Here is a 115,343-nt window from a genome sequence, read left to right as displayed (position 1 = left end):
GTGGAACCTGTTTTTGGCGTTGCTCCGAAAACCCCTGGTAATGGGCTGGTTTTAATGGTATATGATGATAATGACACTGATTATCATTTAGATAACAATGGTAAAATTACTAAAATAAATATTGATGAATAATATAGGGTTATGGCAAGTTAATTAAAAATTGGTTGATTTCAGAGATACGTCAACACGATTTAATTGAGTTCAGGATATGATAAATGGCATAGAGACTTTCGTATTATTATATCCTGATAGTCTTTTACAGAAATCACCAGCGGTGTTGATGATAAATAACAACGATATTATATCCTGCTATTAACTGGCTGCATTATGTAGGCTTATTTTTTCTTTCAGAAAGAGTGTTAATCTGGGTACTATTTTTGTCACCTATAATAATGAATACAGAATGCTTGCTATTTATTCCGCGGGAAATAATGATGAAACAAGAACTTCCATATTATAATATCCTGACGATCTGTTACAGAAATCACCAGAGGCGTTTATGGCAAAAGAAACATACATTTTTTTGATAATATTATACACCTGTCTTCAGATAGCTTATATTTGCTGGCTATACCGTCCGGTGAAGATTTTTATGGTTAAGCACAAAGACGATGGTGCTAGTTATGTCATAGTCGATCGTATTTATGGTACGGATCGAGAGAAAATAAAATGGTGGCTGAAACACCAGGATATGCTGAAGGAAGAATATAATATTCCCAACCCTGATTCAGAAGGTCGTTTTATGGTGACATTCTGTTTAGTTAATAACGTTTTTTATAATAACGGGGAGGGAGAAGGTTCTGAGGATACGTTACCGTCTGGCATGGAAATGACTCCTATTCTTGGCGTTGCTCACGAACCCCCTGATGAGACGGTTTTCACGGTATATGGTCGCGGTGATTATTGTTTAAATAGCAAGGGTAAAATCACTAAAATTCGTAGCGAATAGCATAGTTATCATAACAGACTGATCCATCAGGCTGTTTTGCTTGTCATTTTGTCCCTGGGCAGTGCTCGAAATCCTCACGCTGTCAGCTGGGTCAGCCACGTCCCAGCGGAATGATCAGCGGGGTATGGCTGACCGGATCGTCAATAATCATGCAGCGCAGACCAAATACTGCTTCGATAAGCTCACGGGTAATAATCTCCCTCGGGGCCCCGGTGGCGATAATCTTTCCCTCACGCAGGGCAATTAAGTGAGTGGCATAGCGGCAGGCCTGGTTGAGATCGTGTAATACCGCCGCCAGGGTATAACCTTGCTGGCGATTAAGATCGCGCAATAGTTCCAGCAGATCGATCTGGTGACTGATATCCAGCCAGGTGGTCGGTTCATCAAGCAGCATAATTCGGGTTTCCTGGGCCAGTGCCATCGCGATCCATGCCCGCTGACGCTGGCCGCCGGAAAGTGTGTCGATGTTTTGTTGCGCCAGATGCGTGATATGGGTGGCTTCCATGGCGTGACTCACCGCATCCGTATCCTGTTGCCGCCAGCGGCTGAATAATGGCTGGTGTGGATAACGTCCGCGTGCCACCAGCTCCTGAACCGTGATCTCTCCCGGCGCTGATGCATTCTGCGTCAGCAGGCCAACGCGCTTTGCCACCTCTTTCGCGGGATAGCGCTGGATTTGTTCGCCATCAAGATAAACATGACCGCGAGCAGGGGGCAGCAGGCGGCTCAGGGTACGTAGCAGTGTCGATTTTCCGCAACCATTGGGGCCAATAATCGCGGTGAAGTGGCCATCAGGCAGGGTAATTTGCAGCGATTCGGCGATGATCTTATTGCCGTAGGCCAGCGTTAACTGCTCACCACACAGACGGGATGCAACCGTGGTCATTTTTTGCGCGACTCCTGAATGAGTAACCCGATAAGATAAATTCCGCCGATGCTGACCGTCACCACTCCTGCAGGAAGCTGGTAAGGGACAAACAGCCGCTGCGCACAGCCATCCGCCAGCGCCAGCAGCAGTGCGCCACAGAGCGCGGCCTGGGTTAATCCCCAGCGGGCGGTGCCGCTCAATCGGCGAGCAATATGAGGAGCGGCCAGCGCGACAAACGAGATGGGCCCGGCCAGCGAGGTGCTAAGGGCGGTTAATATCACTGCGATCAGCAGCAACAGCAGACGCGAACGCTCTACCGGCACGCCCAGCGCACAGGCGGTATCGTCGCCCATCTCCAGGAGTTGCATACGGCGTGCCAGCAGCGCCGCACCGCACAGTACCAGCGGGATTAGCGGCGCGGCTGGCCAGATTTTACTCCACGTCAGGCCGTTGAGCGAACCCGCATACCACAGCCCGGCGGAGAGCGCGGTTTCCAGCGAAGCATACAGTAACAGCCAGGTATTGAAAGCCATCAGCATCGCCCGCATTCCGATACCAATAATAATCAGATGAAATGTCTCGATGCCATTACGCCATGCCAGTAACCAGACCACCAGCGTGGTCAGCAAACCACCGCACATCGCTGCGAGGGTAATGGCGGTCAGGTTCTGACCATAGAGCACCATCGCGACCAGCACCCCACTCCAGGCACCGACATTGAAACCAATTACATCCGGGCTACCGAGTGGATTACGCAGCAATGACTGAAAAATCGCGCCACTGACCCCCAGCGCGGCACCGATAACCAGTGCCATCACAACCCGGGGTAATCGCCATTGCGTGATGACCATAACGATATTTTCAGGCCCCTGACCCAGCAGCGCGGAAATCGTCTGCCCGACAGGCAATGACAGCACACCACTGCTCAGCCCCCACAGGGAAATCAGCAGCCCGCCGCTCAGCAGGCCGAGACAGCTGATCACCAGACGACGGGGCGGTGTTGTCATACAGCACCTCCGCGCGAAGGGCGACGAACCAGCCAGATTAAAAAGGGGGCGCCGATAAAAGCACTGACTATCGATACCCGCAGCTCACCCGGCACCAGTAGACGGCCCAGCACATCGGCCAGTAACAGTAAGGTGGGGGAGGCCAGTAAGACCACCGGTAAGATCCGGCGATGGTCAGCGCCAGCCAGCATCCGCGCCAGATGAGGCATGATTAGGCCGATAAAGGCAACCGGGCCGATGGCGGCGGTGGCACTGCCACAGAGTAAGGTTACCGCCAGCAGACCGATAAGCTGGGTGCGTGCCACCTGGCTACCGAGCGCGGTGGCGGTATCGTTACCGAGACTGAGGTTATTCAGCGCCCGACTGAGCAGCAGGGTGACGCCAGTGGCCAGCAGCACAGGAGCGAGGATCAGTTTTACAATGTGCAGATCGCGGATATCCAGCGATCCCGCCTGCCAGAAACGCAGGGTGTCATAGACTTCGGGATGGAGCAGTGCGATCCCGCTGGAGAGTCCTTCCAGCACCGCCGCCAGCGCGACCCCCGCCAGCGTCAGACGCACCGGGCTCAGTTGCCCCCCTCCCTGGCTACCGGTAAAGGCTACCAGCAGTGAAGCTGAGAGGGCACCGGCAAAGGCGATCCAGACCTGTTGCTGGGGCGAATTAATATTCAGAAAGGTCGCAGCGAGCACGATAGCGAAGCTGGCACCAGCGTTGACTCCGAGCAGACCGGGGTCAGCGAGTGGATTGCGGGTCAGGGTTTGCATCAGTGATCCGGCGACGCCCAGTGCCGCTCCGGCCAGTAATCCCGCCACAGTTCTCGGCAGTCGGGCATTGAGGATAATTTTGCAATCCGCGCTGTGACAGGGGGTGAACAGGATATCGGTGACAACAGACGGAGGCAGCGCTTTCGCCCCCACCAGCAGGCTGAGTGCGATGGCTATCATCAAGAGGAATAAAAGCCCTGGGATCACAACAGTGCGAAACCGGGCGGCGGAAAACGACAGCATGTATTATTCCTGGATTAAAAATGAGAGTCATTATCATTATCGATCTTATCCGCTTATGTTAACATGTCTGGGCTTATTTACCATAATGATATCGCCCCGCCTGCATTTCGCCGATAACGACAGGCTGACATAGCGGAAAAAAGAATAATAAGGTACTGTTATGAAAAAACAATTATGGCTTCTGAACTTCAGTTTGCTCAGAACGCATCCGGCGTTTCGTGACGTTTTTATCGCGCGTTTTGTCTCTATTTTATCGCTGGGGCTGCTGGGGGTGGCGCTGCCGGTACAGATTCAGGAGCTGACCCACTCCACCTGGCTGGTTGGGCTTTCGGTAACCCTGGCAGCGAGCGCGATGTTTATCGGGCTATTGATCGGTGGTGTGCTGGCGGATCGTTATAATCGTAAATATCTGATCCTGCTGGCGCGTGGCACCTGTGGTGTCGGTTTTGCTGGTTTATGCCTCAATGCGCTGGTGCCTGAACCGTCGTTAATCGTGATTTATCTGTTAGGTATCTGGGACGGTTTCTTTGCTGCGCTGGGAGTGACCGCCTTGCTGGCGGCCACCCCGGCGCTGGTCGGACGGGAAAATCTGATGCAGGCGGGAGCGATCACCATGCTGACCGTACGCCTGGGCGCGGTAATTTCTCCGCTGGTGGGTGGCCTGTTACTGGCCAGCGGGAGTGTCGCCTGGAACTATGGCCTGACCACCGCAGGAACTGTTCTGACGACGCTGACGCTGTTACGCTTACCCTCACTGCCGCCACCGCCGTCACGGGAGCTGCCGTTAAAGTCGTTGCTGGCCGGTGTCAAATTCTTCTGTAGCAGTCCGCTGGTTGGTGGCATAACCGTGCTGGGTAGCCTGTTGACGATGGCCGGTGCGGTGCGGGTACTTTATCCAGCGCTGGCGGAGGGCTGGCAGATGTCGGCGGCACAAATTGGTCTGTTGTACGCGGCGATCCCGCTGGGGGCATCCGCTGGCGCTCTGACCAGTGGCTGGCTGACCCACATCGCACGTCCTGGCCGCCTAATGTTATTCAGCGCGATCGCGGCTTTTTTGCTGATTGCGCTGTCGGGTCTGATGCCCGGCTGGCAGCTGGTAACATTGTGTCTGGCGCTGTCTGGCTGGCTGAATGCCATCGCTTCACTGCTGCAATATACCCTGATTCAGCGTCAGACACCGGAGGCGCTACTGGGCCGGATTAATGGCTTATGGACGGCACAGAATGTCACCGGCGATGCGATTGGCGCAGCATTACTGGGTGCCCTGGGGGTGTGGCTGACGCCAGCAACCGCAGCGGGGGTCAGTGGCGGGGGACTGGTGCTGCTGGCGGTGTTACTGACGGTTGTCCTGCGCGAAGTGCGCCGTTTCCGCTATCCCGCTAGCCAGCAACCTGATAGCACTGGCTGACAACGCGCCAGCCAGCAGCGATTAACCAAAACGTGTGGCGAGACGCTGCAGGATCAGCATCGCACTGTAGTAGTCGAGACGGAACGTTTCGGTGCCCAGCGGATAAACACGCTGATTTTTAACCGCGGGCAGATGTGCCAGTAACGGATTGGCATAAATGGCCTGGGCATCCTGGTCATCGGCGGCGAACAGAAACAGGCTTTCTCCGTTGAGCCCGGCCGCCAGATTTTCTCCCGCCAGTTGTACGATATCATGACGTTTGCCCTGACGCAGGTTGGGCTGAAGTCCGTCAGGCAGGGTGGCGAGGGTAAAACCAAGCTGTGCAAGCAGTTTGCCGTGGGCGGAGTCAGCCGTCCACAGATTGGCGCTGTGCGAAGCGGCGGTATAGACCAGGGCGCTAACCGGTTGAGGCGGCTGTTTGATCTGCTTTTTCAGGATCGCCAGTTGCTGATTAAATTGCGCAATACGTGCTGCCGCCTGTTGCTCATGGCCGGTGATCTGCCCCAGTTGTTCCAGTAGCGCCTGCCAGCTTTTATCGTCGTAGTTAATGATCAGGGTAGGTGCGATAGTGGCAAGCTGATCATACAGCGCCAGTGCCGAATCACCGCCGGTGGCGCTGATCAGGATCAGATCAGGCATCTGTGCGGCGACAGCCTCCGCGCTGGGCTCACCAATATACAGACGTGTCAGCTGACGTTCTCTGGCCACCGCCCCCCATTGCCGCAGGAACCCCTGATCGTCAGCGACGCGATTGCGTGGTGTGGTGGCACCACTGGCGATCACCGGCGCATCAATGGCCAGTAATGATCCGGTCAGGGTGACGCTGGTCGAGACGATACGCTGGGGCGCATGATTGAGAGTATGTGTACCACGGCTGTCAGTGACCTGGCGTGGCCAGTCGGCCGCGAACGTCAGTGGACAAAATAGCACGCCACAGATCAGCAGGAGATAGCGATAAAAAACAGAGAGTTTCACGAATTTTTACCCTGATTAAGTTGTCAATAAAGGCAGCTCATTTTTCACGTTGTCCCCGAGGGACGCAAGTCTGAGTCAACAAATACAGACAGATTACCAGCGAAGTCGGGTTGACAGAAGTAAGAATACCTTTTAGGTTAGCCAGCAAAAACACAAATGATAATCATTCTTAGATACTGGTCGATTATGACACTTTTGGCCCTCAACAGTCCCCGGCCTCCCCATGTACTGATCGGCACGCGACGGTTTTTCCGTACGGCTGGTGCCAGTAACATCGGCTGGATCAGACGGTTAGTCAGTCATCTATTTTCAGGAGGATGGTATGGAAAGATCCCGCATCGGTGATCAACAGGGAGAAAACAGTGCGCGGGCAGCCGAACATTTTGTCTTTATGTCACCGTACCGCAGTTTTCGCACCTCAGGCTGTTTTAGCCGTTTTAGCTGTCCGGCGATCGGCGCGCAACAGCGTGACAGCGCGTTTCAGCAGCAGATGGCCGCCGCTTTTGCGCAGGCGAAAGCCGCCGGGATCGCGCAGCCATTGCTGGTAGGGGCGATTCCGTTTGATCCACAGCAACCGTCTGAATTATTTATCCCCCAGAATTGGCAAAACATGGCGCGCGATACGGCTCTCCCCGCCGCTTGTGCGACGGTGCCTTGTGCACTGCTATCTGTTATCCAGCGTCAGGAGATTCCCGCTGAGGAGGAATTTATGACGATGGTCGCGCGTGCCGCCCACCTGACGACGACGGATGTTGTAGACAAGGTAGTTTTGTCGCGGCTGATTGATATCACACTCCAGGAGCCGGTGGATAGCGAACTGCTGTTTGCGCGACTGAACGCGCAAAACCCGGCTAGCTTTAATTTTCACCTGCCGCTGGCGGATGGCGATGTGCTACTCGGTGCCAGCCCGGAATTGTTATTGCGTAAAGAGGGCGATCAGTTCTGGTCGCTGCCGCTGGCGGGATCGATTCGCCGTCAGCCGGATGCGGCGCAGGATCGAGCGGCGGGCAACCAGTTACTGGCTTCGGCGAAAGATCGCCATGAACACCAGTTGGTGATCGCGGCGATGAAAAGGTTGCTGACCCCGCGTTGTCGTCAATTATCGCTGCCAGAAGCGCCACAACTGATTAGCACGCCGACACTGTGGCATCTGGCAACATCCATTACCGGTCATGCGCAGCCGCAGGAGAATGTCATGTCTCTGGCTTGCCTGCTCCATCCCACCCCGGCCCTGAGCGGTTTTCCACACCTGGCGGCGAAACAGATAATCGCCGAGCTGGAGCCGTTTGAGCGTCAGCTTTTTGGCGGTATCGTGGGCTGGTGTGATGAGGAGGGCAATGGCGAGTGGGTCGTGACCATCCGCTGTGCTCGTCTGCATCAGCGTACCCTGCGTCTGTTTGCTGGAGCGGGTATTGTTCCCGCCTCTTCTCCCGAAGGGGAGTGGCGGGAAACCGGCGTCAAATTGACCACCATGCTAAACGTATTTGGTTTGAAGTGAGAGGCAAGAATGATTGCATTTAACCGCTGGCCAGAGAATTTTGCTGCCCGCTACCGGGAGAAGGGATACTGGCAGGACAAACCCCTGAGCGAGCTGCTGACTCGTCATGCTGACAGCGATGCCGTGGCCCTCATTGAGGGGGATAAACACTATAGCTATCGTCAGTTCAATCGTCTGGTGGATAATCTGGCGGCATCGTTGCAGCGGATGGGGCTGCAACGTGGCGAGACTGCGCTGGTACAACTGGGCAATGTCGCTGAATTTTATATCACCTTTTTTGCCCTGCTGCGGGCGGGGATCGTGCCGGTCAATGCGTTATTCAGCCATCAACAGAGTGAGTTGCATGCTTATGCCGCGCAGATCGAGCCGGTATTGCTGGTGGCGGATCGGGATCATCGCCTGTTTGCCGATGATCATTTTCTGGCTGATTTTCGCCAGCAACATGCGACTATCCGCCATGTGCTGCTGCGTCATGATAACGGAAAAGACGATTTGCAGGCGGCGATGACACAACCCGCTGAGGGGTTTGTCGCCACGCCAACCCCCGCGGATGAAGTGGCCTTTTTTCAGCTTTCTGGCGGCAGTACCGGCACGCCTAAGCTGATCCCGCGTACCCATAATGACTATGAATACAGTATCCGCCGCAGTAATGAAATTTGCGCGCTCAGTGCTGATACCCGTTATCTCAATGCGCTGCCTGCCGCCCATAACTATGCGATGAGTTCGCCGGGTTCGCTGGGGGTGTTCCGCGCTGGAGGTCAGGTGATCCTCGCCAGCGATCCCAGTGCGACGGAGTGCTTTCCGCTGATTGCCCGCCATCAGATCACCATGGCTGCGCTGGTGCCACCGGCCGTCAGTCTGTGGCTGCAGGCGCTCCAGGAGGGGGACGATCATCATCAGTTACGATCATTACAGCTATTACAGGTCGGCGGCGCGCGCCTGTCTGCGACCCTGGCCAGCCGTATTCTCACTGAGATAGGTTGTCAGCTGCAGCAGGTATTTGGCATGGCAGAAGGGCTGGTGAATTACACCCGTCTTGATGACACGCCAGAGCGGATCATCCATACCCAGGGGCGCCCGATGTCGCCGGATGATGAAGTATGGGTGGCCGATGAGGCGGGCAACCGCTTGCCCTGTGGCGTCACGGGCCGCCTGATGACCCGTGGGCCTTATACTTTCCGGGGCTATTATCGCAGTCCCCAGCACAATGCGACGGCGTTCGATGCCGACGGTTTCTACTGTTCTGGTGATCTGGTCTCCATTGATGAAGCGGGCTACATCACCGTGCAGGGACGCGAGAAAGATCAGATTAATCGTGGTGGTGAGAAGATCGCTGCCGAAGAGGTGGAGAATCTGTTGTTGCGTCACCCGGCGGTGATCCAGGCGGCGGTAGTCAGTATGGCTGACGCGCTGCTGGGCGAGAAGAGCTGTGTTTATCTGGTGGTCAGCGCGCCGCTGCGTGCGGTAGCGGTACGCCGTTTTCTGCGTGAGCAGGGGGTGGCGGAATTTAAGTTACCGGATCGTGTCGAGTGTGTTGATGCGCTGCCGCTGACAGCGGTAGGAAAAGTCGACAAGAAACAGCTACGTCAGTGGCTGGCTGTGCGTGATCTATCATAAGGGAGTAAACAAAATGACCATTCCGCAATTACAGGCATACGCCTTACCCGAGGCCCGCGATATTCCGCCCGCCCGGGTTCACTGGCCTTTTGATCCTTGCCGTAGTGCGCTGTTAATCCATGATATGCAGGACTATTTTATCCGTTTCTGGGGGCCGGACAACCCGATGATGGCGACGGTGGTCGCGAATATCGCCGCCCTGCGTGATTTCTGTCGACAGCAGGGCATTCCGGTATATTACACCGCCCAACCGCAGCAACAGAGCGATCAGGATCGCGGGTTGCTGAAGGATATGTGGGGGCCGGGGCTGACCCGCTCGCCGGAACAACAACAGGTGGTCGCGGCGCTGACACCGACCGACGAGGATACGGTACTGGTAAAGTGGCGTTACAGTGCGTTTCAGCGTTCACCGCTAGAGACGATGCTTAAAGAGGCCGGACGTGATCAACTGATTATCACCGGCGTCTATGCTCACATTGGCTGTATGACCACCGCCACTGACGCTTTTATGCGCGATATTAAACCTTTTTTTGTCGCTGATGCGCTGGCGGATTTTAGCCGCGAGGATCATCTGATGGCGTTAAAATGTGTCGCCAGTTGTTCCGGGCGGGTGGTAATGACGGAAACGTTGTTATCGGCGTTACCTGCCTCAAAGCAGGCATTGCGGGCGCTGATCCTGCCATTACTCGATGAGTCTGAGCAACCGATGGATGATGAGAATCTGATCGATTACGGTCTGGATTCCGTACGCATGATGACTCTGGCCGCCCGCTGGCGTAAAGTGCATAGCGATATCGATTTTGTCATGCTGGCGAAAAACCCGACCCTTGACGCCTGGTGGGCGCTGCTCTCCCGCGAGGTCAATCATGGCTGAGTTCGATTTTCACGGGCAGACGGTATGGGTGACCGGTGCCGGCAAAGGCATTGGCTACGCCACGGCGCTGGCATTTGCCGCGGCCGGTGCCAGGGTGACGGGGTTTGATCTCCGCTTTGCCGGTGAGGATTACCCTTTTGCGACAGAAGTCGTGGATATTGCCGATCCAGACCAGGTCGCCGAAGTCTGCGCGCGTCTGTTACCGGCACTGACACGCCTGGATGTGCTGGTGAATGCGGCCGGTGTTTTACATCCTGGTGCGACGGATGAACTGAGCCAGCAGGCGTGGCAACACACGTTTGCGGTCAATGTCGGCGGGGCCTTTAATCTGTTTCAGCAGACAATGGCTCAATTTCGTCGTCAGCAGGGCGGCGCGATTGTCACGGTCTCTTCAGATGCTGCGCATATTCCGCGTCTGGGGATGAGCGCCTATGGCGCATCAAAAGCGGCCCTGAAAAGCCTGGCGTTAACCGTCGGACTGGAGCTGGCGAGCAGTGGTGTTCGCTGTAATCTGGTTTCGCCAGGCTCTACCGATACCGATATGCAGCGGATGTTATGGATGAGTGATGATGCTGAACAACGCCGGATCAGCGGTTCCGTTGCGCAGTTTAAGCTGGGGATCCCGCTGGGCAAAATTGCCCGTCCGCAGGAGATCGCCAGCACGATTTTATTTCTCGCTTCCCACCATGCCAGCCATATTACATTGCAGGATATCGTGGTGGATGGCGGTTCAACTCTGGGAGCCTGAATGATCTGGAAACGACAACTGAGCCTGGCGGAACTTAACGCCAGCAGCGCGAACACCCTGGTCGCCCACCTCGGTATTGTTTACACCCGGCTGGAAGCGGGGTTGCTGGTGGCCGAAATGCCGGTGGATGCGCGCACCCATCAGCCCTTTGGTTTACTGCATGGTGGCGCGTCGGCGGCGCTGGCGGAAACCCTCGGTTCAATGGCCGGCTGGCTGATGACCGAAGAGGGGCAGAGCGTGGTAGGCTGCGAGTTAAACGCGACCCACCATCGCCCGGTGACCAGTGGTAAGGTGCGCGGGGAGTGCCGTCCCCTGCATCTGGGACGGCGGCTCCAGAGCTGGGAGATAGTGATCCTCGATGCCCACGATCGTCGTTGCTGTACCTGTCGGCTGGGAACGATGATACCGGGTTAACCGGTACAGGGGGTGGCGTGATCCCGTTGCGTGATAGCGGATAATCGCTTTTATCGCTCAGATATCCGTCAGAATGAGGATTCACTCAGGTGTAAAGTTGATGGTTTCAAATAGTGAGGTGAAGAACGGCTGGCTCATTTTTTCATGATGACAAATGAGATAAAGCTTCATCGATGGGATGACAACCGGCAGTAATTGCAGACTATCGCGGAAAAAGGGATGCTGAAAAATAGCTTCCGGGATTGCGCTGACGACATCAATCTGGTGGATCATATTCAGGATCGTCAAGTAGGAATCGCTGCGAAAAGTAATGCTCAGTTGCGGCAGCAGTTTTCTTACCTGTAGCTGGAACGCTTTGATCGCTGGCTCTGTCGTGAGGTAATGGGTAAAACCCTCCTCGCTGATGGCGGCCAGCGACGTCATTTTTTCTGCCCGTGGATGGTCTTTGCGGCAGACCAGTACCATTTTAATCTCCCGAAAAGGATGGCAAAACACTTGTGGTTTGCTACAGGGGGAGAGGCTTAAAATCAGATCCGCTTTATGATAAGTGAGTAAGCTATCCACCACACCGGCACTGAGCGGAAGATCATGATGTTCTATTTGCACGCTGGAGGCCTGCCCGGGAGGACGAATAAATTGCAGAAACTCAGCAGGCATCCCTAAAAGCGGGGTGTAAATAATGATGTGTTTGGTTAATTCAGGAGAAGGGGGCGTTTTTATCACCTGTTCGAGATGAGTCAGGCAATTTTCCAGCTGATAATGCAGATGGATACCCGCCTGGGTTGGCGTAACACCATTTCCTGAGCGGATAAACAGCGGATCATTAAGCTGACAACGCAGACGTTTTAACGACTGGCTGACGGCAGAAGGGGTGATAAACAGGATCTCGGCTGCTTTGCTGATACTCAAATGCTGGTAAATACATTCAAAAATAATTAATAAATTAAGATCAAATTTTTTCAGGTTGTACAGATTTACCATGACTAAAATCCGGTTTTAGTGAGGGGAGAAGATATACCCTTCATCCTGCAAGCTGTCTCTTTGCTGGCTGTACAGAGCCACGGCGGTCATGGGCTACCGGCGCGTCTCTCTGACCATCTTGATGTCACCTGGCTGATTTTGGGTGCGGAAAAAATATTTTCATATTGTATGTTTTATTTGCTTTAAATTCACCATGTGAATTATTAGAAAGGTTTATATTTCATGTCAGCAAGGAATATCTATCGGAAGAAACGCTATTTTTTGCTGTACTGGAAAGGATTGCGGCTCGTCAATAGCGGGTAAGCTGTCAGAGCAAAACAGGATACCGCCGATGCGTACAACGACGATGTCCGCGCTTGTTAGGTATCACTTATTGATTTGATAAAGCAAATGCATTGGCTGAACCAGATAAAATGGGTTAGTTTAAAAGCTAATGAAAATGTGACGGAGGAAATACAGATGTCCTTAATTAATACCAAAATCAAGCCATTCAAAAACCAGGCGTTTAAAGATGGTAAATTCATCGAAGTGACCGAGAAGGATACCGAAGGTCGCTGGAGTGTTTTCTTCTTCTATCCGGCTGATTTCACGTTTGTCTGCCCGACTGAACTGGGTGATCTTGCTGATCACTATGCTGAACTGCAGAAACTGGGTGTTGATGTCTACTCTGTCTCAACCGATACCCACTTTACCCATAAAGCCTGGCACAGCACTTCTGATACCATCGCCAAGATCAAATATGCCATGATTGGTGACCCGACTGGCACCCTGACACGTAACTTCGACAATATGTGCGAAGAAGAAGGGCTGGCTCATCGTGCCACTTTCGTTATCGATCCTCAGGGCATCATCCAGGCTATCGAAATCACCGCGGATGGTATTGGCCGTGATGCCGCTGATTTGCTGCGTAAAGTCAAAGCTGCACAGTACATTGCCGCTCACCCTGGTGAAGTTTGCCCGGCTAAATGGAAAGAAGGTGATGCTACTCTGGCACCATCACTTGACCTGGTCGGTAAAATTTAACCTGCTGCGATGAATCGCCTCTTTCGCCGCTTTTTATGGCGAAAGCGCTGAACAGTCGTAATGATATGGGCGCATTAGCGCCCATTTTATTCCCGCACTATGATGTAAATCGTCTTTACCCTGCCGTGTAGCGCTGATTTACATGATAATGTGTTGATAAGAGGGAAGTGTGATGCTTGATACTAATATGAAAACCCAGCTCAAGGCTTACCTTGAAAAACTGACCAAACCGGTTGAGCTGATTGCCTCACTGGATGACAGTGCGAAATCGACTGAAATTAAACAATTGCTGAGCGAGATCGCCGGATTATCGGATAAAATCACGCTGAAAGAAGAGAACCACTTAGCGGTACGTAAACCCTCTTTTCTGATCACCCATCCCGGCGCTAACCACGGGCCGCGCTTTGCCGGTTCGCCGCTGGGACATGAATTTACCTCGCTGGTACTGGCGTTATTATGGACAGGTGGCTACCCGCCAAAAGAATCGCCGGAGATGCTGCAACAGATCCGTGATCTGCAAGGGCATTTCGAGTTTGAAACCTATTATTCACTCTCCTGCCATAACTGCCCGGATGTGGTACAGGCGCTGAATCTGCTGGCAGTGCTGAATCCGAATATTAAGCACACCGCGATTGATGGTGGCGCGTTCCAGAACGAGATAGCGGAGCGCAATATCATGGGGGTTCCCGCCGTCTTTTTGAATGGCAAAGAGTTTGCTCAGGGACGGATGACCCTGGAAGAGATTATCGCGAAGATCGATAGCGGCGCGGAAAAACGGGTGGCTGAAGCGCTGAATAAGCGTGAAGCTTACGACGTGTTAATCGTCGGATCGGGGCCGTCAGGCGTTGCCGCCGCGATCTATGATGCCCGTAAAGGCATCCGTACCGGCCTGATGGGGGAACGTTTCGGCGGTCAGATCCTCGATACCGTCGATATCGAAAACTATATTTCGATCCCGAAAACCGAAGGTCAGAAGCTGGCGGCAGCATTAAAAACACACGTTAGTGATTATCATATCGATGTGATGGACAGCCAGCGGGCGGCGAAACTGATCCCGGCAGAACAGGAAGGTGGTCTTCATCATATTGAGACCGTTTCAGGGGCGGTGCTGAAAGCGCGCAGCGTTATTATTGCCACCGGTGCGAAGTGGCGCAATATGAATATCCCTGGTGAAGAGCAATACCGTACCAAAGGGGTAACTTACTGCCCTCATTGTGATGGCCCGCTGTTTAAAGGTAAACGTGTGGCTGTGATCGGGGGTGGTAACTCCGGTGTTGAGGCGGCGATTGATCTCGCCGGGGTGGTTGACCATGTGACATTGCTGGAATTTGCCCCTGAAATGAAAGCCGATCAGGTGTTACAGGATAAAGTCCGCAGCCTGAAAAATGTCGATATTATTCTCAATGCGCAGACCACGGAAGTGATCGGTGACGGCCAGAAAGTGACCGGTCTGCAGTATCGTGATCGGATAAGCGGTGAGGAGCACCATATCGCGCTGGCCGGGATTTTTGTCCAGATTGGTTTACTGCCTAATACCGCCTGGCTTGATGGTGTGGTTGAACGTAACCGGATGGGAGAGATCGTCATTGATGCTCGTTGCGAAACCAGCGTTAAGGGTGTCTTTGCCGCCGGTGACTGTACTACCGTACCTTACAAGCAGATTATTATCGCCACCGGTGAGGGGGCAAAAGCGGCATTAAGCGCCTTTGATTATCTGATCCGCAGTAAAACGGCCTGATGCGGATAATCCGCGCTGAGAAATAAACAGCGTTTTACAAATCAACGGGTTGATTTTTATCGGGAGAGAAAAGTCATTTTCCCTCCCGCTTTCGTCAGTAACAGGCTGTTGTTTGATCTTTTTATCAGGAATCATCATGAAGCTGTTCTGCCCTTTGTGTCATGCCACCCTGCAACCGCACGGCCATCAGGCCCACTGTTGCCACTGTGATAAAACCTTTGCCATACAACCCTGCTGCCCGGAATGCCATCAACCGCTGGAGGTGCTGGCCGCCTGTGGTGCGGTGAATTATTTTTGCAATAACGGGCACGGCTTGCTGTCGAAAAAACAGGCTGAGTACTGTCTGCAGTCCGTGGATGAGACCTTATGAGCGTTGGCGCGATGTTTGTTTGATCGGCGTAATCTCTTTCACTTCACTTGCAATCCAGCCGTCATTAACCCGCGTTGTCAGAAGATGCCCCACTTTTGCCTGGCGGGTGTGTTTCAGCACCCCACCTTCGGCAAGGGTGGTGACACTGTAGCCACGCGCCAGGGTTGCCAGCGGGCTGACGGCTTCCAGATGAGTCACACGATTGCTGAATTGTTCTCGCTGATCACTCAGGCGGCCACGAATGCTTTCGGCGAGGCGATATTCCAGTTGCTGAAGATATGACTGAATACGATGAATTGCCGATAGCGGATTTTGCAGGTTCAGACGTTGCTCAAGCCGTTGCTGGCGCTGAATGGTATATCTGAGCCGGGTCTCCATCCCCTGACGAAGACGCTGGCGCAGCCGTTCCAGCGATGCCTGCTGACGTACTAAGCGTAACTGCGGGTGCTGCTGTTGCAGCCGGTGGTATAGCGCGTCAAAGCGTTGATGACGCTGCGCGAGAAAATAGTCCATCGCCATCGCCAGGCGCTGTTGCCCGCTTTGTAATTGTCGCTGCAACTCCTGCTGATTACGGCTGACAAGTTCGGCGGCAGCAGAAGGCGTCGGGGCGCGCAGGTCAGCGACAAAGTCGGCGATGGTGATATCTGTTTCATGGCCAACAGCACTCACCATCGGGATATGGCTGGCAAAAATGGCCCGCGCCACCCGCTCATCATTAAAACTCCATAAGTCTTCCAGCGAGCCACCACCACGGCCCACAATCAACACATCACACTCCTGGCGTCGGTTGGCTAATTCGATGGCACGGATAATTTGTGCGGGCGCATCATCACCCTGTACTGCCGTCGGATAGATAATCACCGGCAGTGCCGGATCACGCCGTTTGAGGATCTGCAGAATATCATGCAGTGCAGCACCGGTGGGTGAGGTGATAATACCGACACAATGCGCCGGTGCGGGCAGACCTTTTTTATGTTGTTGATCGAAAAGTCCTTCTGCCGCCAGTTGTGCCTTTAACTGTTCATATTTTTGCTGGAGAAGTCCTTCACCGGCCGGTTGCAGGCTTTCGACGATGATTTGATAGTCGCCACGGGGTTCGTACAGGGTGATATTGGCGCGAACCAGCACCTGTTGCCCATGTTGCGGACGAAAAGTAACCCGGCGATTGCTGTTGCGAAACATGGCACAGCGCACCTGGGCGTTATCATCTTTAAGGGTAAAATACCAGTGACCAGAGGCAGGCTGGCTGAAGTTGGAGATCTCGCCGCTAATCCACAACAGGCCTATTTCCTGTTCCAGTAACTGACGAACGGTCTGGTTCAGACGACTGACGCTCAGGACAGGGGGGGAAGATGAGGGCAACATATCAGTGAGATCACATTCTGCATCAGGCGGATAATTGGCTAATAGTAACGCGAACAGCCACAATCGCAAGGGTTAGTCATAAAAAAGTGTAGATGCAATCGGTTACGCTCTGTATAATGCCGCGGCAATATTTATCTACCCAGATCGAGATATTGCCATGCTACGTATCGCTAAAGAAGCGCTGACATTTGATGATGTCCTCCTTATTCCCGCTCACTCTACTGTTTTACCCCATACTGCTGATCTGAGTACGCAGTTAACCGCCGATATTCGTCTGAACATCCCGATGCTGTCCGCCGCGATGGATACCGTCACTGAAGCGCGACTGGCTATTGCACTGGCGCAGGAAGGCGGTATCGGTTTTATCCATAAAAATATGTCGATAGAACGCCAGGTCGAAGAGGTTCTCCGGGTCAAGAAACATGAATCCGGCGTGGTTTCTGAGCCGCAAACCGTGCTGCCGACCACGACGTTGCATGAAGTGAAAGCGCTGACTGAACGCAATGGTTTTGCGGGTTATCCGGTGGTCACAGAACAAAATGAGCTGGTGGGTATTATTACCGGGCGTGATGTTCGTTTCGTCACCGACCTCAATCAGCCCGTCAGCGTCTATATGACGCCAAAAGAACGACTGGTAACGGTACGGGAGGGGGAGAACCGCGAAGTGGTCTTCGCCAGAATGCATGAAAAACGGATTGAAAAGGCACTGGTGGTCGATGCAAATTTCCATCTGCTCGGCATGATCACGGTGAAAGATTTTCAGAAAGCAGAACGTAAACCGAACGCCTGTAAAGATGAGCACGGACGTCTGCGGGTTGGCGCTGCGGTCGGGGCGGGCGCGGGCAATGAGGAGCGCATTGATGCGCTGGTCGCGGCAGGGGTCGATGTCCTGCTTATCGACTCCTCACACGGTCACTCAGAAGGGGTGTTGCAGCGTATTCGTGAAACGCGGGCGAAGTATCCACAATTGCCGATTATTGGCGGTAATGTGGCGACGGGAGCCGGTGCCCGTGCATTGATGGAAGCAGGCGCCAGTGCCGTCAAAGTCGGCATCGGGCCAGGATCGATTTGTACTACCCGGATCGTGACCGGGGTTGGTGTTCCGCAGATTACCGCGATCTCTGACGCCGTGGCGGCGCTGGAAGGAACCGGTATTCCGGTGATCGCTGACGGTGGGATTCGTTTCTCCGGTGATATTGCGAAAGCGATTGCGGCGGGCGCAGCGGCAGTGATGGTGGGCTCAATGCTGGCCGGTACTGAAGAATCCCCCGGTGAGATTGAACTTTATCAGGGGCGCTCTTACAAATCTTATCGCGGTATGGGATCGCTGGGGGCGATGGCCAAAGGCTCCTCTGATCGTTATTTCCAGAGCGATAACGCCGCCGACAAATTAGTCCCCGAAGGTATTGAAGGACGGGTGGCTTATAAAGGAAAAGTGAAAGAGATTATTCACCAGCAGATGGGCGGCCTGCGATCCTGCATGGGGCTGACCGGCTGTAGTAACATTGATACCCTGAGAACGAAAGCTGAATTTGTGCGTATCAGTGGTGCCGGTATTCAGGAAAGTCATGTCCATGATGTGACGATCACCAAAGAGTCGCCAAACTACCGCATGGGCTCCTGATGGCAATCGCCTAATGAAAATATCAGGCGATTTTATTTAACCGCGACTGTTGTGGAATCAACACTAATGACTGATAACATTCATAAACATCGTATTCTTATTCTGGACTTTGGTTCTCAGTACACGCAATTAGTGGCACGCCGTATACGGGAAGCTGGCGTCTATTGCGAGTTATGGGCCTGGGATGTAACGGCAGAACAAATTCGCGCCTTCAACCCCAATGGCATTATTCTCTCTGGTGGCCCGGAAAGTACCACCGAACAGAACAGCCCGCGTGCGCCGCAGTATGTTTTCGAAGCGGGTGTCCCGGTATTGGGTATCTGTTATGGGATGCAAACGATGGCCGTCCAGCTGGGCGGTGATGTTGTCTCTTCTACTGAGCGTGAATTTGGCTATGCCCAGGTTACAGTACAAACCGATAGCGCGTTAGTCGACGGTATTGAAGATTCACTGAATGCCGACGGCAAGGCATTACTGGATGTCTGGATGAGTCACGGTGATAAAGTGACGGCGATCCCGCCAGGGTTTGTTACCGTCGCCAGTACCGAAACCTGTCCGTTCGCGATTATGGCTGACGAAGATAAACGCTTTTATGGTGTGCAGTTCCATCCGGAGGTCACCCATACCCGCCAGGGGCTACGGATTCTGGAGCGGTTTGTGCGCGATATCTGCCAGTGTGAAGCGCTGTGGACCGCCGCCAGAATCATCGACGATACCATTATCCGTATTCGTCAGCAGGTAGGTAATGACAAAGTGATCCTCGGACTGTCGGGCGGTGTGGACTCTTCTGTCACCGCGATGTTGCTGCATCGCGCTATTGGCAACAATCTGACCTGCGTTTTTGTCGATAATGGCTTGCTGCGACTGAATGAAGCCAGCCAGGTTATGGAAATGTTCGGTGAACATTTCGGCCTCAATATTGTGCATCTGGCAGCAGAAGATCGTTTTCTGGGCGCACTGGCCGGTGAGAGTGATCCGGAGGCCAAACGTAAAATTATCGGACGTGTCTTTGTTGAGCTGTTTGATGAACAGGCGATGAAGCACGACGATGTCAAGTGGCTGGCGCAGGGGACTATCTATCCTGATATCATCGAATCCGCCGCATCCGCTACCGGTAAAGCGCATGTGATAAAATCTCACCATAATGTCGGTGGTCTGCCGAAAGAGATGAAGCTGGGGCTGGTCGAGCCGCTCAAAGAGCTGTTCAAGGATGAGGTGCGTAAAATTGGCCTCGAGCTGGGGCTGCCTTATGACATGCTCTATCGCCATCCTTTCCCGGGCCCCGGTCTGGGCGTGCGTGTGCTGGGTGAAGTGAAAAAAGCGTACTGTGATTTATTGCGCCGTGCGGACGCGATCTTTATCGAAGAACTGCATAAAGCTGATTTATATCATAAAGTCAGCCAGGCGTTTGCTGTCTTCCTGCCGGTGCGTTCGGTGGGTGTGATGGGTGACGGACGTAAATTCGACTGGGTTATTGCATTACGTGCCGTCGAAACGATCGACTTTATGACCGCGCACTGGGCACATCTGCCGTATGATTTTCTTGGCCGGGTTTCTAACCGGATTATCAACGAGGTCAATGGCATTTCGCGTGTGGTCTACGATATCAGCGGTAAACCCCCCGCGACGATTGAGTGGGAGTGATTGACCGGCAGCCTGCGGTTAATTAAGGCAACGACGATAAAAAAACCCGCTGTTAATAACAGCGGGTTTTTTATTTCTGTATATCGGAAAATTTCTGATGGCTATATTTACAGCTTAAGAGCCTATCCTGCCAAGCGTTATTGACGCAGCCAGTTTGGGTACGGACAGCGTGGAGAACCCACAACGTACAGGTAGTACATGAGGATCTCGGGCCAAATCGACAAGTAAAATCACCTGATGAGCCAGATTATAAGTTAATCAGGGGGACAGTTATCCTGAGAGTTACTGGTATGCGTACAAATGTTATAGTAAAAAGCATACTTGTACTTAATGATGTACATATATATGCTAAAGCCTGATTGAGAGGAGTTCTAAGATGTATGTAATCACTTTTACCGACGCTCGTAAGCACTTTTCCGATACCATGAAACGTGTTACAGATGATGCAGAGCCAATTCGAATCATGCGCCGTGACGCGCCTGATGTTGTCATGATCGATGCCGAAGAGTATGAGGCGCTTATGGAAACAGTTTATCTGTTTAGTAATCCTGCAAATGCGACCCATATAAATGAGTCCATGAAACAAGCGGAGCGTGGCGAATTTGTCGAAGTGGAATATTAAGTTCACAAAGAATAGTGCTGAAGATATTAACTACTGGCGTGGTACTGACAAGAAAAAATTCGAACGTATCAGACAATTACTTCACAGCATCGAGAGTGACCCGCTAACCGGTATGGGAAAACCTGAGCGGCTGCGCCATCACAAAGATCCGGCGCTCTATTTTCGCCGAATCGATCAGAGCCATCGGTTGGTTTACTCAATTCAGAACGGAGAAATCATCATTTACGCAGCCCGTTATCACTATGGCGACAAATAGCGATTACCATGAAATCCCTCACTGTCAGTGATAGTTGTCACCCCTTGTGAAAAATCAGTCTGAGGACTGTAGAGTGACCAATGAAACACATTTCCCCTGAGCATAACGTTGCGACGCTGGCAAAATGGCAGTTGTCTTACACTATGACGATCACGATCATTGCGTAGTGCAAGTTATTACCTCAAAGTCAACATACACCGGTTTTACCGTGATAGTCGATAGCCGGTAAGTGGGCAGTTTCGCTGATTCCACAGCGCAGTGATCAGCACTAAAAACCAGCACGATTATGGCTGTTGCTGTTATCCGCCACCGGGTGTGATTATACTCCCGCTTGTCATTATCATTATGATGATTATTTTTTCGCTAAAAATTATTGTTGAAATAAATTGTATTGTTATTTATATAGAACGGTCATCGTATCTCTGTTTTTTTTATTTTCTGCAATCTGGTGTAAAAATGGCTTTGATTTTCCAGAATAAAAAATTTTTTTTAGTAAAATCAGAGTTGTACCATTATTGATAACTAAAATCTTCACGCCTCATGGAGGCCGCGCAATATCGGCCATGACAGGTATTAAAAGCGATGAAATCGTATACCTGTTGAAACCGGGTTGACAGAATAGTGAGTTATCCACGGAGTGCCAGGGGACATAATGAAATTTTATCAACAATATCGTGATAAATGGTGGGCATTGCCACTCATACTCCCGACACTGTTACTGCCACTGGCGAACCAGGTCAATGCGTACGCAACACTGAATGGTAATGAAGTCGCGCTTTACTGTTTGCCTCTGGCGCTGGTACTAAGCCTGATGCTCTTTTTTAACTGGGTAGCCTTACCGGGGCTTATTATTGGTCTGATCGTGACCTTTACCTATGATCTGCCGATAGTCGAGTCGGTGGGGCTCGTTTGTCAATTTCTGATCCCGTCAGTATTGTGCTGGGCGGGCTACCATATTTTTTCTCCCCGCAGACGGCAGGCACCACACGGTAATATCGACCTGATACCACATCGGTTGCTGTGGCTGATGTTGTTACCCTCAGCGATATTTGTGGTCTTTTCTCAGCTGACCGGAAAACTGCAACTGCCTGTTTTAGCCGCTGAGCTGGTCGGGAGCGATCCGTTTAATTTGCGATCGTTGATTACCTTCCAGGCACTGATGGTCGGTTGTTTAACCGGGGTACCCTTGTGCTATTTTTTTATTCGGATCATCCGCAACCCATTATATTTTCGCCGCTTTATATATCAGGCACGCTTACAGGTCGATCCTAAAGTTAACCGGGCAGAGTTTATTCTGTGGTCATTATTACTCGTCATCTTACTGTTGCTATTATTTATTCCATTGAATAGCAGTAGTACGATTTTCAGTACCAGCTATACCTTATCATTACTGACACCGGTGATGTTGTGGGGTGGCATGCGTTTTGGTTATCGTCTGATCGCTGTTATCTGGATACCGGTGTTGATTCTGATTATTCATTTTCATGATCGTTATTTGCCCGTTTCGCTTAACTATCAAAATCAACTGGCGGTCACTTCATCATCTTATCTGTTGTCATCTTTCATTGTCGTGTATATGGCAATGCTGGCCACCCGGCAACGCCTGATTCATTCGCGGATACAGCGCATGGCATTTCTCGATCCAGTGGTTCATATGCCGAATATCCGGGCATTGAGCCGGGCGTTGGATAACTCCGTCTGGTCAGTGATCTGTTTTTTATGCATTCCGGAACTCGAGCTGTTAGGGCGTTATTATGGGGTTCTGTTGCGTATTCAGTATAAGCAAAAGCTGGCCGAACATCTGGGTGAGTTACTTCAGCCCAATGAAGATGTCTATGATCTTTCCGGGCATGATCTGGTGATCCGCCTCAACAGTGGCGATCATCTGACACGTATTGCTGAACTCGATCAGCGCGTCCGTCATTTTCGTTTTATCTGGGATGGGATACCGTTACAGCCAAGAGTTGGGATAAGTTACTGCAATGTGCGTTCACCGGTTCAGCATCTTCATCTGTTACTGGGAGAGCTGAATAATGTTGCCGATATGTCGTTGACCAGTGACCAGCCAGAGAATATGTCATTTAGTGGCGTGACTCAGGGACAGTATTGCTTAAAAGATAAAGTAGCGCGGATGCATCAGATCCAGCAGGCGCTGGAACAAAACCAGTTTTACCTGATGGCACAACCGATTATGGGAATCCGTGGCGATAATTACCATGAAGTGTTGTTGAGAATGGTGGATGATAACGGCAAGCTCGTGTCACCCGCCGATTTTTTGCCAGTGGCGCATGAGTTTGGCCTTGTTTCGCAGATTGATATATGGGTGCTGGAACATACCCTTTCCTTTATGGATCAGCATCGCAAAACGTTACCGGGATTACGGCTGGCGGTTAACCTGTCTCCGGTTTCGGTCAGTCGTAGTCACTTCCCTGATGAAGTATCGCGATTACTGGCGCAGTATCATATTGAACCGTGGCAGTTAATCTTTGAATTAACAGAAAATCACGCCCTGCGTAATCCGCAGCAGGCGCGACAAACGCTGGCACATTTACAAATGCTGGGATGTCGGGTGGCGATTGATGACTTTGGCACCGGTTATGCCAGCTACGTCAGCCTCAAGAATCTGAACGCCGATCTGCTAAAGATTGACGGTAGCTTTATTCGTAACCTGATGACCAGTAGCCTCGATTACCAGGTCGTGGCATCTATTTGCAATCTGGCACGGATGAAAAAGATGCAGCTGGTGGCGGAGTATGTGGAAACCCCCGACATCCGCAAGGCGGTGCTGGCCCTGGGGATCGATTATCTTCAGGGATATGATATTGGTGAACCAGTGCCGCTCGCATCACTGGTCACGGAGGCAGAACATCATCTCCATCATAATGCCGGATGAGACGCATCTGGCACGGTGTTAGCCGCAGTTATCGGGTTTTGCTTCGCTAATCTCCAGTTTCCAGTCAGCGACATCGTGCCAGTACTTTTGTTCTTTTTCCAGGTCGAGGCGTATCAGTACATTCTGATGAAACCAGTCATGGGGAAAGATCAGAGTCCAGTGGTTGTCGTCAGTATTTAATATCAGTTCAGGTGGCAGAAGGGTTGCCTGACGCTGATTATTCAGTAGCACGCCGAGACGCAGGAGTTTAATCAGCGGCAAGAACTGCTTTTTCTTAAAAAGAGTGAAGCGGGGAAGCTCATCCGGATGGATCGATTTACGATGATAACGAACCAGGGTCGCTATCATCATTTGTTGTTCCTGATCAAAGCCTGGGAGATCACTGTGTTGCAAAATATAGGCGGAATGACGATGTATGCCACTGTGGTTAATACCGAGTCCGATTTCATACAACATCGCTGCCCATTTCAGTAACGCTGTCAGACAAGGATCAGCCAGTCGCGGGTTTTGCGCCTGCCATTGTGCGAATAGCTGCATTGTCGTTTCCAGAACCCGGGATGCTTGCTGAGTATCAATATTGTATTGCCGCGACAGACTTTGCGCAGTACGGCTACGAATATCCTGATGGCGAAAACGCCCCTCCATTTCATACAGTACCCCTTCGCGCAAAGCGCCATCAGAGAGCAATAACGCTTTAATTTTCAGCGCATCGAAAACACCGCACAGGATAGCCAGCCCGGGTGCAAAGACCATTTTGCGATCTTCTGACAAACCCGGTAGCCTGAGTTTATCCCTGTGTTTAAATTTCAGCAGTTCCGCCACCAGCTTCTCAAGACGTTCAGGGGTGATCACCCCCTCTTTTTTGCCGCTTGCGATTAACACTTCATGAACCGCTTTGATCGTTCCGGATGCTCCCATTGCCACATCCCAGCCGAGGGCACGAAACGGGGAGGCCAGGGTTTCCAGTTGCTGGATCGCCGCCAGCCGAGCATGCTGAAAGTTATCTTTACTGATAATACCGTCAGCAAAATAGGTCTGAGAAAAACTCACGCAGCCCATACGCCGGCTTTCAACCAGTAATGGCTGGAAATTTTCGCCAATAATCAGTTCGGTTGAGCCGCCGCCGATATCGATCACCAGCTTACGTCCGCCGCCGGGCTGAGTATGGGCGACCCCCATAAAAATCAGACGCGCCTCTTCGTTGCCGGAGATTATCTCGATGGGGTAGGGGAGCACTTTTTTCGCCCGATGGAGAAACTCCTCAGCATTGGTTGCCTGACGTAAAGTATGTGTCCCGACAATACGGACACGCGAGGGAGGAAATCCCCGTAACCGCTCTGCAAACAGCGATAAACAGTTTAATCCCCGGCTGATCGCCTCCTCACTGAGCCGTCCGTGGTCGTCAAGCCCATCAGCGAGATGAACACGTTGTTTGAGTCGGCTGATAATTTGTAGAGTACCGTCAACAACGCGAGCGATAACCATATGGAAGCTGTTTGATCCCAGATCGACCGCTGCGAACTCTTGTGGGCAACTCATTTCGTGATTTACTGGCATAGGCGCTAATCAGGTTTTTCAAGCGATTGGAGATAATGGTATATCGCCGGTTGTGCGCGCACCTTACGGCGATTACCGCGTGGCACATAGCGATTACTCAGTTCTTTATCAAGATAGCGTGCTTTCACCGTATCACTGAACAAAATCGCAAGGATATTCAGTACACGTTGTTTTAGATCAGGGTCCAGCAGGGGGACGGCCACTTCAATGCGATAATCGATATTGCGCGTCATCCAGTCGGCGGAAGAGAGCCAGACTTTTTTATCGCCGCCATTTTCGAAAACATAGACCCGATCATGCTCAAGAAAACGATCAACAATACTGATAGCACGAATATTTTCGCTGATCCCGGGGAGCCCTGGGATCAGCGAACACATGCCACGAACTAACAGATTGATCGGCACCCCGGCACCGGAGGCGGCATACAGGCGATCGACCAGCCCCTCATCCACCAGATTATTGAGCTTCAGGGTAATGCCTGCGGGGCGTCCATTGCGGGCATTATCTATTTCCTGATCGATCATGTCATATAACAGATGACGTGAATTTTGTGGCGACACCAGCAGATAGTTGAAACTGACCGGGCGGTAAGGATTTTCAATAAAATTAAAGACCCTACGTACTTCATTGGTGATGCGGGCATCTGCGGTGAGCAATGAATAGTCGGTATACAGGCGGGCGGTTTTTTCATTAAAGTTCCCAGTGCCAATATGGGCGTAACGGATAACTCTGTTTCCCTCCCGGCGCGATATCAGGAACAACTTGGCGTGAATTTTCAGCCCGGGTGCGGAGAAGATAACGTGAACCCCCGCTTCGGTCAGCCGTTTGGCCCAGCGAATATTGGCCTCTTCGTCAAAACGCGCCTGTAGCTCAACGACCACCGTCACTTTTTTGCCATTATGGGCGGCATGAATAACCGAGTCGATGATCCGTGAATCTTTGGCTACCCGGTAAATATTGATTTTGATTGCCAGTACGCTGGGGTCAAATGAGGACTGCCGCAGTAACTCCAGCACATGCTCAAAGGTATGATAGGGATAATAGAGCAAGACATCGCGTTCACGGATAGTATCAAAGCCATTACGAAATTTATCAAACCAGACATGACGCAGACATGGCTGGGGTTTGTTGACCAGGTTAGCCTTACCGACATTAGGGAAATTGATAAAATCTTTAAAATTATGATAGCGGCTGCCGGGCAACATCGAGTCATAGTGTGAAATGGCGAATTTATCGCGCAGCATTTCCACCATCGCATGGGGCATATCACGTTGATAGACAAAACGTACCGGTTCTGCGGTCAGGCGCTGTTTAAGGCTGGAGGACATCAGCTCCATCAGGCTCGATTCCATCTCGTGAACCAGGTCATATTCGGCATCACGTGTCATCTTCATCGAATAGGCATTGAGGGTATCAAAATCGAAGAAACCCTTAAAAATATCATCGAGACAATAACGTAATATATTGTCCAGTAAAATCATCGGTTTTATTCTTCGTGGCGCTTCTGGCGGCAGATTAATAAAACGCGGCACTTTATCGGCCGGGATTTCCAGTAAAGCATAGTTAACGCTGTCACCACGGATAATCTCGACAGCCAGATAAGTGTAGTCATCTTTCAGAAACTGGATCAGATCGGTATCCTGATTAATCATAATCGGGATGATGTGCTTACGCAGATGCTGGCGGAAGTAATCGCGTAACCAGGCCTGTTGATTGACCGAAAGCTGACGTTCGTTAACCAGAAAGATCTGTTTACGCGCCATCTCCAGCAGCAGTTCATTATACAGGCTGTCAAATTGCTGGTCGGCTTTAAGAACACGTGTCTGAATTTTTCCCAGCAAGTGGTGAGCGTGGAGCGTATTTCCCTGTTCTTCACTGATAATGATACGGCGCTTAAGTTCGGCGAAGCGCACTTTGTAAAACTCATCAAGGTTGTTAGAGTAAATGCCCAGAAAACGCATACGTTCAATCAGTGGATTACTTTTATCTGCGGCTTCCTGAAGAACACGTTCATTAAAGGACAACCAACTGAGTTCTTTTTCGATATACAGCTTTTCCTGGCCCATTACAGCTCATACTCCGGTTGGCTAATGTTGCGTTTTTATTATGGCGAGCTTTATAGTGAAATGTCCAACGCTGTCCGGTTTAGAGCCTGGCCCATCAGGCTATTTTACTTGCCATTCTGGCCCTGGGCAGTGCTCGAAATCCTCACGTACTCCGTGTACGTTGCGGTTTCTCCGCGCTGTCCGTGTCCAGACTGGCTGCGCCAATAACGCCTGGTGAGCCAGGCTCTTAGTAAAACTCTTTTTTACCGGGCCGGACAGCGGCGGAGAGAGGGGATCAGCGCCAGATGAGTACGGTGCGTGATAACAACCTATGCCATTACCACCGACGCCGGGCCATCAGTCGCGCGGATAACGCCGATTTGCCATGCCGTTTCCCCCTGGGCTTTCAGTAAAGAGAGCGCATCAGGCACTGCACAGGCAGGAAGCGCGATAATCATACCGACACCACAATTAAAGGTGCGATACATTTCATCAAGGCTGACGTGGCCATTTTCTTGCAGCCAGTGAAATACTTCCGGCCACTGCCATGAGCTGGTATCGATAATCGCCTGGCAGTTGTCCGGTAGAACGCGGGGAATATTTTCCACGAAGCCACCGCCAGTCAGATGCGCGATGGCGTGTACATCAACATGAGCAATCAGATCGAGTATCGATTTCACATAGATACGGGTGGGGGTCAGCAGGTGATCAGCCAGTGATTGACCGCTGAGCTCGACCTGTCGGGGATCGCTGTCACTGACAGCGATAATTTTTCGCACCAGAGAGTAGCCATTAGCATGTGGGCCGCTGGAGGCCAGGGCGATCAGCGCATCACCAGCCATCACTTTGCTGCCATCAATGATGGCTGATTTTTCGACCACACCGACACAAAAACCGGCGAGGTCATAATCGCCGCCATGATACATGCCTGGCATTTCTGCGGTTTCGCCGCCCACCAGCGCACAGCCCGCTTGCTGGCAACCGGCAGCAATCCCGCTGATGACACTGGCCGCGATATCGACATCCAGTTTTCCGGTGGCGTAATAATCAAGGAAAAACAGGGGTTCCGCTCCCTGGACAACCAGATCGTTAACGCACATTGCGACCAGATCAATACCGATAGTGTGATGGCATTGCAAATCTATCGCCAGACGTAACTTGGTGCCGACGCCATCGGTGCCGGAGACCAGGATCGGTTGCTGGTATTTTTGTGGTATCGCACATAACGCACCGAATCCGCCCAGACCGCCCATGACTTCAGGGCGTCGGGTGGGTTTTACCACGCTCTTAATCCGTTCAACGAGCGCGTTACCAGCATCGATATCGACACCGGCGTCTTTGTAGCTAAGAGAGGTGGGATTTGTCACGCGGAAGCTTCCTGTATTGGCGCTGGCAAGAACAGTGGACGTCATTCTAACAGGGAAGGCAAACGTTTGCGAGACGGATTTGCTGCCATGCTCCGCCTGCTACCGGAATAACAGAAAACGAAGAGATTATGGCGCAGATATTCTTTATCAATATGAAAATACAGCTATTTTTTTAGCCAGTAACGCTCACAAGCAAAGTATTCGCTATGGTATAAATGTGAAAAAGAGGTATAATCCGGCGATTTTTTTGTGGCCGCCCGTTATGAGGAGAAAGAGTATGAAAATCGTGGAAGTGAAACACCCTCTTGTCAAACACAAGCTGGGGTTGATGCGTGAGTTTGATATCAGCACTAAACGCTTCCGGGAACTCGCCTCCGAGGTGGGCAGCTTACTGACCTATGAAGCGACAGCCGATCTGGAAACAGAAAAAGCGGTCATTGAAGGCTGGAATGGCCCGGTAGAGATCGAACGAATAAAAGGTAAGAAAATTACGGTGGTGCCGATTCTGCGTGCCGGGCTGGGCATGATGGATGGCGTGCTGGAGCATGTTCCCAGTGCGCGTATCAGCGTCGTGGGAATCTATCGTAACGAAGAGACCTTAGCGCCGGTTCCCTATTTCCAGAAGCTCGCCTCCAATATTGAGGAGCGGATGGCACTGGTGGTTGATCCGATGCTGGCAACCGGCGGATCGATGATCGCGACCATTGATCTGCTGAAAAACGCCGGTTGTTCCAGCATTAAAGTGCTGGTATTAGTGGCGGCTCCGGAAGGTATTGCTGCGCTGGAACAGGCACATCCGGATGTCGAACTGTATACTGCGGCGATTGACCAGGGGCTAAATGAGCAGGGCTACATCATCCCAGGACTTGGCGATGCCGGTGATAAGATTTTTGGTACTAAGTAATGAAATGAACCTGCAAAACCGACTTTCACGAAAGTCGGTTTTTTTTGCGTAAAATACAGACACAGATGGCTGGTAAGGATGCGGACGGTCTGTTTTTCCCCTTTCACAGGGCGAAAAAGAACATAACTCACTGACTATTTTCCGTCGGTTGGCTGTGGCGTTATCGATAACGATTAACCGGCCAATCGCATCCACGAGTGTAATAAATCAACGACCCGCAGAGGATCAGACTATGACGCGTCGCGCCATTGGAGTGAATGAAAAACCCCCCTTTCTACAAACGATTGCTCTGAGCTTACAACATCTGTTTGCGATGTTCGGTGCAACCGTTTTAGTCCCCATTCTGTTTCATATTGATCCGGCGACCGTTCTGTTGTTTAACGGTCTGGGAACCTTACTGTATCTGTTTATTTGTCAGGGCAAGATCCCGGCCTATCTGGGATCGAGCTTTGCTTTTATCTCTCCGGTCTTATTGCTGTTACCACAAGGCTATGACGTGGCGCTGGGCGGATTTATTGCCTGTGGGGTACTGTTTTGTCTGGTCTCGTTGATCGTCAAAAAAGCAGGTATTGGCTGGCTGAATGTGATGTTTCCACCTGCAGCAATGGGCGCGATTGTTGCGGTTATTGGCCTCGAACTGGCTGGTGTCGCCGCCAATATGGCCGGTCTTCTGCCTGCCGACGGACACGCGCCTGAGAGTAAAACGATCATTATTTCGATGGCGACCCTGGCGGTGACGATATTAGGATCAGTGCTGTTTCGTGGCTTTCTGGCGATTATCCCGATTCTTATTGGTGTGCTGGCCGGTTATGCGCTCGCCTTTGGGATGGGTATTGTGGATATCACCCCGATTGTAAAAGCGCCCTGGTTTTCTCTGCCGACGTTCTATACCCCGCGTTTTGAATGGTTTGCTATTTTGACCGTGCTGCCCGCCGCCCTGGTGGTGATTGCCGAACATATCGGTCATCTGGTGGTAACGGCGAATATTGTCAAAAAGGATCTTCTGCGCGATCCGGGTTTACATCGTTCGATGTTTGCCAATGGCTTATCGACTATCATTTCTGGTTTTTTTGGTTCGACACCGAATACCACTTATGGCGAGAATATTGGCGTTATGGCGATAACCCGGGTTTACAGCACCTGGGTTATCGGCGGGGCGGCGATTTTGGCTATTCTGCTCTCCTGTATTGGTAAGCTGGCGGCGGCGATCCAGGCGATTCCTGTGCCAGTGATGGGCGGGGTCTCACTGCTGCTGTATGGTGTGATTGGCACCTCAGGCATTCGTGTGCTGATCGAATCGAAAGTCGATTATAACAAAGCACAAAATTTGATCCTGACCGCGATCATTCTGATTATTGGTGTCAGTGGTGCGAAAGTGAATATCGGCGCGGTAGAACTGAAAGGGATGGCGCTGGCGACGCTTGTCGGGGTGGCGCTAAGCCTCATTTTCAGATTAATCGATCTGCTACGTCCGGAACAACCGATAGCTGATGCGACGGAAGATCATCCATCATGATACCGACGGGCGTCTGGTTCTCTCTGTTCGCAGTTCATGCTAAACTGACCCCGTTTTTTTATCAGCCTGTGATGAGGTTTATCTGAACGCATCGGCACAGCTCTCTTTACCACTGTATCTTCCCGATGACGAAACGTTTGCCAGTTTTTGGCCGGGAAGTAACACCTCTCTTCTTGCCGCCTTACAGACCGTGCTGCGCCAGGAACATAGCGGTTATATCTATATCTGGTCACGCCCTGGCGCAGGGCGTAGCCACCTGTTACATGCCGCCTGTGCAGAGCTTTCTCAGCGTGGTGAGGCAGTCGGCTATGTTCCGCTGGATAAACGCGCCTGGTTTGTACCGGAAGTGCTGGATGGAATGGAACAACTGGCGCTGGTTTGTATCGATAATATTGCCTGTGTGGCGGGAGATGAGCTGTGGGAAATGGCGATTTTCAATCTGTATAATCGCATCCTCGAAGCAGGTAAAACCCGTCTGCTGATCACCGGTGACTGCCCGCCACGACAACTGAATCTTGGACTGGCGGATCTCGCCTCCCGTCTTGACTGGGGACAGATTTACAAACTGCAACCATTATCGGATGAAGATAAATTGCAGACGCTACAGTTACGGGCGCGTCTGCGTGGTTTTGAGATCCCGGAAGATGTCTGCCGTTTCCTGCTGAAACGTTTAGACCGGGAAATGCGTTCACTTTTTATCGCACTCGATCAACTCGATCGTGCTTCTATTACCGCACAACGAAAACTGACTATTCCGTTTGTCAAAGAGACACTCCGGCTGTAATGATCTCCAGCACCCTCTCCGGTGGGCGGCCGATGCGTGCCTGATGCTGGCAAACGACGATTGGCCGTTCCATCAATTGCGGATAGCTGACCAGTGCCTGAATCAGTTCTTCTTCGCTAAGTTGTGGGTTAGCGAGATCCAGTGACTGATAAAGCGCCTCTTTCTGGCGCATCAGTTCACGGGCGCTGGACATACCGAGCAGCGACAGTAATTGTCGCAATGTTACGGCATCTGGCGGGTTATCCAGATAGTACACCTCTTCAGGTGTTATGCCGTGCTGCTGCAACAGGCTTAATGTCTCGCGGCTTTTGCTACAGCGTGGGTTATGGTAAATCTTAATCAAATCCGGCATTCACTTTCCTTACATTTTTTGATAGGGACGGAAACGTTCCTGCAGCTGGCGCAGCTGATCGATACGCGCGTCGTAACGTGCCTGTTGCAAACTACCGAGCGTCACTTGCGCGCTGGCGCTACTCAGAAATTTAATCGCCTGATCCAGTTGTCCGGTCAGCGCCACGCTTTCTGCGCGTGCCGCCAGCTCCTGATCGCGATGACCCAGCGCGGCTTCTGCCTGGGTCAGGAGATCCCAGCCGTTAATATCTTCAGGATGATTAAAGGTATAACGATTGAGGATCTTTTCCGCTTCATCAGGCTGGCTATTTTGCAGATAAGCATTGGCGAGATTCAGTTGCAGAACTGGATTATTGCGGATTTCATGGGCGTTTTTTAGCCGGTTAATGGCATCGGCGGCTCTGTTTTGTCCCAGATCGATATCGGTCGCCAGGTCAAGATACCAGGGATTCTGCGGTTCGGCGTTGAGCAATGGCTGCAGTGTCGTATACGCCAGCGCAAAGTTATTCTTGCCCAGTGCCAGCAATGCGCGTCCGTAAGTGGCAGCATGTTGCTGGCGAATATTCCCTTTCGCCCATGTGATAAATATATCCTCACTGAGTTTGTTGTCGCCCGACTGATACATGCTCAGGGTTCTGGCTTTTGCCAGATAAAAATCGGCCGTGGACTGGACAATCACCGGGGGCATCTGATTAGCACGATTGCGGGTATCGGCCAGACGGCTCTCGGGTAAGGGGTGGGTGAGTAACATTTCCGGTGGCCGACTGGAATAGCGCGTCTGATCGAGTAATCTCCCCATAAAAGATGGCATAGCCTGTGGATCAAACCCTGAACGCTGCAGTAGATGAATGCCAATACGATCAGCTTCTTCTTCATTCTGACGGGTAAAACTGATAAGCCCCTGCTGGCTTCCCGCCAGGGTTCCAGTGAGCGCCGCCATTCCTGCTTGTGGATTAGCCATCGCGAGCAACATCGAGCCCAGCGCCCCGGCCCAGGTCAGTGGCGCGTTGCGCTTCTGGTCTTCCATCGCGCGTGCCAGATGACGTTGTGTGACATGGGAGATTTCGTGTGCCATCACCGAGGCCAGTTCACTTTCGTTATCGGTATAACGGAAAAGTGCGGAGTGCAGCACCACGTTACCGCCAAAAAAAGCAAAAGCGTTAAGCTGATCATTATTAACCAGATAAAAATGAAACGGTGTGCGTACCGCACTGGCACTGGCGACCAGACGCATACCGAGGGTATTAATATACTGGATCAGGAGAGGATCATTGATTAATGGCGCACTACTGCGAAGCTGACGCACATAGTAATCACCCATCTGTATTTCCTGGCCAACAGAGAGTGTGCTTTCCGCTGTCGTTCCCATATCAGGTAAAGTGTCACTCATGTTCGCCAGAGCAGGCCCGCTACCGCCGAGGGTTAGCGCAGTGAGGACGGTGACCATCAGTGTTTTCTTTAACTGCCAGAACATAACCTCAATCCTGTATGGTGAGGGAGAATTTCGTCGCCAGAAGAGCAGGCATACCCTCATCCTGTGTTATATCAGTTTAACGGGCAATACGGTGATTGAAAACAGGATATTCAATGCGAATCGGTGAGGTTAGTCAGTGGATAATAAAAGCACAGTCTTTTGATTCACATTTCGCTACAATTCCCTCAATTTGTCTCACCCTTTTTCAGGATCGAATTTATGCTTGAGATGTTAGTTCAGTGGTATCGCCGCTGGTTCAGTAATCCGGATGCCATAGCACTGCTGGTGATCCTGCTGGCGGGTTTCGGTATCATTTTCTTTTTTAGTCACCTGCTGGCGCCTTTACTGGTCGCCATTGTGCTGGCCTATTTGCTGGAATGGCCAACTGTCCGGCTGCAATATACAGGACTTTCAAGAACCTGGGCGACGGTGGTGATTCTTATTCTGTTTGTCGGCATTCTGTTATTGATGGCGCTGGTGGTGATACCTGTCGCCTGGCAGCAGGGCATGTATCTGATTCGTGATATGCCAGGGATGCTCAATAAGCTCTCTGATTTTGCTGCAACATTGCCACGCCGTTATCCGGCTCTGATGGACGCCGGTATTATTGATGCGATGTCGGAAAATATGCGCAATCGCATATTGAACGTCGGTGATTCCGTGGTGCAATACTCCCTGGCTTCTCTGGTGGGGCTATTAACGCTGGCGGTCTATCTGATCCTGGTGCCATTAATGGTCTTTTTTTTGCTGAAAGATAAAGAACAGATGCTCAATGCCCTGCGCCGGGTACTTCCCCGTAATCGCGGGCTGGCCGGGCAGGTATGGCAGGAGATGAACCAGCAAATTACGAACTATATTCGTGGTAAAGCGCTGGAGATGGTTGTGGTCGGCGTTGCGACATGGATTGGTTTTATCTTCTTTAATCTTAACTATTCATTACTGCTGGCGGTGCTGGTGGGCGTATCGGTACTGATCCCCTACATTGGGGCTTTTGTCGTGACGATCCCGGTTGTCGCGGTTGCGTTGTTCCAGTTTGGTAGCGGTACAGAGTTCTGGAGCTTTTTAGCGGTATACCTGATTATTCAGGGGTTAGATGGCAATCTTTTGGTTCCGATACTGTTCTCGGAAGCGGTTAATTTACACCCGCTGGTGATTATCCTGTCAGTGATTATTTTTGGTGGCCTGTGGGGATTCTGGGGCGTTTTCTTTGCGATCCCGCTGGCGACGCTATTCAAAGCGGTGATCCACGCCTGGCCAGATAACGCCGCTGTTGATATCAAGCCTGAGAAACCCGGTAATTAACCCGACAGGAGCGCATAACAGCGTTTAAGAGCCTGGTAAGCCCAGGCTCATGACAGGGATTAGCCGTTTTCTTTCAGCCAGTTAAGAACGATTTCGTGATGATTGCTGGTTTTAAAGTCGTCAAACACATGTTCGATTCTGCCGCTGGCATCGATCAGAAAACTGACGCGATGAATACCGTCGTAGGTTTTACCCATAAACGTTTTTTCTCCCCAGATGCCAAATTGCTCGCACACCTGATGGTTTTCATCAGACAGCAAGGTAAAGTTCAGCAGTTCTTTTTCAGCAAAACGAGAAAGTTTTTCCGGTTTATCGGTGCTGATCCCCAGTACTTCGATACCCGCTTTCTTTAACTGATCCATATTATCGCGCAGACCGCAAGCCTGAGCAGTACAGCCAGGCGTCATTGCCTTTGGATAAAAATAGATCAGAACACGCTGACCCTGGAAATCGCTTAAATTAACTTCCTCACCATCCTGATCCGGTAAGCTAAATGTCGGTGCCATGTCACCGACTTGCAGTGGATTCATTATTCGAGCTCCATCTTTGTTGAGAATAATTAATGATATTAATACTGCCTTGTACGTTCAATTCTGTACATATAATGTTGAGCGTTTGTTCAATATTCTTTGCATTTATCGTCGCATGATGAAGAAGGTAATGGCACGCAATAAACCTGAAAGCAACAGGATAAACGCATCGCCCGGCCGCTTTCACTATAACGGCGATGCGCCATGCTGTTGATGATGGCAGGACGATCAATGTCTGAGGTGGTGATAATCCGCACGTAGGGTAATGAGATGCTCAAACCTGCTCTTCCTTTGAAAAGGTGAGATAACATCAGCAAAGCATAAAAAAAACCAGGATACAATATTCGTCAACGTGGTCAGGTCGCTTGCTTTTATCACGCGACCAAACGTAACATTGATAAACTTATTGCTCTTCTGTTCTGAGGATGGCTCATGTTCACGGGAAGTATTGTAGCGCTTATTACGCCGATGGATGACAAGGGAAAAGTTTGTCGGTCAGACCTGAAAAAACTGATTGATTACCATGTCGCCAGCGGCACATCGGCAATTGTTTCGGTAGGAACGACCGGAGAATCAGCGACACTGAGCCATGAAGAACATGGTGATGTCGTGATGATGACCCTGGAACTGGCTGACGGCCGGATCCCGGTTATCGCCGGTACGGGGGCTAATGCGACGACTGAAGCCATCAGTCTGACTCAACGCTTTGAAAATAGCGGTGTTGTTGGTTGCCTGACCGTGACACCGTATTACAACCGTCCGACCCAGGAAGGTTTATTCCAGCACTTTAAGACTATCGCTGAGAACAGCGGGCTACCGCAAATTTTATATAACGTGCCCACGCGTACCGGGTGTGATATGTTACCGGAGACCGTTGGCCGTTTGTCAAAGGTGAAAAATATTATTGGTATTAAGGAAGCGACAGGCAATTTAAGCCGGGTGCATCAGATCAAAGCCCTGGTTGCGGAAGATTTTATTTTGCTCAGTGGCGATGATGCCACGGCAGTCGATTTTATGCAGCTCGGTGGTCAGGGCGTGATTTCGGTCACCGCGAATGTGGCCGCGCGTGAAATGGCGGATGTATGCCAGTTGATGGCAGAAGGCCAGTTTGAGCAGGCTCGTGCGATTAATCAACGTCTGATGGCATTGCATACTCACTTATTTATCGAGCCCAATCCCATCCCGGTGAAATGGGCATGTAAGGCGCTAGGACTGGTGACAACTGATACGTTACGCCTGCCGCTAACCCCGCTGACTGAAAAAGGCATCCACAGCGTGACCGCCGCACTTCAGCATGCCGATTTGCTGTAATGTTTAGGGAAATGTAATGACTGACTTACAACAGAAGCCACCGCTGATGAAAATGGCGGCTATTTCGATGATTATGCTTCTTGCTGCCTGTAGTTCGGATTCCCGCTACAAGCGCCAGGTCAGCGGTGATGAATCCTATCTGCAAGCGACGCCACTCAGTGAACTCCATGCGCCCGCAGGGCTTATTCTGCCCCTCCAGACAGGTAATTACGATATCCCCCAGGTGACCAGCACTGGTGCGCTGGGTAAAGCACTGGATATTCGCCCACCCGCTCAGCCGCTGGCGCTGGTAAACGGTACGCGAACGCAATTTAAGGGTGATACCGCGATATTAACGTTAGAAAAGCGCCAGAGCGATGGCTTGTGGCCACAGGTAGTCAGCATCTTACAGGCGCGGAACGATACCATTACCCGACGTGATGATGCGGGAGAGAGTCTCAATACCGACTGGGTGACGTGGTCACGACTTGATGAGGATCAGCCCTATCGTGGCCGTTATCAGATTGCCATTAAACCGCAAGGCTACCAGCAGGCGCTTATTGTCAAGTTGATTAACCTCGAACAAGACGGAAAACCGGTTGCTGATCCCGCGTCGTTGCAGCGTTACAGCACTGCGATGCTGAATGTTATTTCTGAAGGCCTGGATGCAAATATCTCGCGAGCACAGAATGACGGACAACAAAAGGATGGCGTCACCTTTGATGTGCAGAGTGCATCCGATGAGACCGGCCTGCCGATGCTGGTGGTTCGCGCCCCCTTTGACCGGGTGTGGCAACGTCTGCCGGATACGTTAGCCAAAGTCGGCATGAAAGTGACGGACAGTACCCGCTCGAAGGGAAATATTGCCCTGACTTACAAGCCGATCTCTGACAGTCACTGGCAGACGCTGGGTGTTGCAGACCCGGGTCTGCTTGCCGGCGATTACAAACTACAGGTCGGGGATCTCGATAACCGCAGTAGCATGCAGTTTATCGATCCTAAAGGCCATACGTTAACGCAGGCGCAAAATGATGCTCTGGTCGTCCTGTTCCAGGCGGCATTCAGGCAGTAAAAAATACAGGGTCGATAATTATCGGCCCTTTTTTCTGTGTCGTTACGCAAACGTGTGCGTAACGACAAAAGCACATCTTTTATCGCTAATTTTCCCTGGGGTGATGAAAATGCACAAACAAGCAGAGCTGTATCGTGGTAAAGCGAAAACGGTTTATAGCACCGAAGATCCGCAACGGCTGATCCTGGAATTCCGCAATGATACATCCGCGGGAGATGGGGCACGCATCGCTCAGTTTGAGCGAAAAGGCATGGTGAACAATAAATTCAACTACTTCATTATGCAAAAACTCGAGCAGGCGGGAATACCGACGCAGATGGAGGCGCTGCTTTCCGATACGGAATGTCTGGTCAAACGGCTGCAAATGGTGCCGGTAGAGTGTGTGATCCGCAATCGTGCCGCAGGCTCTCTGGTTACACGGCTGGGAATTAAAGAGGGGACGGAACTCAATCCACCGCTGTTTGATCTGTTCCTGAAAAACGATGCCCTGCATGATCCGATGATCAATGCCTCTTATTGTGAAACCTTTGGCTGGGTGAATAAACAAAACCTGGTACGGATGCGTGAACTTACCGCTAAAGCTAATACCGTATTGCAGAAGCTGTTCGATGATGCGAATTTGATCCTGGTTGACTTTAAACTGGAATTTGGCCTGTTCCAGGGCGAGGTGGTATTAGGCGATGAATTTTCTCCCGACGGCTGTCGGTTATGGGATAAAAATACTCTTAATAAAATGGATAAAGATCGTTTCCGGCAAAATCTCGGTGGATTGATTGATGCCTATGAAGAGGTCGCCCGGCGTATTGGGGTGCCACTGGACTGATTTTCTGTTATCGAATATCCGGCCTCGGCGAACAAGCGCCCGGCCGGATAAAAAAGGGTGCGTTTTACGGCAAGTTGACACCACGACCCGCCATCTATCAGCCCACTCACAACCACCGTATTCCCGGCACAGCAACTTGCTCACAGGCAATCGTCAATCCCTTCGCTGTGTGAAGCTGATCGCAAATAAGGCTGAAAATAATTAACAACATAATGATGTGATCGTGATTATTGTCTGCCTGTGGCAGAATCCGTAGCAGATCAGTGATTCCGGGTAACGAAACCTTAGGGTTCTGATCATGGCGGTAAACCTGAGCAGACTGACAACGGGGACGATGATCGTTAATGCTGGCCATAAGAGAATCTCAACAGCTCGCATTGTACATCAGATTCAATTCATTAGAGGTATCCCCAAAAATCGATTTATTTATATAGCTTATTCTTGATGCGATGGAGTCGCGAATGCCTGAACTGACGATACGAGAATCTAGTGAAGCGGCAGTCGAGCTAACAAATCGATTATTCCGACAGACTGATAAGCTTCTCGTTGCTTGCCTGTTAAGTGAACCGGATTTGGAATGGTGTATTGCCTCTATGCGGAGTATGCCTGAAGAACGAAAACTCCCCTGGGATCAAATAGGTGCCACGCTGCGAGACGATAACGCCTTCAATTTTTGTTTTAAGTTGCTGAATGCCTGTGATCGACCCGCAGGTGTGTGTATCTGTGAATATTGTCCGAGTGATAGAATACTGAATATTGAGATGTTGCAGAATTTTCAGATCCATCAATCCATTCTTGATGGCAACACGCTGAAGTTTGCACTCTATACCATTATTTTTTTCTTCAGGAAACTGAAGGGGTGGGTGTGCGTTTAATGTTTCCAGTTAATCAAACTGTTGCTGATTATTATGTTAAAGAATATGGTTTCCAGGATGTGACTGACGATGGATCAAAAGATATCCTCTATCGTTCGGTGACTGACCTGATTGACGAGTTCAAGACGTGATGTCGCTCTAGTTAATGGTGAGTGATTTATGAGCAATAATGTAAGACAACATACGCGACCAAATAAGGAGTGAGGTATGGTGACGAGAAAGAGAAAATTAGTCGCGCCTGAATGCCTTTTTTTCCAGGCACCAGAAACGACTCAGGTTCATGAGGCCGGTGAGGCCGAGAGTAGTAAGAGCGTGGTTTATGGGCGTAATGGCAAAAAAGTGACCTTCACTACCCTAAAAGGCCAGAAGATTAGCGCCTCAAAAGATGAAGTTTTCAATGTGCTGTTGAATTCAGCAAAATCAACACGCCAGTCACGACAGATCGCTGAAGGTATCTGCGACCTGACTAAATACGAGCTTATTGCCAGATAGTTTAAAGACCGCACTCGCGGCCTTTTTTCATTTCATTGATTATCTCATGAACAGATATGAATGTGAAAAAGGTAATTCTGGTAGCGCAATTACTGCAACAACGATGTCGATACCGACAGCGTCGAAGGCTAATTATCCCATTTGGGATCGAGAGTTAAAGGGTAATATGGTAAGTACCCCCTATAATCGAACCATTCACTTTTAGCGAGATCACCGGATGAGTCAGGTGTTGACTCATCCGGTGCATATTAATCGCCAGTCATCAGGCTGCCAGCGCCACGATTATTATATTCCCACATTCGGTTAACACTGTTGTCATTAAGCTGACGTTGTGGATGGCCGCTATCATCCGGAGAGCCCGTGTTACCACGGAAAGCCCGACTGGAGAGCGCCGCCGCCCCCCACGGGGTAGCGGTATCGAAACCTTCGTTGATAATGCTGTCACGGATCACAATCTGTCCATTGGCGGTATCATCAAGATCCAGCGAACGTCCGAGATGAGCCACACCATTGCCTGGCGCAATCAGGCGGCTATTAATCACCAGAAAACCGTAGGGGGAATCCCTCTCTGTGGCGGGTGCGAAGACATAGGTTTCCTGCTGAGAGTGTGTATCCACCACATAAAAATCGCTCTCCCTGAACACGACAGTTCCACGGCCGGAAACAATATCAACCTGGCCTTCAAGATAGCAGTTATTTACCAGTGTGCGTGTCTGCCGATGGGGTTGTAAACGATTTTGTATGTCGCTGTTGGTCACCAGAAAAGTATTCTGTCGTCCGATGAGATTGACGCGATCAAGTTGTACCTTGTCACCATCACTGCGTAATGCGACAGCCTGATAAGCGCCTGCATCTGCGTTATTTTCAGGAAGATTGGCGATCGTCAGATTCTGTAATTGCAGACCGTTATTCTGTGACCAGAATACCGCTGAGCACATCATGCCAACAGCGGTTTCCTGCTGGCTCTGGCAATTATTGAACATATACCATGCGGGCTTGCCGGGAATATATTTACCTGCCGGATTGACCTGCTGACGCCAGTTCGCGATATTCATTCCGGCATCAATAGTTTGTTTTATTTTTACTTCTGACGCTCTCTCGCCGGTGCCATATAGCGTCAGTGCCACAGGGGAGGCGGGAACATAAACCGTGCCAGCATACTCCCCAGGCTGAATAGCGATAAACTGACGATGATTTCCCGGGCGCGCCATAGCCGCATCTACCGCCGCCTGAATGGTCGTGTGGGTGACGCCAGATGCACCTGCCGGACCGACAACAAAATCAGGGCTGCCTGGCGGTGTGATCGTCGTGGGTTGCCAGCCTGCAGCATGATCCTCCTGTGCAGCGAAATAATGCGCAGTAGTAAAAGTATTCGCTTCATCGGCAGATAATATGGGGCGAGAAGCGGTACCTGGCGCTGATTGTGTTGAGGGCTGCTGATCAGGCGGGAGAGAACTACAGGCGGATAACGTGACACTAAAAGCCAGCATCAGCGCCAGACGAGAAACTGAGAATGTATTCATGCTACTCCGGACAAAAATCAAAGAACAATACCAATAATACCTCAGGCTGCTTCTCTGCAGGTTAACGTGTGTGCCTGATTTCCCACCGTAAAACAACCCGAATGACAAAGGAAGTATTATACGAGAATTATTCCGTCAGTGTCAGATGCAGCATTGACTGAAAGGTAGATTATTGGTTATTGCTCACCCGACTCTGAATTTTGCAAAAAATAGTCAGGATTATTTAACGATCAGTTATGGCTCAAGTCTGACCACAACCGAAACGATAATCCATGCTGACAAATAGGGGATCAGGGGGGAATATTAATATCCGGTGGGTGTTTACATGCCTGTGGCCTGCGGTCAAAATAGCAAACAGATCAGGTGCGGCATCTATTCAGGGAAATATTTACGTAAATATGAAGAAAAGACATTATATCGGCACAGTAACGCTCGTATGCTCACTGATTATCAGCCAGCAGACAATGGCCTCTTACGATGAGGAGTCCTGCCCGTGGGGAGAAGAGGGATGCTTTCAGGAAAGCCTGCCATTTCTCAGTAGCGCGAATGATACCCGTGATAATCTGTTACGTCTGCTTAGCGAAAACGATTCTGTATCTCTGCCATTACCACATGTCACGCAGGATTTAACCAAAAGCCGGGCATTTAGTTTCGGTTTTGATACTGCGGTGTGGCGCAGCGTGGTAGCAAAAATACAAACGCCCGCACCCGCCTCCCCGGTCAGTGAACCGCTGAAAGCGCTGGGGCTGGAAGCACTGGCAGCCAGATATGCGAAAAAAGATAGCGCCTTGCTGGAAACGCGCTTTGTGTCGATGACCCCTGAATCGGATGCCCGTTTCTTCAATGCGCTACTGGCGGATGACAGCCTGTCACCAGAACAACGGCAGATACTGGCTAAAACGAAGATGGATCTTTCAGGCAGTGCTGAGGCGCAAACGGCGATAACTGCGCTCAGTTTTCCAGCCGATTCCAGTGCGCAACAATTTAAGCGCTATCTGCTGGCTGCCAGTCATTTTTATGCCGGTCAGTATGAGCAATCCCGGCAACTATGGTTATCTCTGAAGGATATTTCCCAGCCGTGGCTTTCAGAAACCAGCAGTTATATGTTGATGCGAAACGCATTGAATAAAAGTAGCCAGAATGCAAAAGGGGAGTTTGGTTACTTTGAGGTAGAAAAAATCGATCGCAATGCTGCGCTTGAGGCGCTGCAATGGGCGGATAATTATCTTCAGCGCTGGCCTGAAGGGCAGTATGCAAACTCAGCATCCGGTCTTAAACGGCGAATCAACTGGTATCTGCAAAACTGGGATGCACTGGCAACATTCTATGAACAGACCCTGACGCAGAACAACGCGCCTGATGTACTGGTGGCGCTGATTGCCGAAACGGATGCGAAGTTATTAAGTAATGTGATGGCCTGGGATGCTACTTTTTTCCGCAAGGCGTCTGACGCGCCATTATTAACATTTATTCAGACCTTACGTTTGATGCGCAATATCGAGTGCAATGGAAAACAGCTATGTATTGATGAAGACTATTTAACCGGCATCAAGCCGATCTTCGCATCAGAACGTGCACAGGCATACTGGACGTACCTGGCTCTGATGCTGAAATATCTGCAGCAGGATTATCCCACGGTGATTGCCCAGATCGAACCGATGACGACTTTAGCGCAGAATGATATCCTGGCATTCAGTCGGCAGGTGCTTTATGGAAAAGCATTGATGGCGACCGAACAATGGGAAAAGGCATATAAACACTGGTCAGCGTTATTAAGTGCAAGCCAGAATCTGGAACAACAGCAATTTTTGCAAACTGAACTTGCAGCAACCTTACTGTTATCCAATCAAACAGCCGCTATTTTTGCCAAAAACAGTCCGGTAACCAATCTGAAATACCGTTCCGTGATCCTGAAAACCTATGCGACTGCTGAACTGCTTCGCCAGCAGGTGATAAATGGCCCCAATGATGAAGAGCGCACCATTGCCCTGCATACCTTATTGATGCGCGATCTTATCAGCGGCCATTATGCGGAATGGCTGACCGACAAAGGCTTGATCACGCATATTGCCCACCCTGCCAGCGGGGAAAATTTCGCTGATGTTGATTTGAAACTATTTGACTGGTCAGGTAACAACACCGAGAAAGGATACTTCTGCAGATCACTGGAGAAAACCGTCACCGAATTGACTCATAACGTCACTGACAGCCATGCGCTGAACTGTCTTGGCGAATTTATCCGTGATACCGATGCAGAGATTAATCTTGAGCAGGACAGGTATGGTAATGCCGAACTGACCAGCGTGATATTTGCCAGCAATAAGAACACGATACAGACCCAGCCTGTTCGGCAGGCATATTACGAAGCCGTTATTATGAACCCCAAAAGTGAACCAGAAGATAAAAGCTACGCACTGTATCGCGCTATCATGTGTTATGCCCCCTCAGGAAGTAATGACTGTGGTGGTGAAGAGGTTGATAAACTCACACGTAAAGCATGGTTTACTGAGTTAAAAACAGAGTATCCGGGAAGCCCGTGGGCAGAAAAACTACGCTATTACTGGTAATTTTGCTGAGTGTTTGTTCCCCGGTGAAAGCGAAAGTTAACGCGGAGGAATATCAGGCATTCTGGCTCTGGTCCGGGGTCAAACCGACAACACTGATGCGCGATGCCCGGGTGGTGTATCTGCATCAGGGTGAAATTTCATCCCGCCAGGGCAGTGCGGTGTTTACGCGAATGGGCGCGCCGGTCAGTCGCCTGACGTTTCAGAATATCTGGTTAACGATCCGGATCACAACGACAGAGATACCTGATTCCGCCTGGCAGCAGATTTTTATCCTGCTGCAACGCTGGAAATATGCCGGTAACAACGTCATCGGTTTGCAGATTGATTTCGACGCAGCCACGCAACGACTAGATGAGTATAGTGATTTTTTAACCCGGCTCAGGTCATTATTACCCCATGAATATGCGCTGGGTGTGACCGGTCTGCTTGACTGGGCGCAGACTGGCAATGTCGCCACACTGAATGCGTTACCGGTCGATGAACTGGTGGTGCAGAGCTACCAGGGGCGGCATACCGTCGCCAATTACCGTGCCTATTTACCGGCTTTGTCAGGTTTAACTATTCCGTGGAAAGTTGGCATTGTCCAGCATGGTATCTGGGATAAAGAACAGGAAAGTCAGTTCAGTCAGTCACCGTGGTTCAGGGGGATGGTGGTTTTCATGCTGAACCGGCCACCGACGCAGTAGACAGGAGCAGCAGGCGTTACTGGCTGTGTCAATCATGCCTGTCAGGCCAGGCTCTAAGCCTCGCTGACTAATGAGAGCAGCATTTATGCCATCACGCTTCATCTTCTTTCTGCACAATCCTGATACGTTGTACGCTTGCAGAACTGCATCAGCACTCACGCTATATTCTGGTCTAATTCTAACGTTAAAGTGATTTTTTATCTGAGGACGTATCATCGTTCTTCTTTATTTTAAATACCTAAAATCATCATATCGATTGCAGAAACCAGTTGATCACGTAAATGTGAAGCAGCCATAACTGCATCTTCAGCTTTCAGATTTTTTATATCCGTTGTCGTTATCATGGTAGTCAGGACGACATAATCGATTTGCTCGATTGTGATAACTGGCGTTAGCACTTTTATCTGTGAATTAAAGTTAGCTTTCTGAGTTAGAGTCTATCCCATTAGGCTATTTTACTTGCCATTTTGGCCCTGCCCTCAGTGTCAGGATAGTTGTCTCTCCCTGTGAAAAATCAGTCATACTGGCTAAATGACTCCCTTAAATGACTACCTCCTTGTATCCCGAAATTTAGTTAGCATGGTAACGAACAGATTTGACAAAGCGTATGTAGCCTGATGCTTCCTGGGGTTTAAAGCCCGTTGGTCAGCGACTGGCGCATACGCTGAGGCCACTTATCTGAAACCCGAACAGTTGTCCGTACTTCATAACGCATTTGCAGGGATAGGTAAAATAATGAGTCTGCCAAATCCACTCTGTGTGGGAATTGATGTTTCTGAAGCGACACTGGGCGTTGCTACCCGCGGTAAGTATCCAGGAATTAGCGTTTTTTGGCATGTTTTTGTGCGTGCGCTGGTGGCGTAATCCAAATCTGGAGGATAGTTATAACGAACCGTTAGAAGTTAATAAAATCAATGCAATGGAAGGTTTTTCGAACATCGCTACACGAGCAGAAGAAATAATCTACGATTAGAAATTCTCTGGTGCAAGTACTGATAATATGATGCAAACCTGCATCATTATTAAAATCTGTGGGTTATCCTAAACTGGGAATTCCCGTTCTGTGCTCATGCTACCAGCCAGAAAAATGATTTTTGAGATGTTCGGTTGATCTTCCCCCAATGGGAGAGCACTTAAGCAAGCATTCTGGCTTAGCTTTTCTACCTGTGTCTTTTGTTTGCTGGCCGGGATGGCTATGCCGCTGCATCGTCTGAGTTAAACTCAATATGAATCCGGTCATAAGGTAAAGCGATCTTCTTGCCATCCTTGTCCAGAACTCCTCCGCTCAGTAGTGACTGAACATCATTGTATACGCCGCGAAAATCACGATTAACAATGCGCGATAGCTCGCGGATAGACATGGCCTGCTTTCCTTCCATTGCTTTGATGATTTGCCAGCGGTTAGGGGCCAGCATTGTTTTTGCCAGTTGTTCTACCGTGGGGAATATCAACTCTGAGCCGATGAAATCCCCCTTCATTGCGCGGGAGGCGTCCGACATGGCCGCCCGAAAAGCATCATCAGTGGTCATTACTCTGTCAGCTATCTGGATTCGGCGGTTCATCAACTCAACAGCAGGCATCGGCTTATCTCCTTGTTGATGTAAATAGATACATCAACAATGTGATGGATAGGTAAAATTAATAAAAATCATACTGTTATATGTATTTTTAGACGTTGATTGTCGGGCAGGAGGTGAAACAGCCGCTTAAAAAGTTGTTTCAGTTAATCTACTGATTTATATATAGATATTAGTTACTGGAACAGTGAAACAAGTAAAATAAAGCGCACGTATGCGCGCGAGTAGGTTTCTTCCTGTTTGCTATTGATATCACATTATGCCTTTGCCCGGTATCGTGAGCGAAGTTATACGGCGTAATATGTGCTGTTCTGTTGGCGTCCAGATAATCAGCCCACCATTGCATCATTAAGCGCCTTTCCTTCAGGTATTCAGCGGTATGTACATATAGCGCTCTCACATCATTTCGGCTCATCGGCATTTCTACAGCCTCGCGTGACCACAGTCCCGATTCTGCCATAGCGCTATCGTTCGACATTCATGCCCGCAACTATTTAGATCAAAGTATTTTAAAGGATTTTGTGGACTTTACTGGAAGTGAAAATGCTTGCGGATGGTGTCCCCTGCAGGCTTCAAAGTTAACCTGCAGGATATTGATAAAAAATAATTTTTATAATTATGTGAAAATTTTTACCCGCCATTTTACCCGTTGGTGCGCGACAGGAGACGATTTTTAAATTCACAGTGATCACTGTAGCGCCAGCGGGAGCGTCCGTGGATTTTCTCTGGTTTAGCGAGGGTGCCATCCCTTACCCGGTCGTAGATAAATGTTTTGCCGAAACCAGTATCCGCCATGATAAATTTCAAATCAACTAGTGAATCCGGGGTCATAGTGTGCGTCATTTTATCTCCTGCTCGTTTCTCTATACCTTTAAAACTGATTATCAAAAATCACTTACGTTCGGCTTTCAGCATGACAACTGAAACATCAGTACCATCAAACTCGTTATCAATTAACCCGGACCAGATACATGACCAGCCCGGCAGAATGTCTTTTTTTCGCATACTTCCTGGCAGGATGGCCACAAGGCGACCGCCAGATTTAACAAGGCTGGCAGCAGCTTCCACATGCGCTTTAGCTCGTCCTTCGCTGAACGGTGGGTTCATTACCACTTTATCAAAGCGGCGGCTGGTGGTTTCGGCCCACTTGATGAAATCGGCTTGTTCGACGTTCAGACCTTTCGCATTGAGTATCCTGCAGTGTAGCGCGGAGATTTCCACGCATTGGGTCTGATCTGCTGGCATCAGCAGGGCAAGATTTCCGGTACCGGCACTCGGCTCCAGACACGAATCGCTTGGCTGAATATTGGCTTCGGAAACTGCCCACTCAGCCAGCGATTCAGGGGTAGGATAAAACTGGTGCGACTGATGATCAGGAATACACCCGGACGCGATAATCTCGCCCAACACGCGGGAAGGGTCGTAATCGAATTCCCAGATATTGATATTCTTGTTCGGACCAGCTTTGATAAGTACGCCGCCGATGGTTTCCAGTATTTTCCCCGCCTGGATCCGGATCGCTTTGTCTTCGTCGCGCCAGTCAAATCGGCGGTTGTACGGATTGGTAGTCAGTGGCTGTGTCGGTTCGTCCCAGCGGTTGCGATGAATCGAGGTGTGTCGTTCTGCTTTTAAGCCCGCCAGCACTTCCAGAACGGCGAAGGGGAGTGGCTTGCTCATCAGCACGAAATCTTTTAGCTTTCTCTTTGGCTTCTGGCGGAATTGTGGCGGGATTGCCAGCGGGTACAGGTGCGCCAGAATGCAGTTGAGCCGCCAGGACATATCCGGGTGTACTTCGAGGTGCGCCGTACCTTTCAGATATGCCCGGACACGCAACGCGCCACCGTCCAGTACCAGCCATTCTCCGTGACGGCAACGGGCTTCCTGTAGGGCATCCTCTGTTACACGCCAGCGGGGTTCATCACGTCCCATGAATTTCGCGATAACCTGCCGTAGATCCTGGATATAGCCGCCCATATTGTGATTGGTCATACCGTATTCGTCGAATACCCGCGAGAGGATCATGCGCTTGCCGAAACCTTCCGGTCTGTTGGTAATGTGGTCGCCGGAAAGAGCGCGGAAAATACCGTCCACACGTTCACTAAAGAATTTCTGGCGGGAATTCAGCAGTTCCATGATTGTTGGTCGCACGGTTTTTTCTTCGAAGTCGGGCGTTTTCATTTCCCGGATCTGCTCGTTCCACTCAGTACGCCGGTTATTTGGCATGTATTCGTAAACGTCGGTCATGTTAAGTGCTTTTTGCCAGAAGGTTGCATTCAGGCTGGCTATAGCGCCTTCTGGTTTAAAAAGATTGCTGACGCCGCCAAAATAATGCCGCCGATCATGGTCTTGGTTACCTTCCAGAAAATGGTGTACGGATGCATGGTGCGTGTTAATTAACCCGGCCATCATTTCGATATCTGCCCGAAGTTGCTGGTACTGGGCGATCAGCGAATCAACCAGATCGGAAGATGCAGGGGCGAAAAACGCCCCATCTGACAGTTCTCCATAAAGCGTTTTTGCGACTTCATTCATGCCACACCGCCTTTTACAAAAATAATCCAGTGCGTTTTGTTGTTTTTGCCGACTCGTTGGCTGATAATCGGTTTCTCGCTAGTCAGGGCGAGAATCTGGCTCACAGGGATTTGCGTTTCGTTCCACTTAAAAATCAGCACGCCCTGTGGCCGCAGAACGCGAAACGCCTCAGTAAATCCTGCCCGTAAATCCTCTCGCCACGTTTCTTTATTTAGTTTCCCGTATTTTTTACCTATCCACGCAGTATCTCCAACCCGTACCAGATGAGGCGGGTCAAACACCACAACAGGGAAGCTGGCATCAGCAAAAGGCAGTGATTTAAAATCAGCGATAATATCAGGGCTAATTACCAGTTTTCGCCCGTCGCAGAGAGTGTGCTGCTCTGCGCGAATATCACTGAATATTGCCCGCGAGTCGTTTTTATCATGCCAAAACATGCGGGAGCCACAGCACACGTCTAAAATTACAGGTGTATTAGTCATTGGTGGTAACCTCGTCAATTCGCCTGAATTTGATTACCCACACCCACGGGTTAGCCTGCCAATTTTCATCACCATAGATTGACCGCCATACTTCACTAAAACTGACACGATAAACAACTTCAGGCGGAGTAATATTGTAAGTAGCAGGAATAACACCTTCAGCCCGTGCATCCTCTTCGCTGATATCTTTTAGACGCTCAACCCTCACGTCCTTTATTTCCAGTAGAATACGGCTGGCCCAGCGCGGCATGTGGATAGATGGTGTCCAGCCATCCATAGGCCACATTTTATCGGGATAATCGGCTTTATAATCGCATAAGGTTGATGCCAGAGAAATTCCCTCCTTTATTTCCTGAATTTCATCCTCATTCAACCAGTATCCATTAAACGTTTCTCGAACCCATATTTTATCTCCCACCGAACCGAACGGGCAGGGGTGCCAGTAATCACAACAATTTTCACAATCTTCTGACCAGGGCCATTTACTGCCGTCATCGCGTTCTGCAATCTCAGTAAATCGTGTACGTTTCCACTGGATAACTCGCCGGGTCTGTGTTTTTCTGCCGTCAAGAATAGCTTGCACCATTCCAGTATTGAATATCATTCCGCGCTCAGTCATTCCACGCCTCCAGTTCTCTCTCCATTTCATCATCTATTTCTTCAGTGGTTGCGTTTTTATTGAAGTGTTTCCTTGCATCCTCTAAATATTTTTCTCTGTTTTTATAAAAATAATCTGCAAATTCCGGACTCCAGCCAAGCTCATGGCCGAATAAATTAATTTTTGCCATTTTTTCAGCACGCCTGCAAACTATACTTTCCGAAGACGCTATAGCATATGATTTAATATATCCGCGCAAGTCCCGTTTACACCAGTACGGATTTTTAGCAGAATCACATAGCGGTTTAAATTCAACCTGCCAGCGTCTGATACAGCGTGCGGTTAATGACTTTCTCATTCCGCACCTCTTTTATTAAGATGTTCCTCTTCACGTTCTTTGATATAAGCAATACCTCTGCAAATAAAATAACAAACAAAACTACCCGCCGCTATTATCGCACTACCTACAATTAATATTGTGCTGCCCATAGTTATTGCGGATAATATAACAATAACTAAAATAACCGCTATTGCACTTACGATAAAATCACTGATAGTTTCCATTTTATTTCACCATGCGTTTATGTTGTTTGATTTCGTTAATTTCTCTTCCATTTAGTTTTTTCGCTTCGAATTCATCTTCATCGCTCATATCTCTGCCTTAGTGTGCGGCCATTACTGGCCGCATCCGGATTAACGCACCAGCAAGGTTGGTGAGCCTGTTTCGAGGTGAGCACCCGGAATAGATTTGAGCAATTCCGGGTCTGGTTCTTCGCCAGCAACGTAGGCCGCTTCTATTCTGTTGGCCAATTCCTGTAATGCTTTTTTTAATTCGTCATTCTTCGGGATTGTGATGATCTCCGTATGCGACTCGACAAACTCATCTGGCAGTAGATCCACATTGTCAATCCTCAGGCTTACACTACCTTTGCGGGCCGTGAAGGTGTTGAGGGTAGTTTTGAAGGTGGTACGATTGCTGGCTAGAAGGCATTGCAGCAAATAGTTTTTGAGTGCGAAGGTCTGACGCTCCCAGTGTTTTTTACGTTCGGCAACACGGGCAGCTTCTTTCTTACAGGCTTCAGCTTTTGCATCAAAGTCGCGGATAACCTTCATGGTTGCGTCGAACTTGTCTTCCAGCATCCCCTCTATGCCTTCCAGGGTATCAGCAATCAGTTCAGGGGTAAGATCCCCGCCATCGGCGGCGAGGGATTCAAGTTTGCTGATTTCTAAAGCAAGGTCGATAGTTCGGTTGTTCATGCTGTTTTCTCCTGTAATTTGGTGAGGCATTCGGATTTAACTTCCTCAAGGCGGCGGAGTCGGCCCTCAAGGTATTTGGTGTATTCGTGGTCGGCTTTTTCGCGGGCTGCTTTGAGGTGAACGCCCATTACCCGAGTGAGGGAAGAGGCGATACCGGATATTTCATTCGGAGTGACCGCAGAACGCATACTGTCGGTGTTCAGTTTGAATTTTTCGTCTAGCTCTTTACGGATGCGAGTTATGTCTTCGGCTTTATCACTGGCGTTGCGAATATCGAACTCAATGGCGTTCTCCTGCTTGTATTCAGCCAGGTCGTACATACCGAGCCACACATCAGCAGAGAATCCCAGGAGGGAAAGAGCTTTTTTGATTGCATCGGTGAGAGATTTTTTTTGTGCTTCACCGTCACAGGTAATTCCATGTTTGGTTTTATAGAGGTATTTGGTGGCACCGTAGGCTTCAACCTCACCCCGAACTTCGCCTTCAATCGCGTACCACAGTTTGATTTTGATACTGTGATTTTTTTCGGTGATAAGTGTTCCGTCAGCATCCCGCAGCAGGCGATTTCCGATAAATTTCTTATCTTCGTAGATGGCTTCGCTCATGGGGGCACCGGGGAGCATACGATCCTCCATAACCTCGAATCCCCAGCCAGTACCGATGGGTCCGAAGATTTCGGTAGCCCGCATAATCATGTATTCAGCATTTATGCTTGTACCTTCGAAACCCACACCAGCAAGGTCTTTGGTATAACGGGGATCCGTGCGCATTACGCTGCGCCAGATTTTCATGTTATCGCCTTTTTCGGCAAGGTCATGCTCCAGTGCCGCACCAATGGACTGGAAAGTAGTGGTAGAAGGCGATACTACTGCTAATTCCGTTTTTTCGGCTTCATTTGAGGAGTGGACGAGCTGCTGATTTCCCATCAGGTTATCAATTGAGAAAACACCATCAGCAATTTTCTTAACTTCAGTTTGCCCGGCAGGCTGTGCGGTAACTTCTTGCGGCGCTTTGTATGTGCCATTTTTACGCGCCTGATATTCTTCCTGGCTGATTTCGGTGCCGCCATCAGCCAGGGCTTTTTTCAGCCCGTTAAGTTTGTTTGCGCGCCCAACTTTTTCGCCGTCAGCCATGAGGAAGTAGAACGGACCACTATTCTCTACATTCTCTACAGGCGGTACTGTTTCCACCGTCCCCGTTGCTGCCGCCGCATTCTGTTCGGTTTCATTGTCTGCGTTCTCCATTTTACCGTAGTCTTTGAGATATCCGGTGATGTACCGCGCGTGTGAGTCTGGAAAGTGGTATGTATCCTCTGCCGGTACGTTACGGACCACACCAAAAATTGTCGGACGGTCATATTTGAGAATGTCGGGTTGAGTACGGAGCTGGATTGACCAGCGTTTAAAGTCTTCGCGATCTTCTTTGATAATTTCAGTAGCCCGGCGTGTTATTGCCGGATCTGGGTTGTTGGGATCAACGTCCCCAGGCCAGAGTGCCGTTGCTATCTCAATATCCAGTGTTTTATAGTTGTGCTGGTAAGGGCGAGGTGTGACCGTTTCAACAACAGGATTTTCGTTTCCGTCCTGGCGGTCTTTTTCGTGATTATCAAGCCATACAGATAGCGCTGCTTTTATTTCCGGCCACTTTTTATCAGGAGCGCAATTTTCGCGAACATAATTGATAGCCTCCAGTATCCTTTCAGGATACATGGACGGAATTGGAAGTGTTTTGGAAATAGCTTCAACAATATGACTATCAAAAGTAGATGAGTTTCCCTGCTGTAATTCAATCGCTGCACTAAGCTGATCACGGGTGATTTCAGTCGTGTTATATTTCACCAGTACAGCAATACGCACTGATGGCTGTAGCCCGTTAAAATCAACGGGACTGGCCTGAACATTCGCTATCGGGTGGCCCTTATCGTCATCCCATTCGTGATCGAATAAAAATGCTTCATCCCATTCTTCGGCAGGGCAGGGAATACCATCTGCGGCGACATACAGGCGAAACTCGAATTGAGAGTCGTCAGCATCCGGAAAGGCTTCCATGAACAGCAGCGCCGCTTTCGCCTTTGCCTGCTTATCATTTATGGCCTCAAACGCATGGGCGATCCGCATTTCGCCATTTTCTTCAGCGGCTTCTTTCAGGCCAAACCAACAGCCAATATATTTAGACATTTTCACCTCCGTTATTTACGGTTTGATAAGTTTCATTTAATTTTTTCAGTACGTTTTCAGGTAATACATATGAAAGATTTCGTTTATCGCAAATCTTTAACTGGCTGATTACATACGTTGCCAGTTCTTCAGTGGTGAGATATCCCTGAGTGATTAACTCGATAATCATTTTTCGCATTGCACCAGGTGTAATACTTAATGTGATTTCATTACCGTTTGTCAGTGACAGTTTTTTAAAAGCGAGAGTAATATCCAATTTATGAAACCTCATTTATCAGATTAAGCACTTAATAAATGTTTATGCTGATAAATGCCCCGCGCTAACGGGGCGTATCAATTAGTGTGTACATAAAGATGAAAAACTGGTACTGAATGCATTTTTATAAGCAGAGTATGTGCCGCTTTCTTTTTCAGCTTCGTGAAGCTGGATATATATATTTGTCAATTCATTCACTGCGTTATGAATACAACCATATTGACCGAGAACATAGCCGCCATCGAGAACGACAGTTGTGTTTGATGGGCGCGTATGAATTACCCCGGCAATTGAATCTTCACAGTTGAATAATGCCAGTTCGCCATTAATAGCAAGTAAGTTGAAATTAATAATATTGATGGATTTCATATTTTTCTCCTGAAGTTAGATTGAGCAATACCCTGCCAGTTAAGGCATGAATAAAAATGATGGTGCTATTTACTGCTTAGTTAATAACAGGTTCGCCGCGTTGATTAATACAAACCTCTACAAAACAATCAGTAATTCGTTTAGTTTCTGTCAGGTTAAATAAATATAGTTTTCCGTTTTTATTTGCTGAAGCGCGATATGTTTTCCCGTCATGCGCTATTAACATTCCAGGCTTAACGCAGCTTCTGATAACTGTTTGTGTATTATGCAGCTGTGTCATTATTCAGCCTCCACAAAATTGCCGTTCTCGTCCAGACGATACCAGGTATCCGGTTTAATATCGTTTTCGCCTACCAGACTGGCACGAACGTGAATTAAATTTCCGTCGTTATCACGATAACAGAGGATAATAGCACTACCACAGGAAGCCCTGGCCTTGCCTCCAATACCAAACGCAGCGGCTATTGATTGCGCTCCGGTTACCTCTGCCGCTGACTGGTAGCCGGTATTGATAGCCGCTGACCGGTCGCCGGTATTGGTGGCCGCTGACCGGTAGCCGGTATTGGTGGCCACTGACCGGTTGCCAGTATTGGTGGCCGCTGACTGGTCGCCGGTATTGGTGGCCACTGACCGGTTGCCAGTATTGGTGGCCGCTGACTGGTCGCCGGTATTGGTGGCCACTGACTGGTAGCCGGTATTGGTGGCCGCTGACTGGTCGCCGGTATTGGTGGCCGCTGACTGGTAGCCGGTATTGGTGGCCGCTGACTGGTAGCCGGTATTGGTGGCCGCTGACTGGTCGCCAGTATTGGTGGCTGCTGACCGGTAGCCGGTATTGGTGGCCGCTGACTGGTAGCCGGTATTGGTGGCCGCTGACTGGTCGCCAGTATTGGTGGCTGCTGACCGGTAGCCGGTATTGGTGGCCGCTGACTGGTCGCCAGTATTGGTGGCCACTGACCTGTTGCCATTACCGCTCATGACCTGTTGTTCACGGGATTTATCAATTTTATTCCAAATCCACTCAATCCCACGTTGAATAAATTCTGGTAGTGTTAATTCAGCGGTAATAGTAATACTGGCACTGGCTATTTTAGTGTCACCGTGATCTGATTCGCGATCAATATCACCAGAATTTATTACCTCTGCGTACCGGCTATTTGCGGGAGGATAATAATTAAAGACATCAAACGGCGATTCGCATGAATGAAATCCGGAATTGCAAACCTCAACATCACCTTCATGGTGATATGTTTTGCCAATTTCAAACTGGAAATCTCTACAGGTCAGATCTTTATTAAAACCTTTGTAAGTGACAATGTTTTCATGATCCATAATAATTGCCTTAGTTTAATAAATGAGAAATTTAAAAAGGGCGGTTATTTCCCCGGCAGAACATTATCATCTTCCTCCTGTATATTGGTTGAAGATTCGGTAGCCGCCAAACTCAACTCACCCTCTATACACAATGGAAAGAACACTATTTTAATATTCTTACCTGTTGTACCCTGAAAAAGCTGGCGGTTGCCGTCAAAGGAATAAAAACCGGGCCGCCAGAAACCAGGAAATTACAATCACATCATGACTACGTAGTATTTCTGTTCATCGCCATCGCAGTAGTATTCATAGCCGCGTCGGTTAAATAAAAAAATCAGAGCATCGATTGGAGTATTAGCGTAATCCATTTTTCATTCCTCTATTTTGTTATGCACCGATGTTTTTTACTAAACACGCGCTGAGCCTGGATTATTTTCGAATCGCTTTTTGTCTTGTAGAGCACTGCTAGGCATCGTTCGCAAAACAGAATCTTGTTTTCATTGCCATTGACACCCCATCCAACTGTTATTGCTTGATTATCTGTTGTCATTACAGGTCTCCTGTTGTGCCTTTGTCGCCAGGCTGGCGGAACGTGTTATCTGAGAAATCACTGTGTGGTTTCGATGGGTTGAGATTAGCCTTGGCTAAAATATTTTGCAAGAAAAAAATTAAGTATAACTTAATAAAATGGTAAAAAAATACTTATCTATTTGAAAAGAAAGCATTTATTTCTTCTTAATTCGCTTCTGTACTTTCAGGAGTTCTTCCAGCAATTTTTCGTTGTTTGCAGCTTTCGTCCGAAGGTCACTGAGAAATGTTTCTTGTTCTTCATCCCGTATCGAATCGAACAGGTGGAGTATTTCTCGCTGGCGTTCGTCCAGTAGTACCAGTTGATCGTTAGGTTTCTCTGGTGCTCGATTTTCGTCACCAAAGAGAATCCACGATGCAGGAGAGCGCAAAGCCTCGCATAGCGCGTGGAGGTTTTTTCCTGTAGGTTCGCTATCGCCTCTTTCCCACTGCGATATAGAAACGTCAGAAATTTTTAAAATTTTTGCGAGAGCCTTTTGTGTTAGGTTCATCGCTTTGCGTCGGGCGCGGATACGTGCCCCGATTTCGGTATTTTGTATCTTTGTCATAGTTAGCTAATACTAATGCATCTTGATCGAGTTATGGCTAATGTATATATTATTAGCTATTGCTAAATCATGAGGTCAATTTATGTACACAGAAGACGCTATTAATTTTTTTGGTAGTAAAAAACAGCTCGCATTAGCCGCAGGTATAAAAATTCCGTCTGTCTATAAATGGGGCAAACTCGTCCCTGAATCCAGGGCTATGCGCCTACAGATGGCCTCTAAGGGCGTGCTGGTTTACGACCCTCAATGTTACGACGACTATGCTAAGGCCAGACGAGAAGGGGCGCTGATTCATGAAAATCACCCCTAATCCTCAGGTTGGTATTATTACTGCTGAATTAGAGTCCTGGGCGCTTTCTGACGGCTGGAAAACGGTCGGGCTGGCAATTACTGCCCAGTATCACGCCAGTGGGGGTGGCAATATCCTCCCACTAGCGGATACCAGTGACGGGCTACGGAACGCGGTGCAGCGGATACGAAGAATTTTCAGAGGCTACGACGGGCCTAAATACGCCTCACTGGCGCAGGAGTTATACCCTATAGCGTTATCGGCGTTACCAGCAGAACGACGCGCCAGAATTGAATCACCGGGAGATCCGGTATTACTGGCCGCAATTGCAGCGCGGGAAAGCACAGAGGCGGTAAACGCTGTTCACCTCCGCGCAGCACCGGCGATCGTGCTAAGAGAGATTAACGAGGCGATATCTGCGTTTGTGGCTATGCGGACGGCGGTGACTGACTCGCAGGGAATTTGTAGGGTTTAAACAGGTAGAGGTGTGCGTGGCTAATTCATGGTTGAGGCTCTGGCATGATATGCCCAATGACCCTAAATGGAGAACAATTTCAAAAATCTCCGGGCAGCCTATTGCACTGGTGCAGGCTATCTATTTGCAGCTGCTGGTCAGCGCGTCACAAAATCCAGTAACGGATAGTGTAACGGGTGTAACGTTACACGTCGTTACTGTAACGAACGAGGATATTGCCAGTGCACTGGACGTTACAACCTGTAACGTTGACAGCGTTACAGAGGCGATGCAAGGGCGGGTTTTGGATGGTGACGCGATATCCGGCTGGGACAAAAGACAAGCCCCCTCCGGAGGCCGCAGAAACTCCGGAACACCAGCAAAATCAGTCGCTCAGAGGGTCAGAGAGTATCGCGAACGGAAGAAAGCCGAAGCACAGCAAAAACCACCTGTAACGGATAGTAACGTTACAGTAACGTTACGTAACGATGTAACGCCCCTAGATAAGAATAGAATAGATAAGAATAGAGAAGATCTAAAAGATAAAAGATCTAAAAACCTATTGCCCGAATCGGAAAAAATTCCGATCCAGGCAGAAGGCCCGGTTTTTATTTCGCTGCCGCTCTCGGACGGGAAGAGTTTTTTTGACGTGACGGAAAAATATTTCCAGGAGCAGGCGTTGCTGTATCCTGGCGTCAACCTCGCTCAGGAGTTTCGCAATATGCGGGGCTGGCTGGACAGCAACCCGACGAAGCGGAAAACCTCTCGCGGCGTCAGGCGGTTTATCACAACGTGGCTGCAAAACAGCCAGGACAAACCGAGAGGCTGGCAGTCTGGCAGGCTAGCGCCCAGAGATATCAATCAAATTTCGCAGCCGGACGACGCTATCCCGACTGGATTCAGGGGGTAGGCGTGAAAAATATTTCGACAGACCTCACAGAAAATTACTGGAGGAGATAAACAAATGAGCTCACAAATATCGCAAGAATCTCTTGATATTCTTGAAAAAATTGTTGATGACGTCCTGGCTGTAAACACGATCGCCAACACTTCAGTAATCAAAGCGTTACTTTGTTTGAAAATCGGGAAAATTCGCCTGGAGACCAGCACCATGCGCGACGTGGAAAATAAATCTATCAGGCAACAACACGCTGAGTGGTCAGCTGCGACGTTCGGAAACGTTGGCCCTGTTGGCCCACTGAAACACCTGGCGAAAGAGGCTCTGGAGGCCGCAGCTGCGCCAGATGATTTATCCGAGTGGGCTGATATGCAATTCCTGCTGTGGGACGCTCAGAGGCGCGCTGGCATCACCGACGAGCAGATAACCTGTGCAATGATTGAAAAACTGACGATAAACAAAGCCCGGACGTGGCCGGATCCAAAGGATGGCGAGCCTGTTTTACACCTCAAAATTTAGCAGAGTTGATAGCGCCAAGTGTCCAGAGCGTATTATTTTAATAAATGATAAACCAGATTGCCAATCTGGTTTTTTTTAATCTAACTGAACAAAAATAACTCAATTGATTGATTTTTATCGAATTGATCAAAAAAATAGCGATTATTTCTTGTCCTTTGTGCCTGTGTTTATATACAGTGGATTGACATAATTTATCTCAACTGGAGATAACAATGGATGTGCCTGATCAGTTAATTTTAGGATTAACCAACAGTACAAGACCTGTTTTGATCTACAGAAATAAACGAGGTGAAGCTATTTTCGGGTGTGTACTACTCGAAGATCAGTTTATTGCCAGTATGCCGCAGATTTTGGAAACATTAAAAATGGCTGGATTAAAAGTTGTTATTGATCCACCCAATTCGCTATAATAACCAAACAGGCCTGAACAACCTGATTCTGATAAATCACTGTGTCACCGGAGAGATAACCGATGGCACAGATTCAATTACTGAAAATCAATTCCACTACCCTGACCCCGGCAACGCCAGAGGCCAGCGATTTCTTACAACGTATCAAAACAGGTGTGTGGCTCAACTGCGACGTCAGGCAGGCCAGAAACTACCTGTTCCACAAACGTTTTTTTGCACTCCTGAATCTCGGATTTGACTACTGGACACCAGCAGGCGGGACTATCACGCAGGCTGAAAAACAGTATCTGACTGGTTATATCCGATACCTAATCTCAATCGTTGGCAATGGCGAAACCCTGTACGAAACAGAGAGCGAATATACCCGTCGTGAGGCACAACGCCGGGCTGACGGTCACGCTGTCGTTAAATCGTTTGAGGCGTTTCGCAAGTGGGCCACAATTGAGGCCGGTTTTTACGACGAATATATCCTCCCTGATAACACCCGCCGCCGTGAGGCACGTTCTGTCAGTTTTGCCAGTCTGGACGAAACAGGATTTCGTGAGGTTTACAAATCTGTTTTTAACGTCCTGTGGAACACAATTCTGTGTCGCAAATTTCCGTCACAGCAGGAGGCTGAAAACGTGGCAATGCAATTACTGGAGCTGGCCGCATGAATATTAAATCTGAACTCGTTGAGTTTATCAGGGCGAATCCTGGCACGAAAAGACAGAAAATTTTTAGTGAGTTTAAAAAACTGTCGTTTTCAGAGGTGGACAGAGCGATTTATCAGCTCGAAAAACACGGGGAGATTATCTGTATCAACACCGGGCGATACGTTTATTTCGTCGCAGGCGAGGGTGCTCTTGAGCGGTATTTGCTGGGGAAAAATACCAGTGATCTACTGGATCTGGAAACGACAGCAATTGAGCTGCGGGAAAAACACCTGTATCGCCGTGCGGCTACGGTCTGGCAGCAACTGTGTGATTCAATAACCGCGACTGAAGATCTGCGCGATTGTTATATTTTCCTGAAAAATCTCTGTATCAGCTACGCCAGAAAACCGGGGAATTCTGTAGAGGATTTTAATCTGGCCGGTCGTTATTGCGGAGATGATCTGTGAGATACGGTTCTGTGTGTAGTGGGATTGAGGCGGCATCCGTTGCGTGGGAATCGCTGGGCTGGGAACCCGCCTGGTTTGCTGAGATTGAGCCGTTCCCGTCTGCGGTACTGGCTCACCACTGGCCGCACGTCGCTAACCTGGGGGATATGACCAGAATTGCTGCTCTGATTGCAGATAATCAAATTGAAGCCCCTGACGTGCTGGTAGGAGGCACCCCCTGCCAGGCGTTCAGTATTGCCGGATTACGCAAAGGCCTGTCAGACAGCCGGGGCCAGTTAACCCTTTCCTACGTGGAATTAGCCAATGAAATTGATAAAAAACGCCGCGAACGCGGGGAACCAGAATCAGTTATCGTCTGGGAAAACGTCCCCGGCGTCCTCAACAGCAGAGATAACGCGTTCGGCTGTTTCCTGGCGGGACTGGCCGGAGAGCGCGACGAACTGCAGCCACCAGGGGGCAGGTGGACAAACGCGGGTTGTGTGTCTGGCCCCCAACGAGATATTGCCTGGAGAGTTCTCGACGCTGAATTTTTCGGAGTGGCCCAACGGCGCCGCCGTGTGTTTGTTATCGCAAGTGCTCGAACAGACCTCAATTCTGCCAAAATACTATTTGAGTGCGACGGCGTGCGCCGGGATACTCCGCCGAGCCGCGAAACGCAAACGGAAACTACCGGCACTACTGGAAAACGCGCTAATAGCGGTAGCCACTGGGGCAATCCAGCCGCCCCACACCCAACCCTGAATCAGTCGAATAACACTGGTGGAATTGGTCTGAGTAATCAGGAAATTTTCTCTCAGCGTGGTTCCGGGCTGGTTTCGGATACCTATTCTGATATTGCCAGAACGTTACTGGCGAAATCTAACGACAGTGTGGCTGAGGATTTAGACACCTACGTTCTGGCCTACGGCGGGGGCAATACGAGCGGAAGTATTGACGTGGCAACTGCGTGTACAGCCCACGGTGTGAGGCTGGATTTTGACACAGAAACGTTTGCTGTACACGGAACGCAAGACCCCGACACCAGCCGCGAACTGGCGCACACGCTGGGGAGGAATTACGGGCAGGAAAACGCCTGTATTTCGTTCAGCTATAAAGACGATGGAGGTGACGCAATAGAAAATCTCTCGCCTACGATTCGTGCGGGCAATCACAACACCAGCCACGCAAATAGCGGGCAGCCACCAGCAATAGCGTTGGCTGGAAATACTATCGGACGATCCCCCTGTAACGGCGGCAACGGAACCGGATATAACCAAGAAATCTGTTATACCCTCACAAAAACCGATATTCACGGCGTTGTTGCTAACGCGCGGGTTCGCCGCCTGACCCCCGTTGAGTGTGAGCGGTTGCAGGGATTCCCGGATAACCACACACAGATCCCCTGGAGAGGTAAAGATGCGGCTGATTGTCCTGACGGCCCACGTTACCGGGCGATCGGCAATTCTATGGCTGTGCCAGTTATGCGCTGGATCGGCCAGCGTATTGCCGCTGTACTACCAGTGAAAAAACTTACTCCACAGACAAAAAAAACACAGGTTGTCAGTTTTTCAGGTGGTCGCTCGTCAGCTTATCTGGTGTATCTGATGGAACAACGCCGTGCTGCTGGTGAGGACGTCCACTACCTGTTTATGGACACCGGCGCAGAACACCCGAAAACCTACGAATTTATCCGCAACGTAGTTAAATACTGGAATATCCCCCTGATTTGTCTGCGAATTGTTGTTAATCCTGTGCTGGGGCAGGCAAACAGCTATCGGGTTGTACCACTGGGCGAGATTAAACAGGATCTGCAACCGTGGCGGGATATCTGCGCAAAATACGGCACCCCCTACGTCCACGGTGCGTTTTGTACACGTACCCTCAAAAAAGATGTTTTTAAGCGGTACTGTCGTGACAATTTTGACGAATACCACACCTGGATTGGTATCCGGGTTGACGAACTGAAACGGTTAAAACCGCGCGAAGGTGTGAGCTATTTGGCTGATATCAGTGACTTTGATAAACAGGACGTACTGAACTGGTGGAAACAGCAACCGTTCGATCTGAAAATACCCGAACACCTGGGCAATTGTGTTTTTTGTGTCAAAAAAGGCGTTAATAAAATTGCTCTCGCCGCCCGTGACGAACCTGAAATGGCTGCTGAATTCTGGCAGTTGATCACCTCTCCTGACGTCCGGATTGTGGAACGTCGCCAGCAGGAAAACAAAATTATGTACCGGAATAATAATTCTCTGGAGAGCGTTATCGCGCTGTTTTCAGGTTACTCACGGGAGGAGCTGGCTGCAACTATCAGAAACAGAGGTGGCGAGGAATCCGGATCGTGCACAGAGAGCTGCGAATTTATTTCAGCAGAGGACATAACAGAGGAAACTACAGAAGGACAGGGCGAGCAGATTGTGGTGGAGGCTCGCTCCTGTTTTGGTGGCAGCAACACCCCGACACCACTGCGCAATCTCTGGAAAACTCCACCGGAGATATTTGCTGCGCTAAACGCTGAATTTATATTTCAGTTAGACGCTGCCGCCTCCGCCTATAACGCACTGTGCCACAAATTTATTACCGCAGAACAAAACACACTGATCACACCGTGGAGCGATTATCTGAGCACAGGCTACGTCTGGCTGAATCCGCCCTACAGCAATATCGCCCCGTTTATACGCAAAGCGGCAGAGGAAAATAAAAATCACCAAATCGGCACCGTCGCGCTGTTGCCTGCTGATACCTCGGTTGGCTGGTTCAGGGAGGCTATTCAGACGGCCAGTGAGGTGCGGTTTATTACAGGTGGACGACTGTCGTTTATTAACCCTGAAACCGGTAAACCAGTCAACGGTAACAATAAAGGATCTCTGCTGGTTATCTGGCACCCGTACCCGCGCACGCACTGCCGGTTTACAACTGTGGAACGTGACGAATTACTAAATTTTGGGAAAAAATTTTTATCCCGCCTGGGGGCAGCATGAGTCGAGTGATCAACCTCAGGAACGCAGCGCGTGGCCGCGAATGTACCGTTCGTATTCCGGGTACGTGTAATCACAATCCTGAAACCAGCGTATTAGCTCACTATCGACTGGCTGGCACCTGTGGTATCGCCTGTAAACCCGACGATTTACAGGCGGCTATTGCCTGTAGTGCGTGCCACGACCTGATAGACGGCAGAACGAAATCCATTGAATACACCCGCGAGGAACTGAGACTGTTTCACGCTGAGGGGGTGTTACGCACACAGGAAATCTGGAAAAAAGAGGGTTTTATCTGATGGATCTGCAATTAATTGAGTATGCCAGGATTGAGCTTACCCGCGCATTAATGAATAACTTAGGTAAAACGAAAGGGCAGTTACAGGCTTTCAGTGAGCATCCACTAGCGGAGAAAGGCTACTTTCCGCGCAAACAGATCCACATGATTGAATTTGACGACGGTAGAAGAGTTAAAGCTCTAAATTCATCGCTATATGTGCTGGAGACGCGCAGTAGACGCAGGCCAATGCCTCTGATAAACGATTATGAGTTTGCTGGAGCACCGTGGCGCCGCGCTGTTAATTTTCTACCTGAGTATGAACAGGCATGGCTTCGCTATTGTTATGGTTTCGATCTGACGTTCCGGTATCAGACGCTGATTTGCGAAATAATCTGGAATAGACATCAAAAATATTTGCCAGCAGGCCTGCTGAATAAAACTAAAAGACGGTTAACTGCGTTAATCTGGCTTGCCGCACAGGATGTTGCCGCCACCCGAAGCAACAACACATACAAAGAGTATGCCGGAGCGGCGTTGGCCAGGCTAATGAGCGTAAATTCTTCAACATGGCTTCGTGTCTATGCACCCCATTGGGCAAAGTTTAAACGTGCGTTCGCCGAACTGGACACAGACGCATTGCAACACACTCTTGATCATTATTGTGAAAAATTTCCAGAAGAAATTGAATTGACGCTATTGCAAAATGCAACGAAATAAGCCATATTTAACGTAAATTTGATATTATGCCATATTTATAAGAGCCCGCCTTTGAGCGGGTTTTTTGCCCCTGGTGCCCAAAAATGAGGTGCCGGGGTATTGGTGCTGAACTGGAACGAGAGAGATTTGAGCAGACAGTAACGGAGATTCGGGAAAACTAGCGGCGTATCCCCGCCGAAGCGGGGAACAATCTGAAACAACTAAAAAAGATTAGTTGCATTCGGTTCAACCCCGCTGACGCGGGGAACAAAAATCTCACTGAAAAGGCCAGTGTTGATCGGTTCATCCCTGCTAACGCAGGGAATGTCAAAAACATATATTCATGATGGCTGTAAATCAATAAATTTTTTTCAGATTCAGCGCCATAACGTGTGATATGTGATCGCTATCTAAAATTCAGTTCTGCTTTTATCCCGGCAGGGGAATATTCCGACGCGGACTGTACAGAATATGATTAACAACAATAAAATCTTTGTTGAGCCACTCAGTCACCTGCTGGCGTCTCACTCCTGCGGCTCTGGCAAAGGCGGACTGTGATCCGCCGTAATTTATATTAATGTATTCACTCAGGGGCATGAATTATTCCACTGATTCCAGAGATTCGGCTTCCTGTTTTGTGCATGCTACACCGTCGATATACTCCCAGGTGATATACAGACCGCCTTCTGAATCAACCAGGTCAATCAGTGCCTGAGTTGCCGGGTGAATATCAAGACCAGCAATATCTCCTGAAGTCCATTCTTTAGCGTCTTCGATTGCTTCATCTTTAGTTTTACCAGTACCAGAAATGGCATAACCTTCCTGTACAACAACAAAACCTGCTGATTTAATTTTGCTCATTTTTATGTCCTTTTATCGGTTGGTGTGTTTTGTTTCAATGAAGATATAGTAAGGCTGTCAGATATAAATGTAAAGTGTTTTTGGGTACAAATATAATAAAACTTGATATAAATCATATTTTACGCAATAAATGATGTAACCTGCCCTTTCAGGCAGGTTTTTACATTATTTCTGTGTGGCTGTTTTTTTGGGGCTGCCCCGCTTTTTAGCTTTTTTTTCAGGGATCGCCTTTTTGTAAGTTTCCTTACAGACGTCACGGTAAAACTGCGTTGTTGCCTCGTCGAGCCCTGTCGGCGGCGTTCCGGTTAACTCTCGGTAAATTTCCCGCCACCGGATACCCGCGTTGTGCAGGTTGCCAAAATATTTCCGGGTCAGTGCGTAATTGCGCTGCGTTTTTATTGGCGCGTCACCAAAGACTGACGGCATGGCCAGCACGTTATCAAGCGCTTCTGTACCCGCCTCGCCTGGCGACATTCCGCGTTCCAGAATCGAGCTGGATAAAGTGCCGATTTCGTTCGCCGCTTTTTCGTAATCGCCGCCGTTAAAACTCCTGCCCCCGTGTATAGCTGCGTACAGTTTCTGGACAACATCATGAAAAACCCGGACGTTACCTGTCCACTGCCAGCGGGGAGGTATATGGAATGAGAACAGACTCAGGTTAAATAGTTTACCCTGTGGGTTATCCAGCCCTAAGAAACGCACTCTGTCACCCTCTACAGCGTTACGCGCGATAACCTGCGGCGGGGTGGAGTATTCTGCGTCAGCGATATTTGCTATTGCGTAAAACTCCGTTTTCCAGCCCGGAAACGACGCCTGATTCCCGCTGCGCTCTGTGCTGGCGTGCGGGTTATTCATGTAATCCTGTTTAACTGGCCTGACGTGGATTTCTGAATAGCAGTTATCCGTTTTACCGCAAATCTGACACTGACAGGATTTTCCTGAGTGAACCGGTTTCAGGTAAACCGGAGAGGAAAAATAACAGGCCAGGGTTTCCGGTGTTGTGGGTAACTGATTGCGGGTAATCAGTTCGCCGACAGTTTCAGCGTCAACGATATACAGATTTCTGTTTGAGGCACGACCCGGACTGTAACCGCGCCCTCCAGCCCCGACCAGCTGAGTGTACGCCCAGGCGACAGCCGGGTAGCAGCACGGACAGACGGCAGCAGGCAAACGATCGCGTTTCAGGAAAAAATCACCGTTGCGTTTGATGGTTTTATGTCCTGGACTGTTAATAAATATTTTAGCTATCGGGTGTCGGTCATTGTCGCTAACGGCCTTATCCGTGTTGAGATATTCCGTCTCTCCGTCCGGGTGGTTCCCCAGTGCGATCAACAGCATCAGGGTGGCAAAATTGATTTCGGCGTGCAGATAGTCAATCGCGTTAACCGGCAGATTTCTGGCCTCTGCCAGAGTAACGTGACGGCTGTTATAGTTCCTGTCGCGGATTAAGATCCACGGATCGCGTTTTAAATCCAGCATAAATCACTCCTGTGTTTATTGCTGTTTATCAGCATTAGCCCATTTTCTGGCGATTTCTTCAAAATCGGATATCCAGTTTTCGTCAGAAACCGCGTTCCTGATTTCGTCAATCGCTGCCTGTTTACTCTGCCAGTCAGGGAAATTATACCGGTCAGTAATTTCGGTTATTTTTTCAGTCGTCATTTCGTTACGGGTGATCCTGTCACTGTTAACCAGGTCAGCCGCCGCCTGAATTTTTTCTGTTTCGTCCCGTAGCGCATATAACAGGCGGGACGAAATACGAGCCGGGACAGTTTTCCCCGATACGTAATTACGGATTGTACGGTAAGAGATCCCCAGCGCACGGGCTGCTGGTGACTGCCAGTTTTTTCCGTAGAGTAATTCACCGACTGCAATAAGTTTTTCTGTGTTGTTCACGGTGATGATTCCTGTGGTTAAAAGCCCCACCGGAGTGGGGCATATTTTTTAGTAATTCTGGAAACAGGTTTCTGTGAAACGTTCGCTTTCTTCGTCAACCTGGATGTCTGAAGCGTATTCAACGTCGTATCCAGCCGCAATAGCCTGTTCTTTAACGTAATCGAAGAATTTTTTAGCTTCGTTAGCGTCCATATCGAAACGGGCTTCTGGATCGTAGGTGTTGATAGTGATTGTAGTCATTTTGTAGTCCTCTTGTTTGGTTATTTGTCTGTGTAGTGCTCTTGTCTTGCTGTGAAATAACTATACCAAACAGGGGGAACGCTTTGCAAGCATTTTTTCATAAAAAATATGAAAAACAGTTTAATTGATGTTCGTTTTTTCCGGTGTCGATTCAGTTCGTTAACCGGTTCGCAGATTTATCAGCCTGAGAGATTTTATCAATAACCAGGAGGTTATAGTGTCCGATCCTGTATCCGGTACTACGTTAGCCGGAGGTGCGCTCACGGGTGCCAGTCTGTACGGGCTGCTGACCGGCACCGATTACGGTGTGGTTTTTGGCGCGTTTGCGGGTGCGGTGTTCTATATCGCGTCAGCCGCAGATCTGAGTGCCGTTCGTCGTGTGGCCTATTTTGTCGTGTCGTTTATTGCCGGTGTGCTGTGTGCCGGGTTGCTGGGGTCAAAACTGGCGACCTGGACGGGCTACAGCGATAAACCACTGGATGCGCTCGCAGCGGTGATTATTGCCGCGCTGGCGGTAAAAATCCTGGCGTTTGTTAACAGTCAGGATATTGGCTCACTGGTGGCGCTGATTACGCGCCGGGGAGGAAACAGGTGATTACTGACGTGACCGCAACAATTAACTCGCTGCTCTGCACGGGTGTAATTATCACGCTGCTGTTTTACCGGCGTAGTGAAACCAGCCGTCACCGCCTGTGGATCTCCCGGCTGGCGGGCACAATACTGGTGGCCTACGGTAGCGTTCCGCTGGCCTATCTGTGTGGAATTTATCCACAATCCTCGTGGCCGATTGTCCTGGCCAATCTGTTAGTTTTGATTTCACTACTGTCTGTACGCGGTAACGTGGCGCGGCTGGTGGATTTGCTGAGGCAATAATCGTGCAAATATCAGAAAACGGACTCGGACTGATTAAACAGTTTGAGGATTGTCGTCTGTTCGCGTATCCCGATCCGGGGACCGGACGTGAACCCTGGACAATTGGCTACGGCTGGACACAATCGGTAGACGGCAAACCGATCAAACCCGGACTGAGGATTGACCAGGAAACAGCCGAGCGGTTATTACGCTGCGGTGTGGTGCAGTTTGAGCAGGCGGTTAATAAACTGGTGCGGGTACGGCTGAATCAGAACCAGTTCGACGCGCTGGTGTCGTTCACCTATAACGTCGGGCAGCGCTCGTTCTCGTCCTCCACGCTACTGAAACGTCTGAATCAGGGGGATTACGCAGGTGCTGCGCGTGAATTTGCCCGCTGGAATAAATCAGGCGGTCGTGTGCTGGCCGGACTGACTAAACGGCGTGAGGCAGAGCGTGCTCTGTTTGTATCGTGAACTGGCGTAATCAACTGGCAATCGTGGCCGTGTGTGGTGTGGCTGTCTGTTCGGCAGTCTACTATCACGGCAAATACGCCGAGGAACGGGAACGTGCAAACACAGCAGAAAACAACCTCAGGCTGGCGAACGATACCATCACCGATATGGCGCGACGCGAGCGTGACGCTGCCGCGCTCGACGCTAAATATACACAGGAGTTATCAATTGCGAACGCTGAAAACGATTCTCTGCGCCAGCGTCTGGCTGCTGGTGGCCGGGTGCGGGTCGCGGGTAAATGCCCCGCTGTGCCAGCCACTACCCAAGCCACCAGCCCCCCCGGCGTGGGCCATGATGCCAGCGTCGAACTCACTGCAAGTGCTGGATCAAACGTTCTCGATATCCGGGCAGGGATTATCAGAGACCAGACAGCCCTGAGAGCGCTACAGGAATATATCAATATGCAGTGTCTGAAATAGGCTGAATTATTAAAATTAGTAACATTAATGTTTTATTTGTTAAATACATATGTATAATGTTTCCTCTTTATATAAAAGGAAGACTTAATGATTATTGAAGACATTAAAGTTCTGTATGTAACAGATAAAGATAATATCTTGCCAATTCGTTATGATGTAATTAAATCTGATGACAATACTTGCCATGTAAAGTGTTTTATCGAAAAAAATAATGCTGATGGATTTAGTGCAATTTTGGTCGAAAATTTTAAAATAACGGTTGAAGATTATAAAAAAGAATGTGTAAGTAGCAGTTTCCAACAAACTGTTTTATCAGATTATAAACCAACATCTGATGCTTTCATTAACAGAAAGCTTCAGGAGCATCGCAATAAACTTAATTTAGAAACTGGCAAGGCAATTTCTTAAGTCGGATTTAAGCACCATAGCCTCGCAATCGCGGGGCTTTTTTGTATCTGCTGGTCATTACAGAGTTCACTAAATCAAGTGGTCTCGATAATGACTAACTGAAGATCCCGCTGCCCGCCCAGGGCATTGTCTGAGGAGTGTCAGAGAGAGAAATGGGCGACTACCAGCAGTTAGCGCTACTGGTAGCCATCATACCCATACACCTGGTCATGAGTATAACCGAGGCCCACCCGCTCTCGAGAGCCGGGCTAGTTTATCGGAATATCCGAAAAATGACCAAAAAAAACGATCCTGAAAAACTTGAAATTATTTATAAACCAGCCAGCGAGCTGATTTTGTACGCACGAAATGCGCGTTTGCACAGTGACGCTCAGATAAAACTGATTGTTAACAGTATCCGGAGGTTTGGCTGGACGAACCCAGTGTTGATTGACGAGCGCGGAGAGATTATCGCCGGACACGGGCGCGTTATGGCCGCAGAGGAGGCAGCGATTGAACAAATCCCCTGTATTGTCCTGTGCGGACTCAGTGAGGACGAGAAAAGAGCCTATCGCCTGGCCGACAACAAGATCCCGCTCAATTCCGGTTGGGATGAAGATCTGTTAAAAATCGAACTAACTGATTTGCTGGATAGTAATTTTGATATTGATCTCACAGGGTTTAGCCAGTCAGAAATTGACGATCTACTAGATACTGCAGCGGATTCGGTAGGAGGTGAATCGAGAACTGGTAATCTGTCAGAAAAATTTCTTGTTCCGCCGTTTTCAGTGCTCAACGCCCGCGAAGGCTGGTGGCAGGAACGCAAACAAAACTGGATTTCAATTGGTATACAGTCAGAATCGGGTCGTGATAGCGAGCTGTTATTCAATAAATCCTCACAAAGTGGCGCGGTTTACGATAAGAAAAATGCGTATGAGGCAAAGATTGGCAGAACGGTAAGCTGGAATGAATTTTTCCAGGCTCATCCCGATTTGCAAACGTTGCCGACGACCAGCATTTTCGACCCGGTAATTTGTGAACTGGCCTACCGTTGGTTTTCGCCTGAGGGCGGGGTGGTAGTTGATCCATTTGCCGGTGGTTCTGTGCGGGGCATAGTTGCTGCGAAACTTGGGCGGCAATACCTGGGCTGCGATTTGAGGGCCGAACAGGTTGACGCGAATCGTCAACAGTGGGATCAGATTGATTCTGAGGGCAGTATTGCACCGTGCTGGCACTGCGGAGACAGTAGAAATATACACAAACACCTCACAGGGACGCAGGCTGATTTTTTGTTTAGCTGCCCGCCGTATGCGGATCTGGAGGTTTATTCTGACGACCCTGCTGATATTTCAACGCTGGTTTACCCGGAGTTTATCAGTGCCTATCGTGAGATCGTAAAAAACGCATTATCGCTGCTGAAAAACGACAGATTCGCGTGTTTTGTCGTGGGTGAGGTACGTGATAAACAGGGGTTTTACCGTAATTTTGTTAGTGACACGGTGGCAGCGTTTCGTGACGCTGGTGCAGAGTATTATAACGAGGCTATCCTCGTCACCCAGGCGGGTAGTCTGCCAGTCCGTGCTGGCAAAATGTTTTCAGCCAGCCGCAAACTCGGTAAAACACATCAGAACGTACTGGTGTTTGTAAAAGGTGATCCCCGTAAAGCGGTAGAAGCCTGTGGTGAAGTTGATACCACTGATATTTTCCCTGACGAGTCAGATTAAAGACGATATTTTGCTTTTAAAGCGTTAACACCGGCAGAAATCAATAATGCTGGATCTCTCCCCAACTGTATTTGAAACTCTGGACGTAGCACGGCCTCTCTGGCCCGTGTGATGGTTTTCGCTTCATTACCCAGGCGGGGAAAACTTCCGGCGAGTTTGATAGCCGCTTCCCACTCGTTTTTACTGGCCAGTTCCCTGAGAACGTCGATTTTTTTCCGCATGGCGTTTTCCTCCGTTTGTTCTTATCTGGACGATAGCGGAGTCGCCGCCCCTGTTCGAGGGGGACGGGGGAAAATAAACTGGATTCACTAAAACCAAAAATAGAGGCGTTAGCCGCCCGTTTTCTGAACGAGCAGCAGATTGCTGACGTGCTCGATATTTCACTGGACGAACTGAAACAGGACAGAGAAAAAATATCTCTATTTAGAGAGACAGTCAGAAAGGGACGGGCAAAAGGCGAGGCCGAATTAAGAGGCGTGCTATACAAGCTCGCTAAAAACGGTGATATACAAGCCTACAGCGAATTGCTGAGGCGGGAGAGAAAAACAGGAAAATAATCTATGAATAAGCAGCCGGACGAGGGGGCAATCGAGCGTGATTTCTGTGCTGGTGTGCTTTCCCTCCAGGCTGTGGCGGATAAGTACGGAATCACGATAAAAGCCCTGCGTTACATGGCCGGTAAAAAGGGCTGGGTAAGGGCAAAAGGATCCGGGGCAAAATCAGGACAAAAAAACGGGGCAAAAAATAATTCTGCCCCAAAAAAAACAGCCCCAATACATCCACAGAATACGGATGAACGGTCACCTGAAAGCGAGCAAATTTCAACCGTAAAAATAATGCACCATGATGATATTGATCTGGCGCTTGATCCTGATGAGTTCGGGCTAACCGAGAAAGAGGCACTCTTTGCCTGGGGTTATGTCAAGACCAATAGCAGGATAGGGGGATACCGATTTGCCGGGTATCGCGATACGAATAAAAATACGGCTTATGTTGAAGCGAGCAGACTGTATAGGAAACCTAAGATTGCCCGCGCTATCCGCGAACTAAAGAACCGGATAAGAAAACGCTACACCGCCGACCTGGACGAGATTGTTGATCAGCTCGTCGCAATCACCCGCGCTGACCCTAACGCATTGACACAATACCGCCGCGTTAACTGCCGCTATTGCTGGGGGGGAAATCATCTGTACCAGTGGCGGGATATTCAGGAGTTTGACCGGGCTGCTGAAAAAGCGGCGAAAGACGGCAAACCGGAGCCTGAATACGGCGGGGTTGGATTTGTTTCTAACGCTGACCCGAATCCTGATTGTCCACGCTGCCACGGTGAAGGCGAGGGACAGATATTAATAGGCGATACCCGCGATCTGGACGTCAACGAGTACGCCAGTTTTCTCGGCGTTAAACAGACTAAAAACGGGATCGAGATTTTAACCGAGGATAAAAAAGCGGCGCGGCAGATGTTGATCCAGTTACTCACCAAAGCCGACAGCATGGCGGACAATTCTGCCGTTAAGCAGATCTCCAATCTTATGGACGAATTATCTCAGGGTGCGTGATGAATCCCGAACACCTTAAATTGTTGTCTGATAAAGACTGGCGACTTAATAACCTTTACTGGATTACCGATAAAGAGGGCAAGACCGTTCGGTTCAGAATGACGCCTGAACAGCGGGAATATTTTGAGGGTATCCACACTCGCAATATTATCCTGAAAGCCCGCCAGCTTGGTTTTACTACCGAGGTGTGCATTATCCAGCTCGACGCGGCATTGTTCGAATCAGCAAAATGTGCCCTCATCGCTCACACACTAAATGACGCAAAACGCCTGTTCCGGGAAAAGGTCAAATTTGCCTACGACCGGTTGCCAGAAGCGATTAAAGCGGCGAACCCGGCAAGCAATGACGCTGCTGGTGAGCTGGTATTCAAAAAAGGTGGATCTCTCTACGTCAGCACGTCATTTCGTGGCGGTACGCTGCGCTATTTGCACGTTTCCGAGTTTGGCAAGATATGCGCCAAATACCCGGATAAAGCCCGTGAAATCGTTACTGGCGCATTTGAGGCGGTCTCGACAGGTTGTTTTGCGACTATTGAGAGCACAGCCGAGGGGCGGGCAGGATATTTTTTTGATTACTGCCAGACAGCAGAAAAATCACAGCTGCAGGGAAAACCTCTTTCCCCGCTTGACTGGAAATTCTTCTTTTTCCCCTGGTGGCAAAATCCGCAGTATGCCATCGATCCTATAGAGCCGCTACCGCAGCGCCTGGTTGATTATTTCGCTGAAATAGAGGCGAAACACGGCATTGTCGTTAATGAGCGGCAGAAAGCATGGTATTACGCTAAAGAAAAGACCCTCGGCGACGATATGCGCCGCGAATACCCCAGCATACCGGCCGAGGCATTTCAGCAGTCCGTTGAGGGTGCGTACTACGCCAAACAATTCCGCTGGCTCTATACCAATAAACGGATCGGAAAAATTCCCGACAATTCACACCTCCCGGTTCACACGTTCTGGGATATCGGTGTGGGTGACTCAACAGCGATCTGGTTCGTTCGCGAGGTGGGAAATGAGTTTCACATCATCGATTACTACGAAAATTCAGGCGAAGGGTTGCGGCATTACATGAAAGTGCTGAAAGAGCGCGGCTACGAGTACGGCGAGCACTGGGGTCCGCACGATATCGATAACCGTGAATTTGGTGCTGACGCTAAATCACGCCGTGAACTGGCTCAGGAGGGGTACGAGATTGACGGGCAGATTTACAGCATGACGTTCCAGGTTGTGCCAAAGGTCGGCGTGGATACCGGAATTGAATCAGTGCGTGAAATCCTCCCCTCCTGTGTATTCGATGAGGAAAAATGCGCCGAGGGGATATCACACCTCGAAGCGTACCGCAAAGAATGGGATGACAAACACGGCTGCTGGAAAGATAAGCCGCTCCACGACTTCACCTCTCACGGCGCTGATGGTTTCCGCTATTTTGCTGTAGCGAAAAACAATCACAAACAAGTCGGCGCAGTCTTTTTCTGAGGATTTTATTGTGAACGAATTAAGCGCGGGGGAACAATTCCTCGTAAATGCTGTTGCCGATATAGTTGGCCGACAGCGAATGCTCTATGCCGGGCGTAACGGCAACGTCAAGCGCACAAAATTGTGGGACGAGTTCGGCTATCCCGACACGCTGACGTTCGCCGATTTTTATCGTCAGTATCGTCGCGGATCAACTGGGTTTGCCGCCGTTCACAAACTGCTGGATTCGTGCTGGATAGACAAACCAACAATTATCGACGGTGACGAGGCCAGGGAGTCAACCAAAACAACCCCCTGGGAAAAATCCGTCACGAAACTGATAAAAAAACACTGGTCAAAAATTGAGGATGCCGATCGCCGAAATATGATTGGCCGCTATTCTGCTCTCCTTATCCAGGTGAGAGACAATCGCGACTGGAAAGAGCCTGTCGATGTTGAGGCGGTAAAAAGACTCGGCAGCAAGGCGCTTGTGAAGCTGATCCCCGCCTGGGAGCCTCAGATTAAGCCCGGAAATCTTGATATTGATACCTGGTCGGAAACATACGGCCAGCCTGTCAGTTATCAGTTTGACGAGCAGCCGATAGGTGACGAGGGAACGTATAGCAGCCCGCGCACAGTGCAGGTTCATCCTGATCGCATCATCATTCTTTGTGAGGGTTCCGAAGACGATAATATTTTGTCTGGTATCCCGCTCCTTGAGGCTGGATATAACGACCTGCTGGATATCGAGAAGACCAAAGGCGGGAGCGCTGAGGGATTTTTGAAAAACGCCAGTCGCCAGTTGGGGATTGCGTTCGATAAAGATGTCAGTATGGCCATGCTGAAAGATCAGGCTGAAAAAGCCGGATTTAAAGATCTTGGCGAGGCACTTGACGAAAAAGTTCGCAAAATCAACCGGGGGACAGATGCGGCTCTGGTGATGCAGGCGGGGACGCCGTCTGTGTTATCTGTTGCAGCAGCCGACCCCACACCTGGCTGGATAGTTTCAGCAAATCAGTTTGCGGCCACAATTCAATGCCCGTTCAATATTTTATTTGGTAAACAAACCGGCAATCTCGCGTCGGAGGAGGACAAAACCGCCTGGGCCAATCGTTGCAACAAGCGGCGCTGGGGGTTTTTGTCAGACGTAATCACACGAGTGATAGAGCGGTTCTGGACTATCGGAATTATTGAGCCTCCGAAGTCAGGGGAAATATCCTTGGCCTGGTCTGATTTGCTGGCACCGAGTGAGAAAGAAAAGCTCGCCAATATGGGGGCGTTGGCGGATGTGGCTCAGAAAACACAACAGGCGTTTGGTACACCGGCTGTTGACGAAAACGAGATCCGGGCAGTTGGCGAACTCGAACCGCGTAAACCAATGGAGCCACCAGACCCAAACAGGAAGACGATAACTGATGACCCTCTTTCCGATGACGCAGGAGCAAAAGAGTAAGATCGGCACCCCGGTAGTTCCCCGCAGTAAAACAGACCCCACTCAATCAGCCCGGCCAGTACAGAAAATGTTTTCGGATATCGAAGACCGATATCTGACAATCAAGCAGCGACTAAAAGACCTGTTCGACCAGCGATTAACAGGGCGGAATAGCGCAACCAACGGCGAGCAGATGTGGGTGCTGTGCAATAACGACAGTAAAATCCCTACGCTCTATCAGGTGAACGCCGGAACGTTTATCTACGATATGACGGCCGGGCAACTGGCCGATTTGCTGCAAATTATTCAGGCTATTCTCGATGGGTCGTTGCTGGAGGGAGGGAGTCAAAATCTGTGGGCACTGAATTATATCGCTGCAGAATACGAGCGCGGAACGCAGCAGGCACACAATAATCTGTCTGTTCAGTCTTCCGTTTACGCCAGCCAGACGATGCTACAGCAATTGCTGTCCAGTCCGGCGTATCAGAACCAGATAGCCAGTGCCTATATCAGCACGTATAGCGACTGGCAGGGGATCAGCGACGCGGCACGGGCTGATTTAGCTAACGTTATGGCGGACGCAATCGCGCGAGGTGTCAACCCGCGAGAAACAGCCAGGATTATCAGTAAGCGGCTTGATGTTTCGATGGCAAAAGCCAAGAACATCGCGCAGACCGAACAGGTTGGCTCGTTGCGTCAGGCTCAGTGGAACGAGACGGATTGGGCATCAGAGCGGCTTGGTTTAAATACGGGGCTGTTATGGCTCTCCGCACTCAAGCCGACTACGCGCCCCTGGCACGCCAGCCGTCACGGCAAAATATACACCACTAAAGAGGTTCGTGAGTTCTACTCAGTAAACAGCAACCGGTATCGCTGCTATTGTAGCCAGATACCAGTGCTGCTAAACGAGGACGGCACCTTGTTTAATCAGGGGCTGGTGGACAGGCTGGAGGCCGAGCGCAAATTGTGGGATTCTGCTGAAGATCCCGTGACAAGAACAAAAGCGCGTGATACGGAATACACGGAATATCAGCCGCCGCAGTATGAGCGCCAGAAAAACGTTACACGTGTCAATGCGTGGGCAAAGGGCAACATAGCCGAAAATGCTAAAATACCCGCTGGCAGCAATCTGGATGAGCTTAATAACTGCATGGCGTTAACTTTAGAGCTACAGGACAGATTCAGTCTTCCTAAATTGCGGTATATTGGCGGTGTTACCGGTGATACGCATTCCTATAAACGGAGCAAGGGGATGATCGGTGGTTATGCACATAGCGCAAATGCTATGCTGGTGACGAGGGAGGCATTCGATGCCAGAGAGTTACTTGAAACAGATGCTAAGGCAAGAGCTGCGGGATTCACTGCTGAGAGTCTCAAAAAAGCGGTGTCTATCGGCGGAAAAGATCTGATAGAGGCTGTTAAATCGGCTGACGCCATATCATGGCAAGCGGTATCAACGCCGAGAGGTGTGTTTGCTCATGAGTTCGGTCACGCTGTTCACAGGACGTTTCCGGAAGAACTGGATAGCGTGGCCAGAGAGGCATTTAACAAGGGGTGGCAGTACGCCCTGAGCAAATACGGACAGACGAAATATAGCGAGTACGTTGCCGAGGCGTTCTCCTTATATATCGAGGAACCCCAGCAGGCTAAGAAGCGGCTCTATCCCCCGCTCTATAAGGTATTCCAGAAAATGGACAAGGGGAAGAGAAGAAATGAAAAGTTATGAGAAAGCGCTTGCGCTGATTAACGCAGAGCCACTACCTGACAATGCTGAAGAGCAGCTTGAGGCTTTATCGGATGAAGCGGAAGGGCTGGAATTGACGATGATTAATGGTCTCGCTGAAGCGTTGTTTGAGCGGCGAAATAATCAGGAACTATAAAATGCTAATAGTTGATAGAAAAACATTTCTTTCTTTACCGGAAAACACTGTATACAGTATTAGTCACTGGACTCCGGAAACGGGCAGCACGTCAATCACCGATCTTTTCATTAAGGGGGAAACTGTTGCTGGTAATGATTATTATGAGCAAGCTATCCCCGACTTTGATTTATGTGATATTGATGAAAGATCTCATGCCATAGAGTGTTCTATAAAAGATGGCAAGTCTCTGCTTCCTGATTTCCATGTCGAACAAAGAAATGCTATGTTTGAAGAAAAACAAATGTTTGCTGTTTGGGAAAAACAGGATATTGAACAACTTATAGAAAGGCTCAAAGAGTGTTTATAATTCCTGGATTATATACTTAATATAAGGTCGCTGCGGCGACCTTTTTTAATTCCTTAAACTAACTTAATGAGAAACAGCATATGCGCTCTTGTGTACATGTGCTGTCGGTTGTTAATTCTGCTTCAAATATCACGACTGAAACTATCGATGGCGAGTCACATATTGTGATTCGTGGCATCACGCCTATCGTAGATGATATCGTGATGAATCAGAAATTGTACCCGGCAGCAGAAATAGAAAAAGCATATAAAACGCTTGAAAATAACCCGATGCCATTCGGGCATCCGAAAGTTGATGGTAAATATGTATCTGCCCACGATGTACGGGCGGTAAATAATTACCATGTTGGTGCATGGTTTCAGAATGTTAAGCACGCTAACGGCAAGGTTAGTGGCGATATGTACATTAACAGCCGTTATGCGGAAGGGAGCGAGAAGGGGAAAACTCTTGTTAACCGACTGGATGCAATGGCAGCGGGTGATAGTACCGAACCAATTCATATATCTACGGGTTTATTTTATTCTGGTATTGCCGCTAACGGAGAGTCAAAAAACAAAAAGTACAAAGAAATTGCCACCAATATGTTATTTGACCATGTTGCTATATTGCTGAATGAAGTCGGTGCAGGAACGCCGGAAGAAGGTGTTGGCATTTTTGTGAATGCAGAAGGCGGTGAGCAACAGATAGAAGTAGCACATCTTTCTGAGGGATCGGATTGCACACGTAATAACTTGTTAAACAAAGCAAAATTTTTTCTTACTAACGCCTCTAATTACTCGTTTGACGATATTCAGAGTGCCATTAACGAAAAACTCCGGGAGGGGCGTAGTTCTGATTCTTTTTTGTGGGCTGATTCAGTATGGCCGGATGTGTTTATTTATCGCGACGATTCGAAATATTTTAAACAAAAGTACCTCATTGATGAGAGCGGTAAAGCCGTTTTCGTTGGTGACCCAATAGAAGTTGTACGTAAACCAACAGAGTATGAGATTAAAACTAACGGAGAAGATGATCCGATGAAAAAAATTATTATTAACGCACTGAAAGAAGCGGGTAAGCCGACAGAAGGGAAATCTGATGCTGAACTTCTTGATGCATATAATCAGTTGGTCGCTAATAAAAAGGATAAGCCTGAAACGCCGGAAGAAAAAGCCGAGCGCGAAAAGAAAGAAAAAGAGGATAAGGAGAAAAATAAACCCAAAGAACAGGCCAGTAATTCACAACAAGCGCCGGAGTGGTTTGCCCCATTCGCTGAAAAAATAAATATTATCGAAAAGGGGTTAACCGCAAATTCTGACAAAGAAAAAAACGAAAAACGCGCGGCAGTAAAAGCAAAATTTGGGCTGGATGATATAGCTGTAAATGCTCTTGATGGTGCTGCGCTTGATGGCTTTTTTGCTCAGTGTCAGGCATCGGCGGGCTTAAACGGGGCATTCGTCCAGGTTAATAACAATAAATCATTTAGTGAAATGCCGGAGTAAAAAATGGCTAAAGACGGAAAACACGTAATACATGCAGGCGGTATTTTTTCTAATCCACAATTGCACCGTGAGGGTGCGGCGTCCGTCAATATCAAGCCGGGGACAATTGGATTTTTTAATGACGATAAAAAATTCACACCATCAGTTGCGGGTGAGGAAAATGCTATTTTGTACGTGGCTAATTACGATTATCTGCGATGCAAAACGGTGGACGATGAAATTAAGGCGGATGATTGGGTTGTCGGCATGCATCCAACGCCGGGCGTGTTTTTTAACGTTCCGGCTGTGCCGGGTGTTTATACCAAAGGCCAGCCATTATCTATATCCAGCGGTTTTGTAAAACCAAAGATCGGTAACGAAACGGTGCGCGCTTACGTCGAAGAAGACAGCGATTACACAATTACAACTGCGGGTGATCTCCTGCGTATCGTTATTAAATAAGGGGCGTAATGAATGTTTGTATTTTCTACTAAACAGGCAACCGAAACTAATAATCTTGAGGTTAATACCGCTCAATTTCGTGAGTTGGAATTTGCCCGTAACGCCAGTGCGCAGGCTGTGGCTGATTTTATTGCCCGCACTCGTTTTCGTGGTGACGCCGCCAACGCTCCGGCGCTGGATGCTGTAAATGCGGTTGACGATATTCGTCGGCTTTATCGCGCCTACGATCAGACCGTGCTTGCTGAATTTCGGCCAAATACCGAGTTTACGCTACTCAACGATTTAATGCCGCTATCCAGGTCGGTACGTCTGGAAGAATCAGTGTATGAATACGCTCGCAAAGGCGGTCGCGGCTGGGCGCACACGTCCATGTCGGGCCAGATTGGTGCAGCGCTGGACGCGAAATCCTATACGTTCGACGGCACAATGGTGCCGATCCACGATTCGGGTTTTAAATTCAACTGGCGTGATCCGGTATTCAATAAAGGCTCTGCTTTGTCCTCATTAGCCGATGCTCAGGCTGGCTCGGTTGAAGATGTTCGCCGCCAGTACGTAAAATATATCTGGAACGGATTTCGTGACTCAGCCGGGAATTTTATTAAATTCGACGACAAAGAATGGCGCGGGTTGCGCGGGGATAGTCGGGTTGCTCAAATTACACTGACGTTTGATTTCTCGACCAGTAAAGACCCTAATGCGATCCGGGAAAATGCAATATTATTGCGTGATGTGATCAAGTTGCGAAATTATCAATACGGTCAGCAGACCTGGTATGTATCCGGTGAAATTATGTCAAACTGGGAGCAGTATTTTGACGTAAGGGCACTACGCACCGTTCTGGAGGAAATTAAGAAGCTGTCTGGTATTAAAGATATCAAAGAGGACGCCGAATTGACCGGTAACCAGATCACTATTATTCCGTTAGATGTCGGTGTTATTGCGCCGATAGTTGGTCAGGCGTTCGGTACGGTTGCTGACCCTCGCCTGTATTACAACAGTGATTACGTCTGGCGCACCTGGGGGGCTGCTGGCCTGATGGTGAAACAGGATATTAACGGTCATTTTTCAGTGCTCTACGCTGCGGGTTAAGGGGATATTACGATGTTTGTAAAAATGCTGGTGGATAATCAGTTTGCTGGTGCGGATTTCCAGAAACTGGATATTGGCGCAATTTATGAAGTTGAGGACGCGATCGCTAAAAAATGGATTGCTGACGGAAAGGCCGTACTGTCCAGGGAAGCGGGGGTGAAACTGCAGTTTGAGGTCGCGACGCCGTCTGTAGACGATGAGGCTGTCGCGCTCAAAACCCAACTTGATGAGGCGCTGGCACAAATCCAGCAACTGAAGGATGCGGCGAAAGCCCGGCAGGAGAAAACCGAGCCGGAAACCCCTCAAAAGAAGGATAAATAATCGTGACTAACCCAATCACGGCGGCAGACGTGACGGCGTTCCTCGGTGAGATGGGTTATTCAATCCCCGGCTCGCTGCTCGACCCAATTCTATGCACGGTAAACAAGATTATCCCCTGCCTCGACGGAGCGGGATACGACGACTGCACCGCAAAATTGATTCTTATTTATGCGGCGGCACTGGTGGCAACCTCGTCCGGCGCACGACGCCTGAAATCACAGAGCAGCCCATCTGGTGCATCCCGTTCGTTCGATTATGACGGCGACGGCGTGACCTGGCTTCGCGACTCACTGGCAAAACTCGATACCAGCGGTTGCACCAGTGGTTTACCAATCAGTGCCGGTAATAGCGTTGGGTTTTTTATGGTCGTGGAGGGCTGATCAACAGTGTGGATATCTGTTAATCACCATCTGCCAAAACAATACACGCGGGTGTGGGTTCTGACGAATACAGGCGAGCAAACCACGGCCTACGTAAAAAGCAACGGCGAGTGGTTTATCAATTGTGAGCGTATCAGGGTAACGGGCGCAGTTGTATTGCAGTGGAGGGAATAAATAATGTCAAGCGCCGCCAACTGGAGCTATACAGCACAGGCCACCGTCTGGCGCAGTCTTGGTAAAGATGAGATTGGTGATCCGCTGGGATACGCCGCGCCGGAAATAATCGCCTGTGATTACGAGGGCGGGCTATCCAGACGAGCGGGCAATCTGGGGCTTGCGGTTATAGTAAAAAATACAGTCTGGACTGAATACGCGCTGGCGCAGGCAGGGGATTATCTTCTGATCGGTGCCTCGGCAGTGGCTGATCCGGTTGTAGCGGGCGCTGACGAGATTCAGCAGGTTATCCGGTACGCTGATACATTCGAACGTCAGTCAGACGATTTTGCAATTATAACGGGGGGGTAAATATGGGGGTAAAGGTCAAGGGGGTTCAGAAAGTCGCTAACAACGTAAACCGCATACTGAACGACATTACCGGGCGTAAAATCGGTCGGGCATTGCAGGCAGCGCTGATAGTTGGTGCCACAAGGGCGGCATTATATACCCCAATTGACACGTCTACCTTGCTTAATAGTCAGTTCAGGGAGTTTTTTGTTTCAGGTACAGTTTTTACTGGTCGTGTCGGATATTCAGCTAATTATGCGGTTTATGTGCATGACCCAACGATTCATCAGCGCTTCAGGCGTGCTACAGCAAAAAAAGAGTTTCTTACTGCTGGATTTGAAGAAGAGCGCTCTGATATTGATGCTGTGGTGAAAAAAGAGCTTTCGCTATGAAACCGTTAATGTATGAGCGGGTGCGGAATTTATTCGGAAATGCGGGGCTGACAGACGGTTTTATTGTTCAGCAGCTTTTTTATGACGATCCCGGTGATTTAAGCAAGGCTCTGATGGTTTTTCGCCCGGCTGGTGGAACGGCAATCAGAAACGATTCAGGTGCTGAATATAATGTGCTTGTGGATGTGATCGGTGCAAAAGACCGGCGCGGGGCGGCTGTAGAGGCTGTGCAACGGATTATTGATTATATCCAGGCTAACCCTATGACTGATGAGTGTGTCGGCTACATACAAAACACAGGCGGCATTCCTCCGCCAGTATTGACCGAGGAGGGGCGCATTGTGTTCAGGCTGCAATTTGTGTGCACCTACGGGGAGTAATCAGAACTACTAACGACCTGCTACGGCAGGTTTTTTTGTTTTTATATTGAGAGGAATTTCTATGGCGGATTGCCCTGGTTCTAATGAACGTCTTTTTGGTGGTGCGGTCGTGCTGGAGGTCGCTGACGGGTGCTCTGATACTGTACCTCAGGAATCAGACTGGAAAGCGCTGGCGGCAGGCACCAGCAAGGGTTTTGACTTCAGCCCGAACAGCGTCACCAGTGACGCAGATGATGGTGGTGGTTTCGTTGAAACTATCATTACTAACAGTGATTTTACTATCTCGTTTGAGGGAGAGGTGCGTAAAAAGGATAAGCTGGATCAGTACGGTATTGGTAAATTTATTTCTTATTTTGCCACAGAACTGAAAGCAAAACGTCAGCCGGGCTTGTGGGTGCGTATGGACTACGGGCCAGTAGAGTTTGTAGGATATATGATGATAACGGCATTAAGTAGTGATGGCGGGACAAATGATATTGCTTCGTTTTCTACTGAGTTCAAGGTTGGTGATGCCAGTACAATTCAGGTCAATATACTGGACAACGTTGCTGTAACTGACGTAACCCTGTCGCAGGCTACCAGTACCGGCGCAGTTAGTGGCACCAGCACATTTACTGTTAATGTGCTGCCCGCTAACGCAACCAATAAAAATTTTACTGTGTCGTCAACTAATCCCGCTAAGGCAACGGCGACGGCGTCAGGAAATACGGTTACTGTTAACCGTGTTGCAACCGGATCCGCGCAGATTGTTGTCAATACCATTGATGGCAATAAAGTTGCTATACACACTGTAACTGTTAGCTAAGTGTTTATTACAAAGGGTGGTGTTGATCACCCTTGATAATAACCATTTACCGGAATGATTATGAACGTATTAAAAGAAATCGGGGAGATCTGCATCAGTGACAGCCGGGAAGGGGGGCGTGATTATATTCTCAGACCCTCGTTTGAGGCTATGGCCAGACTTGGGGATCCTGCTGAAATAGTTGATCTCTTTGCTATTATCAATGGCAGTGAGTACGGCTCTTTTCTTGATCCCTTATATGACAGGCTTGGGCGAGTTCCCGAGTGGATTATTCCGACACTGGCGGCAATGACTGACCGGATGTTATCGGCGTCTGTGCGTGTATTGCAGGCTTGTTGTACTGAGGATATGAGCGCAGTTTTTGGGGGATGGGAAGATAAAGGGGATCATACTGAATACCAGCCCGGCCTTATGCTTCGCGAGGATATTATCATTATCGCCAGTCAATTATTACTACACGGTATTATCGGACGGGCAAAGATACGTCGCCTGCAGCGCCATGAATCCAGTGAAACAACGAACGAATTCAGAGCGGTTGAGTATATCAATGCTGCACGTTCCCACTTTGGTATGAGCCGCGATGAAGCGTCAAGGCTGACGATGACAGAGTTTCAGCTCTTACTGGCTGCAAAATACCCCGATCAGAAAGGGTTTACGCGCGAAGAGTACGACAGCGTTGTTGATTCGTATCTGGAGCGGAAGAAACAAAGACTGGCAGCACATCAAGTAAACTAATTATTTTTATTGCACTCAAATAGCGCCCTGATAGGATAAATTCTCTTATTTACTAATAAGGTCAGGGATATGAAAAAATTGTTACTTGCTTTTACTCTTGGTGTATCTGTTTTAACAATCACCGCTTGCGCTCCAACGGTTCAGACGGTTGACTATAACCAGAAATCAATGCTTTTGTCTCTTGGGATGGGTAAAAACGATGTTATGCAGATTATGGGGGCACCACGAAGAACTGATGTTAATCAGGATCGGGAGCGCTGGATTTACTGGAATAAATCTATATATGGGTTCACTGTTGTTGATAATGAACAATTAGCCGTTGATCGCCTGGTTGTTACGTTTGTTAACGGTAAAGTATCAAAATGGGGACAGCAAACACTGTCCGATGATGTTCTGGAATCCACACAAAAAAGTGCAGACGCTTACGCTAAAGCATTCCAGAAACAGTAGCGATTAAGCTGTTGACATCCTCCCTGCGCTAAATGTAGTGGGGATGTCAGCTTCTTGAATATTCACCTGAACCGTTTACTGGCCTGATTGTAAACATGGTTACGTTCGTGTTCTCCAATTTTCGAAAATCAGTGCGCTATCAGGCTGGGGCACGGCACTGGCAAAGTGTGGTTATGACGTAACAAAATTGCAGGCACAATTTTGCTGGCATCACCCGAAACGTGCCGGGCATATACTCAGGGCGGAAGAACTGGCCATTGCGCTGAAACGTCAGCCCTTGCTTGGTATTTTCCCGGCAGTAAAAGTTTCAGTTGAAAATTTTGATAGCGTATTACGGGGCACTACAGGAATTATTTTTTTCAAAGATTTTTGGCCGCGTGATAACGAAGGATTTATCAACCGCTCTGGCGATCACATTGATTTGTGGAACGGGACGAGACTCACAAAATACTCCAGCTATTTCCGTATTCAGTTTGGGTTTCACTGGAGAGGTAAACTAAGTAACTATTTTGATTCTAATGAAATCTGGTTCTGGAGAGTGTTGTGACAGCCATCAAACTGATCTTCTCTGCCTTTCTTGGTATCGTATGTTTTCTTGTCCCCTGGTTTGCTATCTATCCCTCCTTCTGCCATTTTTTTGTTGGCCCCATTATGGGAGAAGATCAGATGATGAAAAATTTCGGAATCATGCTTTTCGGAACCCCACTGATAGCTATAGCTGGTGGGGTTATTGGCTGGCGGACTGGCAGGAGGTTTTTTAAAAAATCGGCTCAGGATTAGCTGGCTATTGACGTCCTGATTAGACTCTTCTATAGTAATCACAGGTGCTCAAAACACCTCAAACAGCGGTATCCACACCCGATAGCTATGTGGTTTTTTTATGTCCGGAATTTTTGATTTATGACCGGGTGTGCGGCTAATATAACACCAGCAATGGGAATATGCCCGCCGTCTGTTTGCGGTTTTGAGCACCCGGTCACCCGCGAAAGGGTAAATCAAAATATCAAACAGGACATAACTCATGACAAACCTTCCACACGACTACTACGTAGCCCTGCTAAAAATCCTGCTCAGCAAATCAGATTTCACAGACAAATTCCGGCTGGCTGAGCTGCTGGAACGTGAAGCTATGCGCATTGCGGCCAATAGCCCAGCTATCTCACAGGCTAAATCCTCCCTGGTTACTAAGATCGTGATGGGAGGGGCTAAATGAACACTACCATTACCGTACCGTTCCACGGCACCGAGCTATATGTTATCGATCACAATGGCGAACCCTACACCCCGATGAAGCCTATTGTTGATGGAATGGGAATGGACTGGAAAAGTCAGTTCATAAAGATTAAACAGCGCTTTGCTAAAGGTATGGTGGAAATCACCATACCTTCCTCTGGTGGCCCTCAAAAAATGTTGTGCCTTGCACTGCGTAAACTTGCCGCCTGGCTAAACACTATCAGCCCAAACAAGGTCAGGCCAGAAATCCGCGAGCGTGTGATCCAATATCAGAATGAGTGCGACGACGTTCTGTACGAATACTGGACTACAGGAGAGGTAAAGCGCAAATCCAGCGCTATCAGTAACCCCATAACGTCAGTAGCAGACGGACGCCTGCTACTGACACTGAAAGACGGGAAGATCGTTCTGTCACAGGTTCTGCGGGAAAATGAGTATGTGGCCACACTGGCCGGTTTTCTCGAACTGGCGAAAAAGGCCGATTTCTTTGTGATAAATAAAGACGATCTGCTGGCAATGATGCGTGCTTAATAAATCATCAAAGGTTTCACATAACCCGCTTCGGCGGGTTTTTTTATTTCAGGAGAAAGGCGGATGACCGAACAAAAACAAGATAAAACAAACGTTGGCACTATTGTTTATGAAGTCGATATAGAGACCGCCAGATTACTACAGGGACGCCGTGATATTGATGCAGCATTAAACGGCCTGACTGGCGGTATGGGACGGCTTGAAACCAGTGTGACGAGAGCTGAGCGCTCGATATCGTCAATTGAGGGATCAATATCTCGCCTGACCTCTGTTGCCCGTGGGTTGATGGCCGTGCTGTCTGTTCAACAGGTTACTGACTATGCCAACTCCTGGGTTACGCTAAATAATAAACTCGCCAACGCACGCCGCCCCAACGAGCAACTCGCGGAGGTAACAGAGCGTGTTTTTGATATTTCGCAAAAAACCATGTCCAGTCTGGACGCTACCGCGACTCTGTACGCCCGGCTGGAGCGAGCTACCCGCACAGCCGGGACAGGCGTAGCTGATTTAATAAAACTGACCGAAACAATAAATAAAGGGCTGGTGGTTTCAGGTGCTACAACGCAGGAAGCCAGTTCAGCTATGATCCAGTTATCACAGGCATTAGCTTCTGGCGTATTGCGTGGCGAGGAATTTAACTCAATCTCAGAAAACGGTAGCAGGCTGGCTGTGGCACTGGCTCAGTCGTTGGGCGTCACGATTGGACAGTTGCGCGAAATGGCGGCGAAAGGGAAGTTAACAACAGACGTTGTTGTTAAGGGGTTACTGTCTCAGGGCGACCAGATTGCTAAAGAATTTGCCAACACCACTATGACACTGAGCCAGGCGTTTAATATTGCCACCAATAACGTTACTAAATTTGTTGGCGAATCCACCACAATAAAATCTGTTTACGCTGCGTCAAGCGGTGCGATTGTTTCCCTCAGTCAGAATATTGATGTTTTAAGTAAGGCCGTTATGGCCGTATCGCTATTGATGGGCGGACGATACCTGTCCGCTATAGCACTGGCCACGACCGGAAAAATAAAATCGGCAATGGCTGCGGTGCAGCAATCTGCGGCTGAAAGGCAGTTAGCAAAAGATGAAATGGGTGCAGCGCAGGCAATTCAGCGTCGGGCCGCTGTTGAAAAACAGGCAGCACTGGACGAGCGCGCCCGTGCAGAGCAAACGCTGGCAGGTTTAAAAGCGACGAACGCCGCGACAGTAGCGGAAGTTGCCCGTGCTGATGCAGAGCTTGCCAGTATTAAAGTCAGTCTTGAACAAATACAGGCTGAAAAAGCGCTGGAAATACAGCGCCTCAAATCACAAGTTTCTGAGCAGGGGCGAATTGCCACTGCAACCAGGATGGCCGAATTAAGAAAGGCCGAAGCGGTTCTTACTACACGATTAGCGAATGCGGAATCTGCCGCACAGGCGGCGAGATCTGCCGCCTATGAAACCGCCAGCGCCAAAATTACTGCCGCTAACGGCGCGGTTATCACAACCACAGAGGCGCTAAGAGCCGCAAACGGGCGACTTGCTGCGTCACAGGAGATTGTAACAGCCACCAGTTTTAGTATGGCCAACGCTGTTAAATCTATAAATACATTACTTATGCCTCTCGGTGGTATAGGTGGTGTGTTACTGGCCGTGGCTGCTGGCTGGTATCTGTACGCGCAAAATCAGGCACAGGCACGGCAGGAGGCGATAGCATTCGCTGATACCCTCCCCGATGTTATTAAACACCTCAAAGAGCTAAACCGTGTTCAGGCGGAAGGTGCCAAAGCGGATACCATAAGCTCAATTAAAGCGCAAAAGGAAGCGATAAATGAGCTTGAAAAATCAGTCGCAGATCTGAAGAGCAAATATGAAGAAAGTATGGATGCAGCCAGACAAATGGCTGTGGAGCAGGATGAGGAAAACGGGCATGTCATTAGAGCAAAAAATATAGCCAATGAGTTAGCGCAAAAACGGCGCGACCTGGAAAATGCGAATAAGACGCTCAAGGCGTCGGAAGATGCCCTTCTTCAGATTAATACCCGGGTTAATGATACTATTGTTGAGCAGATGAAGGCCGCGAGGGATAACGCAATTGCACTGGCGGAAGCAGAAAAAAAAGCGTCTTTTTTAAGTAAAGCGCAGGAATTTCTTGCGGAAATGTTTGGCCTGACTACGCAGGCAATGAAGGAATTTAACGCTGAGACTTTAAAAGTCAACTGGGGCGGAAAAGAGGGCGAAAAACTTCTTAAACAGGCAGAGCGAAGGCTTGCTCTTTCAAAACTGGAGGGGGCGGAACGGGCAAAATTACAGGCTCAGTATGATGCTGAAGACGCGGGGATTGCAGACGAGCGGGCAATAAAAATATTGCAGGAGAAATATGCTGCTACTGAGCAAAATAAAACGGCGACCAAAGAAAATACGGCTGAAACGGAAAAGGCGACCAGGCAGCATGAAACCGCTGCTCAAAAACTGAGTGAGCTTAAACGGCAATCAGAGCTGGCGGCTGATTCAACCAAAGAACTCAGCCGCGAACAGGCCATTCTTGCTGCTCAACAATTGCTTGGTAAAGGAGCGACATCTGAACAGTTAGCAGAAGCTGCTAAATATGCCGGCATAAAATGGGATACGGCTAATGCGTTAAAAGCGCAGGCAGCGGCAGAAAAATTACTTCCGGAAACGAAGGAAAACGCCTCATATAAACAAGATCTGCTTGATTTGAAAACTGCCCTTGATGGTAAGCGAATAACTTTGGAGCAGTTTAACCGGACTACTGAGTTACTGGAGCAGCAGCACCAGATCAATCTCGCTAAAATCCGCGCAGATCAGATTGCTACCAACCCCGTTGCTGAGGCGAGAGCACAGGTAGATCCAGTGCAACAACTGGCCAATCAGAATAACCAGAAACTGGCACTCCTGCAGCAATACCAGCAGCAGGAGCAGGCGATATTAACGCAGTCGTATCAGAACGGGAATCTGAGTTATGACCAGTATATTGCTGCAAAAGCAAAGACTGATGCGCAGTATCTGGAGCTAAAGAATGCCCAGGAAACCGAATATGAGCAGCAACGTATCGCGGCGCAATGGGAAATTTATCGCAATCAGAGTCAGGCATACGAATTACTGGCTGCGTCAATTGACGGTTTCCAGAGCGGAGCATCAAGCGCTATTACAGGGCTGATTAACGGCACACAGAGTTTGCAGGAAGCTTTTGTCAATATCGGGACGACCATTCTTAACAGTGTAGTGAGTTCGCTCGTTGAGATGGGGGTTCAGTGGGTTAAATCTCAGATCATGGGACAAGCTCAGGCATCGGCTTCCCTGGCGGAGACTGAAGCGCTGGCAACAGCGGCCGCTACATCCTGGGCACCTGCTGCTGTCAGTGCGTCAATAGCGACGTATGGTGGCGCTTCTACAGTAGGACAGACGGCTTATGCTGGCGCATTAGTTGCGGCACAAGGGATGGCGGCGGCTGGCGCACGTTACAACGGCGGGCCAGTGAGCGCGAATTCCATGTATCGGGTTGGTGAAAACGGCAAACCTGAGATATTCAAAGCCTCGAGCGGTGAGCAATACATGATTCCGGGTGACAACGGTCGGGTTATCAGTAACCGTGATATTGGCTCAGGCGGCAGTGCTGGCGGGGTTCAGAACGTCTATTTCACTATTAACACCACAGGGGGAATTGGAGAGGCAGATTGGGCGAAAATTGAGGCCAGAGCCATGGCAATTAGTAAAAAAATGGCGCTATTCCAGATTAACGATCAGGCCAGTCGTCCGGGTGGATTAATCCAGCCGAGGACAAAAAGATAAGCACACAACCCGCTTCGGCGGGTTTTTTATTGGGGGGCACTCATGCCAGAAATATTCACATGGTCGCCTCAAAAGGGCTACTCCGTTGAGCGCTCGCCAAACGTTGCTGTTGTCAAGTTGGGTGACGGATACGAGCAGCGCCAGGTGAGGGGCATTAATCCACTACTGGATAAATACACTCTGACATTTAAGGGAGTTGATAGTGTCAGGAAGCCCAATGTGGCGCGGGAAGCCGAGGCTTTTCTCAAAGCCCGTATGGCGGTCGAGTCGTTCTACTGGACGCCATCGGATACAGGGGTGCGGGCGCTGTTTGTCTGCCGTTCCTGGAGTGTGACAAAAACAGGGGCAATTTACGATCTGACGGCCACGTTTGAACAGGTGCCGCGATAGTTTTTCTACAGGGGTTTGTTGTGCGCGATATACCAGTCAGTTTAATTATTGATAGTGTTGATGCGGGGGTCGATGCGTTTATCGATCTGTTTGAGGCTGATTTGCAGCCGTTAGGTGGCGATCTGATTCGTTTTCACTCTGGCACAAACGGCTATTATGGTGACGTTATCTGGAGGGGAAATAAATACCAGGCGTATCCGATAGCGGTATTCGGGTTTGAGTCAAAAAATGAAGGGACATACGCCCGTCCTTCGATGGCGGTGGCGAATCTTACCGGATTATTAACGGGGATTAATCACGATTTTGGTGATCTGCTTGACGTTGTTATAACCAGGCGACAGGTCTCTGTAAAATATCTCGATGCAGTGAATTTTCCCAACGGGAATCCTGACGCAGATCCAACACAGGAGGCTGTTTCCCGTTATGTAGTTGATAAAGTTGAAGAAGAAACGCGCGAACAGGTGACCTATTCACTGTCTACCCCTGTTGATCACGATACCGCCGTTATCCCCGGACGGACAATTTTAGCTGACGTGTGTCAGTGGCAATATCGCGGTGTGGGGTGTGGCTACAACGGGCCACCGGTAGCTGACGAACGGGATAACCCGACTTCAGATCTGGCAAAAGATAAATGTTCTCACCGTCGCGCAGGTTGCCGCTTTCGCCATCCCCGACCTGATCCCTTGCCAATCAGTAGTTTCCCCGGATCACAGAAGGTTACATGATACAGACTCTACTTGATTATGCTGCCTTATCGCGTGACGAGGTGTGCGGGTTAATTCTTGATGATGATCGTCTGTTTCCCTGCAAAAATGTGCATCCGGAACCCGATAAACATTTTCGTATCAGTGATAACGACTGGCTGACAGCAGAGGAAAACGGCGAGATAACAGCAGTATTTCATTCACACCCGCAAAACATCCCGATATTGTCCGGCGCAGATCGGCAAATGCAGGTCATGACTGGCCTCCCCTGGTGGCTGGCTAGTGGTGGAAAAATTCATAAATTCAGGCCGGTTCCGTTCCTGCTTGGGCGCAGATTTGAGCACGGCGTGACGGACTGTTACACCCTGTTCAGGGACGCCTATCACCTGTGTGGTATTGATCTGCCGGATTTTGAGCGCTCTAACGGCTGGTGGCTGAGAGGAGAAAATCTCTACCTGAATAACCTGATGCTCAACGGGTTTCGACAGGTCTCACCAGATGAAGCGTTGCCCGGCGACGTCATTATCAGGCAACCGTTCCCCGGAGCAGATCCCTGTCACGCCATGATCTTCCTTGAAGATAATGTTGTGCTTCATCATGACCATGCCGGGAACCTGAGCCGCAGAGAGCCGATGCGGGCGGCATACATCAAACAAATGCATTCTATTTGGAGATACAACCAGTGCTCATTTTTAAATTTGCAGGCAATTTACGCCGATTTCACCGCCAGATCTCTCTGAACGTAGACACGCCCGCACAGGGCTTGCGTTTACTGCTTGCACAGGATCATGAATTTAAAAAAGCTTTTCTTAATACCCGGTTACGAGTACGGGTGGCCGGGGAGGAGCTGGAGGAGAACTCCGCGCGCTGGCATATGGATCGGCATCTTAAGCCGGGTTCAACAGTGCTGTTTGTGCCGGTAGTAGAGGGTGCTTTTGCCGGGGCGGCGGTGGCATGGATCGCGGTTGCGGTTAGCGTGGCCTCAATCGCCTACTCGGTCTATATGTCGCGGAATATGAAAAACAGATCCTCAGCTGAGGCGGCGGAAAATAATTCGCTGACAAATAACTCGTTTACCAGTGCAGAGAACAGAGTGGGCCAGGGGCGATCTGTACCCATTCTTCTCGGAGAAATGGCGGTCGGATCTAATGTTATTTCTCTGGGGATAGACACCAGCAACAATCAGGACTGGACGGAATCAATCAGTTAATCAGATAAGGTGATATATGAGCTCAGGTGGTGGCAAGGCGTCAACGCCAAAACTTATCGATGATAATCTTAAATCAAAACAATTCTATCGGGTACTTGATCTTATCAGCGAAGGTCCGATTTATGGCCCGGTTGACCAGTCACATCTTTCGTCATTTAAACTCAACAAAACCCCGGTTACAGACCCGTCTGGTAACGTCAGTATTAACGGGATCAGCGTTGCGTGGCGTCCGGGGTCGGAAACACAATCACCGATCAACGGTTTTTCGGCCATCGAGGCAACCAGTATTGTTAACACCGAGGTGAAATATGATACCCCTCTGGTGAGGACTATTACTGATCGCGATGTAACGCGCGTCCGTTTCAATGTTGGCGTAACGGGGCTTGTCAAACAGGACAGCAAAGGCAATCAGAAAAATTCCTCTGTAACCATGGTTATTGAAACCCGGACAGCGTCAAAAATCTGGAAAATCGCCAAAACTGTAACAATAACCGGAAAAATATCCGGTGAATATCTGGAGGCGCATGTCATTGAGGCACCAGAAACAAAACCTTTCGATATTCGTGTTCGTCGAATTACTCAGGATAGTGTCAGCGATTTACTGTCTAACGGGACTACCTGGAATAGTTACAGCGAAATAACCGACGATAATTTGAGCTATCCATTCTCTGCAATTGCAGGCTCAGTTATTGACCGCGATCAGTATACCGATACCCCTAGCCGGACATATCATTTTCGGGGACTGATCGTTAGTGTCCCTGATAATTACGACCCGTTAACCAGAACCTATACCGGATTGTGGACAGGTGGTTTTAAACAGGCCTGGACAAATAATCCGGCGTGGCTGTTCCGTGAGCTGGTGACAAATAGCCGTTTTGGATTAGCCCGCTGGACGGGGTATATCGATGTTGATGATGGCGCTCTGTATAGCCTGTCTCAGTATTGCGATCAGCTTGTGGATGACGGATACGGTGGCAAAGAACCACGAATGACGCTTAACGCCTATATCACCGAGCAAACCAGTGCGCGGGATATTCTCGACAAAATAGCCGGGATGTTTCGCGGGATAGCCTTGTGGGACGGGATGCGGTTATCAGTAATGCTGGATGCGCCGCAAGATCCTATTGCAGTAGTCACTAACGCAAACGTGGTCGATGGGATATTCCGGCGTAGTTCTGTCAGTCGCTCGGAAAAATATAATGCCGTTGTGGTTTCGTGGACTGATCCGGATAACGGCTGGGAGCAGGCCAAAGAATATGTGTCTGACGATGAGATGATCGCCAGGAGCAACTATAACGAAACCACATTAGAGGCGTTTGGTTGCACGTCGCGGGGCCAGGCATGGCGGGCTGGTAAGTGGTTGCTGGAGACGGCTAAACGGGAAAGCAGCCGCCTGTCTTTTCAGATGGCGCGGGACGCCATTCATTTTACGCCGGGCGATATTATCGAAGTCATGGACAACGACTATGCCGCCGCGCGTCTTGGCGGGCGCATCGTGGCGCACGCGGGCAATAAAATTACCGTGGACGCTGTTGATTCAACGCTGATATCGGCCGGTGACACCATTTCTCTGCTGGGGAGTGACGGGCGTTTTGTTAAGCACGAAATTAGCGGTGTTTCTGGTAACACAGTAACGTTAAGGACGGCTCCCGCCTGGGTTCGTGACGGCACAGTATTTGCCGTATCCACAGGGACACTTTCTACTCGTCTTTTCCGGATACTGAGTGTTGCCGAGACGGATAATAATTCTGTTTACGAAATTACTGCATCACAGCACGATCCGCACAAACAGGCTATTGTTGACGAGGGTGCTGTTTTTGAGGTATCGAACGATACGCTAAATGGCTATCGTGTGCCGAATATAGAAAATCTGCGGATTATTAATACCAACACTGAAACTGTCCAGGTAACCGCCACCTGGACAACGCCGACCACAACCAAAAAACTGAGTTTTGAGCTGTGTGTGTATACAGACGATGGACGGGTTGTGGCTCGTTATGAAACGGATCAATTTCGCTATGATTTTTTCGGTCTGAATTCAGGTAGTTATACACTCGGTGTCAGAGGCCGGAATGAGAACGGCATGAAAGGTGCGGAGACACAGGCAAGCCTGGTGATAGGCGCGCCACCAGCGCCATCAGGCGTTATCTGGACGCCAGGACTGTTCTCAGCAACTCTTGTGCCGGTAATGCGGATGACGGCAACTTCTGATACCTCGTTTGAATTCTGGAACGCGGGACAAAACAGGGTAGTTAATCCTGCAGACGTGATAAATCAGGCTCAATTCCTCGGACGTTCCGCACAGTGGTCGTTACACGGTTTGCAGGCCGGAGAAACGTATTACGTTTACGTCAGGACGAGAAATGCGTTTGGGGTCTCTGATTTTGTTGAGGCATCTGGTCAGGCGTCGTCTGATATCCCCGGCATGATCGACTTGATTAACGAGGAAATCCACAAATCGGAGGCATTTCATAACCTGCAAACCGGCGTTGATACTAATCTGGCCGGAATTCTGGAAAACGCGCTGGCGAATAACGGCACCGTATCCCGACAGTGGGCGCAGTACGGCGAGGTCAGGGCGGAAATACTGACGGTATCTACAACAGTTGCCAGTGTTGATCAGTCATTGGCTCGGCTAACTACCAGTGTTAACGCTACGTTTAATAACGTAAGCGCGCAGATCCTCCAGCAGCAAACAGCGATCGCTGATAATACTGCGGCGATTTCAAAACTGGATACCTATACTCAGGCGCAGGTTGGCAATCTGACGTCTGCGGTAAACCAGAAACTTAACGCCGAAATTCGCAGTGACGGCACCGGCATAGCGTCTTATTCCCTGAATCTGGGAATTGTGCGGAACAATGTCAAATACGACGCCGGTTTCGGGCTGGCAATTGAGCCATCAGGTAGTGGTTATAAATCAACGCTGGTATTTGCTGCTGACCGGGTTGGTTTTTATTCGGGTAGTAATCCGGGTGAATATCGAGCTGCATTTCTTATAGAAAACGGACAGGCTTTTTTTAACAATGTGTTTATTAAAGACGGGTCTATTGATAACGCTAAGATTGGGGGGTATATTCAATCAGATAATTATGTCGCAGGCCATGCCGGGTGGAATCTCGATAAAACAGGGGTGTTATCTATGTACGGGAATATGGCAGGGGAAGGCAGCATTTCGTTGACTAGCGAAGGACTCAAGGTTTATGACAAAAATAATGTGTTGCGTTGTGTTGTTGGGCGTTATTAGTCTGTCGGCTTGTTCAGGGCCTGAATATAAAGAAGTCGACTGTACAATAAGATATAAAAGATATATATTCCCTTTTGATAGTGAGGTTCGTCTAAAAGTGAATGCTGTGAAATACGATCGCTTTGGACGAATGTCAGTAAAAGTTGTACGAGGGCAGGGGATTGATTTTTATTATCCGTGGATATCATCTGATAATTTTATTAATGAGGATTGCGGTTAGTGGCCTACGGCGCGAAGATTTACGATGCAATCGGGCGTGATATTACTGGAATATTTAGCCCGATTTTTTTTCTTGCCAGCTATTCCTCTGAGTCAGGAATGGTCGATTTTGGCGCTATCCCGGCAGGGAAATCCTTGAAATACTATTTGACGGCAATAGCCGATTATAAGGGTCATGAAGTATCTGTGACTGTTCAGGTATCTGGATCGATTGCGTCGTGGAGAGGTCTGAAGTCTGAATATTCATCACTTATCTTCTATTGGGGGTGAATTTGAACTTTGGACTTAAAATTATCAATAATGATGGCTCTGTATGGTTGAGTCCTGAGTTTACTCCTTTGAATCTTATAACTAAAGGGAGCGTATCAGGAAGTGATGGTACTATTTTTCAATCTGAAATTCCGTCAGCTAATAATTGTATGTTTTTCGTTAAATTTGCAACGGATGGGTTAGCCTTGTTTTCACGAATCACACAAAATGGTTGCCATGCGTTAAGAGTTGATCGCGTAGCTTTAGCGACTGGAATAATAACTATTTATGCATTTAGTGATATATGTATCAATATTCCAAAATATGGGGTTTTCATGTTTAACTCCAGTGGTAAGATGATTTATCATGCTGGAATGATGCCTCTTGAGTTATCTCAGGTAGCTATTTCACTTCGTGAGCCTGTTGTTAGTGTTGGATTCCAGTGTGCTGTCTCGCCCACGTTTAGTGGGGCGACATCAGAGCCTGATTTTCATTTAGGAGGTTATATACTTCGAAGACATTATACAGGAGCGTGTGGCAGGATAATAAGTAACCGTGCGGTTGATGCGGGATCTTTATCAGGCCCAATTTCTGTGGCGTATCAGACATCAGCATTAATTATTAATACTGAAAAGTATGATTGATTTTTATTCCCCACGTCAACGGGGATGAACCGCAGTCACATCTGTTACTAAATCACAGTGGCGTGTGTTCCCCGCGCCAGCGGGGATGAACCGCTAATGATGTTTTCGGCTTCGACCTGACCGAGGTGTTCCCCGCGCCAGCGGGGTGATTTATTAAGTGTACCGAACCCCGTTCTATGATCGGGTAGCATGCATACCGAAAAATAGCTTAAGGCTAAGGTTGCAGGCCGTCTATGAGCGGTGTTCAAGTACCCGACCTCCGAGGTTTTACCCTCAATCCGCAAAACTGGTGCCTATGTAAAACCAGAGGTTTGCCAACCAACGCCCGTAGCAGATGGACGCCTGTTACTGACCCTGAAAGACGGCCGCATCATTCTGTCACAGGTTCTGCGGGATAATCAGTATGTGGCCACACTGGCAGAATTTCTCGACCTAGCGAAAAAGGCAGATTTTTTTGTGGTGCGTAAAGATGATCTGCTGGCAATGATGCACGCTTAATAAACCATAAAAAGTTTCACACGACCCGCTTCGGCGGGTTTTTTATTTCTGGAGAATGTATGGTCACAGGAACTTTAACACTAAAATACAACAATCCGGCTGTTACCGGTAACGCAACTAAATTCACTACCGAGATATCGGCTGGTGATTTTATTGTGGCTACAGTGGGCGGTGTACCGTATACACTACCGGTTAAAACGATTGACAGCGACACAGTGCTGACGCTGGTGAGCAACTACACCGGGCCGGATCAATCAGGTGTTACCTGGTCTGCCGTACCACGGGCAGCACTGAATCTGGTAACGGCTGATTTGGTCGCGCAGGTGACCCAGGCGCTGCGCGGACTGAATTACGACAAAACCAACTGGCAGCAGATATTTTCCGGTAACGGAAACGTCACTGTTCGCCTGCCTGATAACACTACCTGGTCGGGGCCAGCCTGGAACGGGATCGCAGGGCTGATATCAAACAAATTTGATAAAACAGGCGGGAGAATCGACGGTTCGATTGATAGTACCGGCACTATACTCGGACACTACAACGTAATCTCTGAGCGCGACGTAGGCAGACCGGAGCAAAATTCAACTGTTGCGGGTGGGTTGCTGATTTCCAGAATGGAATCCCGTGGCGGATTCAGCGATCCAGCCGGGGCCTACGTTTCGCTCTATACAGAGGAGTGGGTTGGCTACGAACATCGGGCGATTATTAGTCTGGACGGATTTGGGCGAAATAGCTACTGGATTTGCCGCAACGATGGGTCGTTTGACTCGAACACATATCGCGGGCTACGTGGTCGGATTGTATTCTGGACAGGAATACAACCGGGATTTTTGCAGTTATCTGTAGACGGTGCCCTCCGTGGGATCAATTTTTTCGATTCCGATATCAACAAAAAGGAGGATATTCAGGAGGTCAACCCTGGTTCCGCTGCTGAGGTAATCCGCCAGATTCACCCGGTGTCCTATAAATTCAAAGACACAAAATATGATGGTGGAACTGTCGAGGGCAAACGCTACAGTTTTGGCGTTATCGCCCAGGAGATAGAGCAGATTATACCTGACGCCGTTAATACCCTGAGTGACGGTAGCAAATCGCTCGATCCACTGGCTGTGCTGGGGTTATTGCTGGCCGCAAATAAAGAACTGGTGGAGAGGGTAGATCGGCTGGAAACGCAGCTTAAACAACTGGCTACCAGGGAATAGAGTGGGCTGGTAGCTTGTGCCATACATGATGAAATAACATCAAATTTCTGACATCATGTGATGTTTCCGTCTATCCAGTCAGCCCACCACTGCATCATCTCACGCCTTTTATCCAGATATTGTGCATGGTTATAAATCCCGCGAACTGAGTGTTTGTCTGTGTGGGCAAGCTGGCGTTCTATCGCCTCAGAAGGCCATTCATGCTCATGTAAGATAGTGCTGAATTGGTGGCGGAAACCGTGGCCGCTCGCCAGCCCCTCGTAGCCAATTTGCCTGATAACCAGCAAAACAGCGTTTTCGCTAATCGATTTTCTTTTGTCGTTTCGCCCTGCAAATACAAATTGTGAAACTGATTCAGTGATCGGTTTTAACGCCTTGAGTAACCCTATAACCTGCCGTGACATTGGAACAATATGAGGTTTACGGCTTTTCATGACCGATTCATCAATAGTGATAATGCCGGATTCAAAATCTACGTTAACCCATTGCATAGACCGGAGTTCTTTGGTCCTCAGAGCTGTGTATTGCAAAACCATAGTAGCGGTTTTACAGACGATACTACCTGAATATTTAGATAGCGCCTGATTAAATGCCGGGATCTGATTAGGTGGGAGGAAGGGAAAATTTTTCTTCCGGTATCCCTTCATTGCATCGGCGAGATCTGGTGCGGGATTGTATTTTGCTCTCCCTGTCACAATAGCGTACCGGAACACCTCACCACAGCGCCGCCGGGCTTTGTTTGCTCTCTCCAGCGCTCCGCGTTCCTCAATCCTCCGCACAACAGACAGAAGGCCCATTGGTTCTATTTCGTCCATTTCCAGCGATCCGATTAGGGGCAAAATATCGGACTCGAACATCCCTTGTAGCTCCGTTGCATATCCCTCAGACCACGTCTGGCGCTTGTGCGCGTACCACTCATTATAAATTGTTGAGAAGGAATTATTTTTTTCAATCCTCTTTTTTGACCTTACCGGATCGATACCGTCAGCAATATCTTTCCTCGCCTGGTGGGCTTTTTCACGGGCTTCCGCCAGAGAAACAAGCGGATATTTACCCACAGTTAAAATTTTTTCTCTGCCGCCCAGCTTAAATCGTAACTGCCAGGTCTTCTTGCCGGACGTGGGCACGTAGAGGTAGAGGCTATTGCTGTCAAGCAGGCGATAGGGTTTAGCCTGCGGTTTCGCTGCTTCAACTTGTTTAACCGTTAGCATGGGTAAAAATCCGGTGAGTAAAAAACTTTACCCGTTTTTTACCCGCAAAAGAATGCGGTTGTCAACGATTCAATACGGACGATAGCGAACTAAAATTGGATGTGATCGTTGATTTTTCTAGTGGTTAGCGAACTTTTACGGAAGGTGGCGAACTATGCAATAGTGTCCCCTGCAGGAATCGAACCTGCAATTAGCCCTTAGGAGGGGCTCGTTATATCCATTTAACTAAGAGGACAGTACCGCGAAAGTATAGCGCCTTTTCACTTATACGTTAAGCATCAATGGCTTGACTGCTTAAACTGTCGCCATTTCAACCGGCTGGGCTGCCAGCATTACGTTATTGCCACGTCCGGTGCTCCCCTGAATCACCATCGTAATGTGGCCTGAATAACGTCAGACAGGTGCGATTAATTTTTTTCAGCACAAGATTAGCGATACGGATTTTACAAAATGTGTATAAAATTAAAGAATAAAAACGGCGCCAGAGTAAGATATTGCTGAAAAAAACCAGAACTGGCTTGAGCGGATATCTTCATCGCGGTTAACAGGATCCGGATGACTGGCCGTAATCGCTAAAATTAACAGGGAGACACTTATGAATTTTCGCCTGTCGACACTGAGCTTGTGCGTTGCATTGCTGGCTGGCTGTGCCAGCTCTGGCTCCGATGATCAGCTCCAGCAACGTTCAGATCCGCTTGAGGGATTTAACCGAACCATGTTCGACTTCAATTTTAATGTCGTGGACCCCTATATTTTGCGCCCGGTTGCGGTGGCATGGCGTGATTATGTTCCGCAACCGGCAAGAAATGGGCTGAGTAACTTTTCCAACAATCTGACTGAACCGGCGCTGATGGTAAACGATTTCCTGAAGGGGAGCCCTTATAAAGGAATGGTGCATTTTACACGTTTTTTCCTGAATACCGTGCTCGGAATGGGCGGATTTATTGATGTTGCCGGGATGGCTAATCCCAAATTACAGCGCGTAGAGCCACAACGCTTTGGCAGTACGCTCGGTCATTATGGCGTCGGCTATGGGCCTTATATGCAGTTGCCCTTCTATGGCAGCTTTACGCCACGTGAGGATATCGGCGATATGGCCGACAATTTGTATCCGGTTCTTTCCTGGTTAACCTGGCCGATGTTTATTGGTAAATGGGCGGTTGATGGCGTTGAATCACGCGCACAATTACTCAATTCTGATGGTTTACTGCGTCAGTCGACAGATCCTTACATTATGGTGCGTGAAGCCTATTTCCAGCGACATGATTTTATTGCCAGCGATGGCAAACTTATGCCAGCCACTAACCCCAATAGCAGCGCCATTGAGAATGATCTCAGGGATATTGACGCACAATAGATCATTGCTCACAGGGATGACGCTTCATTTTGTTAATTAAATGTATTTTTTATTATCAAAATTGCTACATAATTGACAGAGAACAGGCAAATTAGTCTCTGCCAGATACATTAAATCCGGTGTTTTTTGTTTTGGATCATTTTTAACGATCAACAAGGTCACTTATGATGGCGATTAATCATTATTGATGAATGGAGAGTGACAGGCGCAGGGCGTTCGGTCACTCCATCATTTTATTTGTCTGGCACCTTGTGTGCATATAAAGAGGAAATCTACGATGAGTAAATGCAGTGCTGATGAAACTCCGGTTTGCTGCTGTATGGATGTGGGCACTATTATGGATAACAGTGATTGCACTGCCTCTTACAGCCGTGTTTTCGCCAGCCGTGCCGAGGCAGAACAAATGCTGACGACGCTGAGCGAAAAAGCCCACAGTGTGGAATCAGAACCATGTAAAATTACCGCCACTTTTATCGATGTTGCTGATGGCGTTCAGCTGGATATCGATTTTGTCTTTTGCTGTGAAGCAGAAACGTTGATTTTTCAGCTCGGTTTGCGCTAATAGCTTATCGCGCCCCTTATCTGCAGGGGCGTTTCTGCTTTATTGGCCATTGATTATCGATTAGCCTGTGCCATAAGAAGATGTAATGGCCTGCGCTCCAGGCAGCTTAAGATGATGGCGTTTCTGGTTAACAATAGTGGTGCAATATGCAAGTTTTTATTATGCGTCATGGTGACGCCGTCCTTCATGCGGCGAGTGATGCGGCTCGTCCATTAACGTCCCTCGGTTGTGAGCAATCCCGTCAGATGGCCGCCTGGTTACAGGCGCAGGATGTCGTGATTGAGCGGGTGCTGGTCAGTCCTTATCTGCGGGCGCAGCAGACGATGGATAATGTCAGTAAGGGTATCGAGTTACCTGATGATATCGCTATAATGCCGGAACTGGTTCCCGGCGGCAATGCCCGTCGTGTCGGTGACGAGCTGCAGGAGCTGGCATATGAAGGAGTGGCAAGCGTACTGGTGATTTCACATCTGCCACTGGTTGGCGATCTGGTCGCAGAGCTATGCCCACATGAATTTTCCCCCAGATTCACACCATCGACGATCGCTTGTGTCACCATCGATGACCAGGGGAACGGCAGATTTAACTGGCAGATGAGTCCCGATAAGCTAAGCCACGCACGCTAATTCTGACAGATATCAGTTTTACAGCTGTTCTGGTGGATAGCTCGGTTCCGTTTCAATCAGTATCAGTAGCGCGGCATCTCCGCCGTACTCTTTCGTTGCCTGATGAAAGGCCATGATATGAGGGTGCTGTGCCAGCCAGAGCGGCGTTTGTTGTTTGAGAATATGTTTGCCATAACCATGCATCACGCAACCACAAAACACCTGTTCGCGGCGACAGGTGGCAATCAGTGCTCCGAGCTCCTGTTTCGCCTGCAGCTGAGTCAGTCCGTGGAGATCAAGAAATATCTCCGGTGAGTAATCGCCGCGCCGCAATTTTTTTAATTCAAAAGGGCTGACATCCGGACGGCAATACTTTGCCGGCCCTTCACTGTCCAGCAACGGTTGGTATTGATCGGAAAAATAGTGGCTATTATCGATCTGTTCCTGATGTGAGCGCCGGGAAGCCATCGCAATGATTTTCTTGCGTGGTGGGCGGTGAATCAGCGTATCTTGCTTTATCTGGCGTGTCCCGCTCACCCACTGCCGGAACAATGCCTGATCTTCTTCACTGACGACTATTTTCTTTTTCACAGTTCCCCCTTCTGGTCTCATAGATAGTTTACCTGAGCGGGCGGTCATTAAGGCAAATAAAATCTGTTTTTCCCTGCCAGCTTGCCTAAGAGTGCTGATTTATCCTCGTCGTCATGGCAAACTAGCCGCCGAATTTAGCGGAGAATATCTCCCGGGAGATGGCATGAATAAAAATTTTGTTGATGAAGTCGTCAATGAGCTGCATACCCTGACGGACATGTTGCGCTGGACGATAAGCCAGTTTAGCGCGGCAGATCTCTGGTATGGGCATGGCACTGATAATCCGTGGGATGAAGCACGACAACTGATATTGCCATCCCTGTATTTACCCTTCGATTTTCCACAGGAAATGTACTCTGCGCGTCTGACCCGCACTGAAAAACAGTGTATTGTAGAGCGTGTACTGCGCCGCATTAATGAACATATTCCGGTGGCTTATCTGACTCATAAAGCCTGGTTCTGTGGTCATGAGTTTTATGTCGATGAACGTGTGCTAGTGCCGCGTTCACCGATTGCGGAATTGATTAATCATCGTTTCAGTGGGCTGATTGCTCGCGAGCCACACCATATTCTGGATATGTGTACCGGTAGCGGCTGTATTGCTATCGCCTGTGCCCATGCTTTTCCGCAGGCGGAAGTTGAGGCGGTAGATATTTCGGCGGATGCGCTGGCGGTTGCGGAATATAACATCGAAGCGCATAGTCTGATCCAGCAGGTCACACCGATTCAGTCTGATCTGTTTCGTGATCTTCCACCGCTACAGTATGATCTGATCGTGACCAATCCACCTTATGTCGATGAAGAGGATATGGCTGATCTACCAGACGAATATCGCTATGAGCCGGTACTGGGGCTGGCATCGGGTCATGATGGTCTGAATCTGACCCGGCGTATTCTGGCGCAGGCGGCAGATTATCTCAGCGATGATGGTATTCTGATTTGTGAGGTCGGAAACAGCATGGTACATCTGACAGCACAATACCCGAATGTCCCTTTTCACTGGCTGACCTTTAGCCAGGGGGGAGAGGGAGTGTTTATGCTGACAAAAGCACAATTGCTCGCTTTCCGCGCCTGTTTTACACCGCAATAACGCCGATCGCTGAACCTGTTCCGCCGGTCATTGATCGCGATACTGAGTCAGGTGACAAATAACAAAATAATGGAGTGCTGATGGCTGGAAATACAATAGGACACTGTTTTCGTGTCACCACGTTCGGTGAATCGCATGGTCTGGCGCTGGGCTGTATTGTTGACGGTATGCCGCCGGGTATGGCGCTAAGTGAAGCTGATTTGCAACCTGATCTCGATCGGCGTCGCCCGGGTTCCTCGCGTTACACCACCCAGCGTCGTGAAGCGGATCAGGTGAAGATCCTCTCAGGGGTATTCGAAGGCGTCACCACCGGCACCAGTATCGGATTAATGATTGAAAACACCGATCAGCGTTCACAGGACTACGGGGCGATCAAAGATCTCTTTCGTCCGGGACATGCGGACTATACCTATGAGCAGAAATATGGTCTGCGTGACTATCGCGGTGGCGGTCGTTCATCGGCGCGGGAAACCGCGATGCGGGTAGCGGCGGGGGCGATAGCGAAAAAATACCTTGCTGAAAAGTTCGGGATTGTGATCCGTGGTTGTCTGACCCAGATGGGGGATATTCCGCTGGCAATCAGGGAGTGGCAACAGGTGGAAAAAAATCCCTTCTTCTGTGCCGATCCTGACAAACTCGACGCACTGGACGAACTGATGCGCCAGCTGAAAAAATCGGGTGACTCGATTGGCGCGAAAGTGACCGTCGTGGCTGAAGGCGTTCCTGTAGGCTGGGGAGAACCGGTATTTGATCGCCTCGATGCCGATATTGCTCATGCCCTGATGGGTATCAATGCGGTAAAAGGGGTCGAAATTGGTGACGGTTTTGCTGTGATACCGCTACGGGGGAGTGAGAACCGCGATGAAATGACCCGCGCAGGTTTTCAGAGCAACCATGCGGGCGGTATCCTTGGCGGGATCAGCAGCGGTCAGCCGATTATTGCCCACCTGGCGCTGAAGCCCACGTCCAGTATTATGGTACCAGGACGTACCATTAATCGTTATGGTGAAGAGGTTGAGATTGTCACCAGAGGGCGGCACGATCCCTGCGTCGGCATCCGGGCAGTCCCGGTAGCCGAAGCGATGCTGGCGATTGTGCTGATGGATCATTTTATGCGTCAACGCGCACAAAATGGTGATGTCATGACCACCCTTCCACGCTGGTAATCGATGAAAATATACCTTATCGCGCTGCTGACACTGATAGGCAGTAGCTGTTTTGCCGCGACGCCGTGGCAGCGTATCAGGCAACCGATCAGTGGTACACCGCAGTCGATTGGCGCATTTGCCAATGGCTGTATTATCGGTGCGCAGCCACTGCCGCTGGAGGCTGAAAGCTATCAGGTGATGCGTAGCGACCAGTATCGCTATTTTGGCCATCCGCAGCTGATCCAGTTTATTCAGCGTCTGGGTCAACAGGTCCATCGCCAGGGGATGGGGACACTCCTTATCGGCGATATGGGAATGCCTGCAGGCGGGCGTTTCAGCACAGGTCATGCCAGTCATCAGAGTGGCCTTGATGTCGATATTTTCCTGCAGCTACCGGCGGTGCGCTGGCGCCCTGAACAACTGCTTCAGCCCCAGGCACAGGATCTGGTGACGCCAGATGGTAAACGGGTAGTGCCATCTTTATGGAGCGCACAAATCAGACAGCTGATCAAACTGGCGGCCGAAGATAGCGCGGTCACACGTATCTTTGTTAATCCGGCGATTAAACAGCAACTTTGTTATGACGCAGGGGAACAACGTGACTGGCTACGTAAAATTCGTCCGTGGTTCCAGCATCGGGCGCATATGCATGTGCGCCTGCGTTGCCCGGCGGGCAGCCCAGCGTGTGAGGACCAGGCCCCGCCACCGGCGGGAGATGGCTGTGGTGCAGAATTACAAAGCTGGTTTGCCCCTGCGCAACCTGGCGTCAAAGCGCCGGCGAAGGGAACCCCGCCGCCATTGCCGCCTGGCTGTCAGGCACTACTGAATGAGCATCGCCTGTAATGGACAGTTTGATTGATGTTTTTACCCTCTCACCGACAGCACTGCTGCTTCTTTTTGCTGTCGCGACGCTAGCGGGATTTATTGATTCGCTGGCCGGAGGGGGCGGGCTCCTGACAGTTCCGGCGCTGATGGCCGCCGGATTGTCTCCGGCGCAGGCGCTGGCGACCAATAAACTTCAGGCTTGCGGCGGCTCGTTTTCGGCGTCGCTCTATTTTATTCGTCGCAAAGTGGTCAGCCTGGATGATCAGAAAATCAATATCCTGATGACCTTTTGCGGGGCGATAGCCGGTGCCTTGCTGGTACAGCATGTGCAGTCGGATGTGCTGCGCCAGATCCTGCCAGTGCTGATCATCGCCATTGGCCTCTATTTTCTGCTTATGCCGGGTCTGGGGGATACCGATCGGCAGCGCCGTCTTTCTGGCCTGCCATTTGCGGTGTTTGCCGGGGGGGGCGTCGGTTTCTATGATGGTTTCTTCGGTCCCGGTGCGGGCTCGTTCTATGCGCTGGTTTTTGTCACCCTCGCCGGTTTTAATCTCGCGAAGTCTACCGCACACGCCAAAGTATTGAACGCCACTTCGAACCTCGGCGGGTTGCTGCTGTTTATCATCGGTGGCAAAGTGCTCTGGGCGACCGGGCTGGTGATGATGGCGGGGCAATTTATCGGTGCGCACCTCGGTTCACGTCTGGTGCTCAGTCAGGGGCAGAAGCTGATCCGGCCGATGCTGGTGATCGTTTCCGCCATCATGAGTATAAAATTACTGTATGATAGCCACAGTGCTGAAATTCTGCAGTGGTTAGGTATCGCTTAATGCAACAACATGATTATCAACAATTGATCACCCTTTTTGCTGACTGTTTCGCCGATGAATTTAATACCCGGCTGGTGAAAGGTGACGATGAGCCGATCTATCTTCCGGCTGACCAGCAAGTCCCTTATCATCGCATCATCTTTGCCCACGGTTTTTATGCCAGCGCCCTGCATGAGATATCTCACTGGTGTATTGCCGGTGAAGCGCGACGCAAACAGGTCGATTTCGGTTACTGGTATTGTCCGGATGGCCGCGATGCCAGCACACAAGCGAAGTTTGAAGATGTTGAGGTCAAACCTCAGGCACTGGACTGGCTGTTTTGCGTCGCGGCGGGTTTTCCGTTTAACGTCAGCTGCGATAATCTGGAAGGCGATTTCGAGCCGGATCGTATTGCGTTTCAGCGGCGGGTTCATCAGCAGGTGATGCATTTTTTAGCGCATGGTATTCCGCCGCGTCCGGCGCGCTTTATTGATGCGCTCCAGCGCTATTACCACACACCACCCCTGAGCGCGGAACAGTTCCCGTGGCCAGAAGATCTGTAAACGCGCCACAGAGGAAAAAATATGCCAGCCCGCTTTGAATCACGCCTTCTGACGTTAATGGATGAAATGATCGACGCTACCAGTGATGATCAACGGTTCGCCAGTAGCTATTTACATGGCCATCTGTCACTGGCCATTGCGGATCTGGAAAATCAGCAGGATGTTTCGCCGCAGATGATCCAGGATCGCGTTATGGATAGTCTGACGCAAGCCTTCAGGGCAGGGGAGCTCTCTCCCCCCGATCAGATCCTGGTGCGTAATATGTGGGCAGCGTTATGTCAGCAGGCATCGTGAATCGGCGACGTTCCCTGTCCCGACGATAGGCTCAACAGGAACAAGAGGAATAACGGCGGCTGCTGCGCTGTTTTACCTGTTTGCCTTTCAGTAGTTTTTTCACCCAGCGCCGGTTGGGGCTGAGCGCCGCCAGCGTTTCCCGATCCAGCGGCAGGGGTTCGCCGCTCATTTGTGCCGCCAGAATTTCTGCCGCTAAAGGGGCGGAGCAAAGCCCACGAGATCCCAGCGCCCCCAGCATATACAGATTGTGGTAAATCGGTGCGGCAGGCGCGCTGTCCCGATGGCTGGCAAGGGTAGCGTATTGCTGCAACGTCGCGTCATAATCGGGGACGTTGCCTGCCAGCGGTAAATGATCGCGGGTAACACAACGCACACCACAGCGTGCCTGACCAGCGCTGACATCCACGTCATGTGGCCATTGTGCCTGCGGCAGACAGTTGATCAGGCGCTGACGGTTTTGCTGCTGGTCAACGGCGCTGTAGGTAGCTTGTGGCTGTTCGCGATGATAACTGGCACCGAGACAATGGTGCTGATTATGGGGATTATGAGGGGTCAGGTAGCCATCGTAACACAACACCTGACGGAGTGCTGATAATGCCGGGGTGACAGGAATATGGCTGACTTGCCCGGCGACCGGCGAGACTGGCAGCCGGGCAGTCTGTGGGAAGTCGGTCAGGTGGTGACCATTGGCGAGCAGCACCACCGCATGCCAGTGTTGCTGGTTAAGCTGCCAGCCCTCATCGACCTGGTTCAGTGTGTCGACCTGATAACCATAATGGGTGACTAAGCCGCGCTCGGTTGCCAGCGCCATTAGCGCGGTTGTTAACTGTTGTGGGCACAACCAGCCGCCGTGAGGATAAGTGACACCGTCACAACCGGTTTCCACACCGGTGATCGATACCATCTGCTGGCGCGTGGTGGCATGAGCGAGGCTATCCGGGAGCGCCATCGCCAGCATCTGGGCTATTTTCTCGGTGCTTTTCTCATCCCAGGCGAGCTGTGTCACCCCACACCACTGGTGATCGAAGTGGAGCGGAAGTGCGTCATACAGCCGTCGTGCAAAGGTAAACGCCGCCGGAAAGAAGCGGGCGAGAGCCGGTTCATGAGGATTGAGTAAGGGATAAAACGCCCCCTGACGATTGCCGGAAGCCCCCTCCGCCGGTGAGTTATCAGCGCAATATAGCGTGACCTGCCAGCCACGGCGCAACAGTCCGAGGGCGAGCAGAGCGCTGGCAATCCCGCCGCCGATAATCGCCACCTCACGTTTCTGGCTGGCGGTACGGGCAAACCAGGGGGTACGGGGCGGGAAATTCAGCGCGCTGTTCATCTCACCAGTGAGCATTTCCCGTTTGCGGCCAAAGCCTTTGCATTTATGCAGAGTAAATCCCGCCTCCTGTAATCCCCGGCGTACAGCACCCGCCGCAGTGAAGGTCGCCAGCGTCCCCCCCTGGCGGGTCATTCTGGCCATGGCTGAAAACAGATCGGCTGTCCACATCTGAGGATTTTTTGCCGGTGAAAACCCATCAAGAAACCAGGCATCCACCTGGTGATCCATCGTATCGTCAAGCTGAGGGATCACGGTATTGATATCGCCCAGCCACAGATCAACCGTGACCCGACCCTCATCGAATAATAAACGATGGCAGCCCGCGAAAGGCAGTGGCCACTGAGCCTGTAATTGTTCTGCCCACGGTGTCAGCTCTGGCCAGCGCTGGTGCGCCTGACGCAAGGCGTCTTGTGTCAGCGGGAATTTTTCGAAGCTGATGAGGTGCAATCTTTGCAGTTGCGCGTTGGGGTTATCGCGCTGAAAGGCGGCGAATGCCTGCCAGAGTGCGAGAAAATTAAGCCCGGTACCGAAACCGCTCTCGGCGACCACAAACAGTGAACGCGGGTGAGCAGGGAAACGTGCCGTCAGATGATTGCCAGCGAGAAAAACATAACGCGATTCTTCGAGGCCATTATCAGTGGAAAAATAGACATCATCGAAATTTCGCGAAACAGGTGTACCGTCAGAGTCAAATTCAACGTTAGCAAATTGTATTGCACTTTGTTTCACGTAAGTTGCTCGAATATCAGGATGTATGATAATTTTAACCTTGCGTGTCAGCAGGTGCAAATTTATCTGGAAAATGTCTGATCGGACTTGTTCGGCGTACAAGTGTACGCTATTGTGCGACCCGAAATGAAAAATAGTCTGACTGACAATAGAGGTATTGAATGAAGCGTGCAGTGATTACTGGCCTGGGAATTGTATCCAGTATCGGTAATAACCAGCAGGAAGTCCTGACATCTCTGCGTGAAGGGCGTTCAGGGATCACTTTCTCCCAGGAGTTTCAGGATGCAGGTATGCGTAGTCACATATGGGGCAACGTTAAACTGGATACAACCGGTTTGATTGACCGTAAAATCGTCCGCTTTATGAACGATGCCTCTATCTATGCTTATCTTTCGATGCAGCAAGCGATTGCTGATGCCGGACTAAAAGACGAAGTTTACCAGAATAACCCACGTGTTGGTCTGATCGCCGGTTCCGGTGGCTCCTCAAAATATCAGGTGTTTGGTGCAGATGCGATGCGCAGCCCACGTGGTTTGAAAGCCGTGGGGCCTTACGTCGTGACGAAATCAATGGCCTCGGCCGTTTCGGCTTGCCTGGCGACACCGTTTAAGATCCACGGCGTAAATTATTCGATCAGCTCGGCGTGCTCGACCTCCGCACACTGCATTGGTAATGCGGTCGAGCAGATCCAGCTGGGTAAACAGGATATCGTATTTGCCGGTGGCGGTGAGGAACTGTGCTGGGAAATGGCCTGTGAATTTGACGCGATGGGCGCGCTGTCGACGAAATATAATGACCAGCCGCAAAAAGCGTCTCGCACCTATGATGCCAGACGTGATGGTTTTGTTATCGCCGGTGGGGGTGGCATGGTCGTCGTCGAAGAGTTGGAACATGCGCTGGCCAGGGGGGCTCATATTTACGCTGAAATCGTCGGTTATGGAGCCACTTCTGATGGTGCTGATATGGTCGCTCCATCGGGTGAAGGCGCAGTTCGTTGTATGAAGATGGCGATGCAGAGTGTCGATACGCCGATCGATTACCTCAACACGCACGGTACTTCGACTCCGGTGGGCGATGTGAAAGAGCTGGATGCGATCCGTGAAGTCTTCGGCGATAACAGCCCGGCCATCTCGGCAACCAAAGCGATGACCGGCCACTCACTCGGTGGCGCAGGTGTTCAGGAGGCTATCTATTCTCTGCTGATGCTGGAGCATGGTTTTATTGCGCCGAGTATCAATATCGACGAGATGGATGAACGCGCGACAGGGCTGAATATTATCACTCAGCCAACCGAACGCGCGCTGACTACGGTCATGTCCAACAGCTTTGGTTTCGGCGGGACGAATGCCACGCTGGTGATGCGCAAATATCGCACCTGAGTGGGTAGGTCTTCATCAGCAAATATAAGGGGGAGCCGGGGGCTTCCCTTTTCCCTTTATGGCTTCTGGAATGAAGAAGTATGTCTGTGGTAGTTAAAAAAATATCGCCTCTGGCAGCGAATATCACCTTATTTCGGCTTACCTTCGCCGTTTTTTTGACTTACATGACGGTGGGACTTCCCCTGACCGTTATTCCCCTTTTTGTCCATCAAACCCTTGGTCTGAGCAACACGATGGTGGGCATTGCTGTTGGGATCCAGTTTCTGGCAACTGTGTTGACTCGGGGCTATGCCGGACGACTGGCTGATCAATATGGCGCAAAACGTTCCGTTCTGCAGGGGATGCTGGCTTGCTCCCTGGCTGGTGGCGCATGGTTACTGGCGGTCATATTGCCGGTGACAGTGATGGAGAAATTTACACTACTGATCCTCGGTCGGTTGATGCTCGGTTTTGGCGAAAGCCAGTTACTGACGGGAAATCTGAGCTGGGGCATCGGTGTAGTGGGGCTGCAACAGTCAGGAAAAGTGATGTCCTGGAACGGCATGGCGATATATGGTGCTCTGGCTGCGGGGGCACCGCTGGGGTGGTTTATCGCCTCGCATTTTAGTATTGCGATGCTGGCTGGTGTCACGATGGCATTACCGTTTCTGGCATTAACGATGAATGGTACGGTGCATAAGGTGCCTCCTCATGGCGGGGAACGCCCCTCACTGTGGCGTATCGCAGGGCTGATCTGGCGTCCGGGGCTGGCGCTTGGTCTGCAGGGTGTCGGTTTTGCGACGATCGGGACTTTTGTTTCGCTCTACTTTGCCAGTCGTGGCTGGGCGATGGCCGGGTTGACATTAACCGCTTTTGGCGGTGCTTTCGTGCTGGTGCGACTGCTGTTTGACTGGATGCCGGATCGTCTGGGGGGAATAAAAGTGGCGATAGTCTCATTACTGATTGAGGCTAGCGGATTAATGTTGCTCTGTCTGGCGCCCAATGTCTGGATTGCGCTGATCGGGGCGGCGTTGACTGGCTGTGGTTGCTCGCTGATATTTCCGGCGCTGGGGGTGGAGGTGGTCAAACGTGTTCCCGCACAGATATGCAGCACTGCGCTTGGCGGGTATGCGGCATTCCAGGATATCTCATATGGCATTACCGGTCCGCTCAGCGGATTGCTGGCCACGTCACTGGGCTACTCGGCTGTTTTTATGGCAGCCGCAATATGCGCAATGCTGGGAATTCTGATGACGTGGCTGGTCGCACGTCAGTAATCTTTGACCAGCCACAGCAGGCCGAGCAGCAGAATCAGCGCCAGCCAGATGCGCCAGTATTTTTGCCATTGCCAGGGGGGCGCCGGAGTCAGGGGCGGCAGGCTGTGTACTCCGCTTACTTGTGAGGCAAATAGCGTATTTAACAGTGTTTCGATTTGCGTGATACTGAGCGTCGTTTGTGGCGTGGCATGCCAGTGAGCGCTGGCAAAATCGGCGATTTTTTGCCATTCGCCACTGTCCGGTGGGGGTTTCAGTGCGGCGTGAAGTGAAAGCAAGGTTGGCGCGGTCTGGGTAGCCAGTGTCTGCCGGGCATGTAACCAGTCAGAGAGCGGAGTAAAATGGCTGGCCGGGATAAGCTTCTCGCTTTTCACGCCGCACAGGGCGAGCATGGATTGCCAGATCTGTTTGCCCGATCCCCCGGTCGCTACCGCAAGCCGGGTTACCTGCTGATTGAGTGCCTGGTATTCTGCCGGTAAGAGTGGCCGTGGCGTTGACAGATGCGGGGGCGAGGCGGGCATAGAGAGCGGGTCGTTTTGCAATATCTGTAGCAGATGGTGTAACTGTTGTGGCGTCAGGGCGTGAAGCATTGTCTGGCCGTAATGCTGGCGAATATAATCACTGACCGCCTGACGATTATTGCCCTGATTGAGCAGCTCGCTGACCTGTGCCATCGTCTGTCGGTGCTGCTGATGCTGTTGTGCGACGATAAAACGCTGATTCAGATTATTTTTTGCCGCAGTAAAATGGTGTGCCAGCAGGGGAGCGTTGCCTTTCAGTCCCAAATCGTGCTTGATTCCGGCCCAGATCTCCGTGTGTTGTTGTGAGGTTAATGTGGTCAGGCGGCTTATCAGTCGTTCAAGAACAGTGCGTTGCTGAAGCGTCAGTTCGCTTTTGGTGCCAGCCGGATGAGCATCAGGGGGAGGATCAGGGAGACCAAAGGTGGGGTGTATCATGATTTATCCTTATCTGTGGCAATACGTCAGGCCGTATTGATGTTCCTGGTCATCCGATTATGACACACTTCTCATCTTTTTTACGCTTATTTTCAGGCAGGTAAAACATGAGCAATATCGGCATTGATCCTTTTTCACTGAACGTCAGGCTGATTAAGGCAATTTTTAGCGTGCCTGTCATAATCAACAATCTATCACTATGTTTTTAAAAAATTTTATCGCTGAGTTAAATTTTTTAGCGGGATGACGACAGGAGGTATCCATTGTCCGGAGTCAACAAGAGGCCATCGATCCTCGTAGATGAAAATATGCCCTATGCGCGTGAGCTTTTTAGTCGTATCGGCACAGTCAGGGCGGTAGCGGGGCGGCCACTGCCCGCCAGTGCCTTGCAGGGAGTAGATGCGCTGATGGTACGTTCAGTGACGTCAGTCAATGAGGCCCTTCTCGCCGGAAAAGGGGTTCAGTTTGTCGGTACTGCCACCGCCGGAACCGATCATGTCGATCAGGCCTGGTTGCAGCAGGCAGGGATCGGTTTTTCTGCCGCTCCAGGTTGTAATGCGATTGCCGTTGTCGAGTATGTTTTTTCCGCCCTCCTGATGCTGGCGGAACGTGATGGTTTTGCGTTGACCGATCGCTGTGTCGGCATTGTGGGGGTCGGGTATGTGGGCGGTTGCCTGCAAAAGCGGCTCCAGGCGCTGGGAGTAAAAACCCTGCTTTGCGATCCGCCGCGTGCTGACCGGGGGGATGGCGAAGATTTTCGCTCCCTTGATGAGCTGGTCGAAGAAGCGGATATTTTAACCTTTCATACCCCTTTGTACCTGACCGGGCCATATGCAACGCACCACCTTGCCGATCAGGCGCTCCTGCGGCGTCTGAAGCCTGGCAGTATATTAATTAATTCCTGCCGGGGGCCGGTGGTCGATAACCAGGCTCTCTTACAGTGCCTGCAGGCAGGGCAGTCACTGAGTGTGGTGCTGGATGTCTGGGAACCGGAGCCGGATCTGAATCTGGCGTTGCTGGCCTCTGTTGATATCGGCACGGCCCATATCGCAGGCTATACTCTCGAAGGAAAAGCGCGCGGCACGACACAGGTTTTTGAGGCTTATAGTGCTTTTCGTGGTCAGCCGCAACAGGTTGCGCTGGAGACGTTACTACCGACTCCGGCGGTGGATGGCGTCACCCTGCAGGGGGAACTCGATCAGGCGATCCTGAAAAGACTGGTTCATTTGGTGTATGATGTCCGCCGTGATGATGCGCTGCTGCGCAATGTTGCCGGGCAGGCGGGTGGCTTTGACAGGCTGCGTAAAAATTACCCGCAGCGCCGGGAGTGGTCATCATTGCGTGTACAGTGTCGTGATGCGCGCGCAGCGGCAACATTGTGTCAGCTTGGCTTTAAGGCTGAGCATCATCCTGTTGGTTAATATCTGCTTGATGTCTTTGATCACCCTTTGCGGGGACAAAGGCATAAGTTCTGGAGTACATCATCATGTCTGAAGGCTGGAGTATTGCTATCCTCGGGGCGACGGGAGCCGTCGGTGAAGCCTTGCTGGAAACCCTCGCTGAACGTCAATTTCCGCTGGCTGATCTCTATGCCCTGGCGCATGAAGAGCATGTGGGGGAATCACTGCGTTTTGCCGGTAAAACGGTCATAGTCCAGGATGCGGCTGAGTTCGACTGGACGCAGGCGCAGCTGGCCTTTTTTGCCGCTGGTAGCGATGCCAGCGCCGCCTGTATTGATGACGCCACTCAGGCCGGGTGCCTGGTTATCGATCTCAGTGGCCTGTTTGCCGGTGAACCGGATGTGCCGCTGGTGGTGCCGGAAGTGAATCCGTTTGCACTGGCGGATTACCGT

General features: G+C 49.8%; 121 protein-coding genes, 1 tRNA gene and 8 pseudogenes (2 of these 130 running past the window's edge). 89 read left to right on the top strand and 41 right to left on the bottom strand.

Annotation, left to right across the window (positions count from 1 at the left end):
* On the top strand, positions 1-132 hold the 3' end of the coding sequence (locus tag PT300_13725) for a DUF943 family protein (protein MDF7681588.1). It extends 462 nt beyond the left edge of the window; only the last 132 of its 594 coding nucleotides appear in the window; the start codon falls outside the window, past its left edge; the stop codon is at positions 130-132.
* A 367-nt stretch (positions 133-499) separates the two neighbouring features.
* Entirely contained in the window at positions 500-949 is a 450-nt protein-coding gene (locus PT300_13720) for a DUF943 family protein (GenBank protein MDF7681587.1), read from the top strand.
* 91 nt (positions 950-1,040) lie between these two features.
* On the opposite strand, the gene fepC is transcribed toward PT300_13720, so the two are convergent.
* Genes fepC through fepD form a run of 3 tightly spaced genes read right to left on the bottom strand, consistent with a single transcriptional unit; the run spans position 1,041 to position 3,828 of the window.
* Complete coding sequence (fepC, locus tag PT300_13715) at positions 1,041-1,835, bottom strand: iron-enterobactin ABC transporter ATP-binding protein (protein MDF7681586.1); 795 nt, start codon at positions 1,833-1,835, stop codon at positions 1,041-1,043.
* The gene (gene fepG / locus PT300_13710) at positions 1,832-2,824 is read right to left on the bottom strand and encodes an iron-enterobactin ABC transporter permease (GenBank protein MDF7681585.1); all 993 of its coding nucleotides are present in this window, start codon (positions 2,822-2,824) and stop codon (positions 1,832-1,834) included. The genes fepC and fepG overlap by 4 nt, the downstream gene beginning before the upstream one ends.
* Positions 2,821-3,828 (bottom strand): Fe(3+)-siderophore ABC transporter permease, encoded by a 1,008-nt coding sequence (fepD, locus tag PT300_13705; GenBank protein MDF7681584.1) that lies wholly within the window; start codon positions 3,826-3,828, stop codon positions 2,821-2,823. Before fepD ends, fepG begins: the two co-directional genes overlap by 4 nt.
* Positions 3,829-3,991: 163 nt before the next feature.
* On the opposite strand from fepD, the gene entS reads away from it, so the two are divergent.
* The gene (gene entS / locus PT300_13700; protein MDF7681583.1) at positions 3,992-5,239 is read left to right on the top strand and encodes an enterobactin transporter EntS; all 1,248 of its coding nucleotides are present in this window, start codon (positions 3,992-3,994) and stop codon (positions 5,237-5,239) included.
* A 21-nt stretch (positions 5,240-5,260) separates the two neighbouring features.
* Here entS and fepB read toward each other — a convergent pair whose 3' ends face one another.
* Positions 5,261-6,214 carry a Fe2+-enterobactin ABC transporter substrate-binding protein gene (fepB, locus tag PT300_13695; GenBank protein ID MDF7681582.1) on the bottom strand — a complete coding sequence of 318 codons (954 nt, stop codon included), beginning with the start codon at positions 6,212-6,214 and terminating at the stop codon, positions 5,261-5,263.
* Positions 6,215-6,536: 322 nt separating this feature from the next.
* On the opposite strand from fepB, the gene entC reads away from it, so the two are divergent.
* From entC to entH, 5 genes are read left to right on the top strand one after another with little or no spacing between them, the layout of a single operon-like run.
* The gene (gene entC / locus PT300_13690) at positions 6,537-7,712 is read left to right on the top strand and encodes an isochorismate synthase EntC (protein ID MDF7681581.1); all 1,176 of its coding nucleotides are present in this window, start codon (positions 6,537-6,539) and stop codon (positions 7,710-7,712) included.
* 9 nt (positions 7,713-7,721) lie between these two features.
* A complete protein-coding gene (locus tag PT300_13685) occupies positions 7,722-9,329 on the top strand; it encodes a (2,3-dihydroxybenzoyl)adenylate synthase (GenBank protein ID MDF7681580.1) in 1,608 nt (535 codons plus the stop codon).
* 13 nt (positions 9,330-9,342) lie between these two features.
* Positions 9,343-10,203: an isochorismatase family protein gene (locus PT300_13680; protein MDF7681579.1), complete on the top strand. Its 861-nt coding sequence runs from the start codon at positions 9,343-9,345 to the stop codon at positions 10,201-10,203.
* Positions 10,196-10,951, top strand: coding sequence for a 2,3-dihydro-2,3-dihydroxybenzoate dehydrogenase EntA (gene entA, locus PT300_13675; protein MDF7681578.1), 756 nt, complete (start codon positions 10,196-10,198; stop codon positions 10,949-10,951). The genes PT300_13680 and entA overlap by 8 nt, the downstream gene beginning before the upstream one ends.
* A complete protein-coding gene (gene entH / locus PT300_13670; GenBank protein ID MDF7681577.1) occupies positions 10,952-11,365 on the top strand; it encodes a proofreading thioesterase EntH in 414 nt (137 codons plus the stop codon).
* Positions 11,366-11,446: 81 nt separating this feature from the next.
* On the opposite strand, the gene PT300_13665 is transcribed toward entH, so the two are convergent.
* The gene (locus tag PT300_13665) at positions 11,447-12,346 is read right to left on the bottom strand and encodes a LysR family transcriptional regulator (protein ID MDF7681576.1); all 900 of its coding nucleotides are present in this window, start codon (positions 12,344-12,346) and stop codon (positions 11,447-11,449) included.
* Positions 12,347-12,805: 459 nt separating this feature from the next.
* Here PT300_13665 and ahpC point away from each other — a divergent pair, with 459 nt between their 5' ends.
* The 3 genes from ahpC (at position 12,806) to PT300_13650 (ending at position 15,477) form a co-directional block, all read left to right on the top strand.
* Complete coding sequence (ahpC, locus tag PT300_13660) at positions 12,806-13,369, top strand: alkyl hydroperoxide reductase subunit C (protein ID MDF7681575.1); 564 nt, start codon at positions 12,806-12,808, stop codon at positions 13,367-13,369.
* A gap of 172 nt (positions 13,370-13,541) precedes the next feature.
* Complete coding sequence (gene ahpF / locus PT300_13655; protein MDF7681574.1) at positions 13,542-15,107, top strand: alkyl hydroperoxide reductase subunit F; 1,566 nt, start codon at positions 13,542-13,544, stop codon at positions 15,105-15,107.
* A gap of 136 nt (positions 15,108-15,243) precedes the next feature.
* The gene (locus PT300_13650) at positions 15,244-15,477 is read left to right on the top strand and encodes a zinc ribbon domain-containing protein (GenBank protein ID MDF7681573.1); all 234 of its coding nucleotides are present in this window, start codon (positions 15,244-15,246) and stop codon (positions 15,475-15,477) included.
* Here the strand turns inward: PT300_13650 and xseA are convergent.
* A complete protein-coding gene (gene xseA, locus PT300_13645; protein ID MDF7681572.1) occupies positions 15,472-16,842 on the bottom strand; it encodes an exodeoxyribonuclease VII large subunit in 1,371 nt (456 codons plus the stop codon). The genes PT300_13650 and xseA overlap by 6 nt on opposite strands.
* Positions 16,843-16,999: 157 nt before the next feature.
* Between xseA and guaB the strand changes: the two genes are divergently transcribed.
* From guaB to PT300_13620, 5 genes are all read left to right on the top strand, one after another.
* Positions 17,000-18,466 carry an IMP dehydrogenase gene (gene guaB, locus PT300_13640; protein ID MDF7681571.1) on the top strand — a complete coding sequence of 489 codons (1,467 nt, stop codon included), beginning with the start codon at positions 17,000-17,002 and terminating at the stop codon, positions 18,464-18,466.
* A gap of 66 nt (positions 18,467-18,532) precedes the next feature.
* Positions 18,533-20,110 carry a glutamine-hydrolyzing GMP synthase gene (gene guaA, locus PT300_13635; protein MDF7681570.1) on the top strand — a complete coding sequence of 526 codons (1,578 nt, stop codon included), beginning with the start codon at positions 18,533-18,535 and terminating at the stop codon, positions 20,108-20,110.
* 376 nt (positions 20,111-20,486) lie between these two features.
* Positions 20,487-20,732: a type II toxin-antitoxin system Phd/YefM family antitoxin gene (locus PT300_13630; protein ID MDF7681569.1), complete on the top strand. Its 246-nt coding sequence runs from the start codon at positions 20,487-20,489 to the stop codon at positions 20,730-20,732.
* Complete coding sequence (locus PT300_13625) at positions 20,713-20,988, top strand: Txe/YoeB family addiction module toxin (protein MDF7681568.1); 276 nt, start codon at positions 20,713-20,715, stop codon at positions 20,986-20,988. The genes PT300_13630 and PT300_13625 overlap by 20 nt, the downstream gene beginning before the upstream one ends.
* Positions 20,989-21,640: 652 nt before the next feature.
* Positions 21,641-23,881, top strand: coding sequence for an EAL domain-containing protein (locus PT300_13620; protein ID MDF7681567.1), 2,241 nt, complete (start codon positions 21,641-21,643; stop codon positions 23,879-23,881).
* An 18-nt stretch (positions 23,882-23,899) separates the two neighbouring features.
* Here the strand turns inward: PT300_13620 and ppx are convergent, their stop codons facing one another.
* The 3 genes from ppx to purM form a co-directional block, all read right to left on the bottom strand.
* Positions 23,900-25,438: an exopolyphosphatase gene (gene ppx / locus PT300_13615; protein MDF7681566.1), complete on the bottom strand. Its 1,539-nt coding sequence runs from the start codon at positions 25,436-25,438 to the stop codon at positions 23,900-23,902.
* A gap of 5 nt (positions 25,439-25,443) precedes the next feature.
* On the bottom strand, positions 25,444-27,504 hold the full coding sequence (gene ppk1, locus PT300_13610) for a polyphosphate kinase 1 (GenBank protein MDF7681565.1): 2,061 nt from the start codon (positions 27,502-27,504) through the stop codon (positions 25,444-25,446).
* 308 nt (positions 27,505-27,812) lie between these two features.
* On the bottom strand, positions 27,813-28,850 hold the full coding sequence (gene purM / locus PT300_13605) for a phosphoribosylformylglycinamidine cyclo-ligase (protein ID MDF7681564.1): 1,038 nt from the start codon (positions 28,848-28,850) through the stop codon (positions 27,813-27,815).
* A gap of 277 nt (positions 28,851-29,127) precedes the next feature.
* On the opposite strand from purM, the gene upp reads away from it, so the two are divergent.
* From upp to hda, 3 genes are all read left to right on the top strand, one after another.
* On the top strand, positions 29,128-29,754 hold the full coding sequence (upp, locus tag PT300_13600; protein MDF7681563.1) for a uracil phosphoribosyltransferase: 627 nt from the start codon (positions 29,128-29,130) through the stop codon (positions 29,752-29,754).
* 232 nt (positions 29,755-29,986) lie between these two features.
* Positions 29,987-31,270 (top strand): uracil permease, encoded by a 1,284-nt coding sequence (gene uraA / locus PT300_13595; GenBank protein ID MDF7681562.1) that lies wholly within the window; start codon positions 29,987-29,989, stop codon positions 31,268-31,270.
* An 82-nt stretch (positions 31,271-31,352) separates the two neighbouring features.
* Entirely contained in the window at positions 31,353-32,054 is a 702-nt protein-coding gene (gene hda / locus PT300_13590) for a DnaA inactivator Hda (protein ID MDF7681561.1), read from the top strand.
* Here hda and arsC read toward each other — a convergent pair.
* Both arsC and PT300_13580 read right to left on the bottom strand, forming a co-directional pair.
* Entirely contained in the window at positions 32,032-32,406 is a 375-nt protein-coding gene (gene arsC / locus PT300_13585; GenBank protein ID MDF7681560.1) for an arsenate reductase (glutaredoxin), read from the bottom strand. The genes hda and arsC overlap by 23 nt on opposite strands.
* Positions 32,407-32,415: 9 nt before the next feature.
* Positions 32,416-33,879 carry a M48 family metallopeptidase gene (locus tag PT300_13580; protein ID MDF7681559.1) on the bottom strand — a complete coding sequence of 488 codons (1,464 nt, stop codon included), beginning with the start codon at positions 33,877-33,879 and terminating at the stop codon, positions 32,416-32,418.
* Positions 33,880-34,098: 219 nt separating this feature from the next.
* On the opposite strand from PT300_13580, the gene PT300_13575 reads away from it, so the two are divergent.
* Positions 34,099-35,181: an AI-2E family transporter gene (locus tag PT300_13575; GenBank protein MDF7681558.1), complete on the top strand. Its 1,083-nt coding sequence runs from the start codon at positions 34,099-34,101 to the stop codon at positions 35,179-35,181.
* Positions 35,182-35,240: 59 nt separating this feature from the next.
* On the opposite strand, the gene bcp is transcribed toward PT300_13575, so the two are convergent.
* The gene (bcp, locus tag PT300_13570; GenBank protein MDF7681557.1) at positions 35,241-35,711 is read right to left on the bottom strand and encodes a thioredoxin-dependent thiol peroxidase; all 471 of its coding nucleotides are present in this window, start codon (positions 35,709-35,711) and stop codon (positions 35,241-35,243) included.
* Positions 35,689-35,826, bottom strand: a pseudogene (gcvR, locus tag PT300_13565) (glycine cleavage system transcriptional repressor). The gene bcp and the pseudogene gcvR overlap by 23 nt, the downstream one beginning before the upstream one ends.
* Before the next feature lie 317 nt (positions 35,827-36,143).
* Between gcvR and dapA the strand changes: the two are divergent.
* From dapA to PT300_13550, 3 genes are all read left to right on the top strand, one after another.
* Positions 36,144-37,022, top strand: a complete 879-nt coding sequence (gene dapA, locus PT300_13560; GenBank protein ID MDF7681556.1) for a 4-hydroxy-tetrahydrodipicolinate synthase — start codon at positions 36,144-36,146, stop codon at positions 37,020-37,022.
* A gap of 16 nt (positions 37,023-37,038) precedes the next feature.
* Positions 37,039-38,073, top strand: a complete 1,035-nt coding sequence (bamC, locus tag PT300_13555) for an outer membrane protein assembly factor BamC (protein MDF7681555.1) — start codon at positions 37,039-37,041, stop codon at positions 38,071-38,073.
* A gap of 109 nt (positions 38,074-38,182) precedes the next feature.
* On the top strand, positions 38,183-38,896 hold the full coding sequence (locus PT300_13550; protein ID MDF7681554.1) for a phosphoribosylaminoimidazolesuccinocarboxamide synthase: 714 nt from the start codon (positions 38,183-38,185) through the stop codon (positions 38,894-38,896).
* A gap of 283 nt (positions 38,897-39,179) precedes the next feature.
* Here the strand turns inward: PT300_13550 and PT300_13545 are convergent.
* A pseudogene (locus PT300_13545) lies at positions 39,180-39,251 on the bottom strand (IS1 family transposase).
* 106 nt (positions 39,252-39,357) lie between these two features.
* Between PT300_13545 and PT300_13540 the strand changes: the two are divergent.
* The 3 genes from PT300_13540 to PT300_13530 all read left to right on the top strand — a co-directional run bounded on the left by PT300_13540 (position 39,358) and on the right by PT300_13530 (position 40,263).
* Complete coding sequence (locus tag PT300_13540; protein MDF7681553.1) at positions 39,358-39,771, top strand: hypothetical protein; 414 nt, start codon at positions 39,358-39,360, stop codon at positions 39,769-39,771.
* Complete coding sequence (locus PT300_13535) at positions 39,762-39,902, top strand: hypothetical protein (protein ID MDF7681552.1); 141 nt, start codon at positions 39,762-39,764, stop codon at positions 39,900-39,902. The genes PT300_13540 and PT300_13535 overlap by 10 nt, the downstream gene beginning before the upstream one ends.
* 76 nt (positions 39,903-39,978) lie before the next feature.
* Positions 39,979-40,263, top strand: a complete 285-nt coding sequence (locus tag PT300_13530) for a hypothetical protein (GenBank protein ID MDF7681551.1) — start codon at positions 39,979-39,981, stop codon at positions 40,261-40,263.
* Between the two features lie 248 nt (positions 40,264-40,511).
* Here PT300_13530 and PT300_13525 read toward each other — a convergent pair whose 3' ends face one another.
* Positions 40,512-41,786 (bottom strand): putative acyl-CoA thioester hydrolase, encoded by a 1,275-nt coding sequence (locus PT300_13525; protein MDF7681550.1) that lies wholly within the window; start codon positions 41,784-41,786, stop codon positions 40,512-40,514.
* 398 nt (positions 41,787-42,184) lie between these two features.
* Here PT300_13525 and PT300_13520 point away from each other — a divergent pair, with 398 nt between their 5' ends.
* A complete protein-coding gene (locus PT300_13520; protein MDF7681549.1) occupies positions 42,185-44,353 on the top strand; it encodes a hypothetical protein in 2,169 nt (722 codons plus the stop codon).
* Positions 44,323-45,039, top strand: coding sequence for a DUF3142 domain-containing protein (locus PT300_13515; GenBank protein MDF7681548.1), 717 nt, complete (start codon positions 44,323-44,325; stop codon positions 45,037-45,039). The genes PT300_13520 and PT300_13515 overlap by 31 nt, the downstream gene beginning before the upstream one ends.
* Positions 45,040-45,269: 230 nt before the next feature.
* On the opposite strand, the pseudogene PT300_13510 reads toward PT300_13515, so the two are convergent.
* Positions 45,270-45,461 (bottom strand): annotated as a pseudogene (locus PT300_13510) (CcdB family protein).
* Between the two features lie 313 nt (positions 45,462-45,774).
* Between PT300_13510 and PT300_13505 the strand changes: the two are divergent.
* On the top strand, positions 45,775-45,903 hold the full coding sequence (locus tag PT300_13505; GenBank protein MDF7681547.1) for a hypothetical protein: 129 nt from the start codon (positions 45,775-45,777) through the stop codon (positions 45,901-45,903).
* A 329-nt stretch (positions 45,904-46,232) separates the two neighbouring features.
* Here PT300_13505 and PT300_13500 read toward each other — a convergent pair whose 3' ends face one another.
* The 14 genes and pseudogenes from PT300_13500 to PT300_13435 all read right to left on the bottom strand — a co-directional run bounded on the left by PT300_13500 (position 46,233) and on the right by PT300_13435 (position 56,734).
* On the bottom strand, positions 46,233-46,619 hold the full coding sequence (locus tag PT300_13500) for a transcriptional regulator (protein MDF7681546.1): 387 nt from the start codon (positions 46,617-46,619) through the stop codon (positions 46,233-46,235).
* A 274-nt stretch (positions 46,620-46,893) separates the two neighbouring features.
* Positions 46,894-47,105 (bottom strand): annotated as a pseudogene (locus PT300_13495) (integrase).
* A 153-nt stretch (positions 47,106-47,258) separates the two neighbouring features.
* Entirely contained in the window at positions 47,259-47,459 is a 201-nt protein-coding gene (locus PT300_13490) for an excisionase (GenBank protein ID MDF7681545.1), read from the bottom strand.
* A gap of 48 nt (positions 47,460-47,507) precedes the next feature.
* Complete coding sequence (locus PT300_13485; protein ID MDF7681544.1) at positions 47,508-49,148, bottom strand: DUF4942 domain-containing protein; 1,641 nt, start codon at positions 49,146-49,148, stop codon at positions 47,508-47,510.
* The gene (locus PT300_13480; protein ID MDF7681543.1) at positions 49,145-49,630 is read right to left on the bottom strand and encodes a class I SAM-dependent methyltransferase; all 486 of its coding nucleotides are present in this window, start codon (positions 49,628-49,630) and stop codon (positions 49,145-49,147) included. Before PT300_13480 ends, PT300_13485 begins: the two co-directional genes overlap by 4 nt.
* Positions 49,623-50,249, bottom strand: a complete 627-nt coding sequence (locus PT300_13475; GenBank protein MDF7681542.1) for a hypothetical protein — start codon at positions 50,247-50,249, stop codon at positions 49,623-49,625. The genes PT300_13480 and PT300_13475 overlap by 8 nt, the downstream gene beginning before the upstream one ends.
* Positions 50,242-50,586, bottom strand: a complete 345-nt coding sequence (locus PT300_13470) for a hypothetical protein (GenBank protein MDF7681541.1) — start codon at positions 50,584-50,586, stop codon at positions 50,242-50,244. Before PT300_13470 ends, PT300_13475 begins: the two co-directional genes overlap by 8 nt.
* Positions 50,583-50,792, bottom strand: a complete 210-nt coding sequence (locus PT300_13465) for a hypothetical protein (protein MDF7681540.1) — start codon at positions 50,790-50,792, stop codon at positions 50,583-50,585. Before PT300_13465 ends, PT300_13470 begins: the two co-directional genes overlap by 4 nt.
* Positions 50,793-50,921: 129 nt before the next feature.
* A complete protein-coding gene (locus PT300_13460; GenBank protein MDF7681539.1) occupies positions 50,922-51,485 on the bottom strand; it encodes a siphovirus Gp157 family protein in 564 nt (187 codons plus the stop codon).
* Positions 51,482-53,662, bottom strand: a complete 2,181-nt coding sequence (locus PT300_13455) for an exodeoxyribonuclease VIII (protein MDF7681538.1) — start codon at positions 53,660-53,662, stop codon at positions 51,482-51,484. Before PT300_13455 ends, PT300_13460 begins: the two co-directional genes overlap by 4 nt.
* The gene (locus tag PT300_13450; GenBank protein ID MDF7681537.1) at positions 53,655-53,918 is read right to left on the bottom strand and encodes a hypothetical protein; all 264 of its coding nucleotides are present in this window, start codon (positions 53,916-53,918) and stop codon (positions 53,655-53,657) included. Before PT300_13450 ends, PT300_13455 begins: the two co-directional genes overlap by 8 nt.
* Positions 53,919-53,999: 81 nt before the next feature.
* Positions 54,000-54,287, bottom strand: coding sequence for a DNA breaking-rejoining protein (locus PT300_13445; GenBank protein ID MDF7681536.1), 288 nt, complete (start codon positions 54,285-54,287; stop codon positions 54,000-54,002).
* Between the two features lie 279 nt (positions 54,288-54,566).
* On the bottom strand, positions 54,567-55,616 hold the full coding sequence (locus PT300_13440; GenBank protein MDF7681535.1) for a hypothetical protein: 1,050 nt from the start codon (positions 55,614-55,616) through the stop codon (positions 54,567-54,569).
* Between the two features lie 707 nt (positions 55,617-56,323).
* The gene (locus tag PT300_13435) at positions 56,324-56,734 is read right to left on the bottom strand and encodes a helix-turn-helix domain-containing protein (protein MDF7681534.1); all 411 of its coding nucleotides are present in this window, start codon (positions 56,732-56,734) and stop codon (positions 56,324-56,326) included.
* A gap of 82 nt (positions 56,735-56,816) precedes the next feature.
* Between PT300_13435 and PT300_13430 the strand changes: the two genes are divergently transcribed.
* From PT300_13430 to PT300_13380, 11 genes and pseudogenes are all read left to right on the top strand, one after another.
* Positions 56,817-57,044 (top strand): Cro/CI family transcriptional regulator, encoded by a 228-nt coding sequence (locus PT300_13430; protein MDF7681533.1) that lies wholly within the window; start codon positions 56,817-56,819, stop codon positions 57,042-57,044.
* The gene (locus PT300_13425) at positions 57,028-57,498 is read left to right on the top strand and encodes a toxin YdaT family protein (GenBank protein MDF7681532.1); all 471 of its coding nucleotides are present in this window, start codon (positions 57,028-57,030) and stop codon (positions 57,496-57,498) included. Before PT300_13430 ends, PT300_13425 begins: the two co-directional genes overlap by 17 nt.
* A 16-nt stretch (positions 57,499-57,514) precedes the next feature.
* A complete protein-coding gene (locus tag PT300_13420; protein MDF7681531.1) occupies positions 57,515-58,387 on the top strand; it encodes a hypothetical protein in 873 nt (290 codons plus the stop codon).
* Positions 58,388-58,624: 237 nt separating this feature from the next.
* Positions 58,625-58,888 (top strand): annotated as a pseudogene (locus PT300_13415) (DUF550 domain-containing protein).
* 218 nt (positions 58,889-59,106) lie between these two features.
* Positions 59,107-59,304, top strand: a complete 198-nt coding sequence (locus PT300_13410; GenBank protein ID MDF7681530.1) for a hypothetical protein — start codon at positions 59,107-59,109, stop codon at positions 59,302-59,304.
* Between the two features lie 62 nt (positions 59,305-59,366).
* Entirely contained in the window at positions 59,367-59,960 is a 594-nt protein-coding gene (locus PT300_13405) for a DUF1367 family protein (GenBank protein MDF7681529.1), read from the top strand.
* Entirely contained in the window at positions 59,957-60,406 is a 450-nt protein-coding gene (locus tag PT300_13400; GenBank protein ID MDF7681528.1) for a hypothetical protein, read from the top strand. The genes PT300_13405 and PT300_13400 overlap by 4 nt, the downstream gene beginning before the upstream one ends.
* A pseudogene (locus tag PT300_13395) lies at positions 60,403-62,100 on the top strand (DNA cytosine methyltransferase). Before PT300_13400 ends, PT300_13395 begins: the two are co-directional and overlap by 4 nt.
* A gap of 516 nt (positions 62,101-62,616) precedes the next feature.
* Positions 62,617-63,366 carry a phage N-6-adenine-methyltransferase gene (locus PT300_13390; GenBank protein MDF7681527.1) on the top strand — a complete coding sequence of 250 codons (750 nt, stop codon included), beginning with the start codon at positions 62,617-62,619 and terminating at the stop codon, positions 63,364-63,366.
* Between the two features lie 5 nt (positions 63,367-63,371).
* Positions 63,372-63,662, top strand: coding sequence for a DUF1364 domain-containing protein (locus tag PT300_13385; GenBank protein MDF7681526.1), 291 nt, complete (start codon positions 63,372-63,374; stop codon positions 63,660-63,662).
* Positions 63,662-64,360, top strand: coding sequence for a bacteriophage antitermination protein Q (locus tag PT300_13380; protein ID MDF7681525.1), 699 nt, complete (start codon positions 63,662-63,664; stop codon positions 64,358-64,360). The genes PT300_13385 and PT300_13380 overlap by 1 nt, the downstream gene beginning before the upstream one ends.
* Positions 64,361-64,939: 579 nt before the next feature.
* Here the strand turns inward: PT300_13380 and PT300_13375 are convergent.
* The 4 genes from PT300_13375 to PT300_13360 all read right to left on the bottom strand — a co-directional run bounded on the left by PT300_13375 (position 64,940) and on the right by PT300_13360 (position 67,336).
* The gene (locus tag PT300_13375) at positions 64,940-65,200 is read right to left on the bottom strand and encodes a hypothetical protein (protein MDF7681524.1); all 261 of its coding nucleotides are present in this window, start codon (positions 65,198-65,200) and stop codon (positions 64,940-64,942) included.
* Between the two features lie 165 nt (positions 65,201-65,365).
* Positions 65,366-66,679 carry a hypothetical protein gene (locus PT300_13370; protein MDF7681523.1) on the bottom strand — a complete coding sequence of 438 codons (1,314 nt, stop codon included), beginning with the start codon at positions 66,677-66,679 and terminating at the stop codon, positions 65,366-65,368.
* Between the two features lie 15 nt (positions 66,680-66,694).
* The gene (locus tag PT300_13365; protein MDF7681522.1) at positions 66,695-67,096 is read right to left on the bottom strand and encodes a hypothetical protein; all 402 of its coding nucleotides are present in this window, start codon (positions 67,094-67,096) and stop codon (positions 66,695-66,697) included.
* A 48-nt stretch (positions 67,097-67,144) separates the two neighbouring features.
* Positions 67,145-67,336, bottom strand: coding sequence for a hypothetical protein (locus PT300_13360; protein MDF7681521.1), 192 nt, complete (start codon positions 67,334-67,336; stop codon positions 67,145-67,147).
* Positions 67,337-67,553: 217 nt separating this feature from the next.
* Between PT300_13360 and PT300_13355 the strand changes: the two genes are divergently transcribed.
* The 6 genes from PT300_13355 (at position 67,554) to PT300_13330 (ending at position 71,230) form a co-directional block, all read left to right on the top strand.
* The gene (locus tag PT300_13355) at positions 67,554-67,931 is read left to right on the top strand and encodes a phage holin family protein (protein ID MDF7681520.1); all 378 of its coding nucleotides are present in this window, start codon (positions 67,554-67,556) and stop codon (positions 67,929-67,931) included.
* A complete protein-coding gene (locus tag PT300_13350; GenBank protein ID MDF7681519.1) occupies positions 67,928-68,209 on the top strand; it encodes a phage holin family protein in 282 nt (93 codons plus the stop codon). Before PT300_13355 ends, PT300_13350 begins: the two co-directional genes overlap by 4 nt.
* Positions 68,210-68,211: 2 nt before the next feature.
* Positions 68,212-68,661: a lysozyme gene (locus tag PT300_13345; GenBank protein MDF7681518.1), complete on the top strand. Its 450-nt coding sequence runs from the start codon at positions 68,212-68,214 to the stop codon at positions 68,659-68,661.
* A gap of 207 nt (positions 68,662-68,868) precedes the next feature.
* Positions 68,869-69,078 carry a lysis system o-spanin lipoprotein Rz1 gene (locus PT300_13340; protein ID MDF7681517.1) on the top strand — a complete coding sequence of 70 codons (210 nt, stop codon included), beginning with the start codon at positions 68,869-68,871 and terminating at the stop codon, positions 69,076-69,078.
* A gap of 128 nt (positions 69,079-69,206) precedes the next feature.
* The gene (locus PT300_13335) at positions 69,207-69,527 is read left to right on the top strand and encodes a hypothetical protein (protein MDF7681516.1); all 321 of its coding nucleotides are present in this window, start codon (positions 69,207-69,209) and stop codon (positions 69,525-69,527) included.
* A 272-nt stretch (positions 69,528-69,799) separates the two neighbouring features.
* Positions 69,800-71,230, top strand: coding sequence for a site-specific DNA-methyltransferase (locus PT300_13330; protein MDF7681515.1), 1,431 nt, complete (start codon positions 69,800-69,802; stop codon positions 71,228-71,230).
* On the opposite strand, the gene PT300_13325 is transcribed toward PT300_13330, so the two are convergent.
* Positions 71,227-71,451, bottom strand: coding sequence for a hypothetical protein (locus PT300_13325; GenBank protein ID MDF7681514.1), 225 nt, complete (start codon positions 71,449-71,451; stop codon positions 71,227-71,229). The genes PT300_13330 and PT300_13325 overlap by 4 nt on opposite strands.
* A gap of 123 nt (positions 71,452-71,574) precedes the next feature.
* Here PT300_13325 and PT300_13320 point away from each other — a divergent pair, with 123 nt between their 5' ends.
* The 18 genes and pseudogenes from PT300_13320 (at position 71,575) to PT300_13235 (ending at position 84,879) form a co-directional block, all read left to right on the top strand.
* Positions 71,575-71,787: a hypothetical protein gene (locus tag PT300_13320; protein MDF7681513.1), complete on the top strand. Its 213-nt coding sequence runs from the start codon at positions 71,575-71,577 to the stop codon at positions 71,785-71,787.
* 3 nt (positions 71,788-71,790) lie between these two features.
* Positions 71,791-72,789: a terminase small subunit gene (locus tag PT300_13315; GenBank protein ID MDF7681512.1), complete on the top strand. Its 999-nt coding sequence runs from the start codon at positions 71,791-71,793 to the stop codon at positions 72,787-72,789.
* A complete protein-coding gene (locus tag PT300_13310; GenBank protein ID MDF7681511.1) occupies positions 72,789-74,261 on the top strand; it encodes a terminase in 1,473 nt (490 codons plus the stop codon). Before PT300_13315 ends, PT300_13310 begins: the two co-directional genes overlap by 1 nt.
* A gap of 79 nt (positions 74,262-74,340) precedes the next feature.
* Positions 74,341-75,693, top strand: coding sequence for a DUF1073 domain-containing protein (locus PT300_13305; protein ID MDF7681510.1), 1,353 nt, complete (start codon positions 74,341-74,343; stop codon positions 75,691-75,693).
* Positions 75,656-76,636: pseudogene (locus tag PT300_13300) on the top strand (phage minor head protein). The gene PT300_13305 and the pseudogene PT300_13300 overlap by 38 nt, the downstream one beginning before the upstream one ends.
* A gap of 748 nt (positions 76,637-77,384) precedes the next feature.
* Entirely contained in the window at positions 77,385-77,552 is a 168-nt protein-coding gene (locus tag PT300_13295) for a hypothetical protein (protein MDF7681509.1), read from the top strand.
* A 1-nt stretch (position 77,553) separates the two neighbouring features.
* Complete coding sequence (locus tag PT300_13290; protein ID MDF7681508.1) at positions 77,554-77,901, top strand: hypothetical protein; 348 nt, start codon at positions 77,554-77,556, stop codon at positions 77,899-77,901.
* Between the two features lie 80 nt (positions 77,902-77,981).
* Positions 77,982-79,382, top strand: a complete 1,401-nt coding sequence (locus PT300_13285; protein MDF7681507.1) for a DUF2213 domain-containing protein — start codon at positions 77,982-77,984, stop codon at positions 79,380-79,382.
* Between the two features lie 3 nt (positions 79,383-79,385).
* On the top strand, positions 79,386-79,823 hold the full coding sequence (locus tag PT300_13280; GenBank protein ID MDF7681506.1) for a hypothetical protein: 438 nt from the start codon (positions 79,386-79,388) through the stop codon (positions 79,821-79,823).
* A 12-nt stretch (positions 79,824-79,835) separates the two neighbouring features.
* Positions 79,836-80,912, top strand: coding sequence for a DUF6260 family protein (locus PT300_13275; GenBank protein ID MDF7681505.1), 1,077 nt, complete (start codon positions 79,836-79,838; stop codon positions 80,910-80,912).
* Between the two features lie 12 nt (positions 80,913-80,924).
* Positions 80,925-81,233, top strand: coding sequence for a hypothetical protein (locus tag PT300_13270; GenBank protein MDF7681504.1), 309 nt, complete (start codon positions 80,925-80,927; stop codon positions 81,231-81,233).
* 2 nt (positions 81,234-81,235) lie between these two features.
* The gene (locus PT300_13265) at positions 81,236-81,613 is read left to right on the top strand and encodes a hypothetical protein (protein ID MDF7681503.1); all 378 of its coding nucleotides are present in this window, start codon (positions 81,236-81,238) and stop codon (positions 81,611-81,613) included.
* A 177-nt stretch (positions 81,614-81,790) separates the two neighbouring features.
* Positions 81,791-82,138 (top strand): hypothetical protein, encoded by a 348-nt coding sequence (locus PT300_13260; protein MDF7681502.1) that lies wholly within the window; start codon positions 81,791-81,793, stop codon positions 82,136-82,138.
* A gap of 2 nt (positions 82,139-82,140) precedes the next feature.
* On the top strand, positions 82,141-82,509 hold the full coding sequence (locus tag PT300_13255) for an HK97 gp10 family phage protein (GenBank protein MDF7681501.1): 369 nt from the start codon (positions 82,141-82,143) through the stop codon (positions 82,507-82,509).
* On the top strand, positions 82,506-82,889 hold the full coding sequence (locus PT300_13250; GenBank protein MDF7681500.1) for a hypothetical protein: 384 nt from the start codon (positions 82,506-82,508) through the stop codon (positions 82,887-82,889). Before PT300_13255 ends, PT300_13250 begins: the two co-directional genes overlap by 4 nt.
* A gap of 61 nt (positions 82,890-82,950) precedes the next feature.
* The gene (locus PT300_13245; GenBank protein MDF7681499.1) at positions 82,951-83,694 is read left to right on the top strand and encodes an Ig-like domain-containing protein; all 744 of its coding nucleotides are present in this window, start codon (positions 82,951-82,953) and stop codon (positions 83,692-83,694) included.
* 60 nt (positions 83,695-83,754) lie between these two features.
* Complete coding sequence (locus PT300_13240) at positions 83,755-84,429, top strand: DUF6246 family protein (GenBank protein ID MDF7681498.1); 675 nt, start codon at positions 83,755-83,757, stop codon at positions 84,427-84,429.
* Positions 84,430-84,498: 69 nt separating this feature from the next.
* On the top strand, positions 84,499-84,879 hold the full coding sequence (locus PT300_13235; protein ID MDF7681497.1) for a cell envelope protein SmpA: 381 nt from the start codon (positions 84,499-84,501) through the stop codon (positions 84,877-84,879).
* A 504-nt stretch (positions 84,880-85,383) separates the two neighbouring features.
* Here PT300_13235 and PT300_13230 read toward each other — a convergent pair.
* Positions 85,384-85,701, bottom strand: coding sequence for a hypothetical protein (locus PT300_13230; GenBank protein ID MDF7681496.1), 318 nt, complete (start codon positions 85,699-85,701; stop codon positions 85,384-85,386).
* Between the two features lie 199 nt (positions 85,702-85,900).
* On the opposite strand from PT300_13230, the gene PT300_13225 reads away from it, so the two are divergent.
* From PT300_13225 to PT300_13170, 12 genes and pseudogenes are all read left to right on the top strand, one after another.
* On the top strand, positions 85,901-86,092 hold the full coding sequence (locus PT300_13225) for a hypothetical protein (GenBank protein MDF7681495.1): 192 nt from the start codon (positions 85,901-85,903) through the stop codon (positions 86,090-86,092).
* A pseudogene (locus PT300_13220) lies at positions 86,089-86,436 on the top strand (phage antirepressor N-terminal domain-containing protein). The gene PT300_13225 and the pseudogene PT300_13220 overlap by 4 nt, the downstream one beginning before the upstream one ends.
* A 270-nt stretch (positions 86,437-86,706) precedes the next feature.
* Positions 86,707-90,432, top strand: a complete 3,726-nt coding sequence (locus PT300_13215; GenBank protein MDF7681494.1) for a tape measure protein — start codon at positions 86,707-86,709, stop codon at positions 90,430-90,432.
* A 42-nt stretch (positions 90,433-90,474) separates the two neighbouring features.
* On the top strand, positions 90,475-90,822 hold the full coding sequence (locus tag PT300_13210; GenBank protein MDF7681493.1) for a phage tail protein: 348 nt from the start codon (positions 90,475-90,477) through the stop codon (positions 90,820-90,822).
* Positions 90,823-90,842: 20 nt separating this feature from the next.
* Positions 90,843-91,547: a phage minor tail protein L gene (locus PT300_13205; protein ID MDF7681492.1), complete on the top strand. Its 705-nt coding sequence runs from the start codon at positions 90,843-90,845 to the stop codon at positions 91,545-91,547.
* Positions 91,547-92,266 carry a C40 family peptidase gene (locus tag PT300_13200; protein MDF7681491.1) on the top strand — a complete coding sequence of 240 codons (720 nt, stop codon included), beginning with the start codon at positions 91,547-91,549 and terminating at the stop codon, positions 92,264-92,266. Before PT300_13205 ends, PT300_13200 begins: the two co-directional genes overlap by 1 nt.
* Positions 92,209-92,736 carry a tail assembly protein gene (locus PT300_13195; protein MDF7681490.1) on the top strand — a complete coding sequence of 176 codons (528 nt, stop codon included), beginning with the start codon at positions 92,209-92,211 and terminating at the stop codon, positions 92,734-92,736. Before PT300_13200 ends, PT300_13195 begins: the two co-directional genes overlap by 58 nt.
* 16 nt (positions 92,737-92,752) lie before the next feature.
* A complete protein-coding gene (locus PT300_13190; protein ID MDF7681489.1) occupies positions 92,753-95,983 on the top strand; it encodes a phage tail protein in 3,231 nt (1,076 codons plus the stop codon).
* Positions 95,984-96,202: 219 nt separating this feature from the next.
* Positions 96,203-96,472: a hypothetical protein gene (locus tag PT300_13185; protein ID MDF7681488.1), complete on the top strand. Its 270-nt coding sequence runs from the start codon at positions 96,203-96,205 to the stop codon at positions 96,470-96,472.
* 2 nt (positions 96,473-96,474) lie between these two features.
* Positions 96,475-97,095 (top strand): hypothetical protein, encoded by a 621-nt coding sequence (locus PT300_13180; GenBank protein MDF7681487.1) that lies wholly within the window; start codon positions 96,475-96,477, stop codon positions 97,093-97,095.
* A gap of 240 nt (positions 97,096-97,335) precedes the next feature.
* Positions 97,336-97,593: a hypothetical protein gene (locus PT300_13175; protein ID MDF7681486.1), complete on the top strand. Its 258-nt coding sequence runs from the start codon at positions 97,336-97,338 to the stop codon at positions 97,591-97,593.
* Positions 97,594-97,652: 59 nt separating this feature from the next.
* The gene (locus tag PT300_13170) at positions 97,653-98,795 is read left to right on the top strand and encodes a tail fiber domain-containing protein (protein ID MDF7681485.1); all 1,143 of its coding nucleotides are present in this window, start codon (positions 97,653-97,655) and stop codon (positions 98,793-98,795) included.
* Positions 98,796-98,848: 53 nt separating this feature from the next.
* Here PT300_13170 and PT300_13165 read toward each other — a convergent pair whose 3' ends face one another.
* Positions 98,849-100,006 (bottom strand): tyrosine-type recombinase/integrase, encoded by a 1,158-nt coding sequence (locus PT300_13165; protein MDF7681484.1) that lies wholly within the window; start codon positions 100,004-100,006, stop codon positions 98,849-98,851.
* 163 nt (positions 100,007-100,169) lie between these two features.
* Positions 100,170-100,241: transfer RNA gene (locus PT300_13160), tRNA-Arg, on the bottom strand.
* A gap of 360 nt (positions 100,242-100,601) precedes the next feature.
* Between PT300_13160 and mlaA the strand changes: the two genes are divergently transcribed.
* From mlaA to sixA, 3 genes are all read left to right on the top strand, one after another.
* The gene (gene mlaA / locus PT300_13155) at positions 100,602-101,363 is read left to right on the top strand and encodes a phospholipid-binding lipoprotein MlaA (GenBank protein ID MDF7681483.1); all 762 of its coding nucleotides are present in this window, start codon (positions 100,602-100,604) and stop codon (positions 101,361-101,363) included.
* Positions 101,364-101,640: 277 nt separating this feature from the next.
* On the top strand, positions 101,641-101,925 hold the full coding sequence (locus PT300_13150; protein ID MDF7681482.1) for a YfcZ/YiiS family protein: 285 nt from the start codon (positions 101,641-101,643) through the stop codon (positions 101,923-101,925).
* Positions 101,926-102,071: 146 nt separating this feature from the next.
* Entirely contained in the window at positions 102,072-102,551 is a 480-nt protein-coding gene (gene sixA / locus PT300_13145; protein ID MDF7681481.1) for a phosphohistidine phosphatase SixA, read from the top strand.
* An 18-nt stretch (positions 102,552-102,569) separates the two neighbouring features.
* Here sixA and smrB read toward each other — a convergent pair whose 3' ends face one another.
* Complete coding sequence (gene smrB / locus PT300_13140; protein MDF7681480.1) at positions 102,570-103,121, bottom strand: endonuclease SmrB; 552 nt, start codon at positions 103,119-103,121, stop codon at positions 102,570-102,572.
* A 163-nt stretch (positions 103,122-103,284) separates the two neighbouring features.
* On the opposite strand from smrB, the gene prmB reads away from it, so the two are divergent.
* From prmB to PT300_13110, 6 genes are all read left to right on the top strand, one after another.
* On the top strand, positions 103,285-104,211 hold the full coding sequence (prmB, locus tag PT300_13135; protein ID MDF7681479.1) for a 50S ribosomal protein L3 N(5)-glutamine methyltransferase: 927 nt from the start codon (positions 103,285-103,287) through the stop codon (positions 104,209-104,211).
* Between the two features lie 80 nt (positions 104,212-104,291).
* On the top strand, positions 104,292-105,377 hold the full coding sequence (gene aroC, locus PT300_13130; protein ID MDF7681478.1) for a chorismate synthase: 1,086 nt from the start codon (positions 104,292-104,294) through the stop codon (positions 105,375-105,377).
* Positions 105,378-105,380: 3 nt separating this feature from the next.
* On the top strand, positions 105,381-106,202 hold the full coding sequence (mepA, locus tag PT300_13125) for a penicillin-insensitive murein endopeptidase (GenBank protein MDF7681477.1): 822 nt from the start codon (positions 105,381-105,383) through the stop codon (positions 106,200-106,202).
* Positions 106,202-107,011 carry a sulfite exporter TauE/SafE family protein gene (locus PT300_13120; GenBank protein ID MDF7681476.1) on the top strand — a complete coding sequence of 270 codons (810 nt, stop codon included), beginning with the start codon at positions 106,202-106,204 and terminating at the stop codon, positions 107,009-107,011. Before mepA ends, PT300_13120 begins: the two co-directional genes overlap by 1 nt.
* The gene (locus tag PT300_13115) at positions 107,011-107,553 is read left to right on the top strand and encodes an elongation factor P hydroxylase (protein ID MDF7681475.1); all 543 of its coding nucleotides are present in this window, start codon (positions 107,011-107,013) and stop codon (positions 107,551-107,553) included. Before PT300_13120 ends, PT300_13115 begins: the two co-directional genes overlap by 1 nt.
* A 21-nt stretch (positions 107,554-107,574) precedes the next feature.
* Complete coding sequence (locus tag PT300_13110) at positions 107,575-107,847, top strand: YfcL family protein (GenBank protein MDF7681474.1); 273 nt, start codon at positions 107,575-107,577, stop codon at positions 107,845-107,847.
* Positions 107,848-107,878: 31 nt separating this feature from the next.
* On the opposite strand, the gene mnmC is transcribed toward PT300_13110, so the two are convergent.
* Positions 107,879-109,903: a bifunctional tRNA (5-methylaminomethyl-2-thiouridine)(34)-methyltransferase MnmD/FAD-dependent 5-carboxymethylaminomethyl-2-thiouridine(34) oxidoreductase MnmC gene (mnmC, locus tag PT300_13105; protein MDF7681473.1), complete on the bottom strand. Its 2,025-nt coding sequence runs from the start codon at positions 109,901-109,903 to the stop codon at positions 107,879-107,881.
* Between the two features lie 161 nt (positions 109,904-110,064).
* On the opposite strand from mnmC, the gene fabB reads away from it, so the two are divergent.
* Entirely contained in the window at positions 110,065-111,282 is a 1,218-nt protein-coding gene (fabB, locus tag PT300_13100) for a beta-ketoacyl-ACP synthase I (GenBank protein ID MDF7681472.1), read from the top strand.
* 80 nt (positions 111,283-111,362) lie between these two features.
* Positions 111,363-112,538: an MFS transporter gene (locus PT300_13095; GenBank protein MDF7681471.1), complete on the top strand. Its 1,176-nt coding sequence runs from the start codon at positions 111,363-111,365 to the stop codon at positions 112,536-112,538.
* Here the strand turns inward: PT300_13095 and flk are convergent.
* The gene (gene flk / locus PT300_13090) at positions 112,532-113,491 is read right to left on the bottom strand and encodes a flagella biosynthesis regulator Flk (protein MDF7681470.1); all 960 of its coding nucleotides are present in this window, start codon (positions 113,489-113,491) and stop codon (positions 112,532-112,534) included. The genes PT300_13095 and flk overlap by 7 nt on opposite strands.
* A 290-nt stretch (positions 113,492-113,781) precedes the next feature.
* On the opposite strand from flk, the gene pdxB reads away from it, so the two are divergent.
* Positions 113,782-114,912, top strand: a complete 1,131-nt coding sequence (pdxB, locus tag PT300_13085) for a 4-phosphoerythronate dehydrogenase PdxB (GenBank protein ID MDF7681469.1) — start codon at positions 113,782-113,784, stop codon at positions 114,910-114,912.
* 65 nt (positions 114,913-114,977) lie between these two features.
* A protein-coding gene (locus PT300_13080; protein MDF7681468.1) for an aspartate-semialdehyde dehydrogenase crosses the window boundary here: on the top strand, positions 114,978-115,343 show its beginning. Its footprint extends 648 nt past the window's final position; the window shows 366 of its 1,014 coding nt (coding positions 1-366); its start codon is at positions 114,978-114,980; its stop codon lies off the right edge, out of view.

Source organism: Enterobacteriaceae bacterium ESL0689, assembly GCA_029433525.1.
Taxonomy (GTDB): Bacteria; Pseudomonadota; Gammaproteobacteria; order Enterobacterales; family Enterobacteriaceae; genus JAQTIF01.
This window is presented reverse-complemented; position numbering and strand designations above follow the sequence as displayed.

Bases quoted from the DNA above. Each gene is read 5' to 3' on its own strand.
- PT300_13455 (MDF7681538.1), bottom strand. From the start codon at position 53,662: ATGTCTAAATATATTGGCTGTTGGTTTGGCCTGAAAGAAGCCGCTGAA.
- PT300_13630 (MDF7681569.1), top strand. From the start codon at position 20,487: ATGTATGTAATCACTTTTACCGACGCTCGTAAGCACTTTTCCGATACC.
- bamC (MDF7681555.1), top strand. From the start codon at position 37,039: ATGACTGACTTACAACAGAAGCCACCGCTGATGAAAATGGCGGCTATT.
- PT300_13470 (MDF7681541.1), bottom strand. From the start codon at position 50,586: ATGAGAAAGTCATTAACCGCACGCTGTATCAGACGCTGGCAGGTTGAA.
- PT300_13240 (MDF7681498.1), top strand. From the start codon at position 83,755: ATGAACGTATTAAAAGAAATCGGGGAGATCTGCATCAGTGACAGCCGG.
- xseA (MDF7681572.1), bottom strand. From the start codon at position 16,842: ATGTTGCCCTCATCTTCCCCCCCTGTCCTGAGCGTCAGTCGTCTGAAC.
- guaB (MDF7681571.1), top strand. From the start codon at position 17,000: ATGCTACGTATCGCTAAAGAAGCGCTGACATTTGATGATGTCCTCCTT.
- entA (MDF7681578.1), top strand. From the start codon at position 10,196: ATGGCTGAGTTCGATTTTCACGGGCAGACGGTATGGGTGACCGGTGCC.
- PT300_13540 (MDF7681553.1), top strand. From the start codon at position 39,358: ATGCCTGAACTGACGATACGAGAATCTAGTGAAGCGGCAGTCGAGCTA.
- prmB (MDF7681479.1), top strand. From the start codon at position 103,285: ATGAATAAAAATTTTGTTGATGAAGTCGTCAATGAGCTGCATACCCTG.
- fabB (MDF7681472.1), top strand. From the start codon at position 110,065: ATGAAGCGTGCAGTGATTACTGGCCTGGGAATTGTATCCAGTATCGGT.
- ahpC (MDF7681575.1), top strand. From the start codon at position 12,806: ATGTCCTTAATTAATACCAAAATCAAGCCATTCAAAAACCAGGCGTTT.
- mepA (MDF7681477.1), top strand. From the start codon at position 105,381: ATGAAAATATACCTTATCGCGCTGCTGACACTGATAGGCAGTAGCTGT.
- PT300_13325 (MDF7681514.1), bottom strand. From the start codon at position 71,451: ATGCGGAAAAAAATCGACGTTCTCAGGGAACTGGCCAGTAAAAACGAG.
- PT300_13460 (MDF7681539.1), bottom strand. From the start codon at position 51,485: ATGAACAACCGAACTATCGACCTTGCTTTAGAAATCAGCAAACTTGAA.
- PT300_13475 (MDF7681542.1), bottom strand. From the start codon at position 50,249: ATGACTGAGCGCGGAATGATATTCAATACTGGAATGGTGCAAGCTATT.
- PT300_13120 (MDF7681476.1), top strand. From the start codon at position 106,202: ATGGACAGTTTGATTGATGTTTTTACCCTCTCACCGACAGCACTGCTG.
- PT300_13225 (MDF7681495.1), top strand. From the start codon at position 85,901: ATGACAAACCTTCCACACGACTACTACGTAGCCCTGCTAAAAATCCTG.
- PT300_13270 (MDF7681504.1), top strand. From the start codon at position 80,925: ATGTTTGTAAAAATGCTGGTGGATAATCAGTTTGCTGGTGCGGATTTC.
- PT300_13095 (MDF7681471.1), top strand. From the start codon at position 111,363: ATGTCTGTGGTAGTTAAAAAAATATCGCCTCTGGCAGCGAATATCACC.
- aroC (MDF7681478.1), top strand. From the start codon at position 104,292: ATGGCTGGAAATACAATAGGACACTGTTTTCGTGTCACCACGTTCGGT.
- PT300_13580 (MDF7681559.1), bottom strand. From the start codon at position 33,879: ATGTTCTGGCAGTTAAAGAAAACACTGATGGTCACCGTCCTCACTGCG.
- PT300_13425 (MDF7681532.1), top strand. From the start codon at position 57,028: ATGAAAATCACCCCTAATCCTCAGGTTGGTATTATTACTGCTGAATTA.
- fepG (MDF7681585.1), bottom strand. From the start codon at position 2,824: ATGACAACACCGCCCCGTCGTCTGGTGATCAGCTGTCTCGGCCTGCTG.
- PT300_13115 (MDF7681475.1), top strand. From the start codon at position 107,011: ATGCAACAACATGATTATCAACAATTGATCACCCTTTTTGCTGACTGT.
- PT300_13435 (MDF7681534.1), bottom strand. From the start codon at position 56,734: ATGACAAAGATACAAAATACCGAAATCGGGGCACGTATCCGCGCCCGA.
- ppk1 (MDF7681565.1), bottom strand. From the start codon at position 27,504: ATGGGCCAGGAAAAGCTGTATATCGAAAAAGAACTCAGTTGGTTGTCC.
- PT300_13380 (MDF7681525.1), top strand. From the start codon at position 63,662: ATGGATCTGCAATTAATTGAGTATGCCAGGATTGAGCTTACCCGCGCA.
- PT300_13210 (MDF7681493.1), top strand. From the start codon at position 90,475: ATGCCAGAAATATTCACATGGTCGCCTCAAAAGGGCTACTCCGTTGAG.
- entC (MDF7681581.1), top strand. From the start codon at position 6,537: ATGGAAAGATCCCGCATCGGTGATCAACAGGGAGAAAACAGTGCGCGG.
- PT300_13255 (MDF7681501.1), top strand. From the start codon at position 82,141: ATGGGGGTAAAGGTCAAGGGGGTTCAGAAAGTCGCTAACAACGTAAAC.
- PT300_13370 (MDF7681523.1), bottom strand. From the start codon at position 66,679: ATGCTGGATTTAAAACGCGATCCGTGGATCTTAATCCGCGACAGGAAC.
- fepC (MDF7681586.1), bottom strand. From the start codon at position 1,835: ATGACCACGGTTGCATCCCGTCTGTGTGGTGAGCAGTTAACGCTGGCC.
- PT300_13400 (MDF7681528.1), top strand. From the start codon at position 59,957: ATGAATATTAAATCTGAACTCGTTGAGTTTATCAGGGCGAATCCTGGC.
- PT300_13285 (MDF7681507.1), top strand. From the start codon at position 77,982: ATGCGCTCTTGTGTACATGTGCTGTCGGTTGTTAATTCTGCTTCAAAT.
- entH (MDF7681577.1), top strand. From the start codon at position 10,952: ATGATCTGGAAACGACAACTGAGCCTGGCGGAACTTAACGCCAGCAGC.
- PT300_13465 (MDF7681540.1), bottom strand. From the start codon at position 50,792: ATGGAAACTATCAGTGATTTTATCGTAAGTGCAATAGCGGTTATTTTA.
- arsC (MDF7681560.1), bottom strand. From the start codon at position 32,406: ATGCCGGATTTGATTAAGATTTACCATAACCCACGCTGTAGCAAAAGC.
- sixA (MDF7681481.1), top strand. From the start codon at position 102,072: ATGCAAGTTTTTATTATGCGTCATGGTGACGCCGTCCTTCATGCGGCG.
- PT300_13290 (MDF7681508.1), top strand. From the start codon at position 77,554: ATGCTAATAGTTGATAGAAAAACATTTCTTTCTTTACCGGAAAACACT.
- bcp (MDF7681557.1), bottom strand. From the start codon at position 35,711: ATGAATCCACTGCAAGTCGGTGACATGGCACCGACATTTAGCTTACCG.
- PT300_13445 (MDF7681536.1), bottom strand. From the start codon at position 54,287: ATGAAATCCATCAATATTATTAATTTCAACTTACTTGCTATTAATGGC.
- PT300_13190 (MDF7681489.1), top strand. From the start codon at position 92,753: ATGAGCTCAGGTGGTGGCAAGGCGTCAACGCCAAAACTTATCGATGAT.
- PT300_13330 (MDF7681515.1), top strand. From the start codon at position 69,800: ATGACCAAAAAAAACGATCCTGAAAAACTTGAAATTATTTATAAACCA.
- PT300_13375 (MDF7681524.1), bottom strand. From the start codon at position 65,200: ATGAGCAAAATTAAATCAGCAGGTTTTGTTGTTGTACAGGAAGGTTAT.
- PT300_13260 (MDF7681502.1), top strand. From the start codon at position 81,791: ATGTCAAGCGCCGCCAACTGGAGCTATACAGCACAGGCCACCGTCTGG.
- PT300_13490 (MDF7681545.1), bottom strand. From the start codon at position 47,459: ATGACGCACACTATGACCCCGGATTCACTAGTTGATTTGAAATTTATC.
- PT300_13250 (MDF7681500.1), top strand. From the start codon at position 82,506: ATGAAACCGTTAATGTATGAGCGGGTGCGGAATTTATTCGGAAATGCG.
- PT300_13110 (MDF7681474.1), top strand. From the start codon at position 107,575: ATGCCAGCCCGCTTTGAATCACGCCTTCTGACGTTAATGGATGAAATG.
- PT300_13485 (MDF7681544.1), bottom strand. From the start codon at position 49,148: ATGAATGAAGTCGCAAAAACGCTTTATGGAGAACTGTCAGATGGGGCG.
- uraA (MDF7681562.1), top strand. From the start codon at position 29,987: ATGACGCGTCGCGCCATTGGAGTGAATGAAAAACCCCCCTTTCTACAA.
- PT300_13440 (MDF7681535.1), bottom strand. From the start codon at position 55,616: ATGGATCATGAAAACATTGTCACTTACAAAGGTTTTAATAAAGATCTG.
- PT300_13360 (MDF7681521.1), bottom strand. From the start codon at position 67,336: ATGACTACAATCACTATCAACACCTACGATCCAGAAGCCCGTTTCGAT.
- PT300_13665 (MDF7681576.1), bottom strand. From the start codon at position 12,346: ATGGTAAATCTGTACAACCTGAAAAAATTTGATCTTAATTTATTAATT.
- PT300_13620 (MDF7681567.1), top strand. From the start codon at position 21,641: ATGAAATTTTATCAACAATATCGTGATAAATGGTGGGCATTGCCACTC.
- PT300_13550 (MDF7681554.1), top strand. From the start codon at position 38,183: ATGCACAAACAAGCAGAGCTGTATCGTGGTAAAGCGAAAACGGTTTAT.
- upp (MDF7681563.1), top strand. From the start codon at position 29,128: ATGAAAATCGTGGAAGTGAAACACCCTCTTGTCAAACACAAGCTGGGG.
- PT300_13150 (MDF7681482.1), top strand. From the start codon at position 101,641: ATGAGTAAATGCAGTGCTGATGAAACTCCGGTTTGCTGCTGTATGGAT.
- PT300_13275 (MDF7681505.1), top strand. From the start codon at position 79,836: ATGTTTGTATTTTCTACTAAACAGGCAACCGAAACTAATAATCTTGAG.
- PT300_13505 (MDF7681547.1), top strand. From the start codon at position 45,775: ATGAGTCTGCCAAATCCACTCTGTGTGGGAATTGATGTTTCTGAAGCG.
- PT300_13215 (MDF7681494.1), top strand. From the start codon at position 86,707: ATGACCGAACAAAAACAAGATAAAACAAACGTTGGCACTATTGTTTAT.
- PT300_13650 (MDF7681573.1), top strand. From the start codon at position 15,244: ATGAAGCTGTTCTGCCCTTTGTGTCATGCCACCCTGCAACCGCACGGC.
- PT300_13520 (MDF7681549.1), top strand. From the start codon at position 42,185: ATGAAGAAAAGACATTATATCGGCACAGTAACGCTCGTATGCTCACTG.
- PT300_13500 (MDF7681546.1), bottom strand. From the start codon at position 46,619: ATGCCTGCTGTTGAGTTGATGAACCGCCGAATCCAGATAGCTGACAGA.
- PT300_13525 (MDF7681550.1), bottom strand. From the start codon at position 41,786: ATGAATACATTCTCAGTTTCTCGTCTGGCGCTGATGCTGGCTTTTAGT.
- ppx (MDF7681566.1), bottom strand. From the start codon at position 25,438: ATGCCAGTAAATCACGAAATGAGTTGCCCACAAGAGTTCGCAGCGGTC.
- PT300_13575 (MDF7681558.1), top strand. From the start codon at position 34,099: ATGCTTGAGATGTTAGTTCAGTGGTATCGCCGCTGGTTCAGTAATCCG.
- PT300_13235 (MDF7681497.1), top strand. From the start codon at position 84,499: ATGAAAAAATTGTTACTTGCTTTTACTCTTGGTGTATCTGTTTTAACA.
- PT300_13720 (MDF7681587.1), top strand. From the start codon at position 500: ATGGCAAAAGAAACATACATTTTTTTGATAATATTATACACCTGTCTT.
- PT300_13530 (MDF7681551.1), top strand. From the start codon at position 39,979: ATGGTGACGAGAAAGAGAAAATTAGTCGCGCCTGAATGCCTTTTTTTC.
- PT300_13680 (MDF7681579.1), top strand. From the start codon at position 9,343: ATGACCATTCCGCAATTACAGGCATACGCCTTACCCGAGGCCCGCGAT.
- PT300_13430 (MDF7681533.1), top strand. From the start codon at position 56,817: ATGTACACAGAAGACGCTATTAATTTTTTTGGTAGTAAAAAACAGCTC.
- PT300_13245 (MDF7681499.1), top strand. From the start codon at position 82,951: ATGGCGGATTGCCCTGGTTCTAATGAACGTCTTTTTGGTGGTGCGGTC.
- flk (MDF7681470.1), bottom strand. From the start codon at position 113,491: ATGATACACCCCACCTTTGGTCTCCCTGATCCTCCCCCTGATGCTCAT.
- PT300_13310 (MDF7681511.1), top strand. From the start codon at position 72,789: ATGAATCCCGAACACCTTAAATTGTTGTCTGATAAAGACTGGCGACTT.
- dapA (MDF7681556.1), top strand. From the start codon at position 36,144: ATGTTCACGGGAAGTATTGTAGCGCTTATTACGCCGATGGATGACAAG.
- ahpF (MDF7681574.1), top strand. From the start codon at position 13,542: ATGCTTGATACTAATATGAAAACCCAGCTCAAGGCTTACCTTGAAAAA.
- PT300_13480 (MDF7681543.1), bottom strand. From the start codon at position 49,630: ATGACTAATACACCTGTAATTTTAGACGTGTGCTGTGGCTCCCGCATG.
- PT300_13280 (MDF7681506.1), top strand. From the start codon at position 79,386: ATGGCTAAAGACGGAAAACACGTAATACATGCAGGCGGTATTTTTTCT.
- PT300_13335 (MDF7681516.1), top strand. From the start codon at position 69,207: ATGATTATTGAAGACATTAAAGTTCTGTATGTAACAGATAAAGATAAT.
- PT300_13165 (MDF7681484.1), bottom strand. From the start codon at position 100,006: ATGCTAACGGTTAAACAAGTTGAAGCAGCGAAACCGCAGGCTAAACCC.
- guaA (MDF7681570.1), top strand. From the start codon at position 18,533: ATGACTGATAACATTCATAAACATCGTATTCTTATTCTGGACTTTGGT.
- PT300_13410 (MDF7681530.1), top strand. From the start codon at position 59,107: ATGGATGTGCCTGATCAGTTAATTTTAGGATTAACCAACAGTACAAGA.
- mlaA (MDF7681483.1), top strand. From the start codon at position 100,602: ATGAATTTTCGCCTGTCGACACTGAGCTTGTGCGTTGCATTGCTGGCT.
- PT300_13315 (MDF7681512.1), top strand. From the start codon at position 71,791: ATGAATAAGCAGCCGGACGAGGGGGCAATCGAGCGTGATTTCTGTGCT.
- entS (MDF7681583.1), top strand. From the start codon at position 3,992: ATGAAAAAACAATTATGGCTTCTGAACTTCAGTTTGCTCAGAACGCAT.
- PT300_13390 (MDF7681527.1), top strand. From the start codon at position 62,617: ATGTACCGGAATAATAATTCTCTGGAGAGCGTTATCGCGCTGTTTTCA.
- PT300_13685 (MDF7681580.1), top strand. From the start codon at position 7,722: ATGATTGCATTTAACCGCTGGCCAGAGAATTTTGCTGCCCGCTACCGG.
- PT300_13295 (MDF7681509.1), top strand. From the start codon at position 77,385: ATGAAAAGTTATGAGAAAGCGCTTGCGCTGATTAACGCAGAGCCACTA.
- PT300_13305 (MDF7681510.1), top strand. From the start codon at position 74,341: ATGCTCTATGCCGGGCGTAACGGCAACGTCAAGCGCACAAAATTGTGG.
- PT300_13405 (MDF7681529.1), top strand. From the start codon at position 59,367: ATGGCACAGATTCAATTACTGAAAATCAATTCCACTACCCTGACCCCG.
- PT300_13170 (MDF7681485.1), top strand. From the start codon at position 97,653: ATGGTCACAGGAACTTTAACACTAAAATACAACAATCCGGCTGTTACC.